Source organism: Lactiplantibacillus mudanjiangensis, assembly GCF_005405385.1.
Lineage (GTDB): Bacteria > Bacillota > Bacilli > Lactobacillales > Lactobacillaceae > Lactiplantibacillus > Lactiplantibacillus mudanjiangensis.
Genome location: NZ_BJDY01000007.1, coordinates 287,428 through 402,770, shown reverse-complemented (window position 1 = coordinate 402,770; position 115,343 = coordinate 287,428). Strand labels below are relative to the sequence as shown.

At 43.4% G+C, this 115,343-nt stretch carries 103 protein-coding genes and 3 pseudogenes (2 of these 106 only partly in view); 68 read left to right on the top strand and 38 right to left on the bottom strand.

What is annotated here, in order from left to right; genetic code table 11:
* On the top strand, positions 1 to 584 hold the 3' portion of the coding sequence (locus FFM84_RS15155; protein WP_130846286.1) for an AI-2E family transporter. Its footprint begins 445 nt before the window's first position; 584 of the gene's 1,029 nt are visible here — the last part of the coding sequence; its start codon lies off the left edge, out of view; the stop codon is at positions 582 to 584.
* Between the two features lie 518 nt (positions 585 to 1,102).
* On the opposite strand, the gene FFM84_RS15150 is transcribed toward FFM84_RS15155, so the two are convergent.
* The 3 genes from FFM84_RS15150 to FFM84_RS15140 form a co-directional block, all read right to left on the bottom strand.
* Positions 1,103 to 1,933, bottom strand: a complete 831-nt coding sequence (locus tag FFM84_RS15150) for a C39 family peptidase (protein ID WP_130846285.1) — start codon at positions 1,931 to 1,933, stop codon at positions 1,103 to 1,105.
* A 14-nt stretch (positions 1,934 to 1,947) separates the two neighbouring features.
* Entirely contained in the window at positions 1,948 to 2,880 is a 933-nt protein-coding gene (locus FFM84_RS15145; protein ID WP_130846284.1) for a C40 family peptidase, read from the bottom strand.
* A gap of 89 nt (positions 2,881 to 2,969) precedes the next feature.
* Positions 2,970 to 4,994: a KUP/HAK/KT family potassium transporter gene (locus tag FFM84_RS15140; RefSeq protein ID WP_130846283.1), complete on the bottom strand. Its 2,025-nt coding sequence runs from the start codon at positions 4,992 to 4,994 to the stop codon at positions 2,970 to 2,972.
* 211 nt (positions 4,995 to 5,205) lie between these two features.
* Here FFM84_RS15140 and FFM84_RS15135 point away from each other — a divergent pair, with 211 nt between their 5' ends.
* Positions 5,206 to 5,808, top strand: a complete 603-nt coding sequence (locus FFM84_RS15135; RefSeq protein ID WP_137643815.1) for a PepSY domain-containing protein — start codon at positions 5,206 to 5,208, stop codon at positions 5,806 to 5,808.
* A gap of 130 nt (positions 5,809 to 5,938) precedes the next feature.
* Here the strand turns inward: FFM84_RS15135 and bcaP are convergent, their stop codons facing one another.
* Positions 5,939 to 7,354 (bottom strand): branched-chain amino acid transporter BcaP, encoded by a 1,416-nt coding sequence (bcaP, locus tag FFM84_RS15130; RefSeq protein WP_130846281.1) that lies wholly within the window; start codon positions 7,352 to 7,354, stop codon positions 5,939 to 5,941.
* 311 nt (positions 7,355 to 7,665) lie between these two features.
* Positions 7,666 to 7,815 carry a hypothetical protein gene (locus FFM84_RS16195; protein WP_165444413.1) on the bottom strand — a complete coding sequence of 50 codons (150 nt, stop codon included), beginning with the start codon at positions 7,813 to 7,815 and terminating at the stop codon, positions 7,666 to 7,668.
* 130 nt (positions 7,816 to 7,945) lie between these two features.
* Between FFM84_RS16195 and cls the strand changes: the two genes are divergently transcribed.
* Positions 7,946 to 9,391, top strand: a complete 1,446-nt coding sequence (gene cls / locus FFM84_RS15125; RefSeq protein ID WP_165444412.1) for a cardiolipin synthase — start codon at positions 7,946 to 7,948, stop codon at positions 9,389 to 9,391.
* 33 nt (positions 9,392 to 9,424) lie between these two features.
* Here cls and FFM84_RS15120 read toward each other — a convergent pair whose 3' ends face one another.
* The 3 genes from FFM84_RS15120 to FFM84_RS15110 all read right to left on the bottom strand — a co-directional run bounded on the left by FFM84_RS15120 (position 9,425) and on the right by FFM84_RS15110 (position 13,392).
* Entirely contained in the window at positions 9,425 to 10,204 is a 780-nt protein-coding gene (locus tag FFM84_RS15120) for a tyrosine-protein phosphatase (RefSeq protein WP_130846279.1), read from the bottom strand.
* Positions 10,205 to 11,103: 899 nt separating this feature from the next.
* A complete protein-coding gene (locus FFM84_RS15115) occupies positions 11,104 to 12,075 on the bottom strand; it encodes a GMP reductase (protein ID WP_130846278.1) in 972 nt (323 codons plus the stop codon).
* A gap of 27 nt (positions 12,076 to 12,102) precedes the next feature.
* Complete coding sequence (locus FFM84_RS15110) at positions 12,103 to 13,392, bottom strand: adenylosuccinate synthase (RefSeq protein WP_130846277.1); 1,290 nt, start codon at positions 13,390 to 13,392, stop codon at positions 12,103 to 12,105.
* Positions 13,393 to 13,709: 317 nt separating this feature from the next.
* Between FFM84_RS15110 and purB the strand changes: the two genes are divergently transcribed.
* The 5 genes from purB to FFM84_RS15085 all read left to right on the top strand — a co-directional run bounded on the left by purB (position 13,710) and on the right by FFM84_RS15085 (position 18,103).
* Positions 13,710 to 15,008, top strand: coding sequence for an adenylosuccinate lyase (gene purB, locus FFM84_RS15105; protein ID WP_130846276.1), 1,299 nt, complete (start codon positions 13,710 to 13,712; stop codon positions 15,006 to 15,008).
* A 153-nt stretch (positions 15,009 to 15,161) separates the two neighbouring features.
* The gene (locus FFM84_RS15100) at positions 15,162 to 16,058 is read left to right on the top strand and encodes a metal ABC transporter solute-binding protein (RefSeq protein WP_130846275.1); all 897 of its coding nucleotides are present in this window, start codon (positions 15,162 to 15,164) and stop codon (positions 16,056 to 16,058) included.
* Positions 16,059 to 16,125: 67 nt separating this feature from the next.
* The gene (locus tag FFM84_RS15095) at positions 16,126 to 17,247 is read left to right on the top strand and encodes a glycerate kinase family protein (RefSeq protein ID WP_130846274.1); all 1,122 of its coding nucleotides are present in this window, start codon (positions 16,126 to 16,128) and stop codon (positions 17,245 to 17,247) included.
* A gap of 144 nt (positions 17,248 to 17,391) precedes the next feature.
* Entirely contained in the window at positions 17,392 to 17,607 is a 216-nt protein-coding gene (locus FFM84_RS15090; protein WP_130846273.1) for a helix-turn-helix transcriptional regulator, read from the top strand.
* Positions 17,585 to 18,103 carry a DUF3278 domain-containing protein gene (locus tag FFM84_RS15085; protein ID WP_165449996.1) on the top strand — a complete coding sequence of 173 codons (519 nt, stop codon included), beginning with the start codon at positions 17,585 to 17,587 and terminating at the stop codon, positions 18,101 to 18,103. Before FFM84_RS15090 ends, FFM84_RS15085 begins: the two co-directional genes overlap by 23 nt.
* A 57-nt stretch (positions 18,104 to 18,160) precedes the next feature.
* On the opposite strand, the gene FFM84_RS15080 is transcribed toward FFM84_RS15085, so the two are convergent.
* The 5 genes from FFM84_RS15080 to FFM84_RS15060 form a co-directional block, all read right to left on the bottom strand.
* The gene (locus FFM84_RS15080; protein ID WP_130846271.1) at positions 18,161 to 19,102 is read right to left on the bottom strand and encodes an alpha/beta hydrolase; all 942 of its coding nucleotides are present in this window, start codon (positions 19,100 to 19,102) and stop codon (positions 18,161 to 18,163) included.
* A gap of 654 nt (positions 19,103 to 19,756) precedes the next feature.
* Entirely contained in the window at positions 19,757 to 20,449 is a 693-nt protein-coding gene (locus tag FFM84_RS15075; RefSeq protein WP_371852228.1) for a zinc metallopeptidase, read from the bottom strand.
* A 65-nt stretch (positions 20,450 to 20,514) separates the two neighbouring features.
* Positions 20,515 to 21,693 carry a metal-dependent hydrolase family protein gene (locus FFM84_RS15070; protein ID WP_130846269.1) on the bottom strand — a complete coding sequence of 393 codons (1,179 nt, stop codon included), beginning with the start codon at positions 21,691 to 21,693 and terminating at the stop codon, positions 20,515 to 20,517.
* A 675-nt stretch (positions 21,694 to 22,368) separates the two neighbouring features.
* The gene (locus tag FFM84_RS15065) at positions 22,369 to 23,256 is read right to left on the bottom strand and encodes a LysR family transcriptional regulator (RefSeq protein WP_130846268.1); all 888 of its coding nucleotides are present in this window, start codon (positions 23,254 to 23,256) and stop codon (positions 22,369 to 22,371) included.
* Between the two features lie 72 nt (positions 23,257 to 23,328).
* The gene (locus FFM84_RS15060) at positions 23,329 to 24,744 is read right to left on the bottom strand and encodes a DASS family sodium-coupled anion symporter (RefSeq protein ID WP_130846267.1); all 1,416 of its coding nucleotides are present in this window, start codon (positions 24,742 to 24,744) and stop codon (positions 23,329 to 23,331) included.
* Positions 24,745 to 25,249: 505 nt separating this feature from the next.
* On the opposite strand from FFM84_RS15060, the gene FFM84_RS15055 reads away from it, so the two are divergent.
* The 4 genes from FFM84_RS15055 to FFM84_RS15040 all read left to right on the top strand — a co-directional run bounded on the left by FFM84_RS15055 (position 25,250) and on the right by FFM84_RS15040 (position 30,661).
* On the top strand, positions 25,250 to 27,607 hold the full coding sequence (locus FFM84_RS15055) for an NAD(P)H-dependent oxidoreductase (protein ID WP_165449997.1): 2,358 nt from the start codon (positions 25,250 to 25,252) through the stop codon (positions 27,605 to 27,607).
* Between the two features lie 861 nt (positions 27,608 to 28,468).
* Entirely contained in the window at positions 28,469 to 29,308 is an 840-nt protein-coding gene (locus tag FFM84_RS15050; RefSeq protein ID WP_130846265.1) for a DegV family protein, read from the top strand.
* Positions 29,309 to 29,483: 175 nt separating this feature from the next.
* A complete protein-coding gene (locus FFM84_RS15045; RefSeq protein WP_130846264.1) occupies positions 29,484 to 30,212 on the top strand; it encodes an LrgB family protein in 729 nt (242 codons plus the stop codon).
* Positions 30,213 to 30,226: 14 nt separating this feature from the next.
* Positions 30,227 to 30,661: a CidA/LrgA family protein gene (locus FFM84_RS15040; RefSeq protein WP_130846263.1), complete on the top strand. Its 435-nt coding sequence runs from the start codon at positions 30,227 to 30,229 to the stop codon at positions 30,659 to 30,661.
* 339 nt (positions 30,662 to 31,000) lie between these two features.
* On the opposite strand, the gene FFM84_RS15035 is transcribed toward FFM84_RS15040, so the two are convergent.
* Complete coding sequence (locus FFM84_RS15035; protein WP_130846262.1) at positions 31,001 to 31,552, bottom strand: GNAT family N-acetyltransferase; 552 nt, start codon at positions 31,550 to 31,552, stop codon at positions 31,001 to 31,003.
* A gap of 170 nt (positions 31,553 to 31,722) precedes the next feature.
* Between FFM84_RS15035 and FFM84_RS15030 the strand changes: the two genes are divergently transcribed.
* The gene (locus FFM84_RS15030; protein WP_130846261.1) at positions 31,723 to 32,568 is read left to right on the top strand and encodes a metallophosphoesterase family protein; all 846 of its coding nucleotides are present in this window, start codon (positions 31,723 to 31,725) and stop codon (positions 32,566 to 32,568) included.
* 51 nt (positions 32,569 to 32,619) lie between these two features.
* Entirely contained in the window at positions 32,620 to 32,853 is a 234-nt protein-coding gene (locus tag FFM84_RS15025; protein ID WP_174795761.1) for a PLD nuclease N-terminal domain-containing protein, read from the top strand.
* A gap of 523 nt (positions 32,854 to 33,376) precedes the next feature.
* Here the strand turns inward: FFM84_RS15025 and FFM84_RS15020 are convergent.
* The gene (locus FFM84_RS15020; RefSeq protein ID WP_130846260.1) at positions 33,377 to 33,859 is read right to left on the bottom strand and encodes a Fur family transcriptional regulator; all 483 of its coding nucleotides are present in this window, start codon (positions 33,857 to 33,859) and stop codon (positions 33,377 to 33,379) included.
* A gap of 123 nt (positions 33,860 to 33,982) precedes the next feature.
* Positions 33,983 to 35,233, bottom strand: coding sequence for a hypothetical protein (locus FFM84_RS15015; protein WP_225424712.1), 1,251 nt, complete (start codon positions 35,231 to 35,233; stop codon positions 33,983 to 33,985).
* Between the two features lie 233 nt (positions 35,234 to 35,466).
* On the opposite strand from FFM84_RS15015, the gene FFM84_RS15010 reads away from it, so the two are divergent.
* The 8 genes from FFM84_RS15010 to FFM84_RS14975 all read left to right on the top strand — a co-directional run bounded on the left by FFM84_RS15010 (position 35,467) and on the right by FFM84_RS14975 (position 42,613).
* Positions 35,467 to 36,024: an NADPH-dependent FMN reductase gene (locus FFM84_RS15010; RefSeq protein ID WP_130846259.1), complete on the top strand. Its 558-nt coding sequence runs from the start codon at positions 35,467 to 35,469 to the stop codon at positions 36,022 to 36,024.
* 26 nt (positions 36,025 to 36,050) lie between these two features.
* Positions 36,051 to 36,293, top strand: a complete 243-nt coding sequence (locus tag FFM84_RS15005; RefSeq protein WP_130846258.1) for a hypothetical protein — start codon at positions 36,051 to 36,053, stop codon at positions 36,291 to 36,293.
* Between the two features lie 163 nt (positions 36,294 to 36,456).
* On the top strand, positions 36,457 to 37,104 hold the full coding sequence (locus FFM84_RS15000; protein WP_130846257.1) for an endonuclease III domain-containing protein: 648 nt from the start codon (positions 36,457 to 36,459) through the stop codon (positions 37,102 to 37,104).
* Positions 37,105 to 37,359: 255 nt separating this feature from the next.
* On the top strand, positions 37,360 to 39,366 hold the full coding sequence (locus FFM84_RS14995; protein WP_130846256.1) for a PTS sugar transporter subunit IIABC: 2,007 nt from the start codon (positions 37,360 to 37,362) through the stop codon (positions 39,364 to 39,366).
* A gap of 128 nt (positions 39,367 to 39,494) precedes the next feature.
* The gene (locus tag FFM84_RS14990) at positions 39,495 to 40,358 is read left to right on the top strand and encodes an SDR family oxidoreductase (RefSeq protein WP_130846255.1); all 864 of its coding nucleotides are present in this window, start codon (positions 39,495 to 39,497) and stop codon (positions 40,356 to 40,358) included.
* Between the two features lie 73 nt (positions 40,359 to 40,431).
* Positions 40,432 to 40,878, top strand: coding sequence for a MerR family transcriptional regulator (locus FFM84_RS14985; RefSeq protein WP_130846254.1), 447 nt, complete (start codon positions 40,432 to 40,434; stop codon positions 40,876 to 40,878).
* A gap of 153 nt (positions 40,879 to 41,031) precedes the next feature.
* Positions 41,032 to 41,790: a DeoR/GlpR family DNA-binding transcription regulator gene (locus tag FFM84_RS14980; RefSeq protein ID WP_165444410.1), complete on the top strand. Its 759-nt coding sequence runs from the start codon at positions 41,032 to 41,034 to the stop codon at positions 41,788 to 41,790.
* 4 nt (positions 41,791 to 41,794) lie between these two features.
* Entirely contained in the window at positions 41,795 to 42,613 is an 819-nt protein-coding gene (locus tag FFM84_RS14975) for a Cof-type HAD-IIB family hydrolase (protein WP_130846252.1), read from the top strand.
* Positions 42,614 to 43,129: 516 nt separating this feature from the next.
* On the opposite strand, the gene FFM84_RS14970 is transcribed toward FFM84_RS14975, so the two are convergent.
* Both FFM84_RS14970 and rlmD read right to left on the bottom strand, forming a co-directional pair.
* Positions 43,130 to 43,567: a hypothetical protein gene (locus FFM84_RS14970; RefSeq protein WP_225424711.1), complete on the bottom strand. Its 438-nt coding sequence runs from the start codon at positions 43,565 to 43,567 to the stop codon at positions 43,130 to 43,132.
* Between the two features lie 26 nt (positions 43,568 to 43,593).
* The gene (gene rlmD / locus FFM84_RS14965; protein WP_130846250.1) at positions 43,594 to 45,036 is read right to left on the bottom strand and encodes a 23S rRNA (uracil(1939)-C(5))-methyltransferase RlmD; all 1,443 of its coding nucleotides are present in this window, start codon (positions 45,034 to 45,036) and stop codon (positions 43,594 to 43,596) included.
* A 137-nt stretch (positions 45,037 to 45,173) separates the two neighbouring features.
* On the opposite strand from rlmD, the gene FFM84_RS14960 reads away from it, so the two are divergent.
* Both FFM84_RS14960 and FFM84_RS14955 read left to right on the top strand, forming a co-directional pair.
* Complete coding sequence (locus FFM84_RS14960) at positions 45,174 to 46,259, top strand: YdcF family protein (protein WP_130846249.1); 1,086 nt, start codon at positions 45,174 to 45,176, stop codon at positions 46,257 to 46,259.
* A gap of 618 nt (positions 46,260 to 46,877) precedes the next feature.
* Positions 46,878 to 48,053 carry a GGDEF domain-containing protein gene (locus tag FFM84_RS14955; protein WP_225425338.1) on the top strand — a complete coding sequence of 392 codons (1,176 nt, stop codon included), beginning with the start codon at positions 46,878 to 46,880 and terminating at the stop codon, positions 48,051 to 48,053.
* Positions 48,054 to 48,144: 91 nt separating this feature from the next.
* Here FFM84_RS14955 and FFM84_RS14950 read toward each other — a convergent pair whose 3' ends face one another.
* From FFM84_RS14950 to FFM84_RS14920, 7 genes are all read right to left on the bottom strand, one after another.
* On the bottom strand, positions 48,145 to 49,083 hold the full coding sequence (locus FFM84_RS14950) for a DUF4097 family beta strand repeat-containing protein (protein WP_130846248.1): 939 nt from the start codon (positions 49,081 to 49,083) through the stop codon (positions 48,145 to 48,147).
* Positions 49,084 to 49,167: 84 nt separating this feature from the next.
* Entirely contained in the window at positions 49,168 to 49,704 is a 537-nt protein-coding gene (locus FFM84_RS14945) for a DUF1700 domain-containing protein (RefSeq protein ID WP_225425337.1), read from the bottom strand.
* A complete protein-coding gene (locus tag FFM84_RS14940) occupies positions 49,701 to 50,018 on the bottom strand; it encodes a PadR family transcriptional regulator (RefSeq protein WP_130846247.1) in 318 nt (105 codons plus the stop codon). The genes FFM84_RS14945 and FFM84_RS14940 overlap by 4 nt, the downstream gene beginning before the upstream one ends.
* A gap of 398 nt (positions 50,019 to 50,416) precedes the next feature.
* Complete coding sequence (locus tag FFM84_RS14935; RefSeq protein ID WP_130846246.1) at positions 50,417 to 51,175, bottom strand: amino acid ABC transporter ATP-binding protein; 759 nt, start codon at positions 51,173 to 51,175, stop codon at positions 50,417 to 50,419.
* 10 nt (positions 51,176 to 51,185) lie between these two features.
* Complete coding sequence (locus FFM84_RS14930) at positions 51,186 to 51,893, bottom strand: amino acid ABC transporter permease (RefSeq protein ID WP_130846245.1); 708 nt, start codon at positions 51,891 to 51,893, stop codon at positions 51,186 to 51,188.
* 226 nt (positions 51,894 to 52,119) lie between these two features.
* On the bottom strand, positions 52,120 to 52,932 hold the full coding sequence (locus FFM84_RS14925) for a transporter substrate-binding domain-containing protein (RefSeq protein ID WP_130846244.1): 813 nt from the start codon (positions 52,930 to 52,932) through the stop codon (positions 52,120 to 52,122).
* Positions 52,933 to 53,113: 181 nt separating this feature from the next.
* Entirely contained in the window at positions 53,114 to 54,346 is a 1,233-nt protein-coding gene (locus FFM84_RS14920; RefSeq protein WP_130846243.1) for an aminotransferase-like domain-containing protein, read from the bottom strand.
* 141 nt (positions 54,347 to 54,487) lie between these two features.
* Between FFM84_RS14920 and FFM84_RS14915 the strand changes: the two genes are divergently transcribed.
* Positions 54,488 to 55,384 (top strand): LysR family transcriptional regulator, encoded by an 897-nt coding sequence (locus FFM84_RS14915; RefSeq protein WP_130846242.1) that lies wholly within the window; start codon positions 54,488 to 54,490, stop codon positions 55,382 to 55,384.
* 526 nt (positions 55,385 to 55,910) lie between these two features.
* Here FFM84_RS14915 and FFM84_RS14910 read toward each other — a convergent pair.
* The gene (locus FFM84_RS14910; protein ID WP_130846241.1) at positions 55,911 to 56,759 is read right to left on the bottom strand and encodes an alpha/beta hydrolase; all 849 of its coding nucleotides are present in this window, start codon (positions 56,757 to 56,759) and stop codon (positions 55,911 to 55,913) included.
* Between the two features lie 540 nt (positions 56,760 to 57,299).
* On the opposite strand from FFM84_RS14910, the gene FFM84_RS14905 reads away from it, so the two are divergent.
* From FFM84_RS14905 to FFM84_RS14835, 15 genes are all read left to right on the top strand, one after another.
* The gene (locus FFM84_RS14905; RefSeq protein ID WP_130846240.1) at positions 57,300 to 58,583 is read left to right on the top strand and encodes a NupC/NupG family nucleoside CNT transporter; all 1,284 of its coding nucleotides are present in this window, start codon (positions 57,300 to 57,302) and stop codon (positions 58,581 to 58,583) included.
* Between the two features lie 273 nt (positions 58,584 to 58,856).
* Complete coding sequence (rsmG, locus tag FFM84_RS14900) at positions 58,857 to 59,591, top strand: 16S rRNA (guanine(527)-N(7))-methyltransferase RsmG (RefSeq protein ID WP_130846239.1); 735 nt, start codon at positions 58,857 to 58,859, stop codon at positions 59,589 to 59,591.
* 18 nt (positions 59,592 to 59,609) lie between these two features.
* Positions 59,610 to 60,452, top strand: coding sequence for a nucleoid occlusion protein (noc, locus tag FFM84_RS14895; protein WP_130846238.1), 843 nt, complete (start codon positions 59,610 to 59,612; stop codon positions 60,450 to 60,452).
* Positions 60,453 to 60,454: 2 nt separating this feature from the next.
* Positions 60,455 to 61,222, top strand: a complete 768-nt coding sequence (locus tag FFM84_RS14890; protein WP_130846237.1) for a ParA family protein — start codon at positions 60,455 to 60,457, stop codon at positions 61,220 to 61,222.
* Positions 61,212 to 62,099, top strand: a complete 888-nt coding sequence (locus FFM84_RS14885; RefSeq protein WP_130846236.1) for a ParB/RepB/Spo0J family partition protein — start codon at positions 61,212 to 61,214, stop codon at positions 62,097 to 62,099. The genes FFM84_RS14890 and FFM84_RS14885 overlap by 11 nt, the downstream gene beginning before the upstream one ends.
* Before the next feature lie 20 nt (positions 62,100 to 62,119).
* Entirely contained in the window at positions 62,120 to 62,308 is a 189-nt protein-coding gene (locus tag FFM84_RS14880) for a DUF951 domain-containing protein (RefSeq protein WP_130846235.1), read from the top strand.
* 22 nt (positions 62,309 to 62,330) lie between these two features.
* The gene (ychF, locus tag FFM84_RS14875) at positions 62,331 to 63,431 is read left to right on the top strand and encodes a redox-regulated ATPase YchF (protein WP_130846234.1); all 1,101 of its coding nucleotides are present in this window, start codon (positions 62,331 to 62,333) and stop codon (positions 63,429 to 63,431) included.
* A 24-nt stretch (positions 63,432 to 63,455) separates the two neighbouring features.
* Positions 63,456 to 64,181: a DUF1129 domain-containing protein gene (locus tag FFM84_RS14870; protein WP_225424709.1), complete on the top strand. Its 726-nt coding sequence runs from the start codon at positions 63,456 to 63,458 to the stop codon at positions 64,179 to 64,181.
* Between the two features lie 673 nt (positions 64,182 to 64,854).
* Complete coding sequence (guaB, locus tag FFM84_RS14865) at positions 64,855 to 66,006, top strand: IMP dehydrogenase (protein ID WP_130846233.1); 1,152 nt, start codon at positions 64,855 to 64,857, stop codon at positions 66,004 to 66,006.
* Positions 66,007 to 66,316: 310 nt separating this feature from the next.
* On the top strand, positions 66,317 to 67,006 hold the full coding sequence (gene croR, locus FFM84_RS14860) for a response regulator transcription factor CroR (RefSeq protein ID WP_130846232.1): 690 nt from the start codon (positions 66,317 to 66,319) through the stop codon (positions 67,004 to 67,006).
* A gap of 15 nt (positions 67,007 to 67,021) precedes the next feature.
* Positions 67,022 to 68,182: a sensor histidine kinase gene (locus FFM84_RS14855; RefSeq protein WP_130846231.1), complete on the top strand. Its 1,161-nt coding sequence runs from the start codon at positions 67,022 to 67,024 to the stop codon at positions 68,180 to 68,182.
* 64 nt (positions 68,183 to 68,246) lie between these two features.
* Positions 68,247 to 69,575, top strand: a complete 1,329-nt coding sequence (locus tag FFM84_RS14850; protein ID WP_130846230.1) for a D-alanyl-D-alanine carboxypeptidase family protein — start codon at positions 68,247 to 68,249, stop codon at positions 69,573 to 69,575.
* 135 nt (positions 69,576 to 69,710) lie between these two features.
* Positions 69,711 to 70,208 (top strand): GNAT family N-acetyltransferase, encoded by a 498-nt coding sequence (locus tag FFM84_RS14845; protein WP_130846229.1) that lies wholly within the window; start codon positions 69,711 to 69,713, stop codon positions 70,206 to 70,208.
* Positions 70,209 to 70,373: 165 nt separating this feature from the next.
* Entirely contained in the window at positions 70,374 to 71,138 is a 765-nt protein-coding gene (locus FFM84_RS14840) for an AzlC family ABC transporter permease (protein ID WP_371852227.1), read from the top strand.
* Positions 71,139 to 71,158: 20 nt separating this feature from the next.
* Positions 71,159 to 71,509, top strand: coding sequence for an AzlD domain-containing protein (locus tag FFM84_RS14835; protein WP_130846228.1), 351 nt, complete (start codon positions 71,159 to 71,161; stop codon positions 71,507 to 71,509).
* A 618-nt stretch (positions 71,510 to 72,127) separates the two neighbouring features.
* On the opposite strand, the gene FFM84_RS14830 is transcribed toward FFM84_RS14835, so the two are convergent.
* Entirely contained in the window at positions 72,128 to 73,321 is a 1,194-nt protein-coding gene (locus FFM84_RS14830; RefSeq protein WP_130846227.1) for an SAM-dependent methyltransferase, read from the bottom strand.
* Between the two features lie 136 nt (positions 73,322 to 73,457).
* Between FFM84_RS14830 and FFM84_RS14825 the strand changes: the two genes are divergently transcribed.
* From FFM84_RS14825 to FFM84_RS16505, 8 genes and pseudogenes are all read left to right on the top strand, one after another.
* Entirely contained in the window at positions 73,458 to 74,408 is a 951-nt protein-coding gene (locus tag FFM84_RS14825; protein ID WP_130846226.1) for a hypothetical protein, read from the top strand.
* Positions 74,409 to 74,784: 376 nt separating this feature from the next.
* Positions 74,785 to 75,939 carry an ROK family protein gene (locus FFM84_RS14820; protein WP_130846225.1) on the top strand — a complete coding sequence of 385 codons (1,155 nt, stop codon included), beginning with the start codon at positions 74,785 to 74,787 and terminating at the stop codon, positions 75,937 to 75,939.
* 258 nt (positions 75,940 to 76,197) lie between these two features.
* Entirely contained in the window at positions 76,198 to 77,271 is a 1,074-nt protein-coding gene (locus tag FFM84_RS14815; protein WP_165444409.1) for an AI-2E family transporter, read from the top strand.
* A 75-nt stretch (positions 77,272 to 77,346) separates the two neighbouring features.
* Positions 77,347 to 78,039, top strand: coding sequence for a 2,3-diphosphoglycerate-dependent phosphoglycerate mutase (locus FFM84_RS14810; RefSeq protein WP_130846223.1), 693 nt, complete (start codon positions 77,347 to 77,349; stop codon positions 78,037 to 78,039).
* 118 nt (positions 78,040 to 78,157) lie between these two features.
* Positions 78,158 to 78,373, top strand: coding sequence for a hypothetical protein (locus tag FFM84_RS14805; protein WP_130846222.1), 216 nt, complete (start codon positions 78,158 to 78,160; stop codon positions 78,371 to 78,373).
* An 80-nt stretch (positions 78,374 to 78,453) separates the two neighbouring features.
* Positions 78,454 to 79,179, top strand: a complete 726-nt coding sequence (locus tag FFM84_RS14800) for a class I SAM-dependent methyltransferase (protein WP_130846221.1) — start codon at positions 78,454 to 78,456, stop codon at positions 79,177 to 79,179.
* Between the two features lie 44 nt (positions 79,180 to 79,223).
* Complete coding sequence (locus FFM84_RS14795; RefSeq protein ID WP_130846220.1) at positions 79,224 to 79,472, top strand: hypothetical protein; 249 nt, start codon at positions 79,224 to 79,226, stop codon at positions 79,470 to 79,472.
* A gap of 149 nt (positions 79,473 to 79,621) precedes the next feature.
* Positions 79,622 to 80,301 (top strand): annotated as a pseudogene (locus FFM84_RS16505) (IS30 family transposase); the annotation flags it as partial.
* Positions 80,302 to 80,365: 64 nt separating this feature from the next.
* Here FFM84_RS16505 and FFM84_RS16500 read toward each other — a convergent pair.
* Positions 80,366 to 80,866 (bottom strand): annotated as a pseudogene (locus FFM84_RS16500) (hypothetical protein).
* Between the two features lie 337 nt (positions 80,867 to 81,203).
* Between FFM84_RS16500 and FFM84_RS14785 the strand changes: the two are divergent.
* Positions 81,204 to 82,592 carry a cytosine permease gene (locus tag FFM84_RS14785; RefSeq protein ID WP_130846212.1) on the top strand — a complete coding sequence of 463 codons (1,389 nt, stop codon included), beginning with the start codon at positions 81,204 to 81,206 and terminating at the stop codon, positions 82,590 to 82,592.
* Positions 82,593 to 82,834: 242 nt separating this feature from the next.
* Here FFM84_RS14785 and FFM84_RS16495 read toward each other — a convergent pair.
* Together FFM84_RS16495 and FFM84_RS14780 are read right to left on the bottom strand one after the other, a co-directional pair.
* Positions 82,835 to 82,990 (bottom strand): annotated as a pseudogene (locus FFM84_RS16495) (IS30 family transposase); the annotation flags it as partial.
* Between the two features lie 987 nt (positions 82,991 to 83,977).
* Positions 83,978 to 84,289, bottom strand: a complete 312-nt coding sequence (locus tag FFM84_RS14780; RefSeq protein ID WP_130846211.1) for a hypothetical protein — start codon at positions 84,287 to 84,289, stop codon at positions 83,978 to 83,980.
* Positions 84,290 to 84,639: 350 nt separating this feature from the next.
* Here FFM84_RS14780 and FFM84_RS14775 point away from each other — a divergent pair, with 350 nt between their 5' ends.
* The 11 genes from FFM84_RS14775 (at position 84,640) to FFM84_RS14725 (ending at position 97,439) form a co-directional block, all read left to right on the top strand.
* Complete coding sequence (locus FFM84_RS14775; protein WP_130846210.1) at positions 84,640 to 86,568, top strand: BglG family transcription antiterminator; 1,929 nt, start codon at positions 84,640 to 84,642, stop codon at positions 86,566 to 86,568.
* Positions 86,561 to 87,016, top strand: coding sequence for a PTS sugar transporter subunit IIA (locus FFM84_RS14770; RefSeq protein ID WP_130846209.1), 456 nt, complete (start codon positions 86,561 to 86,563; stop codon positions 87,014 to 87,016). The genes FFM84_RS14775 and FFM84_RS14770 overlap by 8 nt, the downstream gene beginning before the upstream one ends.
* A 12-nt stretch (positions 87,017 to 87,028) precedes the next feature.
* A complete protein-coding gene (locus tag FFM84_RS14765; protein ID WP_130846208.1) occupies positions 87,029 to 87,343 on the top strand; it encodes a PTS fructose transporter subunit IIB in 315 nt (104 codons plus the stop codon).
* Between the two features lie 13 nt (positions 87,344 to 87,356).
* Positions 87,357 to 88,391, top strand: a complete 1,035-nt coding sequence (locus FFM84_RS14760) for a PTS fructose transporter subunit IIC (RefSeq protein WP_130846207.1) — start codon at positions 87,357 to 87,359, stop codon at positions 88,389 to 88,391.
* A 3-nt stretch (positions 88,392 to 88,394) separates the two neighbouring features.
* A complete protein-coding gene (locus FFM84_RS14755) occupies positions 88,395 to 91,001 on the top strand; it encodes an alpha-mannosidase (protein WP_130846206.1) in 2,607 nt (868 codons plus the stop codon).
* A gap of 257 nt (positions 91,002 to 91,258) precedes the next feature.
* A complete protein-coding gene (locus FFM84_RS14750) occupies positions 91,259 to 92,641 on the top strand; it encodes an aspartate ammonia-lyase (protein WP_130846205.1) in 1,383 nt (460 codons plus the stop codon).
* A gap of 270 nt (positions 92,642 to 92,911) precedes the next feature.
* Complete coding sequence (locus tag FFM84_RS14745; protein WP_130846204.1) at positions 92,912 to 93,376, top strand: GNAT family N-acetyltransferase; 465 nt, start codon at positions 92,912 to 92,914, stop codon at positions 93,374 to 93,376.
* Between the two features lie 265 nt (positions 93,377 to 93,641).
* Positions 93,642 to 94,031 (top strand): iron-sulfur cluster biosynthesis family protein, encoded by a 390-nt coding sequence (locus FFM84_RS14740; RefSeq protein ID WP_130846203.1) that lies wholly within the window; start codon positions 93,642 to 93,644, stop codon positions 94,029 to 94,031.
* 73 nt (positions 94,032 to 94,104) lie between these two features.
* Positions 94,105 to 94,527 (top strand): Rrf2 family transcriptional regulator, encoded by a 423-nt coding sequence (locus FFM84_RS14735; protein WP_130846202.1) that lies wholly within the window; start codon positions 94,105 to 94,107, stop codon positions 94,525 to 94,527.
* A 97-nt stretch (positions 94,528 to 94,624) separates the two neighbouring features.
* A complete protein-coding gene (locus tag FFM84_RS14730) occupies positions 94,625 to 96,376 on the top strand; it encodes a thiamine pyrophosphate-dependent enzyme (RefSeq protein ID WP_130846201.1) in 1,752 nt (583 codons plus the stop codon).
* 301 nt (positions 96,377 to 96,677) lie between these two features.
* Positions 96,678 to 97,439 (top strand): helix-turn-helix domain-containing protein, encoded by a 762-nt coding sequence (locus tag FFM84_RS14725; RefSeq protein ID WP_130846200.1) that lies wholly within the window; start codon positions 96,678 to 96,680, stop codon positions 97,437 to 97,439.
* 955 nt (positions 97,440 to 98,394) lie between these two features.
* On the opposite strand, the gene FFM84_RS14720 is transcribed toward FFM84_RS14725, so the two are convergent.
* The 7 genes from FFM84_RS14720 to FFM84_RS14695 all read right to left on the bottom strand — a co-directional run bounded on the left by FFM84_RS14720 (position 98,395) and on the right by FFM84_RS14695 (position 104,821).
* On the bottom strand, positions 98,395 to 99,258 hold the full coding sequence (locus FFM84_RS14720; protein ID WP_130846199.1) for an SDR family oxidoreductase: 864 nt from the start codon (positions 99,256 to 99,258) through the stop codon (positions 98,395 to 98,397).
* A gap of 14 nt (positions 99,259 to 99,272) precedes the next feature.
* Positions 99,273 to 99,683, bottom strand: coding sequence for a nuclear transport factor 2 family protein (locus FFM84_RS14715; RefSeq protein WP_130846198.1), 411 nt, complete (start codon positions 99,681 to 99,683; stop codon positions 99,273 to 99,275).
* Between the two features lie 21 nt (positions 99,684 to 99,704).
* A complete protein-coding gene (locus FFM84_RS14710; protein ID WP_130846197.1) occupies positions 99,705 to 100,133 on the bottom strand; it encodes an Rrf2 family transcriptional regulator in 429 nt (142 codons plus the stop codon).
* Between the two features lie 17 nt (positions 100,134 to 100,150).
* On the bottom strand, positions 100,151 to 100,327 hold the full coding sequence (locus FFM84_RS16355) for a hypothetical protein (protein WP_225424707.1): 177 nt from the start codon (positions 100,325 to 100,327) through the stop codon (positions 100,151 to 100,153).
* A 9-nt stretch (positions 100,328 to 100,336) separates the two neighbouring features.
* Positions 100,337 to 100,531, bottom strand: a complete 195-nt coding sequence (locus FFM84_RS16350) for a hypothetical protein (RefSeq protein WP_225425336.1) — start codon at positions 100,529 to 100,531, stop codon at positions 100,337 to 100,339.
* Positions 100,532 to 100,679: 148 nt separating this feature from the next.
* On the bottom strand, positions 100,680 to 102,848 hold the full coding sequence (locus FFM84_RS14700) for an alpha-galactosidase (RefSeq protein WP_130846196.1): 2,169 nt from the start codon (positions 102,846 to 102,848) through the stop codon (positions 100,680 to 100,682).
* A 17-nt stretch (positions 102,849 to 102,865) separates the two neighbouring features.
* A complete protein-coding gene (locus tag FFM84_RS14695; RefSeq protein WP_130846195.1) occupies positions 102,866 to 104,821 on the bottom strand; it encodes a sucrose-specific PTS transporter subunit IIBC in 1,956 nt (651 codons plus the stop codon).
* A 359-nt stretch (positions 104,822 to 105,180) separates the two neighbouring features.
* On the opposite strand from FFM84_RS14695, the gene FFM84_RS14690 reads away from it, so the two are divergent.
* The 5 genes from FFM84_RS14690 (at position 105,181) to FFM84_RS14670 (ending at position 111,241) form a co-directional block, all read left to right on the top strand.
* Positions 105,181 to 106,161, top strand: coding sequence for a LacI family DNA-binding transcriptional regulator (locus tag FFM84_RS14690; protein WP_130846194.1), 981 nt, complete (start codon positions 105,181 to 105,183; stop codon positions 106,159 to 106,161).
* Between the two features lie 22 nt (positions 106,162 to 106,183).
* Complete coding sequence (locus tag FFM84_RS14685; protein ID WP_130846193.1) at positions 106,184 to 107,860, top strand: glycoside hydrolase family 13 protein; 1,677 nt, start codon at positions 106,184 to 106,186, stop codon at positions 107,858 to 107,860.
* Between the two features lie 768 nt (positions 107,861 to 108,628).
* Complete coding sequence (locus FFM84_RS14680; protein WP_130846192.1) at positions 108,629 to 109,696, top strand: methionine ABC transporter ATP-binding protein; 1,068 nt, start codon at positions 108,629 to 108,631, stop codon at positions 109,694 to 109,696.
* Complete coding sequence (locus tag FFM84_RS14675) at positions 109,696 to 110,367, top strand: methionine ABC transporter permease (RefSeq protein ID WP_130846191.1); 672 nt, start codon at positions 109,696 to 109,698, stop codon at positions 110,365 to 110,367. The genes FFM84_RS14680 and FFM84_RS14675 overlap by 1 nt, the downstream gene beginning before the upstream one ends.
* 16 nt (positions 110,368 to 110,383) lie before the next feature.
* Positions 110,384 to 111,241, top strand: coding sequence for a MetQ/NlpA family ABC transporter substrate-binding protein (locus tag FFM84_RS14670; protein WP_130846190.1), 858 nt, complete (start codon positions 110,384 to 110,386; stop codon positions 111,239 to 111,241).
* 66 nt (positions 111,242 to 111,307) lie between these two features.
* Here the strand turns inward: FFM84_RS14670 and FFM84_RS14665 are convergent, their stop codons facing one another.
* Positions 111,308 to 111,760: a MarR family winged helix-turn-helix transcriptional regulator gene (locus FFM84_RS14665; protein WP_130846189.1), complete on the bottom strand. Its 453-nt coding sequence runs from the start codon at positions 111,758 to 111,760 to the stop codon at positions 111,308 to 111,310.
* Between the two features lie 202 nt (positions 111,761 to 111,962).
* Here FFM84_RS14665 and FFM84_RS14660 point away from each other — a divergent pair, with 202 nt between their 5' ends.
* The 3 genes from FFM84_RS14660 to FFM84_RS14650 form a co-directional block, all read left to right on the top strand.
* Positions 111,963 to 112,763 (top strand): transporter substrate-binding domain-containing protein, encoded by an 801-nt coding sequence (locus FFM84_RS14660; protein WP_130846188.1) that lies wholly within the window; start codon positions 111,963 to 111,965, stop codon positions 112,761 to 112,763.
* Positions 112,764 to 112,861: 98 nt separating this feature from the next.
* Positions 112,862 to 113,194, top strand: a complete 333-nt coding sequence (locus FFM84_RS14655; protein WP_165444408.1) for an inorganic diphosphatase — start codon at positions 112,862 to 112,864, stop codon at positions 113,192 to 113,194.
* A 223-nt stretch (positions 113,195 to 113,417) separates the two neighbouring features.
* Positions 113,418 to 115,343: the 5' portion of a BglG family transcription antiterminator gene (locus FFM84_RS14650; protein WP_130846187.1), read on the top strand. The gene runs 12 nt beyond the window's last position; the window shows 1,926 of its 1,938 coding nt (coding positions 1–1,926); its start codon is at positions 113,418 to 113,420; its stop codon lies beyond the right edge, outside the window.

Genomic DNA, 115,343 nt, shown 5'->3' with positions numbered 1-115,343 from the left:
ACGTGTTGATGGCGATTTTCTTGAGCTTTATCTTTACGTTAACCCGGGGCCGGATGGTCAGTTTCGGTCGTCAGTTCTTACGATCGAAATTCAGTAAGTTCTTTAATAACGTCTATTTTTTAACGCGGAAGTTTGTCCTGATTTTAGGCAAAATCATTGAAACGCAACTGATTATTTGTACGATTAACACGATCCTGATGACGATTGGGTTTGTGATTATTGGGATGCCAAGTATCATGGTGCTGTCGATTATCGTCTTCATTTTAGGACTCGTGCCGGTAGCCGGGGTTCTGTTGTCCATGATTCCATTGACCTTACTGGCATTTGCGTCTGGTGGTTTAATTCGAGTGGTCGAGATTATCATGCTCGTGATTATTATCCATGCCTTTGAATCGTATTTCTTACATCCGCGACTCATGGCCGATCGTACCGATTTACCGGTCTTTGCGACCTTCATTACATTGATTATCATGGAAAGTTTGTTAGGTGCCTGGGGGTTAATCGTTGGGATTCCAATCGTGGCCTTTGCCTTAGATATTTTAGGCGTTCAAGATTCAGAACGTAAACGAATTGTTTCTAAATGACGGTAGTTTGAATTAGCCACCTCCGTCAGCCAGTGATTCTGCCGGCTGTGGGGACCGGTTTCAGCCAAAGACCGGGCTTCAACCTCGCTTTTGAGCCTAGCCAAAGCCACTAGTCTCAAAAGTCGTCCACATCGTAAGCCCGGAAAAAATCATCCGGACTAACGATATTTTCACGGCCGGCGCCATCACTGTCTGACTCCGGTTAGTCTATGGCCCCAAATTGATTTAATCATCGCTATTATAACCGAGAGTGAGCTAACATTGAGCCCAGCCGTGGGAGCTCTTAGCGATTTATCGCTTAGAGCTCGGCGTTTTTGAAACACGGGTTTAGTGGTTCAAAACGACGGTCCAGACCGCTCTTTGGCTGGGCCGGTCCGCCCACAGCGTTCCGGCTCAAGGTGGGTGAACGGTAGGTGGCAAGAGTGCGGAATCTTGATCGTTGAACCCTCACCATATCAGCGACTATTGCTAAAAAGTGAGTCTGAGAATTTATTCTCAGACTCACTTTTTGATTTCAGTTAACGAATACTAAGGGCACGTGAATGACGTTGTTGGTAGACCGGCATGAATTTTTTAGTTGAAATCCATTGGACTTTGTTTGACCAAGACTTTTTCATGTAAGGATCGGCGACTAAGAAAGCACCGCTTTTATAGCCGACTAAGGCCAAGACATGATAAGGCCGATAACTGTCCATGTTCCAGGCCCCAGAAAAGACCACTGCATTACCGCGTTTAACCTCGCGGATGAGCTGGTTCTTAGTGGCACCAGTGATGTTGGTGGCTTTAGCGTCGTAGGTCTTAGCGTACTTAGTTAACGGCTTTGGATAAATCGTCCAAATAACGTTTTTAGGACTGTCTTTATATGGATTGCCGAAGAATCCCGTTTTGGGTGACTTGCTCTTAGGCATCTTTGTGATGAGCTGTTTCAGACTGGTCTTAGTGGCTAAACCTTTAACCGATAAGGCCATCTTTAAACTGGCAGCTTCACAAGCGTTAGGCGCATATAAAGGATAGAGCTGACTTGTATACGTGTAAGGTAAAACGTAGACTGATTGGCGCTTTAAATAGTTCTGGTTGACCCAGCCAATCGTTTTGCCCCGACGACTCAATTGAAAATATTTCTGCCCATTTAACGTAGCATAACGATCTAGTTGATAAGATTTCGACACCAATGATGACTTAGCTTTAGTGGCTTTGGCGGTGAGGGTTGTCTTTACCTGCGCATTTTTTTGCAAGGTGCGACTATTGTAATGCCGGGCACTGTGCGTAGTGGTTGCTTGACTCGTTGTGCTTAGTAATAACCCACCGACGACTGCGACTAGACTTAGCAAAAGTTTCGTGACTTTCATGAGAACTCCTTTGATTAATGCATATGAATGGCAAACTGTGGCTGACGGGTTTTAATTTTAGAAATATGGACATTTTGCCCGGCTTCTTCGATTAACTGCCCGTGACCGATTGCCATGGCGACGTGGTACGTGTAGGCTTCACCGCGTCGTTGCCAGAACAACAAATCCCCAGTATTGGCGTGTTTAACGGCGACATGTTTGCCTAATTGTTGTTGGACCCCCGTCATGCCACCGATATCTTTATGGGTGACATCTAAGTAAACTTGATTCACGAATGTAGCACAATCTAAACCACCGAATGGGTTACGCCCAGCGTAGCGGTAGGGAACGCCAAGATAACGTTTAGCATCTTTGACTAGCCGGGTTTTAACTGACCCAGTGTGTGGTACGCTGCCTTTAAAGGTCCGATTGCGTTTGCTGGTGATGACCTGGCGATCCCAAGTGGTCTTGCCAGTAGTCAGGCTAACTTTAAGTGTGTGCTTGGGCGCTTTGATCGAAATGATCTGGTGACGAGAATAGCCCACCCGGACTTTTTGACTGCCCAATTTAAGGGTGACACCTTGTCTTTTGGCGAGCGCATGGTAAGCAACTAAGTAATTGCCGTGCGTCGTTTTATCGGTGTAGACGTAGACGGTTCCATTTTTTAGCGTCCGCACATTGACCCAATGGTTGGCATAACTAGAAAACTTAGTGCCTTGTTTGCTGGCGTAAGTCGTATAGCTGACATTACGAACTTTCCCCGCTTTATTTTGGCCTAAATAAACCGATTTAAATGAATTTAACCGACGATCCGTGGTGGTCGTTATATCTTTGTTTTCGGCTTTAGCATAGGCTGCTTCTTGATTAAACACCGAATTATAACTAGCTTGAGCTGATTGCTGCCCACTAAAAAGACCCAGTAGCACGGCCGTTGATAACAGGGCCACTGGGATGAAACGAACTTTCATAATATCCCTCCTAAGTAAACTGCATTTATGATCTCCCTTCTTTAGTCTAAGCGTTTTAAGCTGTAATTGAAATAGCTTTTAAACTGACGTTAACGCGGCGGACAGTTATGATGAATCGATTGATTAGTTAACGTTGGATCAGTGGCCGGATTGGTAAAAAGTGGCGTGGTCTCCTCCAAGACGTCACTAAAGGCTAAGCCATACCAGGCAGCGGCGGCCGGCGTGATGTTTTGTAGTAAGATACGACCGCCAATCAGGAGCCGATCCCAGTGACCCATCGTCGGATAATGGCTCAAATCCATAATTTGTTGATTTTGTACGACAAACTTAAAGTCACCAACTTGGCGTGGTTGAGTTGTCCCATATCGTGGTTGTTGGGGATCGATAACTTGGCGCTTCATCAGATCAGTCACAATTTCGCGCAAGTAAATCGTGACATGCTGGGATTTTTTAAAGCCTAAGTTTAACTTAACAAGCACAATATTGCGCGTATTTAACATATCGACCGTGTAGTTGCAGTCATAAGGTCGGTTGGTTTCGTTAATGGTGATAAACCAGTACACTTGTGCGCGTTTCGGGCGTTTATCTAAAATCGAATAAAGAATTGATCGTTTGAGATGGTAAGTGGCATCGACCTTAGCGAGATAAACCAAGTTGGTGGCAAATAGTGGGACCTGAGTATCTTGACTAAGTTGACTGAGCTGATCGCGATAGTCGAGTAAGTTGAGCTGTTCTTGATCACGGTTATAATGCAAGCGCCGCTGATTACCGAAGTGCCAGACGACCATGATGGCGAGAATCACTAAAGTTAAGCCCAGTGTGAGATAGCCGCCATGGATGAATTTAGTCAGACTGGCAACTAGAAAAATCGTTTCTAGACTCCCGAAACTAAGCAAAAATAGGCTAGCTAGGCCGTGATGACCACGCTGTTTGATGAATCTGGATAAGAGGAGGGTGGTCATCAGCATCGTGATCGTGATCGCCAATCCGTAAGCGGCTTCCATGTGTGCGGAAGTTTTAAACCACCAAACAATCGTCAAAGTGATCCCACATAAAAGCCAATTGACCGCACCAATGTAGATTTGATTGCGAACCTGACTGGGGTGTTTGATGATCATGCGCGGTAGAAATTTGAGCCCAATTGCTTCATCAACTAAGGTATATGATCCGGTAATCAAAGCTTGTGAGGCAATAATTGCCGCTAAGGTGGCTAGTAAAATTAACGCCACGCGCCAATTAGCCGGAATCATCTCATAGAAGGGATTAAGGTTAGTGGCATTTTGATAACTAGTTTGCTGATAGTGATTGATAATCCACGTGCCTTGACCGAGATAGTTCAAAATCAGCGTCGTAGCCACTAGCGGCCAAGTCGCGTCAATGTTGGCTTTACCAACATGGCCTAAGTCCGAGTAGAGGGCTTCAGCACCAGTTGTAGCTAGAAAAACACTGCCAAGAATGAAAATGCCCATTTTGTTAGTGGGGCTAACGAGTAATTGCAATGCATAGATGGGAGACAGTGCTTTGAGAATTTGGGGTGCTGTTTGAATGTGAACGAGACCGATGCTACCGATTATGAGAAACCAGATGAGCATAATCGGTCCAAAAGAGCGCCCAATCATGCTCGTACCAAAACCTTGGATCATAAATAAAGCCAGTAAGATTAGGGTGACGGCGATCGGTACCCATAAAGTGTGTTGATTAAGGCTGGCCGTTACGGGTAAGCCACGTAAACCTTCAACGGCTGATGTGACGGTAACGGCGGGAGTTAAGGTGCCATCGGCTAGTAAAGCCGCACCACCAATCAAGGCTGGTAAGATGAGCCAACGTGCTTGATTGCGAACCAGCGCATAGAGCGCAAAAATCCCACCTTCGTGATGATTATCGGCGCGTAACGCAATTAAGACGTACTTAATTGTTGTAATCAGCATTAACGTCCAAAAAATGAGTGAGACACAACCGATGACATAAGTTGGCGTGGCTTTTTTTAGTGGCCCGGCATCATTAATAATGGCATTCATGACGTAGAGTGGTGAGGTCCCGATATCGCCATAGACGACCCCTAACGTGATGAGCATGCCTAACCAGGATCGGCTTTGGAATGAGTGTTTGTCCATGTTTAATTGCCCCCCATAGCTTGGTAACTATTAGGATACGCGTCTTATGAATAAGGTGGTGTGGGTGACCATTATTAGTTAGTGAATTTCGACCGTTTGTTGGGTTGATTTGGTTAGTTCAGTGAGCAGACCGCTCAAATTGGTGTTGGAAAGGCTTTCTTGATAAAATGAAAGTAAGTTAAGCAGTGGCAAAAAACAAGGAGGACTTAAGATGAAAAAAGTCATTTTATTATTACTAGCCCCCCTCATGCTAGCGGGGTGTCAGGCACCAGAGTCGGCAACAGAATCAAGTGTCAGTTCATCTTCGACTAGTCAGCAAACATCGACTAAAACCACCGTGGCTAATCCAAAGACCATTAAGGTGAGTTTAGCGACGGCAATCAAACGGTATCACAAGCAGTTTGGTACCCATGCGGCTATCAGTGAGATCAAGGTTGAACGTGAAAATGGTCGTTATGAATACGACGTTAGTGGTTTGGATCAGCAGTATGAGTATGAAATGGTGATCAATGCCAATACTGGTAAAGTCTTGCGGCATTCGCGTGAGAAGCTGGAAGCCGATGATCAAGATGAACAGACAACTAGTCAGATTGATCCAAATCAGTTAACGACACTCACGAAAATTTCCGAAGCGGCTACCAAGAAATTTGGTGGTGGCACGGCTGTGGAATGGTCACTAGATCATGAAAACGGGGAAATCTTGTGGGAAGTTAAAGTGAACAAAGGAACGCAGACGTCAGAAGTTCAAGTTAATGCCTATACCGGCAAAGCGGTGCGGATCGTGGAGACTGAAACAACGGACGATGATGACTAATTTATGTAGTTACCAATGAGGTCAGCATAATTCTTGTTTGTCGGACACGTGATAATGACCAATAAAAGAAGCGAGATATGAGCTAATTTTAAGCTTACATCTCGCTTCTTTTATTAACGGATAAGATTGTTTATTTTGTTTCTCCAGTCCCCAACTTAGAATGCTTAACCGAATACCCAAAGTAAACGCCCATCCCAATCGCTAACCAGATCACAAATCGTAACCAAGTCACGGTCTTCAAGTTAATCAACAAGAACACGCAGCAGATAATCGACATGATTGGTACGAATGGGACAAATGGTGTCCGGAATGGCCGACGTAAGTTAGGTTGGGTCTTCCGAAGCCGCAAGATTGAGAAGGAAACTAGCACGAAAGCGGTGAGCGTCCCAATGTTCACCAATTCCGCCAAGTCAGCCAATGGAACTAGGCCACCGATGATCGCGGCGATGCAACCAAACAAGACGGTGGAAGAAACGGGTGCCCCGGTCTTTTTACTGATTCGGCTAAACAATGGTGGGAGTAAGCCATCACGTGACATTGAAAATGAAATGCGTGTTTGCCCATATAAGCAAACCAACATCACGGTTGTCATCCCGAGAATAGCCCCAAGATCAACAATTCCGGCTAACCAGTTTTGCCCAGAGTAGACGAGAACGGCGGAAATCGGATGATCGATGTACTTAGCAAACATCCGAAATGGGACGACCCCCGTCATAATCGCAGAAACGGCGACATAGAGTACGGTACAAATTCCGAGTGAGAGTAACATTGATTTTGGCAAAGTTTTAGCGGGTTCTAGCGTTTCTTCAACACTTGAGGAGATGGCATCAAAACCGATAAAGGCAAAGAAGACGCTAGATGCGGCACCGAAGACGCCTTTCATCCCGAATGGCAAGAGTGGTGTCCAGTTAGCAGGTTTCACGAAGCGCACTGCGGTGAAGATAAACAGTAACACAACGGCGAGTTTGATCACCACCATAATGTCATTAATCCGTTTAGTTTCTTTGACGCCTAACGAGAGTAACAACGTGATTAACATAATAATGGTGAAGGCGGGTAGGTTGAAGTAACTGGTTACACCGGGAACCGACCCATATGCCGCGGTTAAAACGGTTGGTAGTTTTAAGCCAAAACCGGCAATAAAGGATTGAAAATAGCCGGACCAACCAGCGGAGACGGTCGACACCGCAAAAAGGTATTCCAGCATCAAGTCCCAGCCGATAATAAAGGCCACGATTTCACCTAAAGTGGTATAAGAATACGTATAGGCCGAGCCACTTTCTGGCACCATTGCGGCGAATTCGGCGTAACAGAGTGAGGCGAACAAACAAGCAATCGCGGCGAGGACAAACGAGATCATCAACCCTGGTCCAGCAATTAAGGCGCCAGTCCCGGTTAACACGAAGATCCCGGTCCCAATAATGGCCCCAATTCCGAGCATCGTGAGATCAAATGTTTTGAGTTCTTTTTTCAAAGGACTGTGATAATCAGCTAACATAGCCCCAATATCTTTCTTACGTAACAAATGTGTATGCGTTAGATCCATGATCATCGCCCCATTTCAATTTGATTGGGCTCTATTTTAGTCGGATTCAATTATTTTTCACTGGCTTATTTAACTAAAATTGAAAGCATTACTGGTTAATTTAGCTAAATAATTGTTAAAACCGAACAATCCTTTGGAAATAGTCGAATTGATGACGACCTTGAACGATCGTTGACCAGATCAGTTGATAAAGGAACGCTACTGTTAAGCGATGTTCAAGTATTTTTTAATGAATGATTTTTGTAAAGTTAATTTTTCAAGCGACCGACAAAAAACCGACTACTTAACTGGTAGTCGGTGAAATCATTGACTTAATGTTGACGACGATAATGACGGTAGGCGATTACTAATAAAATAATAATCAGTAAAATGCCCACGGCTGCTTTTGGACCAGCCACCCGTTCACTAAGATGAAACAAGCGAATGGGTCCGAGTCCGTGAATCCCCAAGAAACTTAACATCATTCAACCTCCATGACAAAATTATCACTGGTTTTTCCAAAAAAATCAATTAATAGAATTGTAAAATGTTATTATCTGATGACTATCTGCGTTAAAATAAAATTATCATTAATTTAGGTGGGTGCCTCAATTGCAATATATTTTGCCAATTATCAATGTCATTGTGATTATTAACGCGGTCGCGGCGGTAATCACAGTGTTTCGGGATCGGCGTGATATTGCGGCGACTTGGGCATGGTTGTTAGTGTTGATCATGATTCCAGTGGCCGGCTTTATTGCCTATGCCTTTCTAGGGCGGAAGTTACCGAAAAATCGGTTATTCCGATTGAAAAAAGAAACCCAGATTCGTTTGGAGCAAGCGATTCAGCGGCAACGCGACGAACTGGGCACTGAACTCATGCCGGCTGATGCGGTCACAAGTTCAGTACGGGGAATGGTTAGTTTATTTCTCAATTCCGATGGCGCATTACTAAGCCGGAAGAATCGCGTTAAGATTTTTACCGATGGGCACGACAAATTTCATGCGATGTTTCAAGATATTGAAGCCGCTAAAAAACACGTGCACATCGAATATTACACTTTTTATAATGATCAGATCGGGAATGACTTACTACATTTGTTAGAACGCAAAGCGGCTCAAGGGGTCGATGTGCGCGTCTTATATGATCCATGGGGGTCAATGGGGACTTTTCGGAGTTTCTTCAAACACTTAGAAGAACTTGGCGGTCATGCCCGGCCATTCTTGGGCGCACGTTCAGCGGTCTTAGACTTTCGACTCAACTTCCGCGATCACCGGAAGATTGTGGTGACGGATGGTCGTGTCGGCTATGTCGGTGGCTTCAATGTTGGCGATCAATATTTAGGTCGCGATAAAAAGTTTGGGTATTGGCGCGATACCCATTTACGGATTGTCGGTTCTGGGGTGTTTGAATTACAAGAACGCTTTATTCGTGACTGGAACGCGACTGATGCGGAACATCGGATTGTGCCGAATAACGAAATGTTCCCTGTGATTAAAGTGAAAGGGAATACATCGCTACAGATTGTCTCAAGCGGTCCTGATAGTGATGCGCAACAGATTAAACTTGGTTATATTAAGATGATTACCACCGCGCAACATCGGTTGTGGATTCAATCGCCATACTTGATTCCGGACGATTCAGTGCTCGATGCGATTCGAATTGCGGCGATGTCGGGGGTCGATGTGCGGATTATTGTCCCGGACAAACCCGATCATGCCTTTGTTTATCGGGCCACTCAGTATTACGCACGGGAACTCGCTGAAGCGGGTGTGAAGATCTATTACTACAATAATGGGTTTATTCACGCTAAAACGATGGTGATCGATGGTCAAGTGGCCTCAGTTGGCTCGGCGAATATGGACTTCCGTAGCTTTAAGTTAAACTTTGAAGTTAACGCCTTTCTGTATGATACGGAATTAGCTCAACAGCTAGAAGCAATCTTCTTAGAAGATTTGACTAAGAGTAGCTTAATTACTGTTCAGGATTTCCAAAATCAATCGTTCTGGCTGAAATTTAAACAGACTTTCTCACGGTTATTATCACCGATTCTGTAAGCAAAAATCGCCTCCCAAATGGAAGGCGATTTTTTAGTCTAAATAAAGTTGACGTAAGGTTTTAATATCTGATTGGCTTAAGCCTAAGACTTCCCGCAAATAACCGATTCCACCACCATAAATGTCATCGAAAACATTGAAGATCATTTTTAAGTTATCGGCTTCAACGTTTAATTGCGAGTTGAAGCGACTGGCTAAGTCCCCGTTATTTGCTTCGGTAATAATGGTATCGTTATCGACTTGATCGGCAGCCATAAAGACGGCGTTAGTTAGTAAGTAGTCTTGAACAATGGTTTCGCGTGGGACATCTAAGGCCGTCATAATGAGTGTCCCGGCGACACCAGTCCGATCTTTGCCGGCCGCACAGTGGAAGAGCACTGACTGGTCAGGTTGATCGTTAGCGAGTAGGGTGGCGAATAAGTTTTGCCACACCTTGACAGGATGCGCATCGGTGACCATTTTGGCATAAGTTTGGGGGCCAAAAGTGTCATCGGTGCCCATCTGTTTAAACAGACGTTTAAGCCGACGATCAACGCGCCGGTCGGTAAACGGATAAACGGATGTATTCTGATAGTTAGTCTGGGTTGGATAGCGATCTGGTGACATCTGAGACTCGCTAGCTTGACGCAGGTCAATGTCATAGCGTAGGCCGTAATCGTCCAGATAAGCTAAATCATGGGCCGATAACAGTGACATGCCGCCACATCGTAGCAGTTTTTGCCAGCGAATGGTTTGCCCACCGGTCGTGGCATAACCACCGAGTTCGCGAAAGTTAATACCATGTTCCAACCGTAAAACGCGGTTATGTTCCATATGAATTACCTCGATTAGTCTAATAAAGTAAGTATAACCGGTTTTACGACGAAACGGCAGGAAAAAGGGGTAAAGATTTTAGTAAGAGTGGGGATGAAAACAGTAACCAACGGATTCCGGTAATTTTTCAAAACAAAATCATGCTTTTAGCCTGATTCCCGTCACAAATTCTTCATGAACCCTCGTTATACTATGTCCATAGTCAATTAAGAAATTCCCCGTTTCTAATTGACACCCTAACTTAAAATTCATTTACCCCCCCAGTAATGAATCTATGTGTGTGACTTAACTTATATATTTCCATCCCTTTTTCCACCGGATTCCCCGTCCGGTGGTTTTTTTTGTTGTATCCAGAACTAAAAAATTAAAACTTTTTGGTAGAAAGCGGTCACCTGCGTCAGCCAGTGATTCTGCCGGCTGTGGGGACCGGTTCCAGCCAAAATGCGGGCTGCCACCTCGCTTTTGAGCCTAGCAAAAACCGCTAGTCTCAAAAGTCGTCCACATCGTAATCCCGAAAAATTCATCCGGACTAACGATGTTGTCACGGCCGGCGCCATCACTGGCTGACTCCGGTTATATGGCGAATACAAATAGTAAGCACTATCATAACCGAGAGTGAGCTCACATTGAGCCCAGCCGTGGGAGCTCTTAGCGATGTATCGCTTAGAGCTCGGCGCTTTTGAAACGCGGATTTTTGCGGTTCAAAACGACGGTCCAGACCGCTCTTTGGCTGGGCCGGTCCGCCCACAGCGTTCCGGCTCAATGTGGGCGAACAGTAGGTGGCAAGCGGGGGTATCTTTGATCAGTGAACACTTGCCATATTAGCGATTGTTGTTAAAACGTAACTTTCAATCTTCAATCAAAAAAACGCCCGACAACTTGTCGGACGCATTTGGGGGTTAATCCCCGTTATAAATTGAATTTTTTACCACGACATAATCACATTTCGTGATCGCTTTAAGGTCGCGACCACCCGCATATGAGATCGAGGATTGTAAATCTTCTTGCATTTCATTCAAGGTATCCGCTAAATGACCACGATAGGGCACGAGCATTTGTTTACCTTCAACGTTTTTATGTTCGCCTTTTTGCGTTTCACTGGCGGAACCATAATATTGTTTGTATGTTTTACCGTCAATTTTAAGCAGGTTACCCGGAGATTCTTTGTGCCCAGCTAGCATTGAGCCGACCATCACCATCGTCGCACCAAAGCGCATCGACTTGGCGATATCTCCGTTAGTTCGTACGCCACCATCCGCAATAATGGGTTTGCGGGCGGCTTTGGCACACCAGCGTACCGCAGCAAGTTGCCAACCGCCAGTCCCAAAACCGGTCTTGATCTTAGTGATACAAGCTTTACCCGGACCAACGCCAACTTTAGTGGCATCGGCACCAGCGTTTTCAAGATCACGGACTGCCGCAGGTGTCGCCACATTGCCGGCAATGACGAAACTGGTTGGCAAAGCTTCTTTGATATACTTGATCATCTCGATCACACTGTCGGCGTGACCGTGAGCAATATCGATGGTGATATATTCAGGTACCGTGTCAGCTGCCGCTAATGCAGCAATAAAGTCATATTCAGAAGCTTTAACCCCAACTGAAATCGAAGCGAAAAGCTGTTTTTTATGCATCGTTTCAATGAAAGCTTGTCGTGTTTCAGGGGCGAAGCGGTGCATGATGTAGAAGTAACCGTTGGCTGCTAACCAGCCGGCTAAATCGGCATCAATGACGGTTGCCATATTGGCGGGCACGACTGGAATCTTGAAGGTGCGGCCACCAAGTTCAACGGTCGTATCGGCTTCGGAACGACTATTAATGACACATTTGTTTGGAATCAGTTGAATATCTTCGTAATCAAAAATCTCCATGCTTAAACCCTCCTGATGCAGTGACGGTTAGTTCCAGATGTCGTGATCGATCACGTTAGTTTGATCGCGATCGGGACCAACAGAGAAAGTTGCCACTTTAACGCCAACTAACTCTTCGATGCGTTTCAAATAGTTACGCGCATTTTCAGGTAATTCGGCTAATGTCTTAACGCCAGTAATATCTTCATCCCAACCTGGTAATTCATCATAGATCGGTTTGCAAGCTTCGAGTTCTTTCAAGCTGGCAGGGTAATGATAGATGGTTTCGCCGTTTAAGTCATAAGCGGTACAGATTTTGATGGCTTTTAAGCCAGTCAAAACATCTAAACAGTTCAAGCTTAAGTGGGTTAAGCCAGAAACACGTTTGGCATGACGCAAGACGACACTATCGAACCAACCGATCCGACGTGGGCGTTTCGTCACGGTCCCATATTCATGAGCGGTTTCACGAATGAAGTTCCCAGTTTCATCGAAGAGTTCAGTAGGGAATGGGCCATCACCAACGCGAGAGGTATAAGCTTTTAAGACGCCGACACAGTTGTCGATCTTAGAAGGTCCAACGCCACTCCCAATAGTCACACCACCAGCAACGGGGTTAGAGGAGGTCACATATGGGTAAGTCCCTTGGTCGATATCTAACATGACGCCTTGTGCGCCTTCAAATAAGACCCGTTTACCATCATCTAACGCATCGTTGATGACCACAGATGTATCAGTGACGTATGGTTTCAAGGTCTGACCGTATTCATAGTAAGGTTCAAAAATATCGTCAAAGTTTAATGGTTCCAAATCATACAATTTTGTGATGATTTGGTTCTTTTCTTCAAGGTTGCGTTTTAATATGGCGGCAAATGTATCTTTATCTAATAAATCTGCCACGCGAATCCCGATCCGTTCGGCCTTGTCCATGTAAGCTGGGCCGATCCCTTTATTAGTCGTCCCGATCTTGCCACTACCTTTGCCTTTTTCTTGGGCACTATCAAGGGTGATGTGGTAAGGCAAGATGACGTGGGCACGGTTAGAAATCCGTAAGTTATCAGGTTGGACGCCGTTATCACGTAAGTATTGCAATTCTTCAACGAGTGATTTTGGATTTAAAACGACGCCATTACCGATGATACTTAACTTATCATGGAAGAAAATCCCTGATGGAATGAGTCGTAATTTGAAAGTTTTACCATTAAATACGATGGTGTGACCAGCGTTATCGCCACCTTGGTAACGTGAGACCACATCTGCTTCTTGACTTAAAAAGTCCGTGATTTTTCCTTTACCTTCATCGCCCCATTGGCTCCCTACTACTACAACTGATGCCATAATTCTTCCACCTCATTAAATTAGTTTAATTATGAATGTTCGAATACGTTGGTTGGCTAAACGTTCACCAACTCACCAGCAAAAAGTATAGCAATTTTAACGTCAGAACGCAACCTAAAATCCGAATGTTCTTAATTTACTATCTTTATATCGTTCATGATTAACGTATTTTAGTTCAATTAACGATGACTGAATTGAAAATAACTGAAAAATAACAGATGCTTTTCATGATTGGTTGCTAGGATTAAATGATGGCGTGTGGTATAATAATGTTCGTGTTTTGTTGACGAATAAGCAAAAAGAAATGAGGATTAGCAATGATTGATCGTTATACGCGGCCCGAGATGGGCAAAGTATGGTCCCTTGAAAATCAGTATCAAGCTTGGTTAGCGGTGGAAATCGCTGCCGATGAAGCCTGGGCTGAGTTAGGTAAGATTCCAGCGGCCGATGTCGCTAAGATTCGTAAAAATGCTAAATTCGATGTTGACCGGATTGCGGAGATCGAAGCGGTTACTCATCATGACGTGGTTGCCTTTACGCGCGATGTTTCAGAATCGCTAGGTGACGAACGCAAATGGGTTCATTATGGGTTAACGAGTACCGACGTGGTCGATACAGCCCAAGGCTATCGATTGAAGCAAGCCAACGCAATTATTCGCCAAGATTTACAAGCCTTGCGTGAAACGTTAGCGCAACAAGCTAAAAAATATAAATATACGGTTGAAATGGGTCGGACCCATGGTGTGCATGCCGAACCAACGACTTTCGGGTTAAAACTGGCTCGTTGGTATGCGGAAATTAATCGGGATATCGAACGCTTTGAACACGCGGCAGCCGGTGTTGAAGCTGGTAAAATCAGCGGTGCCGTTGGGACGTTTGCCAACATTCCACCATTTGTTGAAAAATTTGTCTGTGATCAATTAGGATTACGGGCTCAAGATATTTCAACCCAAGTGTTACCACGGGATTTGCATGCTGAATATATCGCTTCATTAGCTTTAATTGCTACTGGCGTGGAAGTCATTGCCACGGAAATTCGAGGCTTACAAAAATCCGAAACCCATGAAGTTGAAGAATTCTTCAATAAAGGGCAGAAGGGGTCATCAGCGATGCCACATAAACGGAATCCAATTGGTTCTGAAAATGTGACTGGTTTAGCGCGGGTAATTCGCGGCCATATGATGACGGCTTACGAAGATGTGCCATTGTGGCATGAACGTGATATCTCACATTCATCTGCTGAACGGTTAATCTTGCCAGATACGACCATTTTGACGGACTACATTTTGACGCGGATTAATAAGATTGTCAGCAACTTAACGGTCTTTCCAGAACGAATGAAGACCAATATGGATGCCACGTATGGGTTGATCTATAGTCAACGCGTCTTGCTCAAGTTAATTGATACCGGTATGTCACGGGAAGCAGCCTATGATTTGGTGCAACCATTGACAGCCCAATCATGGGATCAACAATTGCAATTCAAGCCATTGGTTGAAAGTAACGCCGAAATTCGCCAACACTTAGATCAAGCCGCGATTGACGATGCTTTTGATTACCATTATCATTTGCGTCATATCGATGATATCTTTAAGCGCTTAGGTTTAGATGACTAAAAATTGAGTCAAGAGGAATGCCACTGTGGCGTTCCTCTTTTTTTGTGACTTGAATTTCAGTAAATGATAACAATTACTGTTTACAAAATAACAAAAGATTGGTAACCTTTAAAAAGTAATGATTACTATTTAAATTTCTGGGAGGAATTTTTAATGCAACGTAAACACGCAATTTTGATGTTACTAGTTGGGATTTTAGGAAGTCTGGGGTTATTAGCAGGATGTCAAAAAACATCCACGACTAACACGAATAAGATTAAAGTTGTGGCGACGACTAACTTTTATGGTGAAGTTGCCCGAGCGGTTGGGGGTAAGCACGTTCAAGTGACATCGGTGATTAATAAACCATCGGTAGACCCGCATGATTATGAACCAACGGCGACAATTGCAACAACAGTCGCTAAGGCTGATGTCGTGTTAGCCAATGGTCTAGGCTATGATGGTTGGATGAGTAAGCTAGTCAAGAACGCGCCAGATGCGACTTATTTACGGGTCGGCGAAACGATTATGCATAAAAAATCCGGCGTCAACGAACATTTATGGTATAACGCCAAGACCATGCCTGCTGTGGCTAACGCGTTAGCTAAGCAATATGCCAAAGCCCAACCTAAGTATAAAGCGCAATTTAAAGCCAATGCTAAGAAATACATTGCGTCTTTGAAGCCGGTTGACCAAGCACGGGCTAAGGTGAAAAAGGCCGCCAATAAGCTAGCCACAAAAAATGTGTTAGTGAGCGAACCAGTCTTTGACTATGCGTTACAAGATTTAGGGTTCAAAGTCACCAATAAAAACTTTGAAAATGCCGTTGAAAAGGGGACTGATCCGTCGCCAAAAGTGATCCAACAAATGCAACAACAATTGAAAACGGGTAAAGTTGCTTTCTTTGTTCAGAATAAACAAGTTAGCGATAAGATGGTGACCAATATGGTTAAATTGGCTAAGCAGAATAAGGTTCCTGTGTTACAAGTAACGGAAACCAAGCCAGCTAATCAGACGTACCAACAATGGATGGTGAGCCAATATTCGGCCTTAGCCAAACTTTTGAAATAATCATGACTGTTCATTTTGACCCGCGAGGTGGACAATAGATGTAAACATACAGAGAGCGGGTAGACAGATGCAAGCTTTAATTGCGATTGATTCTTTTAAAAAGTCAATGACGAGCCAGCAGGCCAATCAATTGGTCGCGACGCAATTCGCGGCCCATGGGATTAAATCCCAGACGATTGCCATTGCGGATGGTGGTGAAGGGACGGTCGCGGCCTTTTTAGCCAATCAATCTGGTGGCGAAGCGATCACGGTATCGACGGTTGATTTAGCACAACGACCAATTGACGCCACTTATGGTTATTTTTCCGCTGACAAGTTGGCGGTGGTTGAAGTAGCCGCTGCTTCAGGCATTCAATTTTTAGCACCAGGATTAGATCCAAGCAATACCAACACGTATGGTACTGGACTGTTGATTAAAGCTGCGATTGAACGTGGTGCCCAAAAAGTGATCGTTGGGTTAGGCGGTAGTGGCACAGTTGATGGGGGTGCTGGAATTTTACGGGCGCTAGGCTATCAGTTCTACGACGCTGAAGATCATGAATTAACGATGGTCGGTGCGGATCTTGGTCGAGTGTCACGAGTTGAATCTGATCATGTTTTGCCAGCACTCAAAACGGTGCAGTTTGTGACGGCTTCCGATGTGACGAATCCTTTAACTGGTGAACAAGGGGCCGCCGCGATTTTTGGTCCACAAAAAGAGTTGGCCGTTTCAGCGATTCCGGCTTATGATCAAGCGATGCAACATTATATGGCGGTCGTGGCTGGTCAAGTTAGCGACCAAGCTGGTGACGGTGCGGCTGGTGGGATCGGTTTTGCATTACGGCAATGTTTAGGTGCTAAGGTGCAGTCCGGATTCCAATTGATTGCGCAATTAAGCGACTTAACGGCTAAAGTGGCACAAGCAGATATTGTTATTTCTGGTGAAGGTCAAGTGGACGATCAGAGCTTTATGGGTAAAGTGCCCATTCAGATTAGTGAACAAGCCCAAACGGCGGGCAAACCGTGTTACTTATTGGTGGGTAGTCAAAAAGGCGCCAATCATGCCTTTGCTGACCATGGGGTGACCGCGGTGTTGCCGATTGTCGATCATGTATCGACACTAGATGAAGCAATGCAACAAGGCTCGACTAATTTAGCTAAAATGGCGGATCGGTTAGCTCGAATTATTGTGGCAACAACTAAAATGTAGATCGGTTAGGAGCGCGTTAGTCCATATTCTTAAGGACTGACGCGTTTTTTTAAACAATAAAATGTCATGTATAATTGACAAAAGTAACCATTTTGTTATGATGAGTATGTCATATATATATGACACGGTGAAAGGAGTAGCTCAATGAATCGGGTAAAGTCTTATCGTCAGCGGCAGCAGTTATCGCAACAAGCACTAGCAACACAAATTGGGGTGGCACGGCAGACGATTAATTTGATTGAAAATGATAAGTACAATCCGTCGTTAGCCCTCTGTATCAAGTTAGCACAGGCATTGGGGACGGATTTAAATGGGTTATTTTGGGAGGATGATGGGGATGGCAACAACAATATTAACTAAATTTGTACGTCATTTTTATGGCTACGATGGCGTTTGGGACGAATATAAATCGCAAGTGGTGAATCGGATCGGTAACCGGGCGTTTATCTGGTTGTTAAGCTATGTTGTGATTAGTACGGTTTTAGCAATGGCTGCAGCTTTTCAATACGAGAATGCGTTTTGGGCGTTGATGGTTCTAAATGTGCTAGTCATTCAATTGATTGGTGGGCTAGCTATTTATGCAATTAAGGAAGCGGGTATTCTAGATGAGACGATTACAAAGGCTAACTTAAAACGGTCACGCAAAGTCGCGTTACGGCGGTGGTTAGGTAATGTGATTCAATTTATAGTGACGATTTATGTGGTAGAGGCCTTTCTTGCTAGTTTGTTAAATCAACAAGCAATGACCACAACGCTATTAGATCATCATCTGATGATTAATTGTTTGTGGACAGGCTTGAGTTGGGGCGTCATCACGTTAATTTTTAGATTGATTACCTTAAAACCAGAACATTAAACGAAGACCGCCATCATTCAAATTCGGATGATGGCGGTCTATTTTGTTGATTAGCTTTTATAATTTTGGCAGATACCGATTCAAAAAGGCACTGACATGTTTTTCATAAGCAGCCGGGTCAATCCAAAAGCTTTCGGCATGGGTGGCGTTAGGCACTTGCCACATCATCTTAGGACCTTTGGCAGCACGGTAGTTTTTCTTGAGCATCCAGCTAGGCACGTAAATATCTTTTTCACCATGAATAAAGAAAATCGGTAATTTATTGTGGCGTAACTGTTCAACTGAGCTAACATCGCTTAAAAAGTACCCCATCCGGTGACGATTAATAAAACTAACAATCGGCACGAACGGATATTTTGGCAAGTGAAATTGTTCTTTCAATAAGTAGGCTAATTCTTCTTCAATGCTGGTATAACCACAGTCGGCGATGATTGCTTTGACTTGTGCGGGGAGATCTTCACCGCTCATCATTTCAACGGTGGCGCCACCCATACTGACACCGAAAAGCACGATTTCAGTTTGTGGTCCATTTTGTTTAATGACTTGGTTGATCCATTCTAGGTAGTCGCGGCGATCTTGCCAACCGAAACTAATGTATTTACCGGCACTTTTACCATGACCTCGATCATCCGGTAGTAGGACATTATAGCCCATGTTATGGAACATATAGGCATAATTGGCCATCGTTTCACCGTCACCTTTGTAACCATGCGAAATGATTACGGTACGGTGGCTGGCGGCTTTCGCTGGGACGTATTTTGCGACCAACCGATTCGCTTGATCATCGGGATTAAGCGTCCAATCCTGAACTGGTTGTTGCTTCAGCCACTTGACGTAGGCCCAGTAAGCATCGGCGTACTTTTGTTTATCAGCCGAGGTTTCTGGAACATAATCAACGCGTTTAAACGCAAAGTTATATAATTTTTCACTAGCGATGAGGCTGGCGGTAAATAGTGCCAGTGGGGTTGCTAATGCTGCGACTAAGCCGCGTTTTTTCATCTTTCATCCACTCCTTATGCAGTGATTATCATACGCTTGTCGTTTTTGACTTGGCAAGTTAAGTGTCGCAAGTCGTTACTTTTTTCTGAAAAAGATTACCGTCTGCTGGCACAAAAAAAGCCATCGCTTTACGCGACGGCAAAAGGAGTAGTTCGTTTCGCTAGGTTGGAGTGCCCAACGAGACTATTTTTCATTAACTTTGGAGGAGTAAATGAAAAAAGGTATGGTAATTGAGTGACAAGTTCAATTGCCATGTCCTTAGTATAACCCAGTTTGGGCGGTAAATAAAAAAGTTTCTGCTATAAATTATGATAATCGTAAGTAATAACCAGTAAAGTGGTTAGTTGACTGACCAAGTTATGGCGTGGTTGTGAAGATGAGTTGAAACGTTGGTCTGCTCGTTTCACGCTGCATAAAAAAACCACCGTATCGGGGAATACGGTGGAAAAAGGAGTAGGGTAAAGCTGCGATGGGGAGTCGCAGCTTACTATGAATTTCATTACTTTGGAGGAGTAAATGAAAAATTTTAGGTTGTGTAAAGTAGCAATGAGTTCTGCCTCAATTGCTATGATGTTATCATACCGAGGTCCTGTGAAGAATATGTGAACGAATCGGTCCGATGTGATGAAGAATCCCCTAAGCATTTGTTAAGGGTTAATCTTGGTCACGTTGACCACCGAAAATTAGGATTAGTCGCAGTAGTTGAAGGAAAGTCGATAAGGCAGCCGCAACATAAGTTAAAGCGGCGGCTGTTAAAACTTTACGGACCATCGGCACTTCGTCAGGGGTTAAGACATGACCATCTGATAAGATTTGTAGGGCCCGACGAGACGCATTGAATTCAACTGGCAAGGTGACTAATTGAAACACCAATGCCAGTGAGAATAACGCAATGCCCAAATGAATCAAGGTGGTGTTGTAACTCAACAAGACCCCCACAATGATTAGTGGCAAGGATAAGCTTGACCCGATGTTTGCAACGGGGACTAACGCTGTTCGTAAGCGCATTGGCGCGTAATTAACATGATCTTGAACTGCATGACCACATTCATGTGCCGCAACGCCAATTGCGGCCACGGACGTTGAGTTGGCAGTGGATTCGGATAGGCTCAAGACTTTGGTTTGACCATTATAGTTATCAGTGAGATCCCCACTGATAGCTTGAACGCCAACGTTGTGAATGCCGGATTGGTCTAAAATAAACCGCGCCGCTGCAGTGCCAGTCGTATTGGATTGGCTCCGATAGGCGTCATATTTTCTAAAAGTACGGTTAACGTAACTCGATGCAGCCATGGAAATGACCAGGCCAAGGATGACTAGGATATAAGTCGGATCAAAAAAGAACACGGCAATTCCTCCTAAAGTTGGTTTAAGGTATTATGCCGTATTCTAGCAAATCTGGTATCTGTTGGTCAATAAACTTGGTGCCCATTTTGATAGACCAGTTTGTCGGGTTGCTGCACGGCTTTAACATCCGCTAACGGATTATCGTGCAACACTAAGAAGTCCGCGTAATGTTGTGGTGTCAGGCTGCCATAGTCGTCGTCAATTTGCATTAAGACGGCTGAGTTATGGCTGGTTTTAAGGGCATCAAATGGCGTGGCCCCATTTTCGACCATTAACTGGAATTCCACGGGTGTCATCGAGAAGTCATTAAATGGGGTCCCGGCATCAGTGTCCAGCGTAATTTTGACGCCACGGTCCCACGCATGCATGACGTTGTGACAAATATCGTCCCAAGCGTCGGTGGATTTCTTAACCTCCCAGTCAGGCAGCTTTCCCGGTCCAAAGGTAGGAATCGTCCAGGCAGCGACAAACGTTGGAGTTAAATAGGTGCCTTGTTCAAGCATACGATCGATTTCGTCATCGTTGACATAACAACCGTGTTCAATGGAATCGACGCCAGCTTTTAACGCGTTAAAAATGCCGGGATTGCCTTCCGCGTGAGCCGCCACAATGTGTCCTTTGTGATGAGCTTCAGCTACGGCTACCTGCATTTCTGGAATCGTTAATTGGGGATCATCCATAAAATCGCCAGGTGTCATGACGCCACCGGTTGCCATCAGTTTAATGGCTTTTACACCATCACGTAGGGCAGTGCGGACGGCTTTGCGCATCTCATCAGGGGAATCGACTAGCTTACCGAAGTTAGGAAGATCACCATGACCACCTGTAATGGAGAAAGGTTGACCAGATGGTAAAATGTGTGGCACTTGTGAAAGCTTGCCGTCAGCACGAAGTTGTTCTAAAACGACATCGATATTGAAGGTACAGCCACATTCGCGAATATAAGTAACGCCAGATTTTAAGAGCGTGTGCAGACTATTGACCGCGCGGACGGTTGCGGTGATGACATCGACACCGGTGTCACCACTTCCAACGGCGGGATTCATTGTGATATGGGTGTGGGCATTAATTAGGCCGGGCATGACATATTGGCCTTTCAAGTCAATCGTGTGATCGCTTAGCGGCGCATTACCGGTTCCTAAGACACTGATTTTGCCGTCACCGGTAACGGTGAACCAAGCCTGGGTTTGCAAAGTTGGCTGAATGCCATCAAATAAGGTGCAGTTTTTAAATGTTGTGGTCATCGTTGTTCACTCCAATCCGTAAATTAGTGACAGCTTACGGCGAGTATCGTTAGTTGGTCAACGAAAGGCATGACTTTGACGGTGGTTCTCTGTAATTGAGTGGTGGCTTTATGACTGGATGATTAATTAACGTTTACTGAGGGGTTATTTGCCGCCTACTGTTCGCCCACATTGAGCCGGAACGCTGTGGGCGGACCGGTTCAGCCAAAAAGCGGTCTGAACCGTCGTTTTGAACCACCCAGCCCGTGTTTCAAAAACGCCAGTCTCTAAGCGATAAATCGCTAAGAGACTTCCACGGCTGGGCTCAATGTGAGCTCACTCTCGGCTATACTGGTGATTAATTAACAATATAATATAACCGGAGTCGGTCCCACAGCCGGCAGAATCACTGGCTGACGTAGATGGCTAATTTAGCACAACTCAACCATCATTGGAAAAAGGACGTCAAAAAAACCACCGGACGGGGAATCCGGTGGAAAGGGAGTAAGTCATAAAAAGGTTAGGGTTTTACACACATATATTTCAATTACTGGGGGGAGTAGTTGAAAAAGTTTTAGTTAGGGTTTCAATTAGGAAACGGGGAATTTCTTAATTGACTATGGACATAGTATAACGGGCGTTGATGAAGAATTTATGACGCCCTTGAGCTAAAAAATTGATTTTGGTGCGATTAAATTAGTCGGTTGGTTGAATTTGTTTCAGTAAATCAATACTTTGTGCTTGCTTGCCATTAGGTAAAAATGACTTGCGAACGGCTAGTTGCATGTAACAGTCGATCGCTTGACTAGGCTTGAGTGGCACTTGGACGACATTGGGGCTGAGTGAGACTGAATCACTGATCACAAAACCAACACCTAGATTGCGAGCAACGAGTTTTTCAACTAATTGATTAGAATGGGCTTCGTAAATAATATTGGGGCGCACATTACTTCGGCGACAATAATGTTCTAACGCTGTGCGCGGCAATGAATGTGGCAAACGGGCGATGATTGGCAATTGTTGTAAGTCGGCTGCTTGAACCATTTTGAGTTGACTTAACGGTTGTTGAACATTGGCTAAGATACATAATGGATGGGTTTCTAACGGGAAAACTTGTAAATCCGCTGATTGCATCGGTTGTAAGGATGAAAAAATTGCGGCGTCTAATTGATGATGACGTAATTGAGCTAAGAGCTCTTCAGACATACCAACGGTGGTCGTAATCGCATTTAATAAATGATGTCGCGCAAAGGTGGTGACGACTTTAGGTAACCAAATGCCACCCGCAATGTGTGAGAAACCAAGGCGCACTTGTTGCTCATCAGCATGACGAACTTCGAGATCCACTTGGGCAAAGGTTTTTAATAAGTGACGCGCTTTAATATAAAGCACCTGACCCGCAGTAGTGGTGATCAGTTGAGCGCGATGATTGGCTTGTGTCAATAAGGTGGTTTGATAGTGCGCTTCAAGTCGTTTTAAGGCGGCTGAAATCGCGGGTTGTGTCACCTGAAATTGTTTGGCAGTCGCCGTATAGTTTCCGGTTTCTACTAAGCTACAAAAATAATTTAAATCGCGTTCATTCATAGAAAGAGCCTCCTGACCGACATTAAGCTAAGTATAGCGTAAATGTGCCGGTAAGGAGGCCTTTATTTAGGATTACCACATGCCGATGACTTTGGTCCACAGAAGACCGCCACCCAGCCAAATAACGTTAAAGACGACCCCCACGATCGCACTTAACCGCCACCAATCACGGTTGGAAATGTAGCCTGTTCCTGAAAGCAACGCGGCGGGACCGGCTGAATAGGGTGTTGTAGATAAGTAAATCGAGCCACAAAAGGCAAGCATTAAGGCGGCTAAAGCATGCGGCACACCTGCACCAATGGCGACGGACAAAAAGCCGGCGTATAATGCGGAAATCTGTGTCGACACACTTGGAAACATATAGTGTAGATAGAAGTAGGCTAAGAATAAGATAATCAAAACTGGAATCCAGTTGAGGCCGTTTAAGAGACTGCCAAGGGTTTTGGAGAACCACGGGAAGAAGCCTAAGGTCATGAGTTTTTGTGACATTAACATGATCACGGATAGCCAGACCAAAATATTCCAAGCGAAACTTTCATGTAAGAGATCCTTAGTTGTGAGCACGCCGGTAAGTAGTAAGATGACGACGGCAATGAAACTAACTTCAGTAGCGTCAATACCAATCTTCGTGCCGACTAACCAGAGACCAATCGCTAAAACAAAGGTGGCAAGCATGATTTTTTCGCTGAGGGTCATGGCGCCAATTTCTTTCAGACGAGCATCGGCCCAAACACCAGCGTTGGGCGTAGCTTTAACTTCTGGTGGATAGATTTTATATAACAAGTACGGCACGACTAATAGGGATAAAATACCAGGTACACTGGCAGCCGCAAACCATTGTAACCATGAAATAGTGATACCTTGTGTTTTCGCAAGGCCCAGGGCGACCATGTTACCTGCCAATCCAGTCAAGAATAAGCCGGAAGTGATGTTGTTGACTTCATATTCGTTGAAAATTAGAAATGAGCCGATTTTTCGTTGAGTTCCATTTTTAGGATCGGAGCCCATCTCTTTAGCTAAGTTATCGATGATTGGGTACATAATGCCGTTAACGCGGGCATTATTACTAGGAATACCGATGGCTAAGACCGTATCAACGGCAGATAGGGCGTAGGCTAAGCCAAGGGTGCGTTTGCCAAAAAGCTTGACGAATAAGTAGGCGATACGTTTACCTAGGCCGGATTTGATGAAGCCAGCGGCCATGAACATACACATTGCGACCATCCAGGCCGTGGAGTTTCCAAAGCCGGCGGTGACTTCATCCATTGTGAAGATCCCAGTTAACGTGGCAATCGTAATCCCAATTAAGGTGGTTGCCATCATTGGCAAGGGCTTGGTGATACAAGCAACGATGGTGGCGACGAAAATGGCGAATAGATGCCAAGCGGCGGTATTAATATCAGTTGGTTTGAAAGGTGTTAATAGCCATAAACCGACCCCAAAGATTAAGGGGAGTAGCATGGCCTTCCAATTAATTTTAGTAATCATTAGTGGTAGCTCCTTTAAAAATAATAGCTGAAATGTTGAAATTGATAATAAATTCACATGATAAAGCAAGACACCCACGTCTTTTTGAATCTTCATCGGTATCATAACTATTATTTTGATGTTGTCAATTACGAGTTTGTCTCGTTAATGGTTGAAAGTGAAAAACAATCAGTGAAATCGCTGATATATAAGCGATTTAGATTGGGCTACCAGTGGACTAATTAACTGACGTTGACCAGTTTAACGTAGCGTATCGGGCTGATAAGGATATTTTTTATCAATTTTATTGATAAAAACCAAATTAATTTTTAGCAGAAAGAAAACGATTTCATGATTTCCTACTAAAAACTCAACAATCTTAAGCAGTGATTTTTATTGATACGACTACGGTGAACAGCGCTTGTTAAAAAATTACGTTGCCTTTTTTAGAAAGTTGCGTATATTGACCCCTGTAAACACCACCCGCGCTTTTGAATAAAAAAATTTACTTAAAGGACTGTTGAACATGAAATTAGTTGCGATTGTTGGAACCAACGCAGAAAAATCATATAACCGAGAATTATTGCAATATATGCAACGTCACTTTAGTTCGTCAGTGACCATTGACGTGGCTGAAATTGACAACATCCCGCTATTTAAGGAGACCATGGCATTACCACAAGCCATTCAAGCGTTAACCGATCAAATTAGTGCCGCTGATGGCGTCATTATTGGCGTTCCAGAATACGACCACGCAGTACCCGCGGCGTTAAAGAGTGTCATTGAATGGTTGTCATGTAACGTGCATCCATTTAATGATAAACCAGTCATGATTGTGGGCACTTCCCTAGGGATTCAAGGGACTTCACGTGCGCAAGATGAATTACGACAGATTTTAAATGCGCCCGGTGTTGGCGCGATTGTTTTACCAGGAAATGAATTCATGCTAAGTTTTGCGCCGAAAGCATTTGATGATCAGGGTGCACTCACTGATGCACATACGGTGAGCTTCTTAGAAAGTTGTTTCCAGCACTTTATCAAATTGATTAAGATGCAATCAGGCACCTCAAGTATGGCGGTGAAGTGGCAAGGACATTATGACGTGATCGTCCTTGGATTTGGTGGTGCTGGCGCCACTGCGGCCCGATTCGCTGCTGATAATGGTGCGCGAGTCTTAGTCGTTGAAGCAGCGCCATATGGTCGTGAAGGCGGGAACACCCGTTATTCCGCGCAACATGTGGTGATGGGCGAAAGCTTAGACGATTTAACGACGTACTATCATGCGTTGAATGCGCCCTTTGTCACCCCCGAAAAGACGTTGCAAGCTTATTTAAGTGGAATGAGTCGGATTCCGGCTTATTTCAAGGACTACCTCGGTATTCCAGCAGTCAGCTGGAAACATGATATTAAGCCCGGCGATGCGGTTGCGATTAAAAAGACGATGGCCGAATATCCTGAATTACCAGGGAGCCAGACGGTGGACTTTGCTTTAGTTCACAAGCGGGATAAGGACGCTGGCTTATGGAAAGTTTTACGGCAAAAGGTTTTAGATCGTACGGATCAAATTGATGTTTGGTTGGATTCACGGGCCCGGCAATTGATTCAAGAACCAACCACAGGAATTGTCCGTGGGGTTCAAATTGAGCGCCATGGTCAACTAGTTAATGTTCATGCGAAAAACGGCGTCGTCTTAGCGATGGGCGGTTTTGAAAATAACCCTGAACTCGTCCAAACTTATTTGCATAGCGCCAAATTAACGCCATTAGGGACGCTCTTTAATCGCGGCGATGGAATTAAAATGGCGCAAGCGGTTGGGGCCAAAATGTGGCACATGACGAATTACGAATCACATGGGATTTTACCGGGCATTACGTTTAAAGAAGTTGATGGTGAACGGGGCCGGCAAATTGAACATTGGCCATTATTGAAACAGGGAAGTATTCTCGTGACGGCTGATGACGGGACCCGATATTTCCCTGAAGATGCGCCGCATCGTCATGGTCACATCAAGACGCATGGATCATGGTTGATTCCAATGTTGAATCAGCATCCATATTTGGTTTTTGATCAAGCTCAATATTTAGACTTTAAGGCTCAATTAGCTGAAAACGGTCGTTTACCATATCCACAATTCATGGATAAATTAATTTCGGCCAAAACCTTAACTGAATTGGCTGCTAAAATGGATGTGCCTGCGGATAACTTAGTGAAGACGGTGGCACGATTCAATCAAGCCAAACAAATGGGAGAAGATCTTGAATTTGGTCGTCACGTCGACAGTATGCGGACTTTTGATGATGGGCCTTATTATGCAATTGCGGCGGCCAACGATGTCTTGAATACCCAAGGTGGGCCGCAGCGCAATGAACAAGCCCAGATTCTAGCAACATCTGGTCAACCGATCCCACATCTCTTTGGCGCAGGTGAACTCGGCGGCATCGTCGCTAACTGCTATCAAGGTGGCGGCAATTTAGCAGAATGTTTGATTTTTGGGAAATTAGCCGGCGAACATGCCGCGGCTGATAAAGCTGATGCGGATGACGTGACAGCGGCTGAGATGAATGGCATGAACGACTTAGTCGATGCCGAAAATGCGGCCAACGTGACGTTAGGTGCGGACCAATATTTAGGTCGGTCTAACAGTGGATTAGGCGGTCAAATCATGGTGCGGGTCACATACCGAGACCAGGCGATCCAAAAAGTTGAAGTCGTTCAACATCATGAAAGTGAAGATGTTGGTTTGGTTGCTATCGACCAAGTGCCAAAAGAGATTGTCGCGGCGAACTCGACAGACGTTGATGCCATCTCGGGTGCTTCTGCTTCTAGTCGGGCAATTAAGGAAGCCGTTCAGGATGCTTTGAAACAAGTAAAAGTTACACAATGAGGTGACAGTCTGAATGGGTTATGCTTGCCACCTGCCGTTCGCCCACATTGAGCCGGAACGCTGTGGGCGGACCGGCCCAGCCAAAGAGCGGTCTGAACCGTCGCTTTGAACCGCAAAATCCGCGGTTCAAAAGCGCTGAGCTCTAAGCGATAAATCGCCAAGAGCGCCCACGGCTGGGCTCAATGTGTGCTCACTCTCGGTTATGTTAGTGGCATAATCGAATTTAACTAGTAACAAGAAACTAACCGGAGTCAGCCAGTGATGGCGCCGGCCGTGAGAACATCGTTAGTCCGGATGATTTTCCCGGGCTTACGATGTGGACGACTTTTGAGACTAGTGGTTTTGGCTAGGCTCAAAAGCGAGGTGGAAGCCCGGTTTTTGGCTGGAGCCGGTCCCACAGCCGGCAGAATCACTGGCTGGCGTAGGTGACAAAATTAGTAAGATTAATGGCTAAAAAGACGCGGAATACTAACAATTCCGCGTCTTTTGGGCGTCAAAAAAACCACCGGACGGGGAATCCGGTGGAAAAGGGGAAGAACATTATCAAAAAAGTTAGGGGGTAACTTAACGTTTCATTACTTGGGGGAGTAAACGAAAGGTTAAGGCATCAGTTAGGAAACGGGGAATTTCTTAATTGACTATGGACATAGTATAACGGCGGCTAATGAATAAAATATGACGCAATCGGGCTAAAAGAATGATTTTGTTTTGAAAAAAGACTTTTTTCTAAAGTTTATAACTAAAACGCGGCTAAGCTTTAGTTCGTTAGCGAGATAAACGTTGTGATACCAGTGTTTTAAACGCTATTGTTGGCGACGCATGCTATAATAACTGACAAAATCATTCGAAAGCGTGACAAACATGACAATTAAAATCGTAGCGGATTCGTCGGTGCAACTAACGGCGGCCGAAATTGAACAATATGATATTCAGATCGTGCCTTTGTTAGTGGGCTTTAATGGCAATCTAGTGGCGGATACGACGGTGTCACGAGCTGAATTTGATCAACAAATGGCAGTGAGTGCCACGTTACCAACAACTAGCCAGCCACCAATTGGCGACTTCGTGACGTTGTATGATGATTTGACCGCTGATGGGAGTCAAGTATTGTCATTGCATCTTACTGAAACTCTAAGTGGAACAGTGAACGCCGCGCGTCAAGCGGCTGAAATGGTCACTGGTCAAGTCACGGTTGTTGATACGCAATCTGCTGATCGTGGTATGGCCTTTCAAGTCTTAACCGCGGCGCGGATGGCGCGGGCTGGGGCCGATATGGACGCTATTTTAGCGAAGATTGCGATTATTCGCCAACAAACCCATGTCTATTTATTTGTGGATACGTTAGATAATTTAGTTAAAGGTGGCCGTGTACCGAAAATTGCCGGGTTAGTGACGAATTTGATTAAACTCAAATTTGTGTTTGAGCTGGTTGATGGTAAGTTAAAGCTTTATACGCGCGGCCGTGGAAAAAAGGCTTTAATTAAAGCTCAAGAACAGATTTTAGCCGAATTAAAAGATGCCACCCGGGTTGAAGCGGCCGGTATCTCATATGTTGGTGAGGCGAGTGTCGCTGAAGCCCCCCAAGCTTTAGTTGAAAAAGTCGCGCCACAAGCGGAATTATTGGTCGAACGAACTTGTCCAATTATTGCGACGCATACCGGGATCGGCGCCTATGCGTTAATGCTTCATGAAATTGATTGAAAATAAAATCTAATCGTTACTATTAATTTATTCTTCAGTGTGTTATACTGATTATAGTAAATTAAGAGTCGTGTTGGCGCACTGCTCGAGCCTAACCACCATGAAAATGATGACTAGACCCGAACGGGGCGCTTTTTTTGTAACTTAGCTCCCACAAAAGAAAGTAGGAACTTCTGTGAATTATCTTCTCAATAATCCGTTCTTTGGCATCGGCTTATCCGTGCTAGTCTATGGGATTGGCGAGTATTTATATCACAAAACGAATCGATTTGTATTATTCCAACCACTATTTTTTGGAATGCTGCTCGGGATTGGTTTATTGGTATTAATTGCCTCCGCCCTGCAAGCGCCGGTGCAAAAAGTTTATCAAGCGTATCAAGTTGGTGGTGACTGGTTGTTTTGGTTTGTTGCTCCCGCTACCGTTTCCTTTGCGGTACCCCTCTATAAACGTAACGACATTTTCAAGAAACATTGGGACGTCATTTTAATTGCGCTTTTCCTCGGATTGCTATTATCGCTGTTTGGTATTTACGCCGTATCTCAATTAATGGGCCTAACGGATGAAGCCTTAGGTGCGATGCTAGTTCAAGCCGCCACCACGGCCATTGCCTTACCAGTTGCCGAAGCGGTCGGTGGGGATCAAGCCATTGCCGCCTTTGCGGTTATCTTAAATTCAGTACTCATTTACGCGTTAGGCGATCATTTTATTCGCTGGTTTAAATTACACAAGAATCCATTGGGTGCCGGACTGGGGTTTGGGATTGCGGGTAATGCCGTTGGAGCCACTAAAGCGATCGAAGTCAGCGAAGCGGCTGGCGCAACTGGTGCGATTGCATTCGTTGTCGCGGGGATCTTGGTGAACTTTATGGTACCAAGTTTTGCACAGTTAATTGGTTTAGGTTAAACGGAGGCAATTTTATGACTAAAAAATTCAAAGGTAAATTTATTAAACAAATCATGATTTATGGTGTGATTTTATTGGTAAGTAGTTTGATTTCAGAGTTGGTGACACAATTATGGCCAGGGTTTCCGATGCCACCAGCCTTAATTGGGATGATCTTGTTATACTTGCTTTTAACATTGAAAATTGTGAAATTAGAGCAGGTCGAAGGTGTCAGTAACTTCTTCGTTCAAATCATCAGTCTGATTTTTATTCCATCGGGGATTGCTTTAGTGACGAAGTTGGATATTTTAAAAAATGAAGGTCTCCAAATCGTGATTGTGGTTGTGATATCAACGCTAATGCTGTTACTTTTTACTGCTGGAATTGCATGGGTCTTGGTTCAAGTGAAAGAATGGATTCAAAATCGTCGGGCCAGTCGTCAGGTAGAAATGGACTTAGAAGAGGATTAATCGCACCAATTAAATCCGGGTGGTGGTCGCGTTACTGGTGACAGTAGCGGGGGTCACCAGTCGGATTTAGTTTTGCTCAATAAAAAAGCCACCACATCAGGGGATGCAGTGGTCAAGGAGTAGGAAACATCAAAGTGGGGGCTTTGATGAACCCCATTCATCAGACTTGGGGGAGTCTATGAATGAAAGTGACTATTAGCGGCAGTTATGGCAGCAACCACGCTAATAATCAAAAAACTGTAGAATATTAAGGATTGATAGTTGGTTTCTACACGTTCTATCAATCTGCGACTATTATAATTGCAAACGCTACCGTCTGCAACTAATTGCGCCGCTAGATTAATTAAATTTAATTCGTGGTTGAAAATCTTCGGCAAATAAGCCCATGTTGTAAAGGTCGATCCGTTGACCGTCACGCTTGACGGCACGCTGATTAGTCCCCTCAAATTCAAACCCGCTATTTTGATAAACGGCAATTGCACTTTGGTTAGTTGCAATGACATCCAAACAAACTTTGTACAGATTTAATTCGTTAAAGCCGTAATGGAGCATGAGATTTAATGCTTCGGTTCCATAGCCGTGACCACGATCTTCAGCATCACCAATGGCAATGGCGAGCTGGCCAAGTTGATTGTGCCAATCAATATTGTAAAGGGTGACAAAACCTAGTAAGCGGTCATCGTCGTTGGCTCGAATATGAAAATAAAATTCAGTTTCACGATTGAGATTGCGATAAGTCTGTTCTAAGTCTTCGCCTGATAACGGTCGAGCTGGGGCGGTGTCCAGATTACGCACAAAGTTCCCATCAGCATACCAGTCACTTATTTCGTCGAAGTCTTCAGGTTGGGGGACCGCCAAGTTGATCTTGGGTCCCATAAAAATGTTTTTCAAAGTTATCCCTCGCTTTAGTCTGATAACTTTATCATAGCTCACTCTTGACCAATGTACTACTAACAGATTATTTACAGTTACTTTACAGGATCTTTAGCGGAAACTTTACGTCCAATCGGTATGCTTAAATCAACCATTTGGTGAATATTAGTGTAGAGAAGTGATGACGCATGCAACAATTGCATATTATTCAGATTTCTGATCCCCATCTAACACCCCATGGCGATAGGCCTGCCCATCAACAAACGATTGATCCATGGGTCAAGTTAACGACCATTATTCAAGACATTCGAACCCTGCCGTATCAACCAGATCTGATTGTGTTTACCGGTGATTTAATGCACGGTGGAACTGCGGATGATTATGAGCGATTCCATGCGGTGGTTCATTTAATGAAAGCTGAGTTCAACTGTCATGTGCGGGTCATCCTCGGTAATCATGATGATCGTAATGCCTTTTATACTGGGTATTTACCAGCCGATCCGGGCCCGTATTATGCGAGTCGAATGCGATTGGGAAATAATGATTTTTATTTTTTAGATTCAAAAGTAACCGGTTTTGAAGCCGGCTGGCTAGCACAGAAACAACTACAATGGCTTGGTAAACACTTACGTCAAGCTCCAACCAAACGAGCGTTTATTTTTTTACATCATCCGTTAGACGGCCCAACGATGCAAAATATGCATTATGCTATTTTGCAAAATACGCCGGCCTTGTTATCGGTGCTTCGTGGCCATCATATTGGGGGTGTCTTTACAGGACACGTCCATTTTGCGACAAGCTATGTTATTGGTGATCATATCTTAAATGTTGTTGCCGGCTCAGCTGCATATGATATTAATTGCACTGATCCGCAAGTTCATGAGATTCGAGAAAGTAGTAGCTATCAGATTATAACCGTTGATCACGGGCAGGTTGGGGTGGTTACTCGTCAATTACTGCAACGGTCTGATATTATTGATACGCTAAAAATTGCCTCGACAAAGTTTTTAACAAAGCATCCTCAGGAAAATTAGACTATAGATAACGCTTACATTATAATGAGTTCAACGAAGGGGTGATTGCATATGTTACGACATCGACACCAGAAAATGAAACGGCCATTGTCTTGGCAGGCCCGGCAGCGTTTGGCGCCGGTAGTGGCGTTTGAAGTAACGGCAACTGGAATAGCGGTTTTAGATGTGTTACGAGCCAGGTCATTTCGACGTGGTCATAGACTCGGCTGGTTGTTACTGGCTTTCGTGCAACCAATTGGCCCGTGGCTGTATTTCATGTTTGGTCAAAGTAAAGATAAGTCTTAAGACAAAAATGGTTGATTCAGAATTTGAAATTCTGGATCAACCATTTTTTTGCTTCGTTAGCTAGAGATCGAAAGTGACTTTCTAGCAATGATCACTGATCAAAAATAGACTTGCTTTGCCACCTGCCGTTTGCCCACCTTGAGCCGGAACGCTGTGGGCGGACCGGTTCAGCCAAAAAGCGGTTTGAACCGTCGTTTTGAACCGCAAAAATCCGCGTTTCAAAAGCGCCAATCTCTAAGAGCTTCCCACGGCTGGGCTCAATGTGAGCTCACTCTCGGTTATACTGGTGACTGCTAGATCAATTAACTACCACGATATAACCGGAGTCAGTCAGTGATGGCGCCGGACTTTACGATGTGGACGACTTTTGAGACTAGCGATTTTCTAGGCTCAAAAGCGAGGTGGAAGCCCGCACTTTGGCTGGAGCTGGTCCCACAGCCAGCAGAATCACTGACTGACGCAGGTAACCACTAAACCAGTGCTGATACGGTGTCTATCGACATAATCATCTTTTAATCTTTAATTAGTCAGCATGTTTTAAATTAAGTCGTTTTAAGTCAGCAACTTTAGTGACACCGAGTAATTTTTGACAGTCTGGACAGAGTCCATAAACTTCCATGTTATGACTGGTGACGAGATAGCCAGATAATTCAGCGGCTTTGGCATCCACGTCACGTAAATCAGGCTCAAAGACATCCGTAATTTTGCCGCAATTTTCACAAACTACATGATAATGAGGACGACCGAAGAAGTCGTAATGGGTGCCGGCATCGCCATTTTGTAATTCGATTACGATACCGAGATCGACAAATAACTTTAATGTGTTGTACACAGTAGCCAAACTCAAATTTGGCAATTGTGTATCGAGTGCTTGGTAGATCGTTTCCACCGATGGATGATTATGATGAGTGACCAGATAGGTCAAAATAATTTGCCGCTGCGGTGTGACCCGAATTTTGTGGTCTTTTAACTGTTGGATCGCTTGATTTAACATATCTGTTGCCACGATGCGGTCCCTCCTTTGCTAAGATTCACCCCTATTAAACCACACTTTTTAGAAAGATTCCAATTTAGAAACGCCAGCCAGACAAAAACTGATGCGTCGGCAATTTGCCAGCGCACCAGTCGGTTAGTGGGCATCATTAGCGACAGCAGCTGTGGCCGTCGTAGAGGTTGTTTGTGACCAGACGAGTAATTGAGCTTGGATATTTTCTAAAATTTTCATACCAAGTTGATAATCACGTTCAGAGCCAATACTGTTAAAACTCAAGGTGCAAGTCCCGGCAAAAGTACTTGCGGCAATTTCCATTGCTGGTGTTGGTTGAAAGGCGCCCGAGAAGACACAGTTAGCAACGGTGAGACCGTGAAATTGTAGGCGCTGTTGGTCAATGACGCCAAAGTTAGTATAGGTTAACGGTTGCTGAGCCAGCCAGCGACGGGTGAACTTACGCATGACGCCAACCGGCATCGTATGGTTCATCTTTTGTAAGTTAACGAGTCGTGATAGGAAAACCGCTTGCGTTCGTTCGGTTGCCAGCAAGGCGTGGACATGTTGAACCAAGGTATTAAAAGGCTCGTCAACTGGGACTTGAATATTTAAGTAGACCATTGCCGTTAGATTGGCAATACGAGTTGTGCCATCATCGGTTGGTGTAAAATGCCGAAAATTAATCGGATATGGCAACGTGATGGTGGTATGTCCAGTCAGAACTTGCAACGCTTTAGCGTAAGCCGCTAAGATGGCTTCACTAATACCAACATCCTGTGCTTTTGCGATTCGGCGGACTTGCATAAATTGCTTACTTGTCAACATAATATGGCCGATGTGGCGCAAGTTAATGCCTTGGTAATGTGGTAGTTTAACCGGCGTTCCCGGCAACTGATGGTGAGTACGGGGACGTTGCCGTTGGTGTTGTAACTTGGTAATGATCGGACGTAACCGGCGTTCATTTTGTAAGGTTGTCAGATCGTCGTTATTATATGCTTTGGCCAATAGATAGAGATATTCCTTAAAACCGACACTGTCAGTCAATAAGTGGCTCATAAAGGCTTGCAAGACATCATATTGATCATGATGAATGACGAATAGGCGTAATTGTGGTCCCGTGCTGAAGTCAAAATCAAAGTTCTCGGGACTGTAAGGACTTTGGGTTTCAATGACGAGGTCATCGACTTGTTGGGTCGTCACTTCGAACCGATTACGTTCACCTTGATAATGGGCAAAAATTTCGGGGACGATTTGGGCTGAAGCTAGCACCGCGGCTTTTAGCCGTTCGATGTCGAGATTACTAGTAAAAACCAACCGTGCCCGCATTAATGGGACAGTGGTTTCAGTGAGAAGCATATTCACAAAATCTAGCGTTTCACCACGATAATACACATTAAAACCCCCGATCAAATTCTCTATCATGTAGTATAACAGACTGGTCGAGAGCGGGAGAAGCTGAGGGTGGTAGTTTTGGAAAAAGTTAAGAAACCTTGGTATTGATTGATCGGCATACTGGTTAAACTGAAAAATGATTAAAAGTTTTTGTAAACTTGAAACCGGTTCCGCTGATATTCAAAAAAACTGGTATACTTAGGTTAATAACGAGCTTAAAGGAGGGTTCGCGCATGAAAATTGTGGCTCTCGTTGGGAGTATCCGAAAAGCATCTTACAACCAACAATTAGCTAAGTTTGTGCAACGACGGTATATTGATCAAATTGACGTCGTCATTCCAGATTTAGCAACCTTGCCATTTTATGATCAAGATATCGAATTAGAAGCCCCTGAGGTGGTAACCGAATTTAAAAAGCTGATTACAACTGCTGATGGCGTGATTTTTGTCACACCAGAGTATAATCGTGGGATTCCCGGCGTCTTGGCAAATGCGATTGATTGGTTATCGCGAGTGGAACATCCACTGAAAGGCAAGCCGGCGATGATTATCGGGGCAACCATGGGACCATTAGGAACTGTCCGCGCACAGGGTATGTTACGACAAATTTTGGATGCACCTGGCGTTGCTGCGCGCACGTTACCAGGTAACGAGTTTTTGATGAGTACCGTTCAAAATAAGTTTGATAATAACGGTGATTTGATTGATCAAACAACGGTTGCTGGGTTAGATCGATGTGTGCAGAATTACTTAAAATTTGTCCATGAATTAGCACGGATTAAAGAAGCATAAAAATAATAGTTGAGGGGTAATTTCGGATGAACAAAGAACGTAAGTTAATCTATGTGATTTTAAACGATGAAGATGTTGACTATGATTTGGAAGAACAACCAGATCAATACGTGGTCTATATTCGCCAACAAAACGGTGATACACGGGCCTTGGATCTAGTGAATACCGAAATCAAAAAATTATTTGACGATGCTGATTTAAACTATCAAGAAACCGTTAAGCCAGCTAATAAAAAGGCCGACATTGTATTGACCGTTCAACGTAGCTAAAACCAGAGTGGGTGACTAACACCCGTTTAAAAAAATCATCAAACATCAAAATGAGGGTCACGACAATTGTCGTCGCCCTCATTTTTTATGCAAACTTTTAATCCCACTTAATCAGCTCGTTAAGGTAAGCTTTTGATGACAACTGTAAAGGAGACCTGAATAAATGACGATTACTGAATTATATCAAACGATGTTAAGTGAAATGGGGCCGCGTCACTGGTTGACAGCTGGTATCGCGCCAGCTGAAACACCTTGGGAAATCTTATGGGGTGGCGTGTTGGTTCAAAATACTAACTGGCGCAATGTTGATTATGCCTTAATGAATTTGAAACGAGCGACTCAATTTGAGCCACAAGCCTTATTGCAATTATCATCGGCCGACTTAACGGCGCTAGTGCGACCGGCCGGATTTTACACACGTAAAGTGCCGACTTTACAAAGTTTGGCACGCTGGACCGCCCAATATGAGTTTAATTTGACTACTTTGCGGGCATTGCCGGCTGATCAATTACGTCAAGAGCTCAAGGCGTTGCCTGGTATTGGCGATGAAACCGCCGATTACTTTTCAATGTATGTCTTTCATAATCCAACCATTATTGTGGATACATATTTGCGGCGGTTATTGACTTGGCTGGAACAGCCATTACCGCGTCAGTATATGGCCGCACAAGCACAGTTGCAGCAAAGCTGGCAACCTGATTTGGCCACGGCCTGGGAGGCACATGCGCTGGTGGTTGATTTTGGTAAACAAGTCAAAACAACGGCTGATTTTAAGGCTTCATTTCTCGCTGGCCAGCGCTTAGCTCTTTAGTTTAATTAATTAATTGACTATTATAATTGAGATATGAACGAACAAATAGCGTGCCTTTATTTGACGGTAAAAGTAGACGCAGGTACGATGAACGTGATCAATGAAAACGGTTTATTTTGAAGCTGAGGGAGGCGGTGATTGTTGACCAGTAAGGATGGTTTACATTTATTCCATAATCATCAAGCATCCTGCTATTATTTTTGATCGTTCATTATTTAGAATGCGTTTACGCGACAGATAAAGGGGGAAATCGCGATGAAACGAGTGCAATTATTATCACCAGTGACTGGGACAATTATGCCACTGTCAGAAGTTCAAGATCCAGTGTTTTCACAAGGTATGATGGGCGAAGGTTTGGGGGTTGCGCCAACCAATGGTCAGATTGTCGCACCAGCAGCCGGTAAGGTCACAATGGTGGCCGCAACGCTACATGCAATTGGGTTTACCACTGCGGCTGGGTTAGAAATTTTGGTTCACTTGGGGATTGATACGGTGGAGCTTAAAGATAAGCCACCGTTTAAGTTAACTATTAAAGTCGGCGATGAAGTGAACGCTGGCGATGAGATTGGCCAGATGGATTTAGCCGCGATCGTTGACGCGGGTAAACGAACTACCGTGATTATGGCAGTCACCAATTCAGGTGAAACGGTGGCAAGTTTAACCGCTAAAGTTGGCCCAATTAAAGCCGGTGATGTTGGGGCCGATGTTGAGGTCAAAGATTCGGTTACTGAACCAACGACCGTTGCGGCAAAGCCAGCGTCAACCGGTGGTGGTAAGTATGACCAGTTAGCAACGCAAATTATTGAGAATGTTGGTGGGGCTGGTAATGTAAAAAGTGTGATTCATTGCATCACGCGAGTCCGCTTCTATTTGAAAGATGATGGCAAAGCTAACGATGACACGATTCGGAACTTAAAAGGTGTCATCGATATTGCTAAAGCCGGGGGTCAATATCAAGTGGTTATCGGTCCAGCCGTTACTGATGTGTACGATGCGGTCGTTAAGCAACTGGGCCCTGGTTTTGGTGATGATGATGCATCTGCAATTGCATCAGAAAAAGAAGCCAATAAAGCTGCTTGGAAGAAGATGACACCTTGGCAGAAGGTTAAGCACAGTTTTAGTGCTTTAATCGGTGTGATTACCGGGTCTATGATTCCGGTTATTGGGTTGTTAGCAGCTTCTGGGATCTTAAAAGGGGTCTTAGCGTTATTGACCTCATTTAAAGTGGTTTCAGCAACTACGCCAACCTATGTGATCATTAATGCCATGGGTGATTCAGTCTTTTACTTCCTACCAATCTTTGTTGGATTTACAGCCGCGAAGAAATTGGGGTCCGACCCGATTATTATGGGAATTGTTGGTGGGGTCTTAACATATCCGGCGATTGTTGGGATCGCAACGACTGGTAAGGTCACGAGTCATTTGTTGGGCATGGGCATTAATGCCAACTTCTTCGGTTTACCTGTTCATGTGGCTTCTTATACCTATTCCATCTTCCCGATGATTGCGGGTGCTTGGTTAGCGTCTAAACTGGAACCATGGCTCAAACGCGTGATTCCAACCGTTTTACGAATGATCTTTGTCCCATTACTAGAAGTCGTTTTAATTTCCGGTGCAATTTTGCTTTTCCTTGGGCCAATTATCACCGCACTTTCAAGTGCCTTGGCCTTGGGGATTGTGAAGATTTACCAACTTAGTCCAGCCATTTCTGGTTTGATCATTGGGGGCTTCTACCAAGTATTGGTTATCTTTGGATTACATTGGGCGATTATTCCAATTGTGGCCAACGATATTGCCACAACCGGCCACAGTTATTTGAATGCGATTGTGTCCGCTACCATGGTTGCACAAGGTGGTGCGGTCTTGGCCATTGCGATGAAATCTAAAGTTGCCAGCATCAAAGAATTAGCCTGGCCAGCAACAATCTCAGCTTTCTCTGGCGTAACGGAACCGGCGATGTATGGGATTAACTTGAAGTATGGTCGCGCGTTCGTCACTGCTAGTATCGGTGGTGCCGTTGGTGGGTTCTTAACGGGGCTAATGCATGTCAATATGTGGGGCTTTGCCGGTTCTTTAATCGGATTTACGTCCTTCGTTAACCCGAAAGGCCTCGACTTTAGTTTCTGGGGCTTCTGGATTGCCTCGATTGCAGATATTATCGTCTCCTTCACGTTGACGTACATGTTTGGTTTCTCGGATGCTGATGTGAAAAACGTTAAAACGGCTCCAAAGAAGAAACATCTAGGTGAACAAGCGGCTTAAGCGTCGTTTTGCAAAGAGTTGTGGTATAAACCACAGCTCTTTTTTTGTGGATTGTCCATACTTGACAAAAACACAATAACACGTTTTAATGTAACTAATAAAGTTACAGGAAAGCGAGTGTGTTCATCATGAAATATACCATTACAGGTGCCACTGGTCATTTAGGCCAACAAGTCGTTCAAGCGATGGCCGAATTAGTTCCCGCTGAACAATTGAATCTAGGGGTGCACACGGTTAGTAAAGCGGCCGCATTTCAAGCGCAAGGTATGACAGTGAGTGCGATTGATTATCATGATCAAGCAAGTTTGCAACCAGTATTGTCAGATAGTGACGTGTTTATTTATATTCCAAGTAAGAGCCACGATAGTTACAGCCGTGTCCAAGAGTTTGAAACGGTTCTGGCAGCCGCACAAGCTAGTCATGTCCGGCATTTGTTAGTGATGGGATTTATTGCTGATCAAGTGAATAATCCGTTTGATTTATCCGCTTTTTATGGTTACGTGCCCCGTCGGTTAGCTGGTGCGGGTATTGCCTATACGATCATTCGCAATGCCCTGTATGCTGATCCGCTGGTTCCTTATATCCCAGAATTAGTTGAACGGCAACAAGTCATCTATCCGATGGGGGATCAAGGCCTGAGTTTTATTAGCCAAGCGGATAGCGCCGCGGCGTTTGCCAAAGTGGCGACGACACCAAGCTTATTACAATCGGGATGTATTTATACGTTGACGCAAGACCGCAAGTATACGATGCCAGAATTAGCGGCAGTTATTCAACAAGTGACTGGGAAACCAATGAGTTATCAACCGGTGACGTTAGCTGAATTTGCGACCATGTATGATCAAGGTAATGAAGGTCATATGCTGGCATCAATGTATGCTGGTGGTGCGAAAGGCTTGTTACAGCCGGTCAGTGATGACTATGTCACGATTATGGGGCACCCGGCGCAAGACCTGGTTAGTTTCTTGCAAAATGGCTTAGCTCAAGGCTAATTCAGTGCCGCGTTCCCTCGATTCCATGCTATAATTTAACTTATGAACTGAACGGAAAAGGGGGGATACTGAGATGGCCCAATCATTGCAAGGGGATTTTCGCGACTTATTTCATCGGGGACAATTGACGATTGGTATTAGTGAATTAAGCAAGATGACGGGGGTGTCACCTCGGCAGTTGCGTTACTGGCAAAAGAAAGGGTACATCATCCCTAAGAATCAGGATGAACCAGGTCGGGCTCGGATTTATACGCTCAAAATGGTGATTAAAGCGGCGGCGATGAGTAATTTGCTTGCTGCTGGGTACACCCTAAAGGCGGCGGCTGACCAAGTTGATGAGCGCATGCGGCCGGCTCAAACGATGTATCATGTGTTGTTTGATCGGTATCAAGGGTCGCAGATTGGTGACGATGGGGAGATTCTGATTGATCTGGGGACATTTGATCCTGATCCGACGCAAGAATTGTTCGCAAAATTAGTGGACGAGCAACCTAAGTTTATTTTAAAACCAAAAAATTAGTAATCGGCGATTAATTGTAGAAAAACAGTTAGTCGTCTTTTTATTGATGCGTTATTCACTAATACTTAAAAACATAGTTAAAATACTTATTTATACTTGATTTTTACTTAAACTTTTTGTATGCTGATCTTGAAATAATAAGGAGGGATGGTTATGCAACGTGCAGAGCGACAACGTCAATTGTTGCAAGAATTGGCGCGTCGCCGTCAGATGAGTGTTGCGGATGTCATGGCGGCCTTGGCAATTTCACGCGATACGGCCCGACGAGATATTGTGACCGTCACAGAGCGTGGCTTGGCGCAGCGTATTCATGGTGGTTTACAAGTTTTGAACTTTGGGGTCGCCATCCCAAGTTATCAGGATCGGTTGCACCAGTTAACGGCGGTTAAAACGGCCTTAGCGGAAAAAGCATTGCCTTTAATTAAGGCCAATCAATATGTGTTCATCGATGTTTCTACAACGCTGCTTAAACTAACACAATTGCTAAAAGTCCATTGTACGGTTTATACCCATTCTTTGGACAATGCGATTAGTTTAGCGACCAATCCAGCAGTAACCTTGCAATTGTTAGGTGGTGAATTGAATCAGTCTAATCGTTTCATGTCAGGCGCCGCGGCGCTAACCGCACTAAAACCGGTATATTTTGACCAAACAATTATTGGGGCAGCCGCGGTCAATGTGCAAGGGGTCTTTTATCAGGATGCTGGCGATGCGGCCGTTAAGCGGCAAGCGTTGTCCCAAACGGGCAGTGGTATCTTAGTTTGTGAGCATCGTAAATTTGGTCAAACCGCTCGTTTTTGTGGTGGTCAACTAGCACAATTACAAGTCGTGATTACAGATGAGCCACTTACGACTATTGAACGTGCCTGGTTTGCACCGACAACTAAATTTATTTATTTAACGGAGGATTAATCATATGAGCAAACCTAAATTGATTTTGAGTGATATTGACGGCACTATCTTAAACGATCAAGCTGAACTACTACCGGCGACTATTACGGGTGTTCGAGCAGCTGTCCGGCAAGGCGCAACAATGGTGTTAGCTTCAGCCCGTTCGCCTAAAGGCATGTGGTCGATCGCTAAGCAATTAGGTATTGAGTCTACCATGATTGCGTATAACGGTGCATTAACGGCTAAGACTGATGACGATGATCACTTACAAGTTTTTGAAGAAGAACCCATTGATCGTAAAGTTGCGCGTCGGGTGCAAAAGGTTATTGCCAAGAAATGGCCTAAAGCATCGATCAATGTTTATAGCAATAATGATTGGTTTGTTCAAGCCAATGGTCCTTGGGAAAAGCAAGAAGCTGCTGGAATTGGTTACGAGCCAACGGTTACTAACTTATCGACATGGTTAGCGAAAAGCAACGCGCCTATCCATAAAATACTAATCATGGCCGATGCCGATACAATTACGGAAATTAATGCCCAGTTGCAAACACCAACTTACAAAGCGATTGCAGCGTATCGATCTAAAGATACTTATCTAGAAATTGTGGCAGCCGGTGTCACTAAGGCCACGGCTTTAAAACAATTGTTAGTCGATGATGACTTAACTCCTGAAGATGCGATTGCGTTTGGCGACAACTACAATGATTTAGCTATGCTGCATTTAGCCGGAATTGGGGTAGCGATGGGCAATGCTCCAGAAGTCATTAAAGAAGGCGCTGATTTAGTCACAACGGATAACAATCATGATGGGATTTATCAAGTTTTAAATCAGTATTTTGATTAAGTGAGCGTAAATTAGTCGCCTACGTTAGCCAGTGATTCTGCCAGCTGTGGGGAACGGTTTCAGCCAAAAGTCGGGCTTCCACCTCGCTTTTAAGCCTAACAAAAAGCGTTAGTCTCAAAAGTCGTCCACATCGTAAGCCCGGAAAAGAACAGCCGGACTAACGATGTTTTCACGGCTGGCGCCATCACTGGCTGACTCCGGCTACATTGCAGTTAATAGTTTTATTTGTTTAATTAATGATAATTCTCAATAGTAGTGAATATAGCCGAAAGTGAGTCCACTCAAAGCCCAGCCGTGGAAGTCTCTTAGCGATTTATCGCTTAGAGACTGGCGATTTTGAAACGCGGGTTTAGCGGTTCAAAACGAAGGGTGAGACCGATTTTTGGCTCAGCCTGTCCGTCCACAGCGTTCCGGCTTTGAGTGGACGAAACGGTAGGCGGCAATTGAACACAAATTAGCGGTAAACAAAAAGCACTTGAGAAAAAATTCTCAAGTGCTTTTTCGTGTGCCATTAAGTTATTGACCGAATTCAGTTAAGATTCGTTGAGCTGTACGCCCGTTGAATTCATTGGCCTGTAAGCGGGCGAAAACTAGTTCCATGGTATGACGTAGTTGGTCGTCCGTTAGACCTTGTGAGGCTAACGTTGTAATGACCACTTGTAGTAAATCAAGCGGCAAAATCGGCCGTTTTTCTGGATAATCATGGAAAAAAGCCGCAATGGCTTCATCATGTAAGCGCCAGTAAATCGGATTTTGAACATCATCAAAAATCGTTAAGAGTTGTTCCAATGCCGGTGACAATGGAATGTTTTTGGCAATCAATGTCGTTAACATTCCATCGCGGGCGGGAATCCGGACATCCGCCACATAATCTTTGAGTAATAAGAAATGCGTTTTAAACGGTGGCCGTAAAGTGAAGGTCATCGCTAACGCAATTTGGCTGTCAGCTGCCATTATGAAGACCCCTTAGTCAATAAAGTTTAATGACGTTTCGTAAAGCGAACCACCGCTTCACACCGCGCCGTTTGTGGGAACATATCAATTGATTGAATGTAGTCCACTTGATAGCCCCGCGTTAATTCTCGTAAATCTTGCGCCAAAGTGGATGGATTACATGAAATGTAAACCAACTTTTCTGGGGCACTTTGCAAAATAGCATCGATTAAGACATCGTCTAGACCCGTCCGTGGTGGATCAACCACCATGGCATCTGGGTCAAAACCGGCTGCTAACCATTGTGGTAACAAGGTTTCCGCCGCGCCAACTTCGTATTTGGCATTGGTGATCCCGTTACGTTCGGCGTTGGCGTTGGCATCCATAATGGCAGCAGGAATAGTATCCATCCCACGAACTTCTTTGGCAACATCAGCTAGCGATAAGCCAATGGTCCCGACGCCAGAGTAAGCATCAACCAACGTTTCATTAGGGGATAATGCTAAAGCCTCGCGGGCTAAGCGATACAACTTCTTTGTTTGTTCTGGATTTAATTGGAAAAAGGCGCGGGCCGACAAATCAAAGCTCAACCCATCGAGTTCTTCAGTAATCGTTGGTTTTCCGGCGAGTAAGGTCGTTTGGTCGCCCCAGATGAGGGACGTCTTACCAACATTAACGTTTTGCATCACTGAAACGACCATTGGCAATTTTCCAGCCATCTTCATTAAGAGTTGATGCTTTTTCGGGAATTTAGGCGTATTGGTGATAAAGACCACTTGGACTTCACCAGTGGCTGCCGCCGCGCGGACCACGATGGTTTTAAGAATGCCAGAGTTATGTTCTTCATCGTAGATTGGCACTTGCAAGTCTTCGATCCATTGCACGAGTTGACGCATCACCGTCATAGTGACGGGCATTTGCACAGAACAAGTTGGTAAGTCGACCAAGTTATGACTATTTTCCTGGTATAACCCAGCAGCAACATGGCCATCTAGCACACGAACTTGAAATTGGGCCTTATTCCGATATTCATAAGGGTCAGTCATGCCGATAGTTGGTCGAACATCGTAGTGTTGATAACCCGTTGGACGGTATTTTTCCAAGGCTTGGCGGATGACATCTTGTTTGAATTTGAGTTGGGCAGGATAGTCCAAATGTTCTAATTCAAAACCACCAACATGATCGGCGTAAGCGTCCTGAGGATCAACACGATCGGGACTAGGTTTACGCAATGTTCGTAGGCTCGCTTCTAGGTATCGTGGATGAACGGCGGTCACTTCGGCAACGATTACTTCGCCAGGCAAAGCGCCTTTAACAAAGGTGATCACATGTTTATAGTAACCAATACCTTCGCCGTTAATCCCAAGGCGTTTAATGGTCAATGGGAAGCGTTGACCGATCTTAACCTCATTTTGAACGGTAGTCGTAGGCCGGTCATTGCGGGGACGCCGGTTATCCCGATGGAAATTAGTATGATTAGTTGGTTTCATGATAAAAGTCTTAACCTCGTTTTCTGTTAACTGAGTTCAAACCATTATAGCATGGGCCTGTATGAATGTTGTAGTTAGTCGATTACACGGTGGCTAAAATATGCTATGCTTAAATCGATTATTGAGGGGGTGTCATGGTGAGTAATACAGCTGTATGGGTACCGATTCCGGCAGTTGCATATTGGGCCTGGTTATTGCCACTTGTGTTAGGGATTATTTTTGGCTGGCGATATCAGCATGATAAAGTACGGTTGGGGAATGGCATTTGGTTTTCGTCATTTTTCTATAGCTTTTTGGCAGTACTGGCGATGACCATTTTGGGGACGAACAATCATCCGTTAATCATTGTAAGTGTTGCGCTCTTTGTTTTGATATTAATGGTGATTGGGACGATTTTCGTCTTACAGGCATTTCTACTACTATGGAATGGCTGGCTGATGTGGCGGCGCGAAAGCCACACGATTGCCAATATGTTGACATTGTTTTTAGGAATTGCCATTTTAGTTTTACCGATATTAGCGGGAATATTGAGTAGTCATGTGCCAACAACGGTCCGATATGTGATGACAGTTTTTCCGAATTTAGTCATCTTTTATGTGGCCTTTTGGTTTTACAATTATTTGACCATGTTGGTGTTATACCAGTTTAATCGGCCGCGTTATCGACAAGATTACATTATTGTTTTAGGCGCGGGACTCTTAAACGGTGATCAGGTCTCGCCGCTATTAGCACAACGGATTCAACGTGGATTGCAATTTTATCAACAGCAACAACGTAAAACGGGTCATGCCGCCATTATGATCTTTTCTGGTGGTCAAGGTGGCGATGAAACGATTCCCGAAGGTCAGGCGATGTTGGCATATGCCATTCAGCATGGGTTGCCAGCAACTAATGGTTGGGCTGAAACCAAGTCAACAACGACACTGGAGAATATGCAGTTTAGTAAACGCCTGATTGATCAAGGATCGATTGCGCAGCCACGAGTGATTTTTGTAACGAATAATTATCATTCATTTCGAGCCGGCCGTTTTGCCAAACAGGCAGGATTAAATGCGGACGGTATTGGGGCTCGGACCGCGCATTTCTTTTTACCGGATGCCATTATTCGAGAATATATTGCGATTTTTATGCAACATAAATGGTGGCATGCCGCTGCGATGGTCGGAATGATCGTGTTGACGTTACTTATGGCATGGTTAGATTTATATAATGGTACGCTGTAATTAGCTGAGCAAAACTTAACGTTAGTTAGTCAACTAAAGGTTGAAAGTTAAGTATGACGGTAAAAGCTTTACTATAATTGACTTAAGTTATGCTAAATTGATCACCTACGCCAGTCAGATTACGGATGCTAATTAGTTAGTAATCACTATTCTAGCCGAGAGTGAGCTCATATTGAGCCCAGCCGTGGGAGACTCTTAGCGATTTATCGCTTAGAGTCTGGCGCCTTTGAAACACGGGTTAGGTGGTTCAAAACGACGGTCCAGACCGCTTTTTTGGCTGGGCCGGTCCGCCCACAGCGTTCCGGCTCAATGTGGGCGAACAGTAGGTGGCAAGTATGACTAGTTTTGATCGATAAATGCCTATCATATCAACGATCATTGCTAAAAATAGCTTTCAACTTTTAGTTAGTCAATTGTTATTTATTGGAATCGCAAAAAAGCCCCCGCTGTGGTGGGCTTTTTTAGTGCACAAATAGTGCGCCTAAACGATTACATGAGGTTAATTAATTTAGCTAATCAACCATGAATTTAATTATCAGAACTAACAGTTTTACAGACTTAATGGTACTATTATTAAAGTGAAACGTTGAACGAGCTGTGCGGGGTGAGAACTTGTACTTGTTAACAAATTTTTTGAATGATTTTTTTAATATTAAAGCTGCCATTATCGCCCTAATTACGGTGGGATTAATTACGGTCATGACGGCGATGACGTATTATTTGGAACGTCGCGCGCTTAAACGGTCACGCCATTTTGGTACCTTAGTTCATCTACTAGAAGCAGTCGCGGTCGTTGGGAGTGTGATTCTGCTACGACAGACTTTTTGGGTTCTTAATTCCGGCGATATTGTGAGTTGGGGTTATGCGATTGCGCAATTGACGGTCTTACTCTTTAGTTTGTATCTGATGCGTAATTTGGCAGTTGAAGTGGTGAATGTGATTATGCCGATTGCCTTTTATGCGCAGGGGATGTACATGGGGCATGGCGGTCAGTATGTTGCGGTTTTTATTAGTATGACGCTGCTGTTAACAGGTGCGATTATTTATATTTCCCGTCATCGAACGGACGTTATGGATACGGAATGGAAATACTTATTACTGCAATTGGTTTACGGCGGTACTTGGAGTTTTATTATTTGGTCAGTTCATCCATTTAATTTAATCTATACGATTAATGTGTTGGTCGTCTTCGTATTCTACATGTGGATTATTCGCTTCTTTGTAAAACGGTTGACTAATTTGATTGATCGTTTGGATAGCTTAGATCAAGCGATTAACTATGATGAATTAACCGGTGTTCGTAACCGAGCGAACTTTGACTCGACAACGGTGGGGGTTTTCGGTGTTTATCAGAAGCATCCGAGTATTCCAATTACGATGGTAATGTTTGATATTGATCACTTCAAAACGTTCAATGATCAATATGGTCATTTGACGGGGGATGCGGTGTTAAAACACGTTGCCCAACATTTTAAACAGGAATTATTTAAGCAAACGGCCCGGGGACAATTGTTTCGTTATGGTGGCGAAGAATTTGTCATTATTTTTCGCGGGGTGTCGGCGACCGATGCGCAACGAATCGTCACTGGCATTCGAGATACGTTACAGCAGAATCCGGTTGAAGCTAATGGGCAGGCACTGGCCGTCAATGTGTCGTTTGGTATTTCGGAACTACGGTTAGCGGATGACGATTTTGATGCATGGTTCAAACGAGTAGATCATTATTTGTATCAATCTAAAAAAGCAGGTCGTAACCGTTGTACGGTTGAAGGTGTTACTGTGGCGTTAAGCTAACGAGTTATTTATCCAGTCTACGAATGTAAACGATTGCGTCACAAGAAAACGCACTTGGAAGCTGTCTTCCAGGTGCGCTTTTTTGTGACCTTTAATTGGCGGATACGGCAATGCGACCGGTATCAGTTGTCAGCTGATATTGAGAGGTTGCGTTTGGACGGTAGCGATAGTGGTGATGACCGTGCCAATTGAAAATGTGTAAACTGCCGCTGGTACTTGTGGCCTGAATGCCGGTATTACGTGGCACTTTGGCTTTGATTTGTCCATGTCTATTTGTGACGGTTAGCTTGTTTTGAACTTGATTGGCGGACAACGTAATATTACCGGTGCCGCTTTTAATCTGTGCCTGCTTAAAGGTCGTTTGACTAATGGTAATGGCGCCGCTTACCGTTGTTAATGATGATTGTTGCTGTTGAAAATGACTATTGGCAATCGCTGTCCGAGCATCGCTATTGGTTAACTTTAGGCTAGACGCCGTCACATTAGTTAACTGTAAGCGACTCGTTGGTTTGGCGACTAATGGTTTAGTTGTGGTCACGTTACGCAACCTCGTCGCACCATAATTGTTGAGTGTAAGCTGTTTGATCGTTAAATCATTCAGTTGAACGGCACCTTGATCAGTCGTTGTGGTGAGTTTGGTTAAGTGTGTTTGTCGAGGCACCGTAATCACAATTCTTGGTGTGGCGAGTGGTTGTAAGTTAAACCCAACCATACTAATATCTTCAGGCACTTTTGATTTGATGATGACCTGACCGGTTTTTATGGTAACCCGTGGTTTTTTGGCGGCAATCGCATTGGTGGTTACTTTGATGGTAGCGGTATTGCCAGATTTAACCGTGACTTTAAGGTTAGTCGCCAAAGTTAATGACTTGATTGTTTTTGGGTGATAAGTCTGTGTCGTTTGGTGGGCAATCCGGAAGCGATGATTAGCCCAATAAACGGTTTGGAGACCTTGATTAGCAATCCCAAAGATAGCTAGTAGGACGCCTAAAACAAGTAAGATAAAGCCGACTTTAACGGCTTTTCGCATGATGACGTCCCTCCCTTTCTGCGCGATTACGTTTGACGAAACGATGATACAAGCGTTTAGCAATGGTTGCAACGCCCTGGATGATCAGATTAAAGACCCAAACGACGATTGGGAAAACAGTAATTCGGCTCCAATGGCGGCTAATCCAGCACCAATATAGAATAAGCCAGTCCATAAAGATTGTGAAAAGACGCCAATCCCAGCAGTTAAGCTCGTTAAAGCCAAAACGGTGATGCCGACAATAATTGCGATAGCTGTGAAGAGCAGTGCGATCACCACCACACCTAAACTAGCCATAACCGCTAGAACAGCGATAGCCACAGGTATAGTAATCGGTGTTGATAGCAAGGCTAGTCCAATCAGCCAAATCGCCCGGATATTGGCCTTTGATTTCTGATGGGTGGTTTGGTGATCGTCTAAGTTTTCGTTGAAACGAATCGAATAATCAGCCAGAATCTTACGAGCCAATTGTTTGGGTGTGCCCAATTCGGCGACGCAAGCTGCATAGGTATCTAATTGTGCATCGAGTAAATATTCGCGATAAAATTCCAGCACTTCTTCGCGTTCAGCTGGTTGTAGCTGGGCGAATAAGGCGGTAAATTGTGCTAGGTAATCCGTCATGCTGGTGCATCCCCCTTAAGTAACGTATTGATAGCTTGATAAAAATGGTGCCAATCTTGTTGAATGATGTTTAATTGTTGCGTGCCGTTAGTGGTTAGTTGGTAATAACGGCGGTTACGTCCTTGGTAGGCCTGATCATAAGTCGTGACCCAGCCATTCTTTTTTAGCCGGCGAAGGACCGGGTAGAGTGTAGATTCCGACACTGGAATAATGGCTTGTAGCTTTTGCGTGAGTGCATAACCGTAGTAGTCTTCCGTTTTTAACAGTGCTAAAACGCAACCGTCAAGCAGTTCGGAACTAATCTGAATGGCCATCATTATGCCTCCTATCATATTATACGTCGTATAGTATTGTGTGAGTAAAAGTATAGAACGATAAAGTTGGGTTGTCAAACTTTGATTTATTGTGATTAACGGCCAAAAATTGCTTTTTGGCGGTAAGCATTAATATGACGAGTATTCGCTGAACAAAAATAGTCATGCTTGCCACCTGCCGTTCGCCCACATTGAGCCGGAACGCTGTGGGCGACTTTTGAGACTAGCGGTTTTGGCTAGGCTTAAAAGCGAGATGGAAGCCCGATTTTGGGCTGGAACCGGTCCCCACAGCCGACAGAATCACTGGCTGGCGGAGGTGGCTAATTTAGTTTAATTTAAATTGGCATCAAAAAAAGCCGTGATCGACTAGTTAGTGTCAATCACAGCTTTAGTTATCGTTAGTTAGCTTTATCTGAAATGGTTGTAAACGTCATCGCGGCTAAGAAATCCGCAATTCGTTTTGTGGGTTGTTTGAAGAATTCAGCGGGGGTGCCGTCGAATAAAATTTGACCAGCTTCAACGAATAAGATTTTATCCGCGACGGCCCGGGCAAATTCCATATTGTGCGTCACAATAATCATTGAATCTTTTTCTTGGGCGAGTTCCAACAAAACACGTAAAACGCCGGCTTCTAATTCGGGATCAAGCGCGCTAGTGGGTTCATCTAATAAGATATATTCGGGATTCATTGCCAGTGAGCGTGCGATAGCCACTCGTTGCTGTTGACCGCCGGATAATTGACTAGGGTAAGCGTCTGCTTTATCTGCTAGGCCAACTTTATCAAGTAACGTCATCGCCGTTGCTTTAGCATCGGCCGGACTTTGCTTTAGGACTTGCACCGGACCTTCCATCACGTTTTTAACAACGGTGAGATGTGGAAATAAGTTATAGTCTTGGAAAACCATTCCCGTCTTGCGCCGTAAATTTAAAATCGTTTTGCTACTTAGTGGTTGAGCGAAATCAATGATCTGATCATTGAAATGATACTGACCATTTTCTGGCCGTTCGAGTAAATTCAATGACCGTAACAAGGTTGATTTACCGGAACCAGAAGGCCCGACAATAACAGTAGTTTCATGAGCTTTAAATTCAGTTGTAATATCAACAAGGGCTGGATGATCAGCGAATGTTTTATTGACGTGTTCAAATTTAATCATGGCAATCCTCCTAATTAGCGGGCCGAATATAGCTGGATGTCCGCTTTTCAAGGTAACCTTGTAGCCAACTTAGTAGGGAGCATAAGATGGCATATAGGGCGGCAACCAGTGAGTACATCACGAGTGGTTGATAGTTTTGCGCCGCAATTTGTTGGCTGACTTCAAACATTTCAATAATCGTAATGGAGGCTGCTAATGACGTATCCTTGACGAGCCCAATGAAACTGTTTGACAGTGGGGGCAATGAAACCCGTGCAGCTTGTGGCAAGATGATTCGTTTTAAAACTTGTGTTTTGTTCATCCCAATAGAAGCCGCAGCTTCCCATTGACCTTGTGGAATCGATAAAATGGACGCTCGAATCGTTTCGGCACAATAAGCCCCTGTATTTAAAGAAAAGGTCATGATACCGGCTGCCCAAGGGTCCATTTGAATACCGTTGGGGAATAAGCCGCGGATTTTTAAGTAGGGTAGGCCAAAGTAAACAATAAATAATTGCACTAATAGTGGGGTACTCCGAAATAACCAAACGTAAAAATAGGCGATGGCTTTTAAGATGGAGAACCAGCCGTGACGAGGTGAAAGTTTTACCAAAGCAGTTAGAACTGCCAAAATTAATCCGAGCGCAAAAGAAATCAGGGCGATCGGAATCGTATATTTAAGTCCGGCGAGCGCGATTTGCGGCGTTGCCGTGACAATGATATGCCAGATAGAATCCATTAATGAAAAGCCTCCTAGAATGTGGTGAACATGGTGCTATGTAAATGAGTTTGGGACCAAGCCCAAACTCTTATTGGCATTTCCGAATATTTATAGTCGAAATGTGCGACAAAAGACTAACGATGCAACCGAGCTACGGAATACGAAGGATTGAAAGTACACAATCCTTCGTATTCCTAGGCTATGCTCGGTAGCAACCCGTCTTTTGTCCCACTCTCAGAATTGCTTATTTGTTAGTAACGTCAGCACCAAAGTACTTCTTGGATAACTTCGTTAACGTGCCATCTTTACGTAATTCTTGGATGGCCTTTGAAATTTGTTTGTTTAACTTGGTGTGTTTCTTAGTCACAATCGTTCCGATTTTTTGAGTGGCAATTTCATTACCAGCTGAGATCAAACGAATGTTGGCGTTTGGTTTTTGCTTCAAGTAAGCGTAGAACGATTCGCCAGAGTTAATGGTCCCAGCAACGCGACCTTGTTCAACGAGGTCAATGGATTGTTGGAAGCCATCGGTTGGCGTAATGGTTGCGCCCATCCGCTTAGCATCAGTGGCATTGTTACTAGTCGTGGTTTCAGCGACTTTCTTGCCCTTAATGTCGGTGATTTTCTTGATGGACTTGTTAGACTTTTTCACAGCTAATTTTGATTTAGAGTAAATGTATGGTGTTGAGAACAAGTATTTCTTTTCCCGTGCTTTGGTTTGGGAAATGTTGTTGATCACGACATCATATTTGTTGACGTCCAAACCAGCGATCAAAGAATCAAATTTTGTTGGGACAAACTTAACTTTAACGCCCATCTTTTTAGCAACGTCGCGGGCTAAATCAACTTCAAATCCGGTTAACTTGCCATCTTTACGATAACTATAAGGTTGGAACGTTCCTTCCAGGCCGACCGTCAAGGTACCTGATGTTTGTAAACCTAGATCAGACCCTGATTGGCTGGAACTAGATTTTGATTGTGATCCACAAGCAGTTAGCCCCACTGCTAACGCAATCCCGAAGACCGCAACCCCTAATTTTTTCACCAAATGCTTCATAAACTATGACACACTCCCTTAATTTTTTGACACAGCACTAATCATAAATGAAAACCAGTGAACTGACAAAAGATAAGTACTCATTTATCATTCTAAAGGAGCAACGGCTGAACTGCAATTCAAAATAAAACCCCGAAGCCCGCGCTGGATTAGCAACGCCGGGTTCGGGGTGGATAAGTCTTTAATTAAAGTGGGGGACCCAAGCCGCCGTTGTTGTTTGTTGAACGGGTGAAGGTTGCAGCAGTTCGCCTAGTTGTTGAATACCACGCGTAATAGTTTCAGGATCCAAACTAGTAAAGTTTAAGCGAAAGGCATTTTTGACTTGTCGGCTAGCAAATTGGCAAGCTGATGGCACGTAAGCAACGTGGGCTTGCGGTAAAACGACATCAGTTAGGAGTGTTTTTGCATCAGTCCCTTGTGGTAAAGTGACCCAAATGAAGAAGCCACCATTAGGTCGAGTGTAAGTGATGTTTTTAGGGAAGTACTTATCAAGTGCAGCTAGCATCGCATCGCGCTTAATGCGATAAGCTTGGTTGATCGTCGCAATGTGCGCATCAATATCATGATGATCTAAGTAACTGTTGATTGCGGCTAAGGTGATATTGGGTGATTGCACATCAATGGCTGATTTAAGGCCAATCAATTCAGTCATCAACTGTGGATCAGCGACTAGCCAGCCTGTCCGCAATGCTGGCGATAGGATCTTCGAGAAACTGGAAATGAAGATAACGCGGCCTTCCGTATCGTAATGCTTGATTGCTGGAATGGATTTGCCGCTGTACCGTAAGTCGCGGTATGGACTATCTTCCAAAATAATGACATCGTATTGGTTGGCTAACGCGACCATCGCTTGGCGGCGTTTAGCACTAAGCGTGGTCCCGGTTGGATTATGAAAATCTGGAACCGTGTAGATTAATTTAATTTCAGGATGGGCTTGCAGCGTTTGCTGTAGGACCTTAATATCCATCCCGTTTTTATTAACTGGTACTTCATAATAAGTTGGTTCGTAAGTATCGAATGCGGCTAGTGCGCCCATGTAAGTCGGTCCTTCAACGACCATTGAATCCCCCCGATTCAATAGTAGTTTCGCGACGAGATCGATGGCTTGTTGGCCACCTTGGGTCAACATAATCTCATCAGCGCTGGCAGTGACGTCAGCATGGGTTTGCATCCGAGTGGCCAATTTTTGCCGTAGGGCGAGTGGCCCAGCGGTTGAAGCATATTGGAAGATTGCCTGTCCATCAGCATCGATGGCATCACGATAAGCTTGTTTTAAGTCGTCATCAGGAAATAACTGGATATCAGGAAACCCACCTGCAAAGGAAATGTTTTCAGGATTGGCACTATTTTTGAAGATTTCATCTAAATCGGACGTGTCGTTATTTAAAACACGATTTGCAAATAATTTTTTCATACATATTGCCCCCACAATTGTTTTTGTTAACTCTGCATTAATTTATCGATGACCATATGATAGAATGAAGGGTGAAATTAGTAAAGCTCAGCTTTTTCAATTAAAAGTGAAAATGATTCATCTAAGAAAGGATGCGTTTTTATGGCCAATTTTGCTTATGAGGTTTTTGCAACCGTGGTGGCCCAAAAGACCTTCTACCAAGCGGCAGCGACGCTGAATGTGACACCTAGCGCGGTCAGTCATTCGGTTAATCAATTAGAAAAAGAACTTGGTTTTCCATTGTTTATTCGGAACCGTTCGGGCGTTGAGTTAACGAGTGATGGTCGGCAAGTTTTACCATATGTGCAAGAAATCTTGAATACTGAAAGTAATTTGCGCCAAGTTGCGGACAATATTCAGGGCTTGCATTCTGGTTCAGTTCGGATCGGTGGGTTTAGTAGCGTCTGCATCAACTGGTTACCTAGAATTATTCGGCGTTTTAATCATGCTTATCCTGATATTGAAATTTCGGTCGTTCAAGGGGATTTTAATGAAATTACGAAGTGGGCCAAGATTGGGACGATTGACATTGGGTTTACCTCGATGCCAGTAACAGATAACTTGCTAGTTCACCCGTTAATTAATGATCCGATTTATTGTGTGACACCGGCGGGGTTTGAACCAGAAAATGAGCAGTTTATGACTTTGGACGATGTTGCTGATCAAAACTTTATTTTGCAACAAAGTGATTATGATCGTGATACGAAGTTAGCCTTGGATCATTATCATGTTACGAACAATTTTTTACGATTCTCAATTGATGACCAATCGATTATTTCAATGGTAGAGTCTGGTCTCGGAATGGGGATTTTGCCAGAGTTAGCCTTAAAGAAGTTGACGGGTGACGTGAACACATACTCATTTGCGGAACCCTACAATCGTGAAATTGCCTTAGTAGCAAATAAAACGCAAGCAACGGCACCCTCGACGGCAATGATGATTCGATCGATTAAACAGTTTTTATTGGATGAATATCAAGATGAGATGTTGTGGCAATAAGTAGGTCAAAAAAGGTGGTCCAACTAGCAAGTTAATTGCGTGTTGGACCACTTTTAATTGGGATACTGTGGATTGAAAGTAGATTGACTTGCCACCTGCCGTTTGCCCACATTGAGCCGGAACGCTGTGGGCGGACCGGTTCAGCCAAAAAGCGGTCTGAACCATCGTTTTGAACCACCCAACCCGTGTTTCAAAAGCGCCAAGCTCTAAGCGATAAATCGCTAAGAGCTTCCCACGGCTGGGCTCAATGTGGACTCACTCTCGGTTATAGTGGTGATCACAAACTTAATTAACATCCACAAAATAGCCGGAGTCAGGCAGTGATGGCGCTGGCCGTGAAAACATCGTTAGTCCGGATGATTTTTCCGGGCTTACGATGTGGACGACTTTTGAGACTAGTGGTTTTCTAGGCTTAAAAGCGAGACGGAAGCCCGCACTTTAGCTGCAGTCGGTCCCACAGCCTGCAGAATCACTGGCTGACGTAGGTGGCTAATTTAGCAAGACGCTGGCTACCATAATGATTCAGCTAATTCATAAAACTCTGAATCTTATTGACGAGTCGCCAACTGTTGAAGAGACGGGCATGACTGGCACGCCAAGTGTGAATGACTTGTTGATCATATTGAGTGACGTGATTGCGAAAAATGCTTTGACCAGCTAGGGCGCTTTGAATCGGGACGACACCATCACCGAACGACTTGTGTTTGGCGTGGCCGGCCACTAATAATACTCGGACGTGACGTTGTAGCTTTGAACGTTGCGCAATGAAGCTTTTTAAAGTTGCTGTTTGATGGGCAGTATCGACCGCTGTCGTTTCGTCAGAATTGGTATGCGTGCTGAGGCCATTAAAGGGTGTCGCTACAGCAACCAAATTCTTTGGTGTTAATGCCACAGAGGTCTGCATTAAGTACTGCGTGGCGACTAAGCCACCGTCACCATAACTGATCAAATTAAAGTGTTTGAATTTGAAACGTCGACGAGCTTGCTGTAAGGCAAACTTTAACCACTTGGCTTGTTGTTTAGTGGTTATGTCACCCTTGGGTAAATTGATTTTTAAATAGGGGCGGTTGTCGTAAGTTTGAAATTGTCCGCGGAATTTAAGGTCGCCTTGACGGTTGACTTGCACTTGGACGATAGATTGGGCACCGTTATTTTGTTGTAAACCAGCGACTAGTTCACGACTGTGGGCCGCACTCGTTTGCTGGCCAAGTAACAAAACTGTGGGAATACGATCGGTTGAGGTGACTGTTACGGCTTCAACTTGGTGTTTGGGTCGTCGAACCTGCCGTTGCCAAAGCATCGTGCCGCCGATGACCGCAATTAAAATTGTAAACCACCCTGTGGTAATTAAGCCTTGTTTTGTGGTCCCCTTCATCCCGTTGTGCCTCCGTTTTTATCAGATACCCTAAATTTAGCTTAATTGTGGGGAACTTGCAACTTGTCTAATAGATGATGACAAACAAAAAGACCTGATCAGAAGAATTGATCAGGTCTCCTTAAAGGCAATCAGTCGAGTGCTCCAAAATGAGCAGAGACTGATGCTTTAAGCATATATTCGGTACTCAAAAAGCATCACCCCCTTTCATTAATTGTCTGTAGCTTACGCGCATTTGCAGGTGAGGTCAATTAATTGGTTCGGTGGTAAATAAAACGTGGTATGATGAGGATCCTTGGCAGGGGCAATCGGCTGATTTTTGACAGCCACTTGCTTAATTGGACCGGTTAACTTTAACGAGTTAACCGGCCCTTTTGTTTGCTGATCTGATGCGGTTTAACGTCAGCAAAATTAATTTCGTTATTTAGTGTGAAGCCCTCCCACCACCTAAACATTTATGGTATCTTAATAAAGGTAGTTTTTTCTTAATATTTTATTTTATTGGGTCACTAACATTCATAGGGAAGAGGGATTATTCACATGGTCTTTAACTTGGTAGTTAATATTATTGGGATTGTGGTCTTTATCGCCATCGCCTACTTATTCTCCAAGCAAAAGCACGCCATTCATTGGCGTTCAGTTGGTATCATGTTGGTTTTAGAACTCGTTTTGGCATGGTTCCTAACCGGTTCACAAGTCGGGGTCGATGCAGTTAAAGCTGCGGCTGATGGATTTACTTGGCTCGTGAACGTATCGTATGATGGGATTTCGTTTGCATTAGCTAGTTGGGTTAATGTTAAACAAATGGACTTTGTTACGAGTTCATTATTACCAATCTTGTTGATTGTGCCATTATTTGATATTTTAACGTACATTGGCGTTTTGCCATGGATCATTAAATGGGTCGGCCGGGGCTTAGCTTACATTACCGGTCAACCGAAGTTTGAATCATTCTTCGTTGTTGAAATGATGTTCTTAGGTAACACCGAAGCGCTTGCCGTTTCGCAATTACAATTGAAGCAAATGAAGGCTCAACGGAACTTGACGATTGCGATGATGTCAATGAGTTGTGTGACGGCTTCAATTTTAGGGGCTTATATTAAGATGATGCCGGGTCAATTTATTTTGACGGCGGTACCGATGAATGTCTTAAATGCGGCAATCATTGCAGCCATCTTAAACCCCGTGGATGTTACACCAGAAGAAGATACGGTTGCCAAGGTTGGCGGTAGCAACGCGGTTGAAGAAACCACGGAAACGACTGAAACCAGTGGCTCAGAAGCTTTAGCTGATGAACAAGTTAAAGCGGCTAAGCCAGCGCGCGAACCATTCTTCTCCTTCTTAGGTGACTCAATCTTGGGTGCCGGTCGTTTGATCTTAATCATTGCGGCCAATGTTATCGCCTTCGTGGCATTAGCAAAATTAATTGATAAATTATTAGGGTTAATCAACAGTAATTTATCATTGGAAAACATCTTTGGGATCGTCATGTTCCCATTTGCTTGGTTGCTTGGGTTCAACGCTCACGATGCTTTCCAAATGGCCTCATACATGGGGACCAAGTTGGTGACCAACGAATTCGTTGTTATGGGTGAAGTGACGGGCAAAGTTAGCACGTTTGAACCCCATTTCCGCGCCGTTTTAACGGTCTTCTTAACGTCCTTTGCAAACTTCTCAACAGTTGGGATGATTATTGGGGCGTTCAAGGGTATTGTTGATCGCGACAAGAACGATTTAATCTCACGAAACGTCGGCTACATGTTATTATCAGGGATCTTAGTTTCCCTCTTATCAGCTGGGGTTGTTGGCTTATTCGTTTGGTAAAAATTTAAATTGAGTTGATTAAAAGGTTGGGAAATTAGTCCCAACCTTTTTTATGTGCAATGAGCTGTAAATTTAATCACGATGAAGCGGTTACCCTAGGGCTGGCGGTTAGTTCACGGAAATCCATATTTCACAAGGGTTAGTCGACATCAATAATGCGGTTCGCAACATTGATTTTACCTTGGTTTTAAGTTAAAGTTATGAGGTGACGTGAAACATTGCGTTTGTTTCACAACTGTCAGGGGTTACACCTTTACGTTTAAGGAGTTTTACATGAATCCAGAAGAATTTAAACAAGCATTAGCCGCTAAGGGGATTATGTTAGATGATCACCAAATGGCACAATTTGCGACTTATTATGAACGGTTGGTTGCGACCAACGAACAATTTAACTTAACCACGATTACCGAACAGTCCGAGGTGTATTTGAAGCATTTCTATGATTCGATTACCCCGGCTTTTTATGTGGCGGCGTTACGAGATCAGCCGTTAACATTGTGTGATGTTGGTGCGGGTGCAGGCTTTCCATCATTACCGATGAAAATCTGTTTCCCACAACTACAAGTGACGATCGTTGATTCGTTGAACAAGCGGATCAACTTTCTAAATGAATTAGTGACGGCGTTAGGGTTAACTGGCGTACAGACTTTTCATGATCGCGCTGAAACGTTTGCCGGCAAAAAGTCAGTGCATCGTGAAAGTTATGACTTAGTCACTGCAAGGGCAGTTGCTCGGTTATCTGTGTTGAGTGAACTCTGCTTGCCATTGGTTAAAATCGGTGGTCAAATGGTGGCGTTAAAAGCGGCCAATACCCGAACTGAAACCGCAGAAGGTAGTTATGCGATTAAAGAATTAGGCGGACAGCTGGCCGACGATCAAGCCTTCACGCTACCGCAAACTGGTGATCCACGACATATTGTGGTCATTGATAAAAAGCGGCCGACACCTAAACGGTATCCCCGTAAACCAGGTACACCAGCGAAGCAGCCATTAACGGCGCAAGCATAATGTTGGGAGGTAATTCAAATGGCATTCTCCTTATTTGGCTCGAAGCGTGATAAGGATACGGCCGCAACCCAAAACCAGCAACAAATTGTGCGGGTTCCGGTGACGGCCATTATTCCAAACCGGTTTCAACCACGACAAATTTTTGATGAGACTGGTATTGCGGAACTCGCAGCGACCATTGCTGAACACGGATTGTTACAGCCAATCGTGTTACGTGAATATGAACCAAAAAAATATGAAATCATTGCTGGCGAACGACGTTTTCGGGCCATCACGTCCTTACATTGGGCGGATGCTCCGGCGATTATCCAGAAAATGGACGATAGCGAAACAGCTTCAATGGCACTGATTGAAAATTTACAACGACAAGATTTAACCGTGATTGAAGAAGCCACGGCTTATCAAGACTTGATGCAACTTAATCAGTTGACGCAAGCCGCATTAGCTAGTGAATTAGGCAAGAGTCAATCGTTTGTGGCGAATAAGTTACGTTTGTTAAAATTGGCAAAGCCAGTTCAACAGGCTTTATTACAACGACAGATTAGCGAACGACATGGTCGGGCGTTACTGACGTTAACGGCCGAGCAACAACAAGCGGTATTAACGAAAATCATTGACCAAGCTTTGACGGTAAAAGAGACGGAGCAATTAGTGCAAAAACTAGTCACCCCACCCAAACCGAAAAAGAAGCGACCTCGCGGCTTAACGGGAGACACGCGGATTGCGGTCAATACGATTAAACAGTCAATTAAGATGGTGACTGATACGGGTTTGTCAGTGAAAACGCAAGAAGAAGACACTGGCGATGGCTATCGGATTACGATTGAAATCCCGAAAAATAAACCAAGGGGTGGTAAATAATTATGGGAACCGTGATTGCACTCGCCAACCAAAAAGGTGGCGTCGGTAAAACGACGACTAGCATCAATTTAGGAGCTGGCTTGGTCGAACAAGGCCAAAAAGTATTATTGATTGATACCGATGCCCAAGGTAACGCTACGAGTGGCTTGGGTATTCAAAAGTCGGCCATTGAACATGAAATTTACGATGTCTTAATTAACGACACCCCCATGAAAGAGACGATCTTAAAGACCAGTCATGACGGGTTAGATATCGTGCCTGCGACCATTCAATTGTCAGGGGCCGAAATCGAATTAACGCCAATGATGGCGCGCGAAACGCGGTTACGTGACGCGATTAATGAAGTTCGTGATGATTACGACTTTGTCTTAATCGATTGTCCACCATCGTTAGGATTACTCACAATTAATGCGTTTACAGCTTGTGACTCGATTTTGATCCCAGTTCAAAGTGAATATTATGCCTTGGAAGGCTTAAGCCAATTACTTAATACGGTGAAGTTGGTTCAAAAACACTTTAACCGTAACCTGAAGATTGAAGGCGTCTTGCTCACGATGTATGACGCCCGAACAAATCTTGGCCAACAAGTGAATGAAGAAGTGCGGAAGTTCTTCAAGGATGCCGTTTATCAAACGATTATCCCACGGAACGTTCGCTTGTCGGAAGCACCAAGTCATGGCTTGTCAATTATCGATTACGATCGCAAGTCTAAAGGTGCACAAGTTTACTCAGCATTAGCAAAGGAAGTGTTAGCTGCCCATGGCAAGTAAAGATCAAAATAAAGCATTAGGTCGGGGTATTGATGCCTTGTTTGCTGATGTGGATGAACCCGTTAGTGAAGCGGCAGTTGTCGACCTAGCGTTAACCGATATTCGGGCTAATCCGTACCAACCACGACAAAAGTTTGACCAAACCGCATTGAAGGAATTAGCCAGTTCGATTGAAAAATCGGGTGTTTTCCAACCAATTATTGTGCGGCAACCAGATGCTGAAATTAAGAAGTATGAAATTATTGCTGGTGAACGCCGATTCCGGGCCTCTAAATTAGCCAAGCAAACGACGATTCCAGCGATCGTTCGGGAAGTCACCGAAGCTGAAATGATGGAAGTCGCCGTGTTGGAAAACTTGCAACGCGAAGATTTGACACCATTGGAAGAAGCCGAAGCTTACGATTCCTTAATGAAAAAATTAAAGTTAACGCAAGCTGAAGTTTCGAAACGTTTAGGCAAGAGTCGGCCTTATATTGCGAACTACTTGCGCTTATTAGGCTTACCAGCAGCTGTTAAACAACTGATTCAAAAAGGGCAATTGTCAATGGGACAAGCGCGGACATTATTATCTTTAAAAGATAAGACTAAGTTAGCACCATTGGCCAAAAAGGCGGTTAAGGATAACTTAACGGTTCGCCAATTGGAACAAATCGTGGCCCGCTATAATGGTGATGCTCAAAAACCCGCTAAAAAGGTAACCGTTAAAAAGTCACCATATATTCGGGCGAGTGAAGAACAGTTGCAAGAACGCTTTGGCACAGCAGTCTCTATTCAAGCTAAAGCTAATCAGAAAGACCAAGGGAAGATTGAAATTCCTTATTTATCGAACGAAGATTTAACCCGGATCTTGGAGATTTTGCACGTTGATTTAAATTAATTTAACAAGGAGCGTTGCGCATGTATGATTTAGGTGATATTGTCGAAATGAAGAAAGCGCATCCGTGTGGCGTTAATCGCTGGGAAATTACCCGGATGGGTGCAGACATTAAGATTAAATGTACCGGTTGCGGTCACGTGGTCATGATGCCGCGCCGCGAGTTTGATAAAAAGCTTAAAAAAATGCTCGTTAAAAAAGATGCAGATTAAATAAAGGAAGAGTGAATAACTGATGGCACTTACAGCAGGGATCGTTGGGTTACCAAACGTTGGTAAATCAACACTATTTAACGCAATTACGAAGGCGGGCGCTGAAATGGCGAACTATCCATTCGCCACGATTGACCCAAACGTTGGGATGGTTGAAGTTCCAGATAGCCGGTTAGACCGGATTCAAGAACTCATTCCAGCTAAAAAAGTGGTGCCAACCACCTTCGAATTTACCGATATTGCCGGGATCGTTAAAGGGGCCAGCAAGGGTGAAGGTCTCGGGAACAAGTTCTTGGAAAATATTCGACAAGTCGATGCGATTGTGCACGTGGTCAGGGCATTTGATGATGACAATATTACCCATGTTACTGGTAAGGTTGATCCACAAGACGATATCGAAACCATTAACTTGGAACTAAGCTTGGCTGATCTTGAAGCTGTCGACAAGCGTTTGGCAAAGGTCCAACGTGCAGCTAAAGGGAGCGACAAGGAAGCTAAAGCTGAATTGGCTGTTTTGGAAACCATCAAACCAGCTTTGGAAGCTGGCAAACCAGTGCGGTCATTGACATTTAACGAAGAAGACCAAGCGATTGTGCGCGGTTTATTCTTATTAACCGCTAAGCCAGTCTTGTATGTGGCGAATATTGCCGAAGATGATATGGCTGATCCTGAAAGCTCGAAATATTACAAGATTGTTGAAGACTACGCTAAAAACGAAGGCGCGCAAGCCATTGGTGTGGCCGCTGAAGCCGAAGAAGAAATCGCTGAATTGGACGATGACGATAAGGCTGATTTCTTAGCTGCTGAAGGCGTGGAAGAACCTGGTTTGAATAAGCTTATTCGGGCTTCTTACAAGCTTTTAGGCTTGGAAACGTTCTTCACGGCTGGTGGTAAGGAAACTCGGGCTTGGACGTTTAAACGCGGAACTAAGGCCCCTCAAGCAGCCGGTATTATTCATTCAGACTTTGAACGTGGGTTCATTCGGGCTGAAATCATGTCATTCGATGCTTTAGATGAAGCCGGTAGTGAAGCCAAGGTTAAGGAAAATGGGAAACTACGGCTTGAAGGTAAAGATTACGTCATGCAAGATGGCGACATCGTTGAATTCCGATTCAACGTCTAAGTGAACGAAAAGGAGGACTTGCTCGTGAGTGAAGCACCTAAAGAACCACGGAACGCCCAAGCTGGCGCCAAACAAATTCAAGCAGCGGAACAACCGGTGCGCGAAGATAGCGAATTAACGAAACGTAACGCGGAATATATGCGTCAAATGCGGAAAGCTTTAAACGCGACTAGTCTCGCTGGTGACAAGAAAAAAGCGGCGCTAGATGAAATGACCACAACTTTGTTAACCGAACAGCATAAGGGAACGACCGCTCGTCAATTATATGGGACGGTTCAAGAACGAACCCAAGAAATTATCGAAGGCCCAAAGAAAGCACCTGCTGAACAAGCTCGGGCTAACTATTGGATTACGGCCTTAGATAATGGCTTGATGTTGTTTATGATTTTCTGCTTGATGTACGGGGCAATTGGCTTCTTTGGCAAGACCTCATCTGAACAAGCTGGGGCTCAAGGGATCACTGCCATTCTTATCACTTCAGCAGTCGGTGGTCTCGGGGTCGCTAAGTTATTTGACTTCTTACAACCAGCATCCAAGGATAAAAAGAAACAAGTGCCAACTTGGCGTAAGATCTTATGGTCAGTCTTAGCTATTGTAGCCTGGATGATGATCTTTACGTTAGCAGCGGCCTTACCAACAACGATTAACCCGGCCTTATCAGCAATCTGGTACTTAATCATTGCGGCAATCGTCTTTGTGGCGCGTCTATGGTTAAAACGTCGCTTCAAGATTACGACGAGTTTATTCTAAAAACAAGACGACTAAAATCTGAGTGCAAGTTGACTCAGATTTTTTGCTACTTAGGTGTCGGTTAAAACTTAAAGGCTGAAATCTATTTTTAGCAATAATTGCTGATATGGTCATGCTTGCCACTGCCGTTCGCCCACCTTGAACCGGAACGCTGTGGGCGGACCGGTTCAGCCAAAAAGCGATCTGAACCGTCGTTTTGAACCGCCAACCCCGTGTTTCAAAAGCGCCGAGCTCTAAGCGATAAATCGCTAAGAGCTCCCACGGCTGGGCTCAATGTGAGCTCACTCTCGGTTATATTAGTGATTACTAGATTAGTGTCCGCGATATAGCCGGAGTCAGCCAGTGATGGCGCCGGTCGTGAAAACATCGTTAGACCGGATGGGTTTCCCGGACTTACGATGTGGACGACTTTTGAGACTAGCGGTTTTGGCTAGGCCCAAAAGCGAGGTGGAAGACCGCACTTTGGGCTGGAACCGGTCCCACAGCTGGCAGAATCACTGGCTGGCGTAGGTGGCTAATTTGGCATAACTATCAGTACTGGTATAGTTTCTATCACCATAATGATCCTTTAACAAAATGAAAAGTTACTGATAATCGGTGACAGGCCTTGCATTTAGGCTGATATTTTGTTACCTTTACAGATAAAAATAAAACCACAAGGAGCTAACATTCAATGTCTAATTGGGATACAAAGTTTGGAAAAAAGGGTTATACGTTCGATGATGTCTTATTAATTCCGGCCGAAAGTCATGTTTTACCGAATGAAGTCGATTTAGGTGTTAAGCTGGCTGATAATTTGCAACTTAATATTCCAATTTTGAGTGCAGGAATGGATACTGTTTCAGAATCCACAATGGGAATCGCAATGGCCAATCAAGGTGGCCTAGCCGTTATCCATAAGAACCTCAGCATTGAAGCTCAAGCCGCTGAAGTAAGCAAAGTTAAAGCCGTTGAAAAAGATGCTGATCATCCTCACGCTGCTGTTGATGCTAATAATCATTTATTAGCCGTCGCTGCAGTTGGGGTGACGAGTGATACCTTTGACCGCGCGGAAGCTTTATTCGCTGCTGGTGCCGATGCGATTGTCATTGATACGGCGCATGGTCATTCAGCCGGTGTGTTACGGAAGATCAAAGAAATTCGTGAACACTTCCCAAGTCAAACGTTGATTGCCGGTAACGTGGCGACTGCTGAAGGTACACGGGCTTTATTTGAGGCTGGTGTTGATGTAGTTAAAGTCGGGATTGGCCCTGGTTCAATCTGTACGACTCGGATCGTGGCTGGTGTTGGGGTACCTCAATTAACGGCCGTTTATGATTCAGCCAGTGTGGCTCGTGAATACGGTAAGTCAATCATCGCCGATGGTGGGATTAAGTATTCTGGTGATATTGTTAAAGCGTTAGCTGCTGGTGGAAACGCGGTTATGCTCGGGAGTATGTTAGCCGGGACAACCGAAGCCCCTGGTGAAGTGGTCTTTGACGATGGTCGCCAATACAAATTCTACCGTGGTATGGGTTCAGTTGGTGCGATGTCACAAGCGCATGGTTCATCTGATCGTTACTTCCAAGGTGGCGTGAACGAAGCCAACAAATTAGTGCCCGAAGGTGTTGAAGGCCGCGTGCCATTTAAAGGCAGTGTCGATGACATTATCTTCCAAATGCTCGGTGGCTTACGTTCTGGGATGGGCTATGTTGGTGCCAAAGATATTCCAGCCTTGATTGACAATGCGCAATTCGTTGAAATTTCTGGTGCTGGTTTACGTGAATCACATCCACACGAAATTCAAATTACCAAGAACGCACCTAACTACTCTGTTAATGGGTAAAGGCGTTTTATAAAATTAATTGTCAGAAGTCGTCAACCTAGTTGGCGGCTTTTTTGTTAGATCATATTTGTTTTTCTTGCCGAAACGTGTGACAAAAGGCAATTGGTTCCGCTTAACCATGCTAGTTAGACCATCCCAAAACCGGGGATAATCTAACTAGCACCGTTAATGCTCGCCAATTAACCGCCTTTTGTCACACTCTGATTCCTTGCGTTTTTTCTAAAAAAACACGTCAACCACCAAGTTAAGCAAACTTTTTGTTAGAATAGAAACATAATTACTCAACTAAAACTGAGGAGTAGACACGAATATGAAAATTTTAGTAGTCGATGACGATAAAGAAATTGCTCAATTATTAGAAATCTATATTAAAAATGAAGGTTACGAACCTGTTAGTGCGTTTAACGGTAAGGAAGCCTTGACTAAGTTAAACACCAACCCTGATATTGCCCTGATGATTTTAGACATCATGATGCCCGAAATGGATGGGATTGAAGTGATTAAAGAAGTGCGGAAAGATTCACAACTCCCAATCTTGGTCTTGTCTGCGAAGACGGGTGATATGGATAAAATCCAAGGTTTAATTACCGGCGCTGATGATTATGTGACGAAGCCCTTTAACCCACTGGAAATCATGGCACGGGTTAAATCCTTGTTACGGCGGTCTGAAAACAATGTGACTACCAATGAACCTGATGTTTTGGATATTGGACCTTTAACCATTAACAAGGATTCCCATGAAGTAAAGACGTTGACTGGTAAGGATATCCAACTAACTGCTTTGGAATTTGGTATCTTATACTTATTAGCCAGCCATCCTAACCGGGTCTTTTCTGCCGATGATATTTTTGAACGAGTTTGGCAACAAGAAAGCATTGTTTCCGCTAAAACGGTGATGGTGCATGTGAGTCATTTACGGGATAAAATTGAAGAAGCGACTGACGGCGAAAAAGTGATCCAAACGGTTTGGGGCGTTGGTTACAAGATTGAATCGCGGTAAGAGTGAGGGCTACTTTTGAAATTAACAGGACGCGAAAAAAGTGAATTATTCTTTGAAGGAGTAGTAACCGTCATTTTGCTACTCCTTTTGAACTTGTCAATTGTGGTCTTGATCAACCAAGCCATTGCCCATAATCCAGGGTTACAAAGTGGGATTTTTCAGATTAAACGCTCAATTAAAATCGGACCAACCAATTATCAGCTTTGGAGTTATGAAAATCTTTTTGTGGCTTTAATGTTGATTGCGGATGCGTTTGTGTTGTATTGGCGATTGATTCGGCGATATAAGCAAATGCAACTGCGACATATTATTAGTGAATTACACTATATTGCGGCAGGGCACTTTGATCATCGAATCGATTTTAGTTTAACGGGTGATACGCAACGCGTTGTCGAGAGTGTCAATGCGCTAGTTGATTCAGCCATCCACTCAATGGACGAGGAACGCGAAATTGAGCGTTCTAAGGATGCGTTGATCACCAATGTGAGTCATGATATTCGGACGCCACTGACGTCGATTATTGGCTACCTGGGGCTGATTGAAAACCACCAGTACCAATCTGAAGAAGATCTCGTTAAATATACGCACATTGCCTATAACAAAGCGACACAGATGAAATCATTGGTAGAAGACCTCTTCGAATACACTAAGGTTCGACAAACGGAAACACCACTCAATATCAATCGGTTGAATATTACGGCGATGATGGAGCAATTGGCGGCCAGTTTTGAATTAGAAGCAAATAAAAAGCAATTGACGATTGAAGTTGAAACTGGCACTAAGCCGATTTATTTAGAGGCCGATGCAGAAAAACTCGGTCGAGTCTTTAACAATTTGATTACCAATGCGTTTAAGTATGGTACTGGGGCCAAGCATGTGATTTTACAGGCTGAACAGCGTGGTGAAGAAGTGGTGATTCACGTGGCTAATGATGGTCAGCGAATTCCGGCTGATTCGTTAGGAATGCTGTTCGAACGGTTTTATCGCGTGGAAGAATCACGTTCAAAAGCTACGGGCGGCTCTGGCCTGGGATTGGCGATTGCGCAAAGTATCGTGGAGCATCATGGCGGTTATATTTATGCGCAGAGTGATGATGCCTTGACTAGCTTTGTGATTCATCTCCCAGTTCATCACGATCATCCATTAACGAAAAAAGATCGTAAAGTTGCAAATTAGCTTGTTTCAATTGGCATAATTATTTAAACTAAAAAGTAGCATTCAGGAAAGGGATAATTGAGAAATGAGATTTGCTGGAAAGTTAAAGAAAACCATGATTGCCCTAGTTGCGGCAGTCACTTTCACGACCACAGGATTAGGGGTGGTCAATGCCACTTTGACAGCACAAGCAGCATCGACCCCATCAATTTCAGCCAAAGCGGCGATTGCCGTTGACGCTAGCACGGGTCAGATTTTATACAACAAGAATAGTACCAAGCCGATGGCGATTGCCTCGATGACTAAGATGTTGAGTACTTACTTGGTTTTAAAGGCGATTCATGATGGAAAACTTTCATGGAACCAAAAGATTAGTGTCAGCAAAGCGGTTGCTAAAATGAGTCAAAATACGGAATATGCGAATGTTCCATTATTATCAACAAAAAAATACTCCGTTCGGCAACTATACAATGCTACTGAAATTTATTCAGCTAATGCGGCGATCACCGCGTTGGGCGATGCCGTTGCAGGTTCACCACATAAGTTTGTGCAATTGATGCGTAAGACCGCGAAGTCCTTTGGAATTACTGACGCCACGATCATCAATGCTTCTGGCTTAACGAACAAGGAAGTTGGTAGCACGATTGGTTACAGTAACGTTTCTGGCTCAACTGAAAATGAAATGTCAGCGCAAGATGTCGCGACGGTGGCCCAAAAGCTTTTATCAAAATATCCAGAAGTCTTAAAAACGTCTAGTATTGCCCATGCTTGGTTTGAAAAGGGCACAAAGTCCGCAACTAAGATGGATAACCGCAACTACATGTTAAAGGGACTCGTTAAACATTATTCAGCGTTACCAGTTGATGGTTTGAAGACGGGGACCTCAACGAAAGCCGGAAATGCGTTTACTGGGACGGTTAAGTTCAGTAATGGTAATCGGATTATCACAGTTGTCATGCATGCCGGTTCAGCTAGTGATACTGGGACCGAACGGTTTACCCAAACGGCTCAAATCATGTCATACGTCTATCACAACTATACGACCACAACGGTTGCTAAAGATCAAACGCTTAAAGGTGTTAAATCAGTCGCTGTGCAAGATGGGAAAACTTTATCAACAAAGTTAGTCACCAATAGTAAAGCAACGAAAGTCTATTTACCAACAAGTTCAACGGCGTCCTTAAACGGTGTAGCAACATTGAAGAAGTCAGCAACGACTAACGGAAAGTTACAAGCACCATTAACTCATGGCAAGACCATTGGAACGGCTAAATTAAGCTTGAATAAAAAAGCCATTCAAGTTGTCAATGGGACGAAATCAAAGACGATGCAAGTGAACTTAACCTCACAAAAATCCGTCGAAAAAGCGAATATTTTTGTTAGAATGTGGCGCGGGATTAAGAGCTGGTTCTAAATCAATAAAGTGTCTAGGTTAAAGCCTAGGCGCTTTTTTTGTAAAAATGGGATAATAATGTTTATTGAATCAAAACGCATGAAAACGGTATAATAGGTTTAGGCTCAACCGGGCCGTTGAATGGAGGCGGATAATATGGATGTGACGCTACGATTAGCGACCATGTCAGATTTACCAACGATTGTCGATATTTATAATCAAACAATTCCAAGTCATCAAGTGACGGCCGATTTAAAGCCGGTCACAGTGGATCAACGCCGCGCGTGGTTTTTAGAACACACGCCAGAACATTATCCGATGTGGGTGGTGTTACAAGCAGATCAGGTTGTTGGATGGCTTAGTTTCTCACCATTTTATGGTCGTGAGGCTTATGCCAAGACGGCTGAAATTTCGATTTATTTAGATCGAAGTGTACAGGGTCAAGGTGTCGGCAGCCAGGTTTTAGAGTTGGCGGCTAAACAGCTGACTACGGTGGGGTTAACAACGTTAGTGGCGTATATTTTCTCAAGCAATTTGCCAAGTATTAAATTGTTTAAAAAGTTTGGTTATGAACAATGGGGATTCCTACCCGCAGTGGCGGAATTGGATCATCGGCCGAATGACTTGGTCATTTTAGGGCGCCATTTCGATTAAAATCCAATCTGGATACGCTTACATACTGCTTGAAGCTGAACAATCTTTTGCAAAAGGTAGGATTGCAGCAAGAAACATGTTAAAATTAAAACCGAATGTCTATACAAATAGACAGTAAACAATGTTGCTAGAATTCTTTACTGATATGGTACTGGAGGCATCTTGGTGAAAAAGAACGAGCCAAATTGGTTAATGGTTTTACGGACAGTAATGCCACTTGGGCTTAGCTACATCCCCATTGGATTAGCTTGTGGGGTCTTGTTGCATGCGGCCGGGTTCAACCATTTAATGACGGCGTTAATTTCCGTCATGGTCTTTTCCGGCGGCGCCCAATTTTTGATTGCGTCGATGTTAACGATCAATGCACCTATGACAACGATTATTTTAATGATGTTTTTCTTGGAACTACGATATGCGTTATTAGGGTCTAGCTTATCGCGCTATTTAAAGGGTCAACCGTTACCATTCATCTTTGCGTTCGCGTTTTCGATGAATGATGAAAACTATGCGGTTAATTATTTAAAATTTGCGACGGATAAGCATTGGCAACCTAAGCAAGCTTTGTTGGTGGAACACTATTCACTGCTCTTTTGGACTGTCAGCAATATTATTGGTAGTCTGATTGGGAGCGCCTTAACCATCAATTTGAGCGTGGTTGATTTTGCGTTAACGGCACTATTTATTTATATGGCCGTTATGCAAACGAAGAGTCGTTTGACTATTTTAGTCTGTGCGATGTCGGCCGTATTAACGTTGTTCTTCCTCGTTTTGATGAAGAGTACGTTAGGGTTAGTCGTCTCAACGTTAATCGCCTCGTTGTTAGGCTATTTTATTGAGCGGCAATTAATCGCACATAAGCCAGAAAGTCACTTATTGTATAAGATTCACGATCCCACTGGTCAGTCGGCCATGGAAGAATCTGACAAGTAGGGCCCCGAGGAGTTTTTATTATGCAATCAGTCAGTTCAATGAGCAGTATGGACCATTTATGGTTGATTATTTGTTGCGCGGTCGTGGCTTTTATTCCACGGTTCTTCCCACTCTTATTTTTCACGAAGCGACAAATTCCAGAATGGTTTAATGAATGGATGCGCTTTGTCCCAGTGTCGTTATTTACGGCTTTAGTGGTTAAAAGTGTGTTTGTAGATAGTAAGTACAATATCATGACTTCAGGTAATTTAGGGATGATTATTTCATCCATTTTAGTTGGTATTATTGCCTATCGAACTCGGTCGATGACACTTTCTGTCATTATTGGGTTAGCTTCAGTGATGATTTTTGTGTTAGTGCTGCATATTTAAATGATAATGTTAGTAAGACTGGGGAACCGGTCTTTTTTTATTCCTAAAATGTTGAAAGATGCTTTTTAGCAATAATCGTTGATATGGTAGGTATTCATCAATCAGAACTAGTCGTACTTGCCACCTATCGTTCGTCCACATTGAGCCGGAAAGCTGTGGGCGGACCGGTTCAGCCAAAGAGCGGTCTGAACCGTCGTTTCGAACCACCCAACCCGTGTTTCAAGAGCCCCACGGCTGGGCTCAATGTGAACTCACTCTCGTTTATGATGGTGATTACAAAATTGATTGGTATTCGCAATACAACCGGAGCCAGCCAGTGATGGCGCCGGCCGTGAAAATATCGTTAGTCCGAGTGATTTCCCCGGACTTTACGATATGGACGACTTTTGAGACTAGTGGTTTTGGCTAGGCTCAAAAGCGAGACGGAAGCTCGTACTTTGGCTGGAGTCGGTCCCACAGCCGGCAGAATCGCTGGCTGGCGTAGGTGACCAATTAGCATGACTTAAGTCAATTCTGGTAAAGCATTTATCGTCATACTTATCTTTCAACCCTTAGTTAAAAGCAAAAATGTCAGTGTGTAAATGATCATCATTTACACACTGACATTTTTTAGTTGAATTAAGCTTTAACCGTATTATCTTCGTACATGTATTCACGAGTCATTGGTAAGTTCCGTGATGAAGGGCCTTTTGAAACGAGGTATTGCATCACATCAATGTTCCCAGATTGGAAAGAAGCGGCACAGGCTTGGAGATAAAGATCCCACATCCGCGTGAAGCGGGTGCCCATCTTTTCTTCAATCGCGTCACGAACCGCATTGAAGTTTTCATCCCAAAGTTCAGTCGTTTTTTGGTAGTGGCGACGAAGCGTTTCAACGTCATCGACTTGTAAGCCACAATCCACGATCCGTTGTAAGTTTTCGGTCATCCCAGGCACGTAACCACCGGGGAAGATGTACTTGTCTAACCAACCGTTAGTGGCGCCACCTTGTTGCCGAGTAATCCCATGCAATAAGGCTACTCCGTCATCTTTGAGGTAGTGTTTAACACGTTCAAAATACATTGCCAAGTTATCTTTACCGACGTGTTCAAACATGCCAACACTGGTAATGTAATCGTAAGTTTCATCACCAAGTTCGCGGTAGTCTTCTAACCGAACTTCAGCAACGTCACTTAATCCTTCATCTTTGATCCGTTGACTAACGAGGTTGTATTGTTCTTGAGATAAAGTAATCCCAACGACTTTCAATCCATATTCTTTAGCAGCGGTTAACATTAAGGTGCCCCAGCCACAACCAATATCTAAAAGTGTTTTACCCGGTTGAGGGTTCAACTTTTGAATGATATGGTGTACTTTATTGATTTGGGCTTGTTCTAAGGTGTCGTCTTCATTGCGGAAGTATGCACAAGAATAAGTCAAGGTTGGGTCGAGCCACATTTCATAGAAATCATTACCAACATCGTAATGGCTTTGAATATCTTGTTGACTCTTCTTTTCAGAGTGTGATTGTTTTGGCATGAATTTCTTGAACTTGGAATTGTTGAAGAAACTTTCAGCTGATTCGTAGGCAGATTCAATCAGCTTTTGCATGCTGCCTTCGATTTCAATCTTGCCATCCATATAGGCTTCACCTAAAGCAATTGAAGCATTTTTGGTGATTTCACGCATCGGAATGGCTTCTTTAAAAGTGACCGTAACTTCAGGAGTACCGTCGCCACCATAGTTTTCGCTACTGCCATCCCAGTAGTTCACTTGCACAGGGATGTTAAAGGAGTGGCTCAACAAGGTGCGGTAAAACGTCTTTTCTAACATTACAATAAAGATCCTTTCTCGAATAAAAATACAAGAGCTATTATACGCCAATGAAAATCGGAATGTAAGCACTAGGTTTCACGGTTGGATGGTTAAACATGGTATAATAAAACAATCAACTAATGGGGGTGTCATTTTGAAAAAGTGGATGTGGGTGCTCGTAGCAGCCGTTATCGCAATTGGTGTCGGTGGCTACACTTATTCGAAACACCGCGAACAAACCAATGCTTATACAACAGCAATGCGGTATGGAAAATTAGCCATTCAAGATAAAAATTATTCGCAAGCCGAATCATTCTTTAGTCGTGCCACCCGCACGAAAGCCAACGATCCGGTGGCGCAACGTTATTTGACCCAAACACAAACCTATGTCGATGGGGCTAATGCTATCAAGGAACGCCAGTTTTCACAAGCAAAGACAAGTTTTACGACCGTCACGAAGACCAAAAATGGCTCGGACGTGTTAGTTAAACGTGCCAAGACCGAATTAAAGCTCATTAAGCGGGTTGTTAAGAAGCGGGCAACGTATCAAAAAGAATACAAAAAAGCGTTAGAACTCAATCAGACCAATGAATTTACGGATTCAAACGGTGTCTTAACAGTCTTATTCCAAAGCAAGACATTTAGTGAAAGTTACTATAAAGATATTTACAAAGCGGCTAAAGCATTACGGAAACAAAATAATGCTGCTTTGAAGTCGTTAACTAGTTCAACGCCAGTGGTTAATAACGGTAGCTCACAAAGTAGTAGTTCTAGTGAAAGCAGTAGTAGTACGGCTGCCAGTGCTTCAAGTAGTTCAAGCACGGCTACTAGTAAAGCTGATTCAAGCACTTCTGGCTTAACGAGTTCCGAAAAGAAAGCTGCAAATAATTACTCTGGTAGTAATGAATACACAGTAACGAATTCTCAGCAACAAGTGAATGGTTCATCGGTAACATCAAATCAAATCAAAGCGACTCGTTCTGAGCTAAAAGAAGCCGGAATTGATGCCGATGCCTTGAGTGATCAAGATGTTCGGACGGTCTTACAAACCGCCGCTAGTGACCATATTTCACCAGTTCAAGCTGCAAAAAAATTATTTAAATAATTTAAAATCAATACCGGTATGGTAATTGACTTTACAATCATCGAGGAAACGCTTAATTTCAAGTGTGAATCGATGATTTTTTTATAAAAACTGTTATAAATAGATGAGTAGGAACGAATAATTTTGTTTCTACGGCACCATGGCAGAAAATGGGGGCAGTCAATTTGTATCACACTGGGATATTTTTTTAACGAACTAATGTCAGAATGAGTACGAAAATGACTATTTTGTGTATTTTTTGCTTGACACTCTAGAATATTAACAGATTAAGGGGGTTAAGGTGACCATTGTTGATTGAAGTTATGGCAGTGCTAGTCGGATTTGAAACCGCTAGCAATTAAAATTTCGATCAATATTTTGGACATCGAGATTGCAAATGATTATTAACAAGCATGTGATGCGCAGCACCAACGAAAAACAGGTGTTGCAGCAGGTTATTAATGAAGGCCCGATTAGTCGGAGTCAAATTTCACGGAATCTGAACTTGAATAAAGTCACGGTTTCAGACATTTATAATCAGCTGTTACGGGCACAATTTATCAAGGAAATTGGGTGTGGCGTTAGTACCAAAAATGGTGGTCGGAAACCAGTTATGGCCGAACTAAACGTCAATTATGGCTTTGTGGCCAGCATTGATATGTCTGATCAGGCCGTTAAATTGATGTATTCACGGTTGAATGGCAAGATCCTACATTTCCAAAGTTTCAAGACTACCGATATGACGTTGACGGATGTGATTGATCTGATTGAGGATCAACTGCGGAATGTCGATGATTATGGCACGGTACATGGTTTGATGGGGGTCGCCATTGCCTTGGACGGGATTATTTACGAAAATAAAATTTTGAGAACGCCAATTAAATGCCTAGCACACTTTGATTTGGCGAAGTATTTACGAGACAAACTGCGGATTCCAGTTTTATTGGAAAAGAAATCTAGCTTAACAGCGGTCTTTGAGCGTGATTTCCATGATAATGAGATCTTTAATAATGTGGTCTCAATTGTGGTTCGTGATGAGATTCATGTGGGAATTGTTGCCGACTCACATTTGTATGCGGGACATGAAGGCGAAGCCGGTGAAGTCGGGACGACCTTACTGGAAGATCGTAAGTTAGAAAACCATATGGAGTCGGCTAATGATTATGTTTCGGAAAAAGCCTTATGGCAACATTTAAAAGTTGCGAAAAATGTTGATCGGTTAGATATGACCCAAATTAAACACGATTATATTAACCATGATCCAGTTGTCGCACAAGTCTTTGATGACTTTGTTTACTACCTATCGAAGGTTATTGCGAATGTGTCAACGGCATTTGCACCCGACGTGGTGGTGGTAAACACCAGCATTTTGGAAACAATCCCGCAGTTGTTGACTGAGATTCGGGATACGACGGCTAAGATGTCATCACCAAATCGGCAAGTACCAATCATTGCGACGAAGAATGTACAGTCAGCGGCTTTACTCGGTGGGGCTTCTGAGATTATTCATCAAGCGCTTGGTTTGGAAAGTTTGAAAATGCATTTTTTATAGCATGAGTCAAGAGTTTGGGACAAAAACCCAAACTCTTTTTGTATCTCCGAATCAGTGTCGTTGAAACGTGCAACAAAAGACTGCCCCCTCTGCTTAGCTACGAGACGCGAACGATTGAAAATGCACAATCATTCGTATCTCTAGGCTATGCTCGGTAGCAAATCGTCTTTTGTCACACTCTTTCGTCTGCTCTTGAATGGGTTTTTGACGTGTTTTCCGTTACAATGAATGCAGGCGGTAAAAAGGGAGTGAATTGAGTTGGATTTATGGTCACATTTTGTCCATAATGTGCGCTTACGCCGCACGGGGGTGCTGGCGTTAATCGTGATCGGGTTGTATTTAGCCCGTAGTATGATGAGTATTATTTTATTAACGTTTATTTTCACGTTTTTGGTGACACGGCTTGTTCGGTGGGTGCAAAAGCACGTTGCCGTTCCGAGCAGTTGGATTGTGATTGGCGTTTACGCGTTAGTGGTTTTGGGACTGTACTTTGCCGTGACCACGTATTTGCCGCAACTGATTAAACAGACCTTTTTGACGTTTCAATCGGTCTATGAATTTTATCAAAATCCTAGTAACGATACGAATGAAGTGTTACGGTGGGTGACATCATATTTTCAAGAGTCAGATATTTTGAAACAAGTTAAAACAGGCGTCTCGGTGATTTTTAAGTATATTACCAATATTGGAAATATGGGTGTGACGTTCTTCTTATCATTAATTTTGAGTTTCTTCTTTACGGTGGAAGATCGCCAGATGCACGCTTTCTCGAAACGTTTTTTGAGTAGTACCTTTGGTTGGTTTTTCCAAGATGTTTACTTTTTTGCTAAAAAATTCGTCAATAGTTTTGGGGTCGTGTTGGAAGCCCAATTCTTAATTGCCCTAGTTAATACGGCAATTACGTTGGTTGTGATGGCTTGTTTGCATATGCCACAGCTAATTAGTCTGGGTTTAATGATCTTCTTATTGAGCTTAATTCCAGTCGCTGGGGTGATTATTTCGTTGATTCCTTTGTGCCTCATTGCTTATTCTGTGGGTGGGATTCGATACGTCGTCTATATGGTGATCATGATTATGGTCGTTCACACGTTAGAAGCCTATGTGTTGAATCCAAAATTTATGGCGAGCCGGACGGAAATTCCGATTTTCTATACGTTTGTCGTCTTACTTGTCAGTGAACGGCTATTTGGTGTTTGGGGATTGATCGTCGGAGTGCCGATTTTTAACTTTATTTTAGATATTATCGGCGTGAAACCGGTTCACGGGCTTAAACCCAAAATTCATTTGAAAAAAACATTGGATTCTCACCATGATTCCGCAAATAAACCCTGATAATATTTTGATTTTTCATGGTTTCAGTGTAAAATAAGTGGAGTAAATAATTTTAGAAAGAGGTCATTAACTGCTATGGCAAAATTAGTATTGATCCGTCACGGTCAAAGTGAATGGAACTTATCCAACAAATTTACAGGTTGGGTTGACGTTAACTTAAGCGAAAAGGGTGTTGAAGAAGCTAAGGCGGCTGGTAAGAAAGTTGAAGAAGCTGGCTTGAAATTCGACTATGCCTTTACTTCAGTTTTGACTCGTGCCATCAAGACTTTGCACTATGTGCTTGAAGAATCTGACCAACTTTGGATTCCAGAAACCAAGACTTGGCGTTTAAACGAACGTCATTATGGTGCATTACAAGGTTTGAACAAAGCCGAAACCGCTGAAAAATACGGTGACGACCAAGTTCATATCTGGCGTCGTTCATATGACGTTTTACCTCCATTATTGAGTGCCGATGATGAAGGTTCAGCTGTTAACGATCGTCGTTATGCTGACTTAGACCCTAACATCGTCCCTGGTGGCGAAAACTTGAAGGTTACCTTGGAACGCGTTATGCCTTTCTGGGAAGATGAAATTGCACCTAAGTTATTAGATGGCAAGAACATCATCATCGCAGCCCATGGTAACTCATTACGTGCCTTAAGCAAGTACATCGAACGGATTTCTGATGACGACATCATGAATCTTGAAATGGCTACTGGCGAACCAGTTGTCTATGACTTCGATGACAAGTTGAACGTTTTAGGCAAAGAAAAGTTAGGCAAATAATCAGCTGATTATTTACTAGATTTTCAAGAAGCGCCCGCTCTTGTGGGGGGCGCTTTTTTATGGCCTAAAATGTAAGCACTAAGTCTGGATTTTTTGAAAACTGAATGGAGGACTTACCATGAATGATGAAACTGAACTGTTGGAAGCTAAGCGCCAAATTGACTCAACGATTCATAAAATTCGTGAAGTCATTAAAACATTTGAAGCTAAAGAAAATCCAGCTAGGTATAAGTCGCAATTAACATTAGCCAAACGGCGTTTGAAGGCGTTTGGTATTGCAAGTCAGTTAATCGATGCTCGGTTGACCGACTTGCGCCATAGCAGTGAATACTAAGAGATATCGTAATTGATGGGGGAGACCGCTTGTTAGAGGTTGAATTTAATAAGCTGGGATTGAAGAGGGGAGCACATCAAATGAATTTAAAACGGTTCGGTATTGATGCACCATTTGCACTATTGGTTTATACCGTTTTTGGAATTGGCTTGTTGAGTCATGCCTATTTAAATCGGTTCAAATATCCCATTACTATCGAAGTTATTTTGGGAGCCGTATTGCTACTTGGGGCGATTATCTTTTTGCACACAACCGTTCGTGGTAAATATCGAATCTTTGATGTTGCAGTAAAAAGTTTGAAGCTACAGCCACAAGATCAAATTTTGGATTTGGGCTGTGGTCGTGGTGCGTTACTAACTCGTTTGGCACGTGGATTGCAAGGAACTGGAAAAGTTACGGGTCTAGATTTGTGGCTTTCACGCGATCAATCCCATAATAAACAGGCTATTGCCCAGAAAAACGTGGTCGACTTGGGACTTGAAGATCATGTTGAGTTAGTCACTGGCGATATGACCAAGTTGGATTTTTCAGATGATTACTTTGACGTGGTCACGTCTAGTTTTGCAGTGCATAATATTAAGTCGGTAGAAGCCCGTCAACAAGCCATTAAAGAAGCAATACGGGTGTTAAAACCGGATGGTCAGCTGTTGATTATTGATACTGATCATCATTTAAAAGAATATCAACAAGTGATGGCAGCGGGTGATTTAACGATCACACAGGCAGCCGGCTTGGGGATTAATGGTTGGTGGGCAACCCCGTTAACTGGAAGTTATCTTGTTTTAGGTAAGAAGCCACTGAAATAAAAAAGGCAGACAGATTAAAAAGAGAATTGGAGTAATAACAGTATATGAGTGAAAAAAGTGCAGCAAACGAAGTCACACAACGCGAAATGATCCGGATTATCGGCTTGTTCCGTAAGAATGGGTTTAAAGGCGAATACGTGAGCTTCCAGCACGTTGTCGATGAAGGGGCAAGTTACTTTGTCGTGATGTCGGACGAAAATAACGGGACACAAGGCTTGTTTAAAGCTGATTTGTTGGCTGGGACGATTGAATTTCAATATATGTTGGATGAAAATCACACGATGGTTAAATAGTGCGACGTTTTGAAGAGAGATGGCTTAGGCTGTCTCTTTTATATGACGAATTTACAATTGAAGTGCAACGATAAATAAAAGAAGACTCATAGCCTGAGTTCTTGTAAAATGGAATCATCACAACACCAATTATAAAGAAAACTCAGACTATGAGTTTATACAAAAATCTTATCGTAAAAGACCGAGAAATTATACTAACTGGTGTTACTTTAGGGCTGCCTTATCAAAAAATTGCGACTAAAGTTGGTTGTAAGGATTACTTCGTGATCCAAGCACAAGGCAATTATCAACATCGTCGATTAAATAGTCGGCGTCCTAGACTTTTAGAAAATGATGATTTGCGCAACTTTGTTATCAGAAAAATTATGGTTAGTCATTGGTCACCAGAATAAATTTCAGGTCGCCTGGGCTTTGAAAATAAACAGTGGTAAATTAGCTACAACACGATTTATCGTGGTAAGACTTGAAAGTTAAAGGAACAGTCAATGAACGTCGCGGTCGCTTTAATGACGTGCCTTCGGTTCATGATTGTCCTAAGTCGGCGGAGAATCAAAGTCGATTTGGCCATTGGGAAGGTGATACCGTTCGTGGTAAAACTGGACGTTCAGCTTTAGTAACTTTGGTTGATTGTAAATCACGATATCTTTTATCACAACGAGTAGCTAAAGTGAATTCTAGTCATGTTTATCAATCTATAGTTAATCTCCTAACCGGAATAACACCGAAGTATGTAAAATCCACCAGACAGGGGTACCGAGTTGGCGAAGTATCACGAACTCATGAATGAACTAGATATACCAGTATTTTTCCAGATCAACACGTACCTCAACCGTGGCCGAATTGGTTAAATTAAGTGCAACACTAAGTAAAATAAAAACATGGAGCCGTATGCGTTAATGTAAGTTTAATTTCATTGGTGTGACAGTTGGGTAGACCTTTGCGGCACTTAGGTAACTTCCTTAGCCGATTATTCAAGGCGGTTTGAACCTCAGAGATATAAGCATCCGTATAGTTCTTCATAGACGTACCTTTAAGCATGAATTCACGGATCAAGCTATTTGGGGGCTTGTTACTACCACGTTCCCATGGTGAATATGGATGGGCAAAGTAGATCTGTATGGTCAAAGGTGATCGAGTGAAACTTCTCAGTGCCATATATTATTAATAATTGTTTGAAGTATGTCACAGCAAGTTTCAGCAAAGTGTTGATAGTATGGTAAGTAATTCGAATTAAGCTGACATACGGTACCACGTTTAAGTTCGTGGCTAATGGTATTGAGGATTCGATGGAGTCGTTTGGAATACTGATCTTCATGAAAAACTTGAATAGCGCTTCTTTCGGCTTCCGATAGCTTTTGGTAGTTATGAGTAGTGGTAATATTTAATTGAGGTATGAAGATACCTCTTTTTTTATTCGTGATTGTTTAAAGTATAGGTCTCCATGGCCTTTTTGTTTACTTTACTTGGTGTTGCACTTCAATTTTGAATTCAGGAATGAAAGAATCTATATTGATAAGAGAACTTTCTCGTGCCAAGAAGTAAAAAAGGTGTGGAAAAATATAATTTTTATATTATCAATAAAGTAGACTTTTGTTATGGCTTTTATTTAGTTTTTGGGAAATAGTATTCAAGATGTTCCTTTGAAGTGTCTATATTATTGGTGTATAATAACTCGTTCGTTTCAACATGCAGGTCATGTTGATTAAAATCTGATTTTGAAAGGAATATGTTATGACTCAACATTCTTCAGCTTCAACTGAATCATCACATCAGGCTTTCACACCAATCCCACTTAGCCAACGACAAATGTCTAGTTGGGATCTTTTTGCGACTTGGATTGGTGCTAACGCTAACAACGGTACTTGGTACATTGGCGGTGTCATTGCTGCCTGTGGCCTAGTAACCGCTTCGATCACATTAATTATTGTTGGTCTTTTATCATATGTTTTATTGGCACTGGCAAGTTATATGGGATATCGTTCGGGGTTACCCGCGATGGCACTGACGCGTGCCTCATTTGGTTTACGTGGCAGTTATCTGCCATCGTTAGTCAACTTGCTACAATTTATTGGCTGGGCTGCTGTTAATACTTTTATTGCAGCGACTTCAATTAGTTATATTCTCGACCAATTATTCGGCTTACCGCAATATGGAAAACCTGGGGGTCAATTAGGATTAGTTCTTGGTATTTTGATTATGAGTGTATTGCACTTAGTTAGTATTTCCCTAGGTGAAAAATCCGTTCGACTCATCGAACGAATTGGTATTATCCTTGTCATCATTTTCTTTTTATGGGAATCAATCGTTATCTTCCAACGAGTTACTTTAACCGATATTATTAATTGGCAACCCCCACATCATTTGCGTTTGTCAGCGGGAGTTGCTGCTGATACCCTGGCAGCTTTTAATCTTGCTTGGGTGACTTCAGCTGCTGATTTTAGCCGCTTCACTAAGCATCGTCAGGCTGCTACCAGTGCCTCTTTTTTTGGAGCAAACCTAGGGCTATTCTGGTTTGCTTTTATCGGTATCTTTAGCACAATTGCAGCATCGGTAACACTTAATCATTTCGATCCTAACGATTCAGATCCAAGCACAGTAGCGACTAAACTAGGTTTAGGCGGTTTAGCACTAATCGTCATTATATTAACTAGTACTACAGCCAACGCGGTTAATCTGTTTGCAGCCGGCTCTGCACTTAAGAATATTTGGCATCAACTGTCTCTACGTATTAGCTTATGGATTGTTACGGTATTAGCGACTCTAGTTACCTTTATTCCACTGTATGTGGCTAGTTTTTTGACAACTTTTGAAACGTTTCTTGATGCCATCGGAATGTTGTTAGGTCCTGAAATTGCAATTTTCTTAATTGATTACTTCGTCATCCATCATCGTTACTATCAGACTGAATGCTTTTCGGATCATCAAGGACCTTACTGGTATTTCCACGGCATCAATGGACGAGCCGTCATTAGTTGGCTCCTAGGTGTCGCTTGTTATCTTGCGCTGAAACAAATACCACAGCTTGTAGCAACTACTGGGACAACTTTCATTACCATTGCAATAACAGCCGGTATTTATTATTGCAGTATGATTTTATTCAAACCCTTAAATAATAAGTAGTTCCTAGTTGTGGTAGAGTTAAATTTTTAAACGTATAATCGTTTGATCTTTTGTCGCAAATGACAAGAATAAATTAGCCGGTGCGGACAAAAAATTTCAGAATAGGATTGGTTAAGCGGCAAATGTTTCAATTGGTGTTTGAAACTTCAGGATACGGTGTGGCGAGTTATTAAACTTAGATTGTGTTGCTTGGATCGTTCATCAATACGTTTGGAGCTAGCTAGTCGTCGGCCTTATGATGGAGTGATTCGGCGTTTAGTATTTTCAATGAAATCAAGATGACGAATCTCCAATGATTGAGCATTAATATAGTTATAGAGTGTCTTGGTACAAATTATTTGATCATGCTTGAATAGATGATATTTTTTAGTATAGCCCACGGTTGAGTCTAGCGACCAATGTTGTCGATGAAGGAGCCGGTTACTTTGTTTTTATGTTCAGATAAGTAATGGTACGCAGGGCTTGTTTAAAGCTGATTTATTGAGTGGTGTGATTGAATTTCAATATATATTAGATGAAAATCATGTGGATTAGTCTGGAGGGAGAGCTTAGGCTGTCTCTTTTACATATAGTGGTTGTGGTTACAGTTTTGAGGCTGGTATACTTAAAATAAGGATTGTTTAATTGTAGAGCAAGAATAAGGAAAAACATGATAAAATTCTTTGAATGGACTGTAGTGACCTTAGTCGTCTTAATGATAGTTGGAATTATATTGGGATCTGCTTATTTTCTCTTTTAGGTGAAATAAGACAGCTAATCAATGCCACACAAGACTTGTTCAAAGTCGATTGGATGCCAACACATGTTGGATGAAAGTCATGTATTGGCGAGGAAAATAGGTAAAGTGGCTAATCTTGGAGGGGTGAAGATTAGTCACTTTGTTCATAAATAATGAGGATGCCGGTTTGACAAGGTATCTTTGGTGACAAACTAAGCCGATATCTAATTTGGAGACGGGGCAAACTTTTCCAGACATCGAAAGTTTGATTAGTTTGTGTCAGCTTTACCATCTTTCCTTAGATCAATTACTGATAAAGGGGACGGGTATTGTGGATGATTATCGAGAAAAAAATTCTTGCTGAAGTGGCGAAGAAGCGGAAACAATGATTTTTTAGGGCCAATCTTAAGTTCAACGATTCTCTTTTTAGTTTGTGTTGGCAATAGCTTGTTTTCAAACAACTTACCCAGCCAATTACAGTTAAGTCTGACGATGCAATTCACTTTGTTACTGACGATTCTTTGTAATATAGTGACGGCATATTATTTTGACAAGCAAATTAAAAAGTTAAAGCAACAAATTGGTTAAATGAATATTAATGAAAAAATCAGCTTCTACAAAATTTTTGAATTTTGTAGAAGCTGATTTTTATATTCCATATTTGTTTTTAATTTACGCCCGACACTTCGTTAATGCTTTCCTTACTATTTTCCCAAAGCTCCTTGGGCGTGTAAGTATCCTTATCAAAAAGGATGACGGATCCATCTGCTTCAATGCGGGCGTTGCTGCCTAGCCATTGCCAGGTCGGCGCAACCAGTAAGTTAATCCGTTTCCCTTTGCCTTTTTTAGCTGACCAGGCTGATACATAATCATCAATGAAATGGGTGCGCATGAATCGTGTTTGACCGTTGTCAAATTCAATTTGCAATAAATCGGCAGCCATCGCTACTTTGACGGCCTTTGGTAAAGCTGTTGACATGATTAATTCCCCCTCGAAATTAAATCTTGCATTGACCTAGAAAATGATTCCCCTTAGTTGAATCTAAGTTGTTGTATGATTCCCCGTCTGCAACAACTGTGAGCAAGCGTTAATAATAAAAAGTAAACGCTTACATATTAAGCATAGCGCAATCAGCTAACAAGTCAATATGAAGATTAGAGGGGCAGTAGCATCCCTTTATTGAGCATGGATATTGCAGTAGCTCACAAAGTCTGTATATTAAATATTTATAGATCTAAATAAAAGTACACTATCATTAGTGGACTTTTTTGAATATTTATGAAACCGATTTCATAATATAATGAATTTGTCTTCAGGAGGTGAATGTAATGGAACAAGCGATTGCAAACCTGAATCAGCAAGAGTTAAAAATTATTCAGTTGATTCTTAATTCAGGCGTCATTCATTATTCTGATATTGAAAGAAGCATTGGTCGGTCACGCAAAACAATTTCAAAATATCTAGACAATGTGGAGAGTGCGTTGAAACAGTATGATGTTCAAGTCATTCGCAAACGAAATGTTGGCGTTTATTTAGAAGGTAATACGACTGAATTAACCAAGGCCCTTCAATATGACGGTTATGTCAATACACCGAGAACTAGTGAAGAGCGGGTAACTGCGATTTTATCCAAACTATTATTATCGGATCAACCGCAAACGATTCAAGCACTGGCTGAGATGACGTTTGTTAGTCGAAGTACGTTGGAAACTGATTTTAAAGCAGTGAAACGCATTCTAGCTAAATACAGCGCGTTAATCGAAACGACTCACGCGGGGATGCGACTTATTGCTTCGGAATCGGCAAAGCGTAAGTTGATGTCGGAACTACTGACGATGTATTGGGGTAACACCAAGTATATGAAAAATGAAAACGGGGAGGTGCATAGTAAGTTACAGCTGCCAACGGATATTCAATCATTCTTTGGTAAAGCAACTTTTGCCAAGGTCATCCAAGCTTTAGATGAGTTTGAACAAGAGGGGACGCTACGTTTTACAGATTATGAGTTCCAATCATTAGCTATTCATTTAATTATTTCAATGGAACGAATCAGTAAAGATGCCATCTTAGAACCTGGTCTGTCAAAAGTAAAGTTAGAGGCCAATACGCAACGATTAGTTGGCATTCTTGAGCGTGTTTTCCAAGTTAAGATTCCAGGCGATGAGCAGCAGTACTTAAACATTCATATCTTAGCAGCGGAAGGCCAAGCAATTAGTAATGACAAGCTGGTTGAGACGGCTTCACCATTTCAACAAAGTAGTATTCGTCGTTTTCTAAAAGACCATTGTGACACGTATGATGATGCTTTACTTCAAGGCTTGACGGTGCATTTAACGTCCGCCTTAAAGCGGTTATATCTTGGTTTGAATTTACACAATCCTTACACGGCTGATGTGAAACGGTTTTTCCCACGGGCCTTTAACGAAGCCATTGATCTTAGTGCTAAAATCGAACATCACTTTAACGTGACGCTCAATGAAGACGAGGTCGCTTATGTGGCCCTACATTTAGAAGCGTTTTTAGAACGTCAAAAAAGCATGGTGCGAGCGGTTATCGTTTGTAGTACCGGTCTTGGTACCGCCCGATTATTAGAACAGCGCGTTAAAACCTATTTTTCGGATAGTATCCAAATTAGTCGGGTGACATCCATTCAAGATCTGAAACATCATCCGATTAGTGAAGATTTAGTGATAAGTACGATTAATTTCGATGTTCCGGATATCCCGGTCGTGATTGTGTCACCGTTTTTAGATGTTAGTTCAGTTAAACGTCTAAAAGCCGTTGAAAAACAAATCGTTTCACAACGCCAACCAGCCAATAGCTTTATGCGTTTACTGTCCCCAGAGCTGATTCATATTGCGACTGGTAAAGAACAACGTGATGACGTGATTAATCGAATTGGGCAACGATTAGCTAAGCTTGGTTATGGTCGTGACAGTATCGGTCAAGCGGCGATTAAACGCGAACAATTGGCTAGTACAGCGATGGATACAGTTGCGGTACCACATGCGCCTATTGAATATGTGATAAAGCCTTGTATTTCAGTTTATATCAATGCCGATGGAATCGATTGGCATGGCACCACAGTAAATATCGTGTTCTTTTTAGCCATGAATAAGCAAATTAAAGCCGAAATTGAGCCGATCTATCAATATTTTAATGACGTTTTAGAAGATAAAAAATTATTACATCAGTTGATCGGCAGTCAAACTGCGAATCAAGCAATGATGATCTTAGGAAGTGAGTCAGATGAGTGAAAAATTAAGCGGATTTATTTCGGCAAATAATGTTGTCTTGGATTTAGATGCCAAGGATCGTGAAGATGCGATTCGTCAGTTGGCTGAAATTCTTCAAAAAAATGGCAACGTCTCCAACGCAGCCGCTTTTTGTCAGGATGTGTTAGAACGCGAAGCCATGACGACCACGGGGATTGGCAACAATATTGCGATTCCACACGGCAAAAGTGCGGCGGTCACTGAAACCACGATGATGTTTGCTAAGACAACGACACCATTAGAGTGGCAGTCACTAGACGGTAGTAAAGTAAATATCATTTTCTTAATGGCGGTGGCACCACAAGCCAAGGGAAATGCCCATTTGAAAATGTTAGCCAATTTGTCTGGACGATTAATGGACGATGATTTTGTCGCGGCGATTAAACAAGCCCAGACCGTTGAAGCCGTTTTAAAAATTATAAAAAAATAGGAGTTGTTGATGATGAGTAAAAAAATTGTTGCCGTAACGGCATGCATCGCTGGGATTGCACACACTTATATGGCGGCTCAAAATTTGAAGAAGTATGCCAAGAAAGAAGGTTACGATATCAAGGTTGAAACCCAAGGTGCGATGGGGATGGAAAATCGCTTAGCGCAAGATGAAATTGATGCGGCAGATGTCGTGATCTTTGCGGTGGATACCGTTGTTGCCGAACCAGATCGGTTTGAAGGTAAGCCAGTGTTAAAAGTTGGCACTTCTGAAGTCGTTAAAGATGGTAAGGCGGCGATTGATCAGGCGATTGCACTAGTTAATTAGAGGGGGTATAAAGATGGAGTGGAAAAAGTTCGGTAAAGAACTCGCCAATCATTTTCAGACGGGTGTCTCTTATATGATTCCATTGGTTACGGCGGCTGGGTTATTAACTTCGATTGCCGTTATCTTCGGGGGCCAAAATGTTTGGAATCAAACCAGCAATATTTGGGGTAACTTACGGTTGCTTGGGCAGACTGGTTTAGGCTTTATTCCAGTTATTATTGCCGCATATATTTCGTTTTCAATTGCTGATCGTCCCGGTCTAGCGCCAGCTTTTATTGTTGGCTTAGTGGCCTCATCGATGGGTACCGGATTCTTAGGTGGGATGTTAGTCGGGTTATTGGTCGGTTATCTTGTTAAATGGCTCAAAAAAATGCCGATGCCAATGAATTTGATGTCAGTGAAATCATTAATTATTATTCCATTTATCGCGACAATTGTTGTAGGCCTCATCTTGATTTATGTCGTGGGTAGCCCAATCAAAGCTATGACGGTTGGCTTAACGGCTTGGTTAAAAGGGATGAGTGGCACCAATGCAGTCTTAATGGCCGCGTTACTTGGCGGTATGATGGCCGTGGATATGGGTGGTCCAATTAACAAGATTGCCTATGCGTTCGGGATGGCTGCCTTTACATCAGGTGGTTATCAAGCCAGTACCGCAATGTTGATGGCCATTGGGATTCCACCATTGGGCATGTTCTTGGCAACCTTACTCGGCGGCAAGCGTTTATATTCAGACGCTGAAATCGAAAGTGGTCGTTCAGCGATTGTCATGGGAATCGTCGGAATCACCGAAGGGACAATTCCGTTTGCGGTTGCCGATCCGATTCGAGTCATTCCAAGTATTATTGTGGGGACCTCAGCCGGGTGTGCGGTGAATGCATTCTTTGGCACGGTTCAAAAGACGGCATTATCAACGGTCATGGCGATTCCGTTTTCATCGAACTGGCTATTATATACGTTAGCCATTTTAATCGGTGTTGTGGTCGAAGCCTTACTCGTTAACTTCTTAAAACGCTTCACCAAAGCGGCACCGGCCAAGGAGGCTTAATTTATGACGGAGACTAATCTGGTCAATCATACGCACTGGGATCGTGAATGGTACTTTACAACGATGGATGCGTTGGTGTTGAGTGATCAGCTATTCACAGAAGTTTTAGATGAACTTGAAAAAAATGAAGATGCTAATTTTTGTTTGGATGGGCAAGTTTCGATTGTTGATGAATACGTTGAGATTCATCCTGAGGCATTGGCTCGAATTCAAAAACTGGTTAAGGCAGGACGGCTGTTTGTTGGTCCTTGGTATACGCAAACAGATGCGTTGTTACCGGATGCCGAATCGATTATTCGTAATTTGGTGATTGGAATAAACGATACGAAACAGACGTATGGTCAACCGATGATGATTGGATATTTGCCAGATACGTTTGGATTTAACGCCCAAATGCCAACCTTATTATCACAAGTTGGCATTGATAATTTTATCTTTTGGCGCGGTACCAACTTCAAACGACAAATGAATTCAGTTTATTTCAAGTGGCGTGGTTTATCTGGCAAAGAAGTGATTGCGGCTAACTTTCCGTTTGGTTATTTCACTGCCCAAATCGATGTGGCGTCTAAACGGCACTTAGATCAATTCGTAACCAAGCGTTTTGATCCGGCCGCTGAATTTGAAGCGACTCATGCTCACAATGATGAGGTTTTAATGCCATCTGGAATTGATCAGATGGACATTATTAAAAATATTTCTGAGACGATCGCGGATTTAAATCGACTGAGTGACAATCATACGACGATCAGTACGTATCCAAAGTTTATCGACAAATTACGACAACGGGATGATCTACCAACCTATCACGGCGAACTGCGCTTGCCAACTTATGATCGCGTGCACCGAACGATTGGCTCAGTCCGGCATAACATCAAAATGGAGAATGTTAAATTAGAACAAAAGATTTTACGCCGCGTGGAACCATTAACTGTGATTGCCAAGGCCAATGGTGTAACTATTGGCAATGGCTTGTTGATTAAATTGTGGAAAAAACTACTTGAATGTCAGGCTCATGATACGTTGGGTGGTAGTGTTTCTGATAATGTTGCGGTCGATATTATGCATCGGTTTAAAGAGGCCAATGAAATCGCTGACGGCATTGAAAACATGATTACGAAGAAGCTGGCGGAATTTCTAAAGTTAGATGATCATTCAGTATTGGTTTTTAATACCGATCCAACCGATTTCGATGGTGTTAAATCAATTGATTTAGTCGCTAGTTCTAAACGGATTGTGTTTGATAATGCCACGGATGCTTATATCGTCAAAAGTCATCACTATCCAGTACGTCATCATATTTTGATGATGACGCCACGTGGCCGTGAATTTATGGATGAACCGGAATATTATCAATTAACGTTTAAGACGCATGTGACGATTCCAGCACTGGGATATAAAGTGTTGCATTTCCATGAAAGTAACCAGGTTAGTGCTGAAATGAAGCCAATACAGACCGATGAGTTGTTTCTTAAATTGGGGTCACAAAAAGTTAGTTTTGAACATGGTCAGCTTAACTATTGTGATGGTCAACGGCAGATCACTGATCTAATTAGGTTGGTTGATAGTGGTAATGATGGTGATACGTATGACTATTCGCCACTAGCTAACGATGTTGAACGCGACTTGGCATTCCAAACGGCACATCTAGAATCGGCGGGTGTACAACAACAGTTAATTGTAACTGGTGAAACCTCTTTGCCAGCAACTTTAGCAGATCGAGTCACTGAAGATCCTGAGTTGAAACCAGTTCATTATCAATTAACGTTGAACTTTAATGAACAAGGCTTATTAACGGCTAAGCTAGATTTTGATAATCAAGTGTGTTCGCATCGACTACGTTTGAAGTTAAATGGGGCCATTAAGACAGATGCGGCGATTGCCCAGATTCAAGCTGGCTTTGTGACGACTCACAACGAACCGATTGATGATGATTGGTTACAAGAGTTTGTTGAAAAACCCGTCAATTTGTATAACTTTGATAAGACGGTTTCGATGACAGATAGCCAACACACGTTGACGTTCTTCGGTAAAGGCATGAAAGAATATCAACAAGTTGATAACCGACTCTACATCACGTTGATGGCCACCACTAGCCAATTGGGCAAACCCAATTTGGCTTGGCGACCAGGACGGGCATCTGGCGATACGACCAATCAAGGCCATATTATGATGCCAACACCGTTAGCGGAAGAGCAAGGCGAACTGACTTTTGAGTTTGCTTTAGGGCTTTCAGATAGTGGCTTTTCGGAACAAGCAACGAGTTTGGCAGCGCAGCGGTGGTTTGCACCATCAATCTCATATCAATTACAACAGTTGAATTTGTTTATTCATCGTTTGGACAATAAGATTTGGGAAACAGATGAGCAGCCAGCCATTAATCCTGAATTTTCATTGCTGACCCTGGACAAATCGTTGCTAGTATCAGCGATCTACCCGGCTTATACGGATTCAAAAGCGTATATTGTGCGGATTCAGAATCCGACTAGAGAAGTTGTTTCGTTGCCCGCGATTTGCCAGCAAGCAGAGATTGTTGATGCGTTGGAACAACCGGTAGACCATGATTTAATTGTTGATCCTTATAATATGTTGACATTGAAGTTTAATTATTGAGTTTGATTAATCAAAACGACCAAGTCGCTTCGTGCGGGCTTGGCCGTTTTTTTGTTAAGTGACAGTTTCAAAATTGATTAAGATAATTAAGTCTAAGCACGTTTATTTTTATAATATTAAGTTACAACCGTCATAAACTTATATCATTCGGAAGTGCTGTCAGCTAATTGACGCCCATCAGGATAGCGTTACAATGCTACTGTAAATAAAAAAGTATTAAAATAATAGTAACCAAAATGTTGAAGGGCGGCAAAAAAATGAGAACAGAAAAAGACTGTATTGGTGAACGAGAACTTCCAGATGAGGCGCTGTACGGGATTCATAGCCAACGCGCCGTTGAAAACTTCCCGATTAGTTCTGAACGGTTACATCCACTTTTAGTTGAAAGCTTAGTCGAAATTAAGAAAGCAGCGGCAATGGCTAATCAGCAGGCGGGAACACTGGATCGTGACAAACGTGATGCCATTGTCAAAGCTTGTGATGCTGTTCTAGCCGGTAACTATCGAGATGCCTTCATTGTGCCGGCCATTCAAGGAAGCGCTGGGACATCGGCGAACATGAACGTGAACGAAGTGATTGCGCATTTGGCCCAAAAACTGACACCCGCAGTTTTTGCTCATCCAAATGATGATGTTAACGAATCGCAATCAACTAATGATACTTTTCCAACTGCGGGCAAGATGGCGATGTTAAAATTATTGCCAGATTTATTAGTCGCTGTCGGCCAATTGACACAAACTTTGTTAGAAAAAGCCAATGAATTTGAAGACCTGATCAAAGTTGGCCGCACGCAATTACAAGATGCCGTACCAACGACATTTGGTCATTCTTTCCATGCCTACTATTCCTTGTTCAAACGGGATTTAGAACGGCTACGGACTGCGGGCGAAGACTTGCATAGTGTCAATATGGGCGGCACCGCGATTGGGACTGGCGTGAATTCAACGAGCACGTATCAACACCGAATTGTCCCTGAATTGAATGATTTAACCGGTCTGCATCTAGAAGTCGCAGCTGACTTAATCGATGCAACCCAAAATTGTGACAGTTACGTGGCCTTTTCTGGGGCACTCAAAGGGTTGGCAGTGGATCTATCTAAGGTTTGTCATGATTTACGGTTATTAAGTAGTGGCCCACAAGCCGGATTCAACGAATTACGGTTGCCACGCCAACAAGCTGGGTCGTCGATTATGCCGGGAAAGGTTAATCCAGTGATCCCAGAAGTCGTGAACCAAGTGGCTTTTGAAGTGATCGGTAAGGACGTGACAGTCACAATGGCCGCCGAAGCCGGTCAGCTAGAATTGAATGCCTTTGAACCCATCATGTTCCGTGATATTCTCGCCAATGAAACACATTTAACCAACGCCATTATGACTTTGATTAACAATTGCTTGAAAGGGATTGAAGTCAACGCTGAAAGTGCTGCTGAGCGTGTGGAACAATCCGCAATTACGGCGACGATTTTGGCGCCATACCTGGGTTACATGCAAACAACTGCCTTGGTCAAAGAGGCACTAGCTGATCATCGGTCAGTTAAAGAGTTGTTGCGTGAGAAGCATTTACTTTCGGATCATCAAATCGAGACTTTATTTAGTCCGGCCAGTTTGTTACATGAGCCGGTGACGGTAGCGAATCACTAAGTAAACTCAATCAAGATTGCTAGCTGTTATCAAGATTACATTGATAGTAACTAGCTTTTTTTGTCAATAAAAATGTTATTAAATAAACGATTTATGGTAAAGAATATAGGGCATTGTTTTATCGCCGTTTAAATAAGCCTTAGAGGTATTAACTTTGGTCATTATAGATAATGATGAATGTTACTTCGATTGAAGGGCTAGCTCATAGGAGTAAGGTTGATTCGTTTTTGTATAATGATAATAATAGATTGAAAATTAGGAGTTACCTAAATGCGACTAAAAACTTATGAGGCTAAAGATCTCTTTGATGCCTACCAACTTTTTCGTGAAACGGTTCAAAAAGTAAATAGTCATGACTATTCGCCGGCACAAATAACGGCATGGCTAGGCCCGGACACACCAGCGGTTCAGGCTAAATGGCAGGCAACGCTGTTGGACCATCAAACATATACGGCTTGGCAAGACGATGAACTAGTCGGCTTTGCTGATATGACTAGTACTGGCTATTTGGATCGATTATATGTTAGTGCTGATCATCAAGGTGAGGGGATTGGTCGTGAGCTCGTGACTGCTTTGGAACAAGCTATTCCGGTTAGTCAGTATGAAACAGCAGCGTCCATCACCGCACGACCTTTTTTTATGGCACAAGGTTATCAGGTCATCAAGCAAAATACGGTTGTTCGCGATAGTGTTGCCATGGCTAATTTTTCGATGGTGAAAAAAGCAAATAAGTAATGAAAAAGGCAAAATACAGGTCAAAAGTTAAAGCATAAGATGTTTGGCCTGTATTTTTTCTGTGTCTGGTTGTTGACAAATAAAAATGAAGTGACTAAAATGAACTTGTGCTTAAATAAAGCACAAGTGACCAAACCTCATCAATTAACTAGCGATCTACTTGACGATAGCAAATTAAATTAGATTCTTAGTTGAATGAGTGCACTTAAAGCTGGCAATCACTAAAAAAATTGTATCAGCAGGTCGACATATTGGAGGGATAAAGATGGCAACGTATCACTTAACTTTTGACAACAGCGCTAAAGAAAAAATTGCGCCAAAACTAACTGACAATAAACGGTTATTATTAACCTTCGAAGATGGGGTAGGTGCCTTTTCACAACATGCTATGCTGCACATGCAGACGCAATTCACAGTCAATATCGTGGCGGCCGATGCGGTCACTGACGGCTACAATACCCAGGTAACATCTAATTTAGGGACTGTTTTGGTTAAAGATTATTCGGTTTCTGACTTACAACATGAGATGACGTTGAGATTAAATCAGCATCAAAATACACTACAGCTGACTGGTGAAGGTGGCATGATTGATGACAATGTCGGTTTCATTGACTTCACTGATCCGACTAGTTTGAAAAATAACCCAGCGCGTTAGCTTTGAACCAGTAGTTACCATGATGATGTGCTATGATTAGACACAACGATGAAATGGAATTGGGGTGTTAATGATGGCAAATACGCAATTAAGTGATGCCACGCATATTTTGGCTTACGTGGCACTACATACCAATGATGAGTTAAAAAGTGATCGGATTGCATCGAGTCTAAATACCGATCCAACGATGGTGCGCCGGATGATGAGCAAGTTACGGAAAGCCGGGTTATTGGAATCGACTAAAGGGATTGCCAAGCCAAAATTGGCCTGTTCACCAGTGCAAATCACATTAAGAGATATTTATCTGGCGGTAAGCACTCGACGCGAATTATTGAGCGTTGATCGTGACACCTCACAATCGTGTCCGGTCGGGAGTGTGATTCCCAAAGTCATGACGACGTATTATCAAGAGATTCAAAGTAGTGCGGAAGGTCGGATGGCACGAATCACGTTACAAGATGTCATTAACGATATTAGTTTATTAAAAGAAGCTTGAACTTTAACGCTGGGCGTAAGTTTTGACAGGGTCCAGTGTTTGTTTTAACATTTAGATGTGCTTTAAAACGGCACATCTTGATTAGGAGGACTTACAAATGACAAAAATGACAGCGGGCCGTGCATTGGCCAAAGTTTTAGAAAATTGGGACATTGATCACCTATACGGGATTACGGCGGATTCGATTAATAATACCGTCGATGGGTTATACGAAGAACGTGAACACTTAAACTACATTCAGGTTCGACATGAAGAAGTTGGCGCTTTAGCAGCAGCGGCCGATGCTAAGTTAACCGGTAAGATCGGGGTTAGCTTTGGTTCAGCGGGCCCTGGCGCAGTTCATTTACTGAATGGCTTATATGATGCCAAGATGGATCACGTTCCAGTCCTAGCTTTGGTTGGACAGTCAGCCACTGGGATTATGAATACCAATTTCTTCCAGGAAATGAATCAAGATCCAATGGTTGCTGATGTGGCTCAATTCCATAAACAAGTCACCAACGCCGACCAAATTCCATACGTCGTTGACGAAGCGATTCGGTCAGCTTATGCGACTCGATCGGTGTCAGTGGTTATTTTGCCAGACGATCTATCTGGTCAAGAAATCGAGTTTAATGGCTTTAAGACAACACCATTCGCAACCGTGCCACAAAAGCCAACGTTGGATCCTGTAGCAGTTCAAGCAGTGGCGACACAATTGGCCCAAGCTAAACGCCCAATTATGTGGGTCGGGCAAGGTGGTCGTGGTCAACGCGACGCTGTTGTTCAAGTTGCTGAACAATTCAATTTACCCGTTTTAACGACAGTTCCCGCCACGGGTGTAATGCCAACTGACCATCCATTGTTGATGGGGTCACGTGGTCGTTTAGGAACGAAGCCTGGTTTTGAAGTGTCACAAGCCGCTGACTTAGTCTTGTTTGTCGGCACAAACTACCCGTTTGCCCGCTTCTTACCAGCCGGGGTTAAATTTATTCAAGTTAATAATAATTTAGCTGATTTAGGGAAACAACGCGACGCCGATATGACGGTTCTAGCCGATGCCGGAGACTTTTTACAAGCTTTAGCTGCCACCAAAGTGACGCGACCAGAAACGACTTTCGTGAAAGCTGCTAAGCAGGATAAAGTGAACTGGAATAAGTGGTTGGCCCAACTAGCTGCCGATGATCATGATGGTTTGGCTGCTGAAGGCGTGATTGCCGCGGTTAAGGCCGCCGCTACTGATGATGCGGTCTTCGGGCTAGATGTTGGTAACAATACGGAATGGTCGATTCGTCAATTGCCATTCAATCAAGATCAGCGCTTTGCAATGTCTGCTTGGTATGGCACGATGGGCTTTGGGATGCCCGCTGGTTTGGCTGGTAAGTTGAGCTATCCAGACAAACAAGTTTGGAGTATTTCTGGGGATGGTGGCTTTGCCATGGTGATGCCAGATATCTTAACTGAAGTGAAGTATCAATTGCCAGTCATTAACGTGGTGCTAGAAAACCAAGCATTAGGGTTTATCGGTCATGAAAAGCTAACGGCCGGTCAAGCGCCTTATGGGATTGACTTAGTCGGGGCCGATTGGGCTGGTATGGCGAAAAATATGGGCGCGATTGGTCTAACTGCGACTAACTTATCAGAATTAAAAACAGCGATGGCAAAAATTGCCCAATTACAAGCAGATGGCAATCAACTACCAATTGTTTTAGATGCCAAGATTAAAAATGTTGATCCGATCGATACCAGTTTTGTGCCAGTTGATCCTGATCAATTCGATGACAAAACGATCACAGCCTATCGGGAACAATATGCGGTCGATGAAACGTTACAACCAGCATTAAGTACATTGATGAAGGCCATCGGATAGTTGTGATGATTTTAGTCACAATGATTTAAACGCACGAACTAAAAAGAGCCATTCTAGGGCTCTTTTTTGATAAGCAGAAAAAAATAATAGTTACTGTTTTTGAACAGATAGACCAACTAAAGTAACAGGTCTCGTCAGCCTAATCGAGTCAGGCCGATCATCAATCTAGACCAACTAAAGGATGTCAGGTTAAAATTAAGCTTTGTCATACGAATGACTACGCTTATTGATAGCTTTTTAAGTTGCTTTTTGGTAAGATAGCTCCCGTTTTATAGCCATTAAATTTTTTGGAGGTCGTGTCTTGACAGCAGAATTGCAATATACGCAATATTTAGATTCCATGCAATCTTATATCGCGCATGATCAGCGCGCTAAGGCGTTAGTATTAATCGGCTACGTGGAACGTGACTTTATTCGTTTTTATCGGGCGGGACGGATAACCGATGGGATTCAATTTGCACGAGAAAACTTAGCACGTTCACGGACGTTGCTGAATCAGTTATCCCCAGCCGATAAGGTTGCACAGCTACATGCACTGGTCGATGTTTTGTCATTCGAAGGGATTCAAAATCACGCAATAATTTATGACTTCGTGCGCTTACGACTGCACTATCATCAAGAATTATTGGCGCTACCGGTAACCACGGCAAAGTATGTGCCTTGGATGGAACGGATTATTAAAGATTTTGGTGAGTTAGCGCAAAAAAATGGCTTGGCCTATGCAGATCACTTGGAATCGACCCTCGATGTGATTTATTATGTGAATGCGCATTTATATGATAAATTAACCGTAAAAAATGTGGTGGCCCACGTGAATAAGCGGTGTAATCCGGTTACTGTTCAGCGGGGATTCAATGCGGAAATGCAAATGTCGATTCGCGATTACATCAACATGAAAAAGCTCCGTGAAGCCCAACGACTATTACTAACGAGTGTGTTGCCAATTCGGGGAATTGCAGAAGAACTGAACTTTTACGATGCAGCTGATTTCTCAAGACGCTTTAAACGTGAGATCGGAATGACCCCATTAGAATATCGGCAACAAAATAGTCAGCTTGATTAAGTTGAAGTTAATCAGGTCGATGGTTAACATTGTATTTTTATAATCATCTTATTTTAGTTTAATACAAATTGACGTTTTATCCGGTTTAACTCGGTATACTGATTGGTGACCAATACGTTAACTTTTCATCAAGTGGGGTTGTCAAAACAGGCAGACAGCGATATGCGTACTAGTACGATGCTGATAAATGCTAGTTAAATAATTAATACCGCAGTTACATACTGACTGGGTAGTTATGTGGGGATTAAATAAAAACTATTGAAAATGGGAGATGGTACAACGATATTGTGATGAACCGATGACTAGGGACACTTAGTAGCTGTGGATGCTTGGTTTTGTTAACTATCCAATGGTGCCAAAAATAAGGTTTCCGTGGCTACAAAACGAGTGCATAATCAGTTATCGGAGAAGCGCCAAAGTTTAGGTTTAACATACCCCGTACCAGCTGATCCTGTCAACAACGTCATGCCGACCCAACGTTTAACATTACAATCAAGGCACTATTGAGATGGTCGAACAACGTTGTAGGGTTTAGTGGGATATATGTGGTACAAGATGAGTTGGCAGACTAAATAAAAGAGTCAAGCACAGCAACAAAATTGTTGATGTGCTTGACTCTCTTTGATTAATGAGCTAAAGATTGAAAGATAAATCTGACGATAGAAGCCTATTGACTTAAGATAGACTAAAATAGTCACCTACGTCAGTCAGTGATTCTGCCGGCTGTGGGGACCGGCTCCAGCCAAAATACGGGCTTCCACCTCGCTTTTAAGCCTAGCCCAAACCGCTAGTCTCAAAAGTCGTCCATATCGTAAGCCCGGGAAAACCAGCCGGACTTACGATATTTTCACGGCCGGCGCCATCACTGGCTGAACCGGTCCGCCCACAGCGTTCCGGCTCAATGTGGGCGAACGGCAGGTGGCAAGTCAATCCATTTTTGAACAGCGACTATTAATTAATTTAAAGTGTTCAAAACTTCTTTAACTGCGTCAACTAATGACGTAACGGGACGACCGAGAACGTCAGCTAAATCAGTGGTTGGCACGTTTAATTCATTGTGGCGCATCATCACTTGCATGGCGAGTAAGACTTCAACGAATTGAGCATCTAGGCCAGCGGATAACATGGTTTGTCGATAATCGTCATCAGAGACGGCCTTAAACTGAAAATCAGTATCGAGAACTTGGTGTAGGGCTGTTTGTAAGTCTGCATAAGATGATGGTTGACCACCGAATTCATAAATCGCTTTAGTTGTGGAACTGGCTAGAACTTTAGCGGCTGCTTCACCGTATTCACGTTCAAGGGCAAAGCTCATCTGACCGTCACCGGCCGCATAAACGGCGTCTTCGCCAGCCAACGCAGCTTTTAGATAGCTACTTTCATTTTCTAAATACCATGCATTACGCAAAAATGAATAAGCGATACCGCTAGCTTTAATCATTTTTTCAGTCGCGATATGATCGGCTGACAAGGGTGATTGAGCGGTTTCAGCTTTAGCAAAACTAGTGTAAGCAATGTAATGAACGTTAGCGGCTTGAGCAGCCTGAACCACGTTTTGATGTTGCACTTGGCGTGGAGTAGCCGTGCCTGGAATCGATGAGATAAATAATAAGCGGTCAACGTGAGCGAGTGCATTAGTTAATGCCGTGACATCTGTATAATCGGCCTGGCGAATTTCAATGTCTGCTGGTAAAACTTGCTTGGCTTTATCTGGATTTCGGACGATGGCCACGACATCGGTTGCGGGCACTAATTTTAGTAGGTGCTGGATAACGAGTTGACCAAGATGGCCAGTTGCGGCGGAAATAGCATATTTCATTTTAATGAACTCCTTTATTTGGCGGTTAGTTGAGCAATGGCATCATTTAATTTTACGGGATTCATGTATTCACGATATTCTTCAATCAAACCCGCGTCGTTAGTCCGAACGTAGAAGACGTAATTTTGATCATAAGGGGAACCGTTAACGAGGGTGGCATCAGCGTGGGCAAAACCAATTGCGAAGTGTTCATCGTTGGTTTCGACAATCTCGATATCACTGTAATCCATGTTTTTAAACATTTGTGGTAAGCTGCCGAATGTAGCGGCCACTGCAGGTTTTCCTTCAATTTTATCGGGGGTGCCAGCTGGTGCGAACGGGACGAATTGAGTGACGTTTTCAGCGAACATATTTTGAACGGCTTCGATATTCATGGCACTGATTTCAGTTAAGAATGTTTTGAGTGTTTGAGTTGCTTTAGTCATAGTTGTTTTATCTCCTTTAATTTACGCTTCTTGACGACGGACTTGGATACCATCAATGATCGATTGAACGGTGATGGCTTGCATTTCAGCTTCCGCGGCATTTTGGACATGCGCGTAGGCTTCATTTAATGTTTGTTGAATATTAGCGCCAACTGGGCAATCCATATTGGTTCGTGGATCGACATGTAAGATGTCATGATTGGTTTCCACAGCTTTAAAAACGTCCAATAAGGTGATTTCGGTTGCCGGTTTTGCCAAATGTGGTTTAGCGGCGCCAACGGTACTTGCGAGTAAGCCAGCCTCTTTCAGATTAGCCATTAAGCGGCGAACGACGCTAGCGTTAGATTCAATGCTTTCAGCGATGGTTGCACTACTGAGATTGCCAGCTGGAACGATGCTGACATAAGCTAAAATATGAATCGCATCGCTTAATTTGTAAGAATATTTCATAACGAACCTCCAATAATTTAGTAATGAGCTTGAATAGGAAACATAGCGTTACCGCTAGCGGTTTGACTTGCCGGAACTTCTTCTTGCAAAACATCCCAGCGTTCGTTGATTTTGCCATCATCGTCAAATCTAAAGAAGTCGACGGCAATCATCGTTTTTCCGAAGAAGTTTGTGTAACGACCGTGAACGGCCACAATATCGCCTTATTCCATGACAATGCTAGGTTCCCAATGCATGTCGTTATCGGTCAAAACGTCACGTAAAGCTTGAATGCCGTTTTTTACGGATGGATTATGTTGGGTCCAATCGTTGCCGAAGAAGGTTTCAACTTTAGCCATGTCTTTTTCAGTGAAGACAGCTTGCATGTAATCAAGTGCGCGTTGTTTGTTTTTTGTCATAAATAGTTACCTCGAATTCCTGTTGCTTTATTAAGCACAAGTAATACTATAACGACCTGTTACTTTATTGTCAACAGATAAATTCATCTTTTTTAACATCAGATGCTAAAAAGGCATTTCCAAGTCAATATTGCTTGGAAATACCTTTTTAATTTTGTGTTACTGCGTGTAACTTAATCAGTTGAGTCGTGAAATCTTGTGCACTAGGTGTTAACGGTAGTCCAAACTGATTGAGCTCGGCCCCTAGATAAGTCGTCCCATCGGCTAAGGCGTAAGTACGCTCATCCGGTAGATAACATAGTGGTAGTTGTTTAGTCGTTTTTACGGCCGAGCTTAATCCTGGCGAGTAGAATAGGATCGCCTGTTGTGCATCAGCGCTAATGATTAGCCAAGCAACCGCTGTGCCTGACGGTAATAATCGATAAAAACGGGCCGTCCTTAACGCCGGGTACCAAGTTTTGTAAGCGGCTATTTGTTGCCGTAATTGATCCTGTTCCTTATTAGAGAGTGTCTTAAGTTCTAATTCGAATCCTAACTGACCACACCAATTTAAGTTGAGCCGGGTGATCAACGTTGTTTGACGGCCGTTTTGAGCATTGGGTGAGGCTGAAACGTGATTACTGAAAACGGTTGGTGGAAATAAATAACTGAAGCCATTTTCAATCGTTGCGCGATCGATCGGATCGGTAAGATCACTCAACCAAGTCTGCGGGGTGAACGTTAACAGGCCAAAGTCTAAACGACCACCACCGGCCGAACAGTTTTCAATCACGAGTTCAGGACAGGCTGCCCGCAACCGGCGCAATAAGTCATAAAGCCCTAAAACATAGCGATAGGATAATTCGCCTTGTTGAGCACTCGGAAGCGCGGTATTGCCAACTTGTGCCAAGTGACGGTTAAAATCCCATTTTAAATAATCCAGCTGATTGGTTTTAACGAGTTGAATCAGGGTCGTCAATAAATGTTGTCGGACTACTGATTGCGATAAATCAAGCACCAACTGATGGCGGGCCGTGATGGGGTCACGATCGATGTATCGTAGGACCCAATCTGGGTGTTGCTGATACAAGTGACTGTTCATCGTGACCATTTCGGGTTCGACCCACAAGCCGAATTTCAGTCCCAATTGATGAGCCGCAGTACTCAAGGGGGCTAATCCAGCGGGAAATTTAGTGCGGTCAACTTCCCAGTCGCCTAATTGTCCATGTTCGCCATGTCGATTTGTAAACCAACCATCGTCAATCACAACGGTTGCCAGTTTGAAGCTAGCTGCTTGTTCAATGAATGAGGTTACTTTAGCCGCGGAAACATCGAACATCATGGTTTCCCACGTATTTAAAACCAACGGGGCCGCGGGCACATCTGGCAACAATTGCTGCGCAAAGGCGTGCCAGTTTTGCGATAGGCCATTCAGCCCTTGATCGGACCAAGTGAGTACTGCTTCTGGGGTTTGAAACGATTGTTGCGGCTTTAGCTGCCAGCTAAATGTGGTTGGTTCTAAGCCTAAAGTAAAGCGTGTTCGCCCATATTGATCAACTTCAACACTACTTTCGAAATTGCCACTCCAAACTAAGGCACTCGCCAGAACTTCCCCACTGAACTCAGTGGTAGACTTGGCGGTCAACGCGGTAAACGGCTGCTGCTGTGGACCGCTCGTCCCCCGTAGACTACGATACAATTGAATACCTGGATGCAATTCAGCCGTTACGAGATTGGCTTCGTGGGCATGGGTGCCAGCCAATGTTAAAACGCGATAGTCGGCCGTGGGCAAGGCCAATTGTAAACTGGCGGCGTGGTCAATGCTCAGTGTTTCCAGACCGTTATTATGAAAGGTAGTACTTCGTAATAACAGGGCCCGTTGCTCAAAAATGGTGTAGTTCAAATCAACGTTTAAGGCCGTTACTGGATCGCTTAGATGTAATTGCAAGGTCGTTACCGGTTCCGTAGCGGCGACCGTTGTTGGCAACTCAGCAGGATTCAAAGGCTGATGCGTGACAGTCAAATCTTGATAGGTCAGTAATGGTAACCATTGTTGATGCGTATCTTTAATCAAGTATCCGGGTTGGCGATAATCACCGCTACCGATAGTTGCGTATTCGAATGGCAACGAGGTCACCGAATACGGAAAATCAGGAGTTGCATCGGCCGCAAAAGCATGTGGTCGTTGTGGCGTTAGGGCTAGATGATCGCAAGTGGTTAAACGACGACCGAAGTAGCGATGGATCGGGTAACGATGTGCCAAAAGCTGAATCACGTAACTGATCTGATCATTGTATAAATGAATGAGACCAGTCGTTTGATCAATGGTAACTGGCATAACCTGATAACCTCCTGTTAACTCAATGCTGCGGCCACGCCACCATTTGCAGGTTGCGTTAGTGCTAAGACTTTGTCGCCAGCCGTGACCTGAGTCGCTTGCAGTCGTTCGACATTGGCGTAAGCAGTAGTATTGGTGACAATCAACATGACGGTTGGATCATAATTGGCGGCTTTCAAAGCGGCCACATCCATGGTTCCTAACACGTCACCTTGATGAACCGTGGCGCCTTTTTCAACTTGACTTGTAAAGTGGTCACCGTTCAAGTTAACGGTATCTAAGCCTAAGTGAATCAGAATTTCGGCACCGTCGTTGGTTTTGATCCCATAAGCATGGCGACTATCGTAAGTAACGGTCACGACACCATCAGCGGGGGCTAAGACTTGGTCACTAGTTGGGATAATTGCGACACCGTGGCCCATGATTTCGGCTGAAAAGACTTGGTCATTGACGTCGCGTAAGCTTTCACTAGTCCCGCTAATTGGGGCAGTTAAGATTTCATCGTTAACCGCTGCTGGCGCGACAGGTTGAACAGGGGCTTCAACAGGATCAGCATCATCACCTAAGACGCGTTTAGCATAAATAAAGGTGGAGACAAAACCGAGTACAAAGGCAATCAAGGCACATAACATGAAGGCCGGAATTGATTTAGAGGCAATTGAAATGAAGCCAATGACTGAGGCTGGCCCCATTGCTACCGATAAGACATGGAAGAGGCCTAAAAAGACACAGGCAATCCCCGATGCAATGGCTGCACAAACAAATGGAAACTTCATTTTTAAGTTAACCCCGAAAATGGCGGGCTCAGTAATCCCTAATAACGCTGAGATCCCAGCCGATGAGGTTAAAGCTTTTTGTTTTTGACTCTTAGTGGCAAAGAAGATCGCTAAAGTCGCGGCCCCTTGGGCAATATTGGCCATAGAAGCTACTGGGAAAATGAATGAACCCCCAGTTTTGGCAACGTTGGCAAGTAATTGGGTTTCAATGGCTGGGAATGTTTGATGAAGTCCGGTGATCACAATTGCAGAATAAAGTAAGCCAAAGATGCCCATACCAACCCAACCAGTGGTGTTATAAAGGCCAACTAAGCCGTTGGTTAACCAGTCACTGACGGTTCGTAAGACGGGGCCGACAATCGTAAAGGTTAAGAAGCCAGTAATAATGATTGAGAGCATTGGGGTAAAGGTAAAGTCAAAGGCACTCTTGATATGTTTATGGAAGAATTTCTCTAAAGTGGCTAAGATAAAAGCCACCGCTAAAACGGGTAGTACTTGACCTTGATAACCAGCTTGCGCGATGTTAAGTCCGAAAACGTGCCAGTAAGTCATTTTGCCAGCTGCGGTGACGGCTGCAACATTATTACCGTTAACGAGTGAGGGTAAGACCATGATCATGCCCATCGTGGCGCCTAAGTAACCATTGCCGCCAAACCGTTTCGTGGCTGAAAAGCCTAATAGAATTGGTAAGAACGTGAAGGGTGCGGCCGCCATGACGTTGATCATATCGGCAACATCTTTTAGCCCGGGATAGACTTCAACAACGGATTTTGCCATGAATAAGTGTTCAGCCGTTAAAACGTTGTTTAAAGCCATTAAGAGCCCACCAGCGACTAAAGCTGGTACGATTGGAATAAAGATATCTGATAAGACTTTTAAGAAGTCCATTAAGGGATTTTTCTTTTTACCAGCTTGAGCCGCCGCTTTAATATCATCGGGAGTGGCTTCTTTGAGGCCGGTTTTGGCAATCAAGGCAGCATACACTTTGTCGACATCGCCTGGGCCAATAATGATTTGGTACTGACCGTTGGTTTCAAAGGTTCCTTTAACGTCTGGATCATTATCCAAAGCGGTTTGATCGATCTTGCTTTCGTCTTTGATGACTAAACGTAGTCGTGTCGCACAATGCGCGGCGGCTTGTAGGTTATCCGCACCGATGGCGGCCAAGACGCGATTGGCAACTTCTGCATGGTTCATCAGAATCACTCCTTAAAAATAATTGGGTATTGTTTTTTTTTGCAAGCGCTTTACAATGTCCAATCATAACAAGTTATCGAATTATGTCAAGCGTTTACCATAATTTAATTTTGACTTCGAATTACTTAGTTGCGTCAGACTAGTATCGGTTGAATAAAATATTAAAATAAAAATGACGAACGTTTGACATAACACTGAAAGCGGTTTTATAATAGTGTTTAAATTAGCACGTGGTGGTGAGATAACGGTATGCTATATTGATAGTGACTAGTTAATCGATGGACTAGCTAGTAGACAGCAGTCCTAGGAGCCAAAAGTACCTGGGACAATTGTTAATAAGTCATGATCGGGGTAAAAAAATGAAACCAAAATTGAATGATGTGGCCAAATTAGCCGGTGTTTCTGCCACCACGGTATCGCGAGTGATTAATAATCACGGTTATTTAAGTCAAAAAACCAAAGATAAAGTTTTTGAAGCGATGCGTGAGTTGCATTATCAACCTAATAATATGGCACGTTCCTTGCAAGGCAAGAAAACGCGGTTAATCGGGGTGATCTTTTCAGATATTAGCCATCCCTTTTTTGGAGAACTTGTTTCTCGGATTGAAAAGCTATTATTTGCGCAAAACTATAAAGTGATTTTGTGCAATAGTGCCGATGATCCGCAAAAAGAACGAGAATATTTACAGATGCTCATGGCTAATCAAGTCGATGGGATTATTGCTGGCGCACATAACTTAGGGATTGAGGAGTATCAACAATACGGCTTGCCGATTATCTCGTTTGACCGGTACTTATCAGATAATGTGCCGATTGTTAGTTCCGATAATCAGCAAGGTGGTCGATTGGCGACACAAGCATTACATCAAGCCGGCGCTCAGAAAATCGCGATTTTTACCGGTAAGAATCACGCAGGTTCACCAACTAATGGCCGGCGTGAAGGGTACGAAGCGTATTTAAAAACGGCCCAACTGACACCGCATTTTCATGAAATTCCATTTGAATGGTCACCGGCCTTAAAGATGATGACGATTAAGAAGATATTGGTGGCAAATGACTATGATGGCGTCTTTTGTAGTGATGATTTGACGGCATTATTGACGATTAACGTGGCCAAACAATTGCAATTGTCAGTGCCGGATGACCTTAAAGTTGTGGGTTACGACGGAACGGCGTTGATTCGTAACTATCACCCAGACTTAACGACGATTGAACAACCATTAGCGGATATCAGTGAATTGCTAGTTTCATTACTATTACAACGAATTGCCGATGCCGAATGCGACTTAGAACCGATGTATCAACTACCGGTTAAATTAGTCAAAGGGATTACGGCGTAACGCATAAAGGAGTTATGGCGAGATGGATACTGAACAGATTAAGTGGTGGCAACGGGCGGTTGTTTATCAAATTTACCCTCGGAGTTTTCAGGATACAAATGATGATGGCATTGGTGATATTCAAGGGATTATTGCCCACTTAGATTATTTAAAACAGCTAGGTGTGGATGTCTTATGGCTGAATCCGATCTATCAATCACCGAACGATGATAATGGCTATGACATTAGTGATTATCAAAAAATCGCTAGTGATTTTGGCTCGATGGCGGATTTTGACGCCTTATTAGCAGCGGCTCATCAGCGTGGACTGAAGCTCATCATGGATCTGGTCGTTAATCATACGTCCGATGAACACCCTTGGTTTAAGGCTAGTCGCCAAGATAAGCTTAACCCATACCGTAACTTCTACTTTTGGCGGGCTGGCAATGGGGATAGTGCACCTAATAATTGGGATGCAGCCTTTGGTGGTTCCGCTTGGCAGTACGATGAGCAGACTAATGAATACTACTTGCATACGTTTTCGACGAAGCAACCTGATCTAAATTGGGAGAATCCGGAAATGCGGCAGGCAATCTATCGCATGATGACTTGGTGGTTGAATAAAGGCGTTGATGGCTTTAGGATGGACGTCATCAACCAAATTTCCAAACGGCCTGGTTTACCGGATGGCCCCTTGAAACCACATAGTCAATTCGGTGATTCACAAGTGACTAATGGGCCGCGGGTACATGAGTTTTTAAAGGAAATGCATCAGCAAGTTTTAGCACAGTTTGAGGTGATGACGGTCGGTGAAACGCATGGCGTCACACCAGCCGATGTGTTGAAGTATGCTGGTAAAGATCGGCAAGAACTAGATATGGTTTTTGAATTTCAGCATTTAAGATTGGATAATAGCCAGCATGGATTTGGTAAGTGGAGCACCCGCAAAGCGCCACTAGTGGCGTTAAAGCGAGTCATTAATGAGTGGCAAGTCGGGTTGCATGATCAGGCTTGGAATAGTTTGTTTTGGAATAATCATGATACCCCGCGCGCCGTATCGCGATTTGGCGATGATCGGCCTGCTTACCGCGTTTGCTCCGCAAAAATGTTGGCAACGTGTTTACATCTTTTACAGGGGACGCCCTATATTTATCAAGGGGAAGAACTGGGTATGACCGACGCGCACTTTACAGAGCTGGCGAGTTACCGGGATATCGAGACCTTAAATGCGTATCAAGATTTGGTCAATGACCGGCAGTTATTAACGAAGGCCGATATGATGGCCCGACTGGCGGCGAGTTCGCGGGATAATTCCCGGACACCGATGCAGTGGAATCAGCAGCTTAACGCTGGTTTTAGTTCGGTGACACCGTGGATTGCCGTCAACCCTAACTATCATGAGATTAATGTTGCTGCCGCTTTAGCTGATCCTGACTCAGTCTGGTACCATTATCAGCGGCTAATTGCCTTACGTCATCAAGAGCCAATCGTCACGTTAGGTGATTTTGAGTTATTGTTACCAACAGATACTGCCGTTTTTATGTATCGTCGGTGTTGGCAAGATCAGACGTGGTTGGTTGTATGCAACTTTACAGCTCAACGAGTACAACGGCCAATCATGGCTGAACTTAAGGATTCGTCTGAATTATTGCTAAGTAATTATGCGGATGACTTGGCTGATAAACTACGGCCATACGAAGCAAAGGTGTATCGCTGCTGAGCAGTTATTTATGATCGTGAGTGCAACTTTAATTGTATGAAATAGGCACCTCCGCTAACCAGCGATTCTGCCTGCTGTGGGGACCGGTTCCAGCCACAGTGCGGGCTTCCACCTCGCTTTTGAGCCTGGCCCAAATCACCAGTCTCAAAAGACGTCCACATCGTAAGCCCGGGAAAACCATCCGGACTAACGATGTTTTCACAGCTGGCGTCATCGCTGGTTAGCTCCGGTTATCATGCGGATGCTAATTTAGTTAGGATCGTAGCCGAGAGTGAGCCCACAGCGTTCCGGCTCAATGTGGCGAACAGTAAGGCGGCAAGTAAGTCTAGTTTTGGTCTTATCGACGATAATTGTTTAAAAGCAACTTTTAACTTTGATTAAAATGTAATTAATTTTGCCATTGACTTATCATAAAAACAGCGTGATACTATAAACAACTAAGTAAACAGTTGAATATAAACGCGTAAGATGAGTAGATATGAAACGATTGTCGCAGAGAGCTGCCAGTTGGTGTGAGGTAGTCAATGGTTGATATTGAAGATGGTCTTACAATGCAAAATTCAATGCCGAGCGGATTCGTTAAGCATTGACGGGCACTCCCGTTAGCGAGTTTAGAGTTTTGTTAATATTATTAGCGAGACTTGAAGTGCGGTGGCCTGTGAGGGTCATGCGAAATAAGGTGGTAACACGGAAAAGCGTCCATTCGTCCTTAATCTGATAATCAGATTAAAGATGAATGGGCGCTTTTTTAATGAGAGGAAGAGTGTGATGAGTGAACACATTATTGAGTTAGCAGATATTTCGGTGACCTTTAACGATGGGCAACAAAAGGTTAATGCGGTGCAAGACGTTAATCTACAAATCGATACCGGTGATATTTATGGCATTATTGGTTATTCTGGCGCCGGGAAAAGTACGTTAGTCCGGGTCATTAATTTATTGCAATTGCCAACGACCGGACGGGTCACGGTTAATGGACAGCAATTACAGACGCTGGCACCGGCAGCATTGCGCCAAGCACGCAAACAGGTTGGCATGATTTTTCAACATTTTAACCTGATGCAATCGCGGACCGTTTTGGGGAATGTGATTTATCCGCTATTAGGCCAAAAGATTAGCAAACGTGATCGACAAGCAAAGGCCTTAGCACTACTAAAATTGGTGGGCTTAGCGGATTATGCCGACACGTATCCTAATAAATTATCCGGTGGTCAAAAGCAGCGCGTGGCGATTGCTCGGGCACTCGTGACTGATCCACAAGTGCTTATTTCGGATGAAGCCACTAGCGCCCTTGACCCAAAAACGACCGCGGCTATCTTGGCACTATTACAACGATTAAACCGGGAGCTAGGCGTGACCATCGTCCTAATCACTCATGAGATGCAAGTGATTAAAAGTATTTGTCACCATGTTGCCGTTATGGAGAATGGTCGCATTGTCGAACGTGGTCCCGTCGCACAAGTCTTTACCGCACCAAAAGCGCCAATCACGCTCGATTTTGTCGAAACTTCAACCAACGTCCGAGCGGCAATTCAGCGGATTACGCGAACGATCAAGCTTAGTGAATTAGCCGCTAATCAAGAATTGATCGCGTTTAAGTTCATTGGTCAAGCCACGAAAAAGGGCGTGATTTCACAACTCTCACAGGAATTTAAAGTAGACGTCAATATCTTATTTGCCAATATTGATCAGATCGATGGGCAAAATGTGGGGGATATGATCGCCATCATCACGGGTGATATCACTGGATTTAATGCAGCGGTGGCTCGGATGGCGGATCAAGGGGTACATACCCGGCTAATTGATGAACAAGTAGTGAAGGGACTGAGTGACTAATGGCAGCGTTAATTCCAAATGTCTTACAAATGAAAAGTGAATTTATTCAAGCAACCTTAGAAACGCTTTATATGACGGCTTTTTCGGCAATTATTGCGGGTGTTTTAGGTTTAGGGTTGGGCGTGTTGCTAGTGGTGACCCATCCGCATGGTATTTTAGCGGACCAACCGTCTTATCAGATTTTAGATAAATTAACGAATCTATTACGATCAGTCCCGTTCATTATTTTGTTAGCCGTTATTTCGCCACTAACCAGTTATTTGGTGGGCACCACCGTGGGGACAACGGCGTCATTAGTCCCATTAGTCTTTGGCATTTTTCCGTTTTATGCGCGTCAAGTTCAAAATGCCTTGTTGGATGTTGATCAGGGGATTGTGGAAGCGGCACAATCAATGGGCTCTAGTCCGTTAGCGATTATCTTTCGGGTGTATTTAAAAGAAGGACTACCGGATTTGATCCGCGTCTCAATTGTGACGGTGATTAGCCTAATTGGGTTGACCACCATGGCTGGGGCGATTGGTGCCGGTGGCCTTGGTGATATTGCAATTAGTATCGGCTATGCGCGTTTCGAAAATGACGTCACCTTAGTCGCGATGGTCATTATTTTAGTACTGGTGTTTGTGGTGCAGATCTTTGGTGACTGGCTGGTTAAGCGGGTGTCACATGATTAAACGGGGAGGAATCGCAATGAAACGATTAGCATGGTGGTTAGCTGGCATACTCGTCATCGTTGGGAGTTGTGTGGGCATTCATGAGTTGACGAGTTATACCGTGCAATCAGCCCAGCACGCCACGATTACCGTTGGCTCAATGGGTTCAGATTATGATATCTGGCAACATATCGCTAAGAGTCAAGATGCCAAAGCAATGGGATTGACGATTAAAGTCAAACAAATTACGGATGGGGTTCAGCTCAATAAAGCGACGGCCGATGGCGATGTAGATGTCAACGCATTTGAGTCATGGTCATATTATGAAACGTACAATCGACAAAATCCGAAGGAAAAGTTAGCCGCTTTAGGGACGACTTATCTAGAACCGATGGGCCTTTATTCGAAAAAGGTAACTAGTGTCGAGGCAATTCCTGATGGCGCTACGATTGCGATTGCGGATAATCCGTCACAAGCATCGCGCGGGTTACTGTTATTGCAAAAGGCTGGGCTAATCAAGTTGTCGGCAAATTTTGGCGCGTTGGGTTCACTTAAAGATATTAAGCGTAATCCGCGGCACCTGAAGTTTAAGCAAATTGATGATACTACTGGTCCGCGGATCATTAAGAACGTGGATGCGGTGTTGATTTCTAATACAGTGGCCTTAGAAGGTCACCTGCATGTTTTGCGTGATTCGATCTATCACGAAAGCTTCAACAAAAGTACGAAAGCCAACGTTAATATTTTAGCGACGGCAGCTAAGAATAAGCACCGAGCAAGCTATTTGAAGTTAGTTAAGTTATACCATAAGGCTGATATTCAGAAATATATTAAACAAAAATATTATGGTACGAAAATTAACGTGAATAAACCGTTATCGTATTTTAATGATTAAGTTGCAAAAAATGGCCAACGAATCCCCTTAAAAATTTTTTCGTTGACCAGTTTTTAGTTAATTGACTTAAGCAACTGATTCTAGCAATAAGGCCATCAAATGCTTAAGCTGTTGTTGCTCATCTGGACGTAAAGTCGCAGCAAGTTGATCTTCAGTATCATCGACCAAACCACGCAACTTGTCAGCATGATCCACGAGAAAGGCAATTCCAGCGGGTGTAAGGACAAGGGCGATCTGACGCTGATCTTGCGCCATTGGCTGGGTCTCAATGAAGTGCAATTTGACGAGGCTTTGGATGAGTCCACGCATGGTGGGATGGCTCAGCTGGAAGGTACGTTCTAATTGTTTTTGGGTGATGGTGGCGGCTGGAAACTGAGCCAGTTGTACCAAAATAGCAATTTGATTACCAATTAATGGAATCTCGAGTTCCTTCAGACCAGTACTTAATTGTCGTTGCACGATACCGGCGAGTTGCTTCAGTTGCTGTGCCAAATGAGTAACCTCAAAATTATTTTCCATGGCTAAAACTCCTTTTTGCTATGAACAGTATGCGTTATTAATTGTTAGAATACAACATTAAAAATAATTATATTGCGTCGGCTAGGCGATGCAATCATAAAGTGGAAAAACGCCTGTGGATAAGTAGCTTATAACTTAATAATTTTAGACTGGCTGATAATCATTCTTTTGTATCGAGATAAAAAAATAGGAGTGTGTAAGGATGAAAAAATGGCAACGTGGGTTAGGGATGGCAGTATTAGGTGCCGTATTGGCAGTGACATTATCGGCCTGTGGCACTTCGACTAAAAGTAGTACGAATACTAGTTTGGATTTACAAACATCGGGTACGTTAACGATTGGCTTGGAAGGCACTTTCCAACCGTATAGTTATCGTAAAGCTGGCAAATTAACCGGTTTTGAAGTTGATCTAGGTAAAGCAGTAGCGAAAAAACTGGGATTGAAGGCCAAGTTTGTGCCAACTAAGTTTGATTCCTTGATTGCCGGGCTGGATGTGGACAAATATGATGTTGTGATTAATGATATCGCCGAAACCAGCCAACGACAAAAGAAATACTTATTTTCAACACCATATATTTACTCTAAAGCGCAATTAGCGGTGAAGAAAAGTTCAAGTATTAGTAAGATTACTGATATTAAAGGCAAAAAAGTCGCACAAACAACCACTAGTAATAACGCAACCGATGCGCAACGATTAGGGGCGACGGTGACCCCAACGGATGGGTTCCAACAATCGATTGATTTGGTCAACCAAGGTCGCGTTGCCGGAACGATTAATTCTCGTGAAGCGTTCTATGCTTACTTCAAACAAAATAAGACCGCCAAGATTAAGCTAATTGATGCCGGTACTGAGATTAAGACGCAAAAAATTGGGGCAATCTTCAATAAGAAGCACGCTAAATTGCAAAAGCAAGTTTCAAAAGCAATTCAAGCCCTCCGCAAAGATGGCACACTGACTAAGTTATCGAAGAAATACTTTGGTGGGGATGTGACGAAAAAATAGTTAAGTTAGTTAGGCACCCTCCCAAAGTGAACGACTTTAGGATGGCCTGGTGACGTGCTAGACTAGTGATAGCTAAAGGTTGTAGGAGGTTAGCTGTCATGAAAAGTAAGGTGATGGTCAATGTTAAAGTTGATCGTCCTAAAGGGTACCGAAATGAGTTAGGAACGGTGTATCCGATTAATTATGGCTTAGTGACCACTGTCCTAGGCGGAGACGGTGAGCCGCAAGACGCTTACGTCATTTCAAAGACGGTGACCAAACCACTGACCAGCTTTTATGGTCGTTTGGTGGCAATTATTCACCGGCATGATGACGTTGAGATGAAATGGGTAGTGACGGCGGTTGATGAGCAGTTATCCTATCATGAAATTCTGACACAGACTCATTTTTTAGAACAATATTTTGATTCAGAAATTGAATTGTTAAATTGAAGCGGCAACCTAATAACGGTTTTTAAGTGAGTGATCACTTAAAAACCGTTATTTTGCATTTTCATATACAGGTCTTCATAAAATAGGTAAAGTTAGGCTACTAGTACAACAATCAAGGGGGACGTCACATGGTTCCACATTATTACGGTAATCGGCGTCGTTGTAAGCGCTTAAACAATCGGTATACTAAAGTTACAAAGTTAAACCAAAAAGAGGTGATTGAATGGCGAATTTAAATGAGCGACAACTTAATTTAGTTCAACAATTGTTGAGTGTTCGGCAAACAACCGCTAGTCAGTTGGCAACCCAACTAATGGTGTCGACCAAGACGATTTATCATGACTTGCAAGTGATCGAACCGGTATTAGCGGAACACTTCATCACGATTAAACGGCAGCCACGAATTGGGATCACATTAGTCGGTGATTTGGAGGAGCCACAACGATTATTGCGAGAGTTACAACAACAAACGGCTATTCCAGATAATGATCACGATCGGGTCACTTATATTTTGACACAGCTGTTAAAGACAAGTGACTTCATTACCGTTGGCGACTTAGCGACTCAATTATTTATTGGTGCCAAAACCATTGAACGAAACTTACAACAGTTAGAACGACAACTAGCTGCACAACAGATGACCCTCGATCATCATCCGAAACGGGGCATTCGCTTGCTTGCCAGTGAACAACAAAAACGACAATTGTTGTTTCGACTATTAAGTACATTTTGGGGTGAGCACTGGCGGGTTGAATCAGGGCAAAAACAGAATGTCGTGAGTTACCAAGAATTAGCCAATAATACCTTGTTACCAGCGGCGTTGGTTAAGCAATTGATCGCCATTGTTAATCAATTTGTCGCCCAGCGGGAGCTAACTATTTCTGATTATGCGTTTCAATCATTAGTCATTCATTTGGCAATTGCGATTCAGCGGGTCCGCGATGGTAATCCGATTAAGGTGACCCATCCGGCTAAACCACAAATCGGTCAACAACAATTAACTAACGCCACACGGTTAGCTAAGCGGTTGGATCAAACGTTTAACGTGCAGTTACCAGTTGAAGAAGTGAGCTATATCCAAATTCATTTAATTGCCGCTACGGCTGGTGGGGTGCATTTAGAGATTGATCCACAAGCAACGCCGGCATTTAGTGAGTTACCGACACTTTTGAAAGACTTTGGCTATGATCAGGAATTGTTAGTCGGCTTGACGGTGCATTTGGAATCGGCCATTAAACGACTCAAAGTCAATGCGACCATCAGTAATCCGTTTATGGCAAGCATCAAGCAGAATTATACGCAGGCTTTTGATGAAGGGTTAAATCTAGCGAGATACTATGAACAACATGAACAGATTCAGATGAATGATGATGAAGTCGCATACTTAGCCTTACATTTAGAGGCTTTCTTGGAGCGACAGCGGTTGGTCTCGGATCGCCTTAATGTGGTCATTGTTTGTAGTACTGGTTTAGGCTCTGCGCAATTGTTGGCCGCCAAAGTTCGAAAACAGTTTCCGCAGTTAAAAATTGTTGGGGTGTGGTCGATACAAGATTTACAGCAGCACAAGCTAACGCAGGTTGATTTAATTATTAGCACGATTCAACTTCAAGTCGCGACGATTCCGACGGTGATTGTTTCACCATTGTTAGAAAGCAATGAAGTGCAATTTGTCCAACAAGCGATTCGTCAATCAACGCATCAAACTCATCCAGTTAAACGAAAGATTTTAAGCATGTTGTCACCCAATCTGGTATTTGCGAAACGCACGCTAACAAGTTGGCAGGCAGTTATTAATTTGTTAGGTCAACAATTAGTAGATCAACGATTAGCTAAGCCTGGCATCGTTGCTAGCGCCTTGAAGCGAGAAAGCTTGTCTTACACGAGTTTTGGTAATTATGCCGTTCCTCATGCCGAACCTGACTTGATTGCGCAACCAAGGATTGTTGTTTGCACGTTGGCCAAGCCGATTCAATGGGGCGAGCAACAAGTGAGTATCATCTTTTTCTTAGCGATGACCAAGCATTTGACCCAAGCCGAAATCGATGAGATTTTTGATGACTTTTACGAGCTGGTCAGCAATCCACATCGCTTAGAAATATTAATAAATAGTGAATCGGATCAAGACTTATATAACCAATTGATAGGAGTA

Excerpts from the sequence above, each read along its gene's own strand:
- FFM84_RS15110 (WP_130846277.1), bottom strand. The coding sequence starts at position 13,392 with ATGGCATCAGTTGTAGTAGTAGGGAGCCAATGGGGCGATGAAGGTAAA.
- FFM84_RS14885 (WP_130846236.1), top strand. The coding sequence starts at position 61,212 with ATGGCAAGTAAAGATCAAAATAAAGCATTAGGTCGGGGTATTGATGCC.
- FFM84_RS14710 (WP_130846197.1), bottom strand. The coding sequence starts at position 100,133 with ATGAAATATTCTTACAAATTAAGCGATGCGATTCATATTTTAGCTTAT.
- FFM84_RS14935 (WP_130846246.1), bottom strand. The coding sequence starts at position 51,175 with ATGATTAAATTTGAACACGTCAATAAAACATTCGCTGATCATCCAGCC.
- FFM84_RS14740 (WP_130846203.1), top strand. The coding sequence starts at position 93,642 with ATGGCAACGTATCACTTAACTTTTGACAACAGCGCTAAAGAAAAAATT.
- FFM84_RS16350 (WP_225425336.1), bottom strand. The coding sequence starts at position 100,531 with ATGACAAAAAACAAACAACGCGCACTTGATTACATGCAAGCTGTCTTC.
- FFM84_RS15055 (WP_165449997.1), top strand. The coding sequence starts at position 25,250 with ATGAAATTAGTTGCGATTGTTGGAACCAACGCAGAAAAATCATATAAC.
- FFM84_RS14665 (WP_130846189.1), bottom strand. The coding sequence starts at position 111,760 with ATGGAAAATAATTTTGAGGTTACTCATTTGGCACAGCAACTGAAGCAA.
- FFM84_RS14910 (WP_130846241.1), bottom strand. The coding sequence starts at position 56,759 with ATGAAGGGGACCACAAAACAAGGCTTAATTACCACAGGGTGGTTTACA.
- FFM84_RS14785 (WP_130846212.1), top strand. The coding sequence starts at position 81,204 with ATGACTCAACATTCTTCAGCTTCAACTGAATCATCACATCAGGCTTTC.
- FFM84_RS15135 (WP_137643815.1), top strand. The coding sequence starts at position 5,206 with ATGAAAAAAGTCATTTTATTATTACTAGCCCCCCTCATGCTAGCGGGG.
- FFM84_RS14680 (WP_130846192.1), top strand. The coding sequence starts at position 108,629 with ATGAGTGAACACATTATTGAGTTAGCAGATATTTCGGTGACCTTTAAC.
- FFM84_RS15060 (WP_130846267.1), bottom strand. The coding sequence starts at position 24,744 with ATGATTACTAAAATTAATTGGAAGGCCATGCTACTCCCCTTAATCTTT.
- FFM84_RS14970 (WP_225424711.1), bottom strand. The coding sequence starts at position 43,567 with ATGGCAGCTGACAGCCAAATTGCGTTAGCGATGACCTTCACTTTACGG.
- FFM84_RS14975 (WP_130846252.1), top strand. The coding sequence starts at position 41,795 with ATGAGCAAACCTAAATTGATTTTGAGTGATATTGACGGCACTATCTTA.
- noc (WP_130846238.1), top strand. The coding sequence starts at position 59,610 with ATGGCATTCTCCTTATTTGGCTCGAAGCGTGATAAGGATACGGCCGCA.
- FFM84_RS14905 (WP_130846240.1), top strand. The coding sequence starts at position 57,300 with ATGGTCTTTAACTTGGTAGTTAATATTATTGGGATTGTGGTCTTTATC.
- bcaP (WP_130846281.1), bottom strand. The coding sequence starts at position 7,354 with ATGGATCTAACGCATACACATTTGTTACGTAAGAAAGATATTGGGGCT.
- FFM84_RS14945 (WP_225425337.1), bottom strand. The coding sequence starts at position 49,704 with ATGACGGATTACCTAGCACAATTTACCGCCTTATTCGCCCAGCTACAA.
- FFM84_RS14715 (WP_130846198.1), bottom strand. The coding sequence starts at position 99,683 with ATGACTAAAGCAACTCAAACACTCAAAACATTCTTAACTGAAATCAGT.
- FFM84_RS14795 (WP_130846220.1), top strand. The coding sequence starts at position 79,224 with ATGAGTGAAAAAAGTGCAGCAAACGAAGTCACACAACGCGAAATGATC.
- FFM84_RS14985 (WP_130846254.1), top strand. The coding sequence starts at position 40,432 with ATGGCCCAATCATTGCAAGGGGATTTTCGCGACTTATTTCATCGGGGA.
- FFM84_RS14685 (WP_130846193.1), top strand. The coding sequence starts at position 106,184 with ATGGATACTGAACAGATTAAGTGGTGGCAACGGGCGGTTGTTTATCAA.
- FFM84_RS14925 (WP_130846244.1), bottom strand. The coding sequence starts at position 52,932 with ATGAAGCATTTGGTGAAAAAATTAGGGGTTGCGGTCTTCGGGATTGCG.
- FFM84_RS14915 (WP_130846242.1), top strand. The coding sequence starts at position 54,488 with ATGGCCAATTTTGCTTATGAGGTTTTTGCAACCGTGGTGGCCCAAAAG.
- FFM84_RS14930 (WP_130846245.1), bottom strand. The coding sequence starts at position 51,893 with ATGGATTCTATCTGGCATATCATTGTCACGGCAACGCCGCAAATCGCG.
- FFM84_RS15025 (WP_174795761.1), top strand. The coding sequence starts at position 32,620 with ATGTTACGACATCGACACCAGAAAATGAAACGGCCATTGTCTTGGCAG.
- FFM84_RS15090 (WP_130846273.1), top strand. The coding sequence starts at position 17,392 with ATGAATCGGGTAAAGTCTTATCGTCAGCGGCAGCAGTTATCGCAACAA.
- FFM84_RS14950 (WP_130846248.1), bottom strand. The coding sequence starts at position 49,083 with ATGCGAAAAGCCGTTAAAGTCGGCTTTATCTTACTTGTTTTAGGCGTC.
- FFM84_RS14980 (WP_165444410.1), top strand. The coding sequence starts at position 41,032 with ATGCAACGTGCAGAGCGACAACGTCAATTGTTGCAAGAATTGGCGCGT.
- FFM84_RS15120 (WP_130846279.1), bottom strand. The coding sequence starts at position 10,204 with ATGGAACATAACCGCGTTTTACGGTTGGAACATGGTATTAACTTTCGC.
- FFM84_RS15065 (WP_130846268.1), bottom strand. The coding sequence starts at position 23,256 with ATGAATGAACGCGATTTAAATTATTTTTGTAGCTTAGTAGAAACCGGA.
- FFM84_RS15115 (WP_130846278.1), bottom strand. The coding sequence starts at position 12,075 with ATGGAGATTTTTGATTACGAAGATATTCAACTGATTCCAAACAAATGT.
- FFM84_RS14730 (WP_130846201.1), top strand. The coding sequence starts at position 94,625 with ATGACAAAAATGACAGCGGGCCGTGCATTGGCCAAAGTTTTAGAAAAT.
- FFM84_RS14835 (WP_130846228.1), top strand. The coding sequence starts at position 71,159 with ATGCAATCAGTCAGTTCAATGAGCAGTATGGACCATTTATGGTTGATT.
- FFM84_RS14810 (WP_130846223.1), top strand. The coding sequence starts at position 77,347 with ATGGCAAAATTAGTATTGATCCGTCACGGTCAAAGTGAATGGAACTTA.
- FFM84_RS15070 (WP_130846269.1), bottom strand. The coding sequence starts at position 21,693 with ATGACCACAACATTTAAAAACTGCACCTTATTTGATGGCATTCAGCCA.
- FFM84_RS14770 (WP_130846209.1), top strand. The coding sequence starts at position 86,561 with ATGAGTGAAAAATTAAGCGGATTTATTTCGGCAAATAATGTTGTCTTG.
- rlmD (WP_130846250.1), bottom strand. The coding sequence starts at position 45,036 with ATGAAACCAACTAATCATACTAATTTCCATCGGGATAACCGGCGTCCC.
- FFM84_RS15145 (WP_130846284.1), bottom strand. The coding sequence starts at position 2,880 with ATGAAAGTTCGTTTCATCCCAGTGGCCCTGTTATCAACGGCCGTGCTA.
- FFM84_RS15030 (WP_130846261.1), top strand. The coding sequence starts at position 31,723 with ATGCAACAATTGCATATTATTCAGATTTCTGATCCCCATCTAACACCC.
- purB (WP_130846276.1), top strand. The coding sequence starts at position 13,710 with ATGATTGATCGTTATACGCGGCCCGAGATGGGCAAAGTATGGTCCCTT.
- FFM84_RS14940 (WP_130846247.1), bottom strand. The coding sequence starts at position 50,018 with ATGGCCATTCAGATTAGTTCCGAACTGCTTGACGGTTGCGTTTTAGCA.
- FFM84_RS14660 (WP_130846188.1), top strand. The coding sequence starts at position 111,963 with ATGAAAAAATGGCAACGTGGGTTAGGGATGGCAGTATTAGGTGCCGTA.
- FFM84_RS14780 (WP_130846211.1), bottom strand. The coding sequence starts at position 84,289 with ATGTCAACAGCTTTACCAAAGGCCGTCAAAGTAGCGATGGCTGCCGAT.
- FFM84_RS14820 (WP_130846225.1), top strand. The coding sequence starts at position 74,785 with ATGATTATTAACAAGCATGTGATGCGCAGCACCAACGAAAAACAGGTG.
- FFM84_RS14765 (WP_130846208.1), top strand. The coding sequence starts at position 87,029 with ATGAGTAAAAAAATTGTTGCCGTAACGGCATGCATCGCTGGGATTGCA.
- FFM84_RS14690 (WP_130846194.1), top strand. The coding sequence starts at position 105,181 with ATGAAACCAAAATTGAATGATGTGGCCAAATTAGCCGGTGTTTCTGCC.
- FFM84_RS14695 (WP_130846195.1), bottom strand. The coding sequence starts at position 104,821 with ATGAACCATGCAGAAGTTGCCAATCGCGTCTTGGCCGCCATCGGTGCG.
- FFM84_RS14655 (WP_165444408.1), top strand. The coding sequence starts at position 112,862 with ATGAAAAGTAAGGTGATGGTCAATGTTAAAGTTGATCGTCCTAAAGGG.
- FFM84_RS14745 (WP_130846204.1), top strand. The coding sequence starts at position 92,912 with ATGCGACTAAAAACTTATGAGGCTAAAGATCTCTTTGATGCCTACCAA.
- FFM84_RS15150 (WP_130846285.1), bottom strand. The coding sequence starts at position 1,933 with ATGAAAGTCACGAAACTTTTGCTAAGTCTAGTCGCAGTCGTCGGTGGG.
- FFM84_RS14700 (WP_130846196.1), bottom strand. The coding sequence starts at position 102,848 with ATGCCAGTTACCATTGATCAAACGACTGGTCTCATTCATTTATACAAT.
- FFM84_RS14990 (WP_130846255.1), top strand. The coding sequence starts at position 39,495 with ATGAAATATACCATTACAGGTGCCACTGGTCATTTAGGCCAACAAGTC.
- FFM84_RS14775 (WP_130846210.1), top strand. The coding sequence starts at position 84,640 with ATGGAACAAGCGATTGCAAACCTGAATCAGCAAGAGTTAAAAATTATT.
- FFM84_RS15010 (WP_130846259.1), top strand. The coding sequence starts at position 35,467 with ATGAAAATTGTGGCTCTCGTTGGGAGTATCCGAAAAGCATCTTACAAC.
- FFM84_RS14995 (WP_130846256.1), top strand. The coding sequence starts at position 37,360 with ATGAAACGAGTGCAATTATTATCACCAGTGACTGGGACAATTATGCCA.
- FFM84_RS14750 (WP_130846205.1), top strand. The coding sequence starts at position 91,259 with ATGAGAACAGAAAAAGACTGTATTGGTGAACGAGAACTTCCAGATGAG.
- FFM84_RS15080 (WP_130846271.1), bottom strand. The coding sequence starts at position 19,102 with ATGAAAAAACGCGGCTTAGTCGCAGCATTAGCAACCCCACTGGCACTA.
- FFM84_RS14845 (WP_130846229.1), top strand. The coding sequence starts at position 69,711 with ATGGATGTGACGCTACGATTAGCGACCATGTCAGATTTACCAACGATT.
- FFM84_RS14830 (WP_130846227.1), bottom strand. The coding sequence starts at position 73,321 with ATGTTAGAAAAGACGTTTTACCGCACCTTGTTGAGCCACTCCTTTAAC.
- FFM84_RS15100 (WP_130846275.1), top strand. The coding sequence starts at position 15,162 with ATGCAACGTAAACACGCAATTTTGATGTTACTAGTTGGGATTTTAGGA.
- FFM84_RS16195 (WP_165444413.1), bottom strand. The coding sequence starts at position 7,815 with ATGTTAAGTTTCTTGGGGATTCACGGACTCGGACCCATTCGCTTGTTT.
- FFM84_RS14920 (WP_130846243.1), bottom strand. The coding sequence starts at position 54,346 with ATGAAAAAATTATTTGCAAATCGTGTTTTAAATAACGACACGTCCGAT.
- guaB (WP_130846233.1), top strand. The coding sequence starts at position 64,855 with ATGTCTAATTGGGATACAAAGTTTGGAAAAAAGGGTTATACGTTCGAT.
- FFM84_RS15050 (WP_130846265.1), top strand. The coding sequence starts at position 28,469 with ATGACAATTAAAATCGTAGCGGATTCGTCGGTGCAACTAACGGCGGCC.
- FFM84_RS14675 (WP_130846191.1), top strand. The coding sequence starts at position 109,696 with ATGGCAGCGTTAATTCCAAATGTCTTACAAATGAAAAGTGAATTTATT.
- FFM84_RS15040 (WP_130846263.1), top strand. The coding sequence starts at position 30,227 with ATGACTAAAAAATTCAAAGGTAAATTTATTAAACAAATCATGATTTAT.
- FFM84_RS14720 (WP_130846199.1), bottom strand. The coding sequence starts at position 99,258 with ATGAAATATGCTATTTCCGCCGCAACTGGCCATCTTGGTCAACTCGTT.
- FFM84_RS14735 (WP_130846202.1), top strand. The coding sequence starts at position 94,105 with ATGGCAAATACGCAATTAAGTGATGCCACGCATATTTTGGCTTACGTG.
- FFM84_RS14805 (WP_130846222.1), top strand. The coding sequence starts at position 78,158 with ATGAATGATGAAACTGAACTGTTGGAAGCTAAGCGCCAAATTGACTCA.
- rsmG (WP_130846239.1), top strand. The coding sequence starts at position 58,857 with ATGAATCCAGAAGAATTTAAACAAGCATTAGCCGCTAAGGGGATTATG.
- FFM84_RS14755 (WP_130846206.1), top strand. The coding sequence starts at position 88,395 with ATGACGGAGACTAATCTGGTCAATCATACGCACTGGGATCGTGAATGG.
- FFM84_RS14890 (WP_130846237.1), top strand. The coding sequence starts at position 60,455 with ATGGGAACCGTGATTGCACTCGCCAACCAAAAAGGTGGCGTCGGTAAA.
- FFM84_RS15085 (WP_165449996.1), top strand. The coding sequence starts at position 17,585 with ATGGCAACAACAATATTAACTAAATTTGTACGTCATTTTTATGGCTAC.
- FFM84_RS14850 (WP_130846230.1), top strand. The coding sequence starts at position 68,247 with ATGAGATTTGCTGGAAAGTTAAAGAAAACCATGATTGCCCTAGTTGCG.
- FFM84_RS15095 (WP_130846274.1), top strand. The coding sequence starts at position 16,126 with ATGCAAGCTTTAATTGCGATTGATTCTTTTAAAAAGTCAATGACGAGC.
- FFM84_RS14670 (WP_130846190.1), top strand. The coding sequence starts at position 110,384 with ATGAAACGATTAGCATGGTGGTTAGCTGGCATACTCGTCATCGTTGGG.
- FFM84_RS14800 (WP_130846221.1), top strand. The coding sequence starts at position 78,454 with ATGAATTTAAAACGGTTCGGTATTGATGCACCATTTGCACTATTGGTT.
- FFM84_RS15005 (WP_130846258.1), top strand. The coding sequence starts at position 36,051 with ATGAACAAAGAACGTAAGTTAATCTATGTGATTTTAAACGATGAAGAT.
- FFM84_RS14880 (WP_130846235.1), top strand. The coding sequence starts at position 62,120 with ATGTATGATTTAGGTGATATTGTCGAAATGAAGAAAGCGCATCCGTGT.
- FFM84_RS15000 (WP_130846257.1), top strand. The coding sequence starts at position 36,457 with ATGACGATTACTGAATTATATCAAACGATGTTAAGTGAAATGGGGCCG.
- ychF (WP_130846234.1), top strand. The coding sequence starts at position 62,331 with ATGGCACTTACAGCAGGGATCGTTGGGTTACCAAACGTTGGTAAATCA.
- FFM84_RS14760 (WP_130846207.1), top strand. The coding sequence starts at position 87,357 with ATGGAGTGGAAAAAGTTCGGTAAAGAACTCGCCAATCATTTTCAGACG.
- croR (WP_130846232.1), top strand. The coding sequence starts at position 66,317 with ATGAAAATTTTAGTAGTCGATGACGATAAAGAAATTGCTCAATTATTA.
- FFM84_RS15140 (WP_130846283.1), bottom strand. The coding sequence starts at position 4,994 with ATGGACAAACACTCATTCCAAAGCCGATCCTGGTTAGGCATGCTCATC.